Annotated in this window: 108 protein-coding genes, 2 tRNA genes, 1 pseudogene and 2 riboswitches (2 of these 113 running past the window's edge); of the genes and pseudogenes, 59 read left to right on the plus strand and 52 right to left on the minus strand. The window is 39.2% G+C overall.

Translation table 11 applies throughout. The features are described from left to right. Positions 1 to 330, plus strand: the 3' end of a protein-coding gene (locus G0Q07_RS15160) for a sodium:solute symporter family protein (RefSeq protein ID WP_163347687.1). 1,089 nt of this gene lie to the left of the window's left edge; the window shows 330 of its 1,419 coding nt (coding positions 1,090-1,419); its start codon lies off the left edge, out of view; its stop codon occupies positions 328 to 330. Positions 331 to 494: 164 nt separating this feature from the next. On the opposite strand, the gene G0Q07_RS15165 is transcribed toward G0Q07_RS15160, so the two are convergent. The 8 genes from G0Q07_RS15165 to G0Q07_RS15200 form a co-directional block, all read right to left on the minus strand. Further along, positions 495 to 788: a PGPGW domain-containing protein gene (locus G0Q07_RS15165; protein ID WP_163347690.1), complete on the minus strand. Its 294-nt coding sequence runs from the start codon at positions 786 to 788 to the stop codon at positions 495 to 497. A 291-nt stretch (positions 789 to 1,079) separates the two neighbouring features. Then, positions 1,080 to 2,426, minus strand: coding sequence for a dihydrolipoyl dehydrogenase family protein (locus tag G0Q07_RS15170; protein WP_163347692.1), 1,347 nt, complete (start codon positions 2,424 to 2,426; stop codon positions 1,080 to 1,082). 211 nt (positions 2,427 to 2,637) lie between these two features. Further along, positions 2,638 to 3,600, minus strand: coding sequence for an L-histidine N(alpha)-methyltransferase (locus tag G0Q07_RS15175; RefSeq protein ID WP_163347694.1), 963 nt, complete (start codon positions 3,598 to 3,600; stop codon positions 2,638 to 2,640). 62 nt (positions 3,601 to 3,662) lie between these two features. Beyond that, positions 3,663 to 4,922, minus strand: coding sequence for a sulfurtransferase (locus G0Q07_RS15180; protein ID WP_246222912.1), 1,260 nt, complete (start codon positions 4,920 to 4,922; stop codon positions 3,663 to 3,665). Between the two features lie 920 nt (positions 4,923 to 5,842). Beyond that, on the minus strand, positions 5,843 to 6,577 hold the full coding sequence (locus G0Q07_RS15185) for a PRC-barrel domain-containing protein (protein ID WP_163347696.1): 735 nt from the start codon (positions 6,575 to 6,577) through the stop codon (positions 5,843 to 5,845). 524 nt (positions 6,578 to 7,101) lie between these two features. Continuing rightward, positions 7,102 to 7,178: transfer RNA gene (locus G0Q07_RS15190), tRNA-Arg, on the minus strand. Positions 7,179 to 7,322: 144 nt separating this feature from the next. Next, positions 7,323 to 7,625 (minus strand): thiamine-binding protein, encoded by a 303-nt coding sequence (locus tag G0Q07_RS15195; protein WP_163347699.1) that lies wholly within the window; start codon positions 7,623 to 7,625, stop codon positions 7,323 to 7,325. Then, positions 7,606 to 8,355 carry a hypothetical protein gene (locus G0Q07_RS15200; protein WP_163347701.1) on the minus strand — a complete coding sequence of 250 codons (750 nt, stop codon included), beginning with the start codon at positions 8,353 to 8,355 and terminating at the stop codon, positions 7,606 to 7,608. Before G0Q07_RS15200 ends, G0Q07_RS15195 begins: the two co-directional genes overlap by 20 nt. 162 nt (positions 8,356 to 8,517) lie before the next feature. On the opposite strand from G0Q07_RS15200, the gene feoB reads away from it, so the two are divergent. Then, the gene (gene feoB, locus G0Q07_RS15205; protein ID WP_163347703.1) at positions 8,518 to 10,980 is read left to right on the plus strand and encodes a ferrous iron transport protein B; all 2,463 of its coding nucleotides are present in this window, start codon (positions 8,518 to 8,520) and stop codon (positions 10,978 to 10,980) included. 2 nt (positions 10,981 to 10,982) lie between these two features. Next, a complete protein-coding gene (locus G0Q07_RS15210; RefSeq protein ID WP_163347706.1) occupies positions 10,983 to 11,231 on the plus strand; it encodes a hypothetical protein in 249 nt (82 codons plus the stop codon). Here G0Q07_RS15210 and rpe read toward each other — a convergent pair. The 8 genes from rpe to bcp form a co-directional block, all read right to left on the minus strand. Beyond that, on the minus strand, positions 11,223 to 11,873 hold the full coding sequence (rpe, locus tag G0Q07_RS15215; RefSeq protein ID WP_163347708.1) for a ribulose-phosphate 3-epimerase: 651 nt from the start codon (positions 11,871 to 11,873) through the stop codon (positions 11,223 to 11,225). The genes G0Q07_RS15210 and rpe overlap by 9 nt on opposite strands. Positions 11,874 to 11,882: 9 nt before the next feature. Next, the gene (locus G0Q07_RS15220; protein ID WP_163347710.1) at positions 11,883 to 12,749 is read right to left on the minus strand and encodes a sigma-70 family RNA polymerase sigma factor; all 867 of its coding nucleotides are present in this window, start codon (positions 12,747 to 12,749) and stop codon (positions 11,883 to 11,885) included. A gap of 167 nt (positions 12,750 to 12,916) precedes the next feature. Next, positions 12,917 to 14,230: a threonine synthase gene (thrC, locus tag G0Q07_RS15225; protein ID WP_163347713.1), complete on the minus strand. Its 1,314-nt coding sequence runs from the start codon at positions 14,228 to 14,230 to the stop codon at positions 12,917 to 12,919. 198 nt (positions 14,231 to 14,428) lie between these two features. Continuing rightward, entirely contained in the window at positions 14,429 to 15,634 is a 1,206-nt protein-coding gene (locus G0Q07_RS15230; protein ID WP_163347715.1) for a cofactor-independent phosphoglycerate mutase, read from the minus strand. Between the two features lie 108 nt (positions 15,635 to 15,742). Then, entirely contained in the window at positions 15,743 to 17,893 is a 2,151-nt protein-coding gene (thrA, locus tag G0Q07_RS15235) for a bifunctional aspartate kinase/homoserine dehydrogenase I (protein WP_262887970.1), read from the minus strand. A 17-nt stretch (positions 17,894 to 17,910) separates the two neighbouring features. Then, entirely contained in the window at positions 17,911 to 18,162 is a 252-nt protein-coding gene (locus tag G0Q07_RS21090; RefSeq protein WP_262887971.1) for an amino acid kinase family protein, read from the minus strand. Between the two features lie 121 nt (positions 18,163 to 18,283). Continuing rightward, positions 18,284 to 19,309: a recombinase RecA gene (gene recA, locus G0Q07_RS15240; protein ID WP_163347718.1), complete on the minus strand. Its 1,026-nt coding sequence runs from the start codon at positions 19,307 to 19,309 to the stop codon at positions 18,284 to 18,286. Between the two features lie 12 nt (positions 19,310 to 19,321). Next, positions 19,322 to 19,786: a thioredoxin-dependent thiol peroxidase gene (gene bcp, locus G0Q07_RS15245; RefSeq protein ID WP_163347720.1), complete on the minus strand. Its 465-nt coding sequence runs from the start codon at positions 19,784 to 19,786 to the stop codon at positions 19,322 to 19,324. Positions 19,787 to 19,940: 154 nt separating this feature from the next. Between bcp and G0Q07_RS15250 the strand changes: the two genes are divergently transcribed. The 4 genes from G0Q07_RS15250 to floA are packed head-to-tail and all read left to right on the plus strand — an operon-like array spanning position 19,941 to position 23,122. Further along, the gene (locus G0Q07_RS15250) at positions 19,941 to 21,377 is read left to right on the plus strand and encodes a tetratricopeptide repeat protein (RefSeq protein WP_163347722.1); all 1,437 of its coding nucleotides are present in this window, start codon (positions 19,941 to 19,943) and stop codon (positions 21,375 to 21,377) included. Further along, positions 21,374 to 21,652: an ATP-dependent Clp protease adaptor ClpS gene (locus G0Q07_RS15255; RefSeq protein WP_163347724.1), complete on the plus strand. Its 279-nt coding sequence runs from the start codon at positions 21,374 to 21,376 to the stop codon at positions 21,650 to 21,652. Before G0Q07_RS15250 ends, G0Q07_RS15255 begins: the two co-directional genes overlap by 4 nt. Positions 21,653 to 21,657: 5 nt before the next feature. Beyond that, the gene (locus G0Q07_RS15260; protein WP_163347727.1) at positions 21,658 to 22,128 is read left to right on the plus strand and encodes an NfeD family protein; all 471 of its coding nucleotides are present in this window, start codon (positions 21,658 to 21,660) and stop codon (positions 22,126 to 22,128) included. A gap of 4 nt (positions 22,129 to 22,132) precedes the next feature. After that, on the plus strand, positions 22,133 to 23,122 hold the full coding sequence (gene floA, locus G0Q07_RS15265) for a flotillin-like protein FloA (protein ID WP_163347736.1): 990 nt from the start codon (positions 22,133 to 22,135) through the stop codon (positions 23,120 to 23,122). A 1,338-nt stretch (positions 23,123 to 24,460) separates the two neighbouring features. On the opposite strand, the gene cbiB is transcribed toward floA, so the two are convergent. From cbiB to truA, 13 genes are all read right to left on the minus strand, one after another. Next, positions 24,461 to 25,387, minus strand: a complete 927-nt coding sequence (gene cbiB / locus G0Q07_RS15270; RefSeq protein ID WP_163347744.1) for an adenosylcobinamide-phosphate synthase CbiB — start codon at positions 25,385 to 25,387, stop codon at positions 24,461 to 24,463. Beyond that, positions 25,380 to 26,855, minus strand: a complete 1,476-nt coding sequence (locus tag G0Q07_RS15275) for a cobyric acid synthase (protein WP_163347746.1) — start codon at positions 26,853 to 26,855, stop codon at positions 25,380 to 25,382. The genes cbiB and G0Q07_RS15275 overlap by 8 nt, the downstream gene beginning before the upstream one ends. After that, on the minus strand, positions 26,848 to 27,396 hold the full coding sequence (gene cobC, locus G0Q07_RS15280; protein ID WP_163347748.1) for an alpha-ribazole phosphatase: 549 nt from the start codon (positions 27,394 to 27,396) through the stop codon (positions 26,848 to 26,850). The genes G0Q07_RS15275 and cobC overlap by 8 nt, the downstream gene beginning before the upstream one ends. Next, entirely contained in the window at positions 27,393 to 27,992 is a 600-nt protein-coding gene (locus G0Q07_RS15285) for an adenosylcobinamide-GDP ribazoletransferase (protein WP_163347750.1), read from the minus strand. Before G0Q07_RS15285 ends, cobC begins: the two co-directional genes overlap by 4 nt. Continuing rightward, on the minus strand, positions 27,980 to 28,153 hold the full coding sequence (locus tag G0Q07_RS15290; protein ID WP_163347752.1) for an adenosylcobinamide-GDP ribazoletransferase: 174 nt from the start codon (positions 28,151 to 28,153) through the stop codon (positions 27,980 to 27,982). Before G0Q07_RS15290 ends, G0Q07_RS15285 begins: the two co-directional genes overlap by 13 nt. Positions 28,154 to 28,175: 22 nt before the next feature. Continuing rightward, positions 28,176 to 29,264, minus strand: a complete 1,089-nt coding sequence (cobT, locus tag G0Q07_RS15295) for a nicotinate-nucleotide--dimethylbenzimidazole phosphoribosyltransferase (protein WP_203532568.1) — start codon at positions 29,262 to 29,264, stop codon at positions 28,176 to 28,178. Between the two features lie 35 nt (positions 29,265 to 29,299). Then, positions 29,300 to 29,857 carry a bifunctional adenosylcobinamide kinase/adenosylcobinamide-phosphate guanylyltransferase gene (gene cobU / locus G0Q07_RS15300; protein ID WP_163347755.1) on the minus strand — a complete coding sequence of 186 codons (558 nt, stop codon included), beginning with the start codon at positions 29,855 to 29,857 and terminating at the stop codon, positions 29,300 to 29,302. Positions 29,858 to 30,087: 230 nt separating this feature from the next. Beyond that, the gene (locus G0Q07_RS15305) at positions 30,088 to 31,398 is read right to left on the minus strand and encodes a PKD domain-containing protein (RefSeq protein ID WP_163347757.1); all 1,311 of its coding nucleotides are present in this window, start codon (positions 31,396 to 31,398) and stop codon (positions 30,088 to 30,090) included. Between the two features lie 15 nt (positions 31,399 to 31,413). Further along, the gene (locus G0Q07_RS15310) at positions 31,414 to 33,348 is read right to left on the minus strand and encodes a TonB-dependent receptor (RefSeq protein WP_163347760.1); all 1,935 of its coding nucleotides are present in this window, start codon (positions 33,346 to 33,348) and stop codon (positions 31,414 to 31,416) included. 81 nt (positions 33,349 to 33,429) lie between these two features. Further along, positions 33,430 to 33,645: riboswitch (cobalamin riboswitch) on the minus strand. Positions 33,646 to 33,855: 210 nt separating this feature from the next. Further along, positions 33,856 to 34,656 carry an ABC transporter ATP-binding protein gene (locus tag G0Q07_RS15315; protein ID WP_163347762.1) on the minus strand — a complete coding sequence of 267 codons (801 nt, stop codon included), beginning with the start codon at positions 34,654 to 34,656 and terminating at the stop codon, positions 33,856 to 33,858. Position 34,657: 1 nt separating this feature from the next. Then, positions 34,658 to 35,668: a FecCD family ABC transporter permease gene (locus G0Q07_RS15320; RefSeq protein ID WP_163347764.1), complete on the minus strand. Its 1,011-nt coding sequence runs from the start codon at positions 35,666 to 35,668 to the stop codon at positions 34,658 to 34,660. 34 nt (positions 35,669 to 35,702) lie between these two features. Beyond that, positions 35,703 to 36,509: an ABC transporter substrate-binding protein gene (locus G0Q07_RS15325; RefSeq protein WP_163347766.1), complete on the minus strand. Its 807-nt coding sequence runs from the start codon at positions 36,507 to 36,509 to the stop codon at positions 35,703 to 35,705. Positions 36,510 to 36,581: 72 nt separating this feature from the next. Next, positions 36,582 to 36,784: riboswitch (cobalamin riboswitch) on the minus strand. Positions 36,785 to 36,868: 84 nt separating this feature from the next. Further along, a complete protein-coding gene (gene truA / locus G0Q07_RS15330; protein WP_163347769.1) occupies positions 36,869 to 37,621 on the minus strand; it encodes a tRNA pseudouridine(38-40) synthase TruA in 753 nt (250 codons plus the stop codon). 639 nt (positions 37,622 to 38,260) lie between these two features. Here truA and G0Q07_RS15335 point away from each other — a divergent pair. After that, positions 38,261 to 38,701 (plus strand): Hsp20/alpha crystallin family protein, encoded by a 441-nt coding sequence (locus tag G0Q07_RS15335; protein ID WP_163347771.1) that lies wholly within the window; start codon positions 38,261 to 38,263, stop codon positions 38,699 to 38,701. Between the two features lie 70 nt (positions 38,702 to 38,771). Here G0Q07_RS15335 and G0Q07_RS15340 read toward each other — a convergent pair whose 3' ends face one another. Further along, positions 38,772 to 39,146: a hypothetical protein gene (locus G0Q07_RS15340; RefSeq protein WP_163347773.1), complete on the minus strand. Its 375-nt coding sequence runs from the start codon at positions 39,144 to 39,146 to the stop codon at positions 38,772 to 38,774. Between the two features lie 463 nt (positions 39,147 to 39,609). Here G0Q07_RS15340 and G0Q07_RS15345 point away from each other — a divergent pair, with 463 nt between their 5' ends. The 21 genes from G0Q07_RS15345 to G0Q07_RS15445 all read left to right on the plus strand — a co-directional run bounded on the left by G0Q07_RS15345 (position 39,610) and on the right by G0Q07_RS15445 (position 62,199). After that, the gene (locus tag G0Q07_RS15345; RefSeq protein WP_163347775.1) at positions 39,610 to 40,605 is read left to right on the plus strand and encodes an AAA family ATPase; all 996 of its coding nucleotides are present in this window, start codon (positions 39,610 to 39,612) and stop codon (positions 40,603 to 40,605) included. 131 nt (positions 40,606 to 40,736) lie between these two features. Beyond that, positions 40,737 to 41,615 (plus strand): DUF58 domain-containing protein, encoded by an 879-nt coding sequence (locus G0Q07_RS15350; protein WP_163347777.1) that lies wholly within the window; start codon positions 40,737 to 40,739, stop codon positions 41,613 to 41,615. 6 nt (positions 41,616 to 41,621) lie between these two features. Then, entirely contained in the window at positions 41,622 to 42,617 is a 996-nt protein-coding gene (locus G0Q07_RS15355) for a hypothetical protein (protein WP_163347779.1), read from the plus strand. 6 nt (positions 42,618 to 42,623) lie between these two features. After that, on the plus strand, positions 42,624 to 43,619 hold the full coding sequence (locus tag G0Q07_RS15360) for a vWA domain-containing protein (protein ID WP_163347782.1): 996 nt from the start codon (positions 42,624 to 42,626) through the stop codon (positions 43,617 to 43,619). 11 nt (positions 43,620 to 43,630) lie between these two features. Continuing rightward, positions 43,631 to 44,662, plus strand: coding sequence for a vWA domain-containing protein (locus G0Q07_RS15365; protein ID WP_246222913.1), 1,032 nt, complete (start codon positions 43,631 to 43,633; stop codon positions 44,660 to 44,662). A 60-nt stretch (positions 44,663 to 44,722) separates the two neighbouring features. Continuing rightward, entirely contained in the window at positions 44,723 to 45,541 is an 819-nt protein-coding gene (locus tag G0Q07_RS15370; RefSeq protein WP_163347784.1) for a tetratricopeptide repeat protein, read from the plus strand. Positions 45,542 to 45,714: 173 nt separating this feature from the next. Next, on the plus strand, positions 45,715 to 47,538 hold the full coding sequence (locus tag G0Q07_RS15375) for a BatD family protein (protein WP_163347786.1): 1,824 nt from the start codon (positions 45,715 to 45,717) through the stop codon (positions 47,536 to 47,538). Between the two features lie 6 nt (positions 47,539 to 47,544). Beyond that, a complete protein-coding gene (locus tag G0Q07_RS15380) occupies positions 47,545 to 48,300 on the plus strand; it encodes a tetratricopeptide repeat protein (RefSeq protein WP_163347788.1) in 756 nt (251 codons plus the stop codon). Between the two features lie 202 nt (positions 48,301 to 48,502). Continuing rightward, positions 48,503 to 49,339 (plus strand): phytoene/squalene synthase family protein, encoded by an 837-nt coding sequence (locus tag G0Q07_RS15385; RefSeq protein ID WP_246222914.1) that lies wholly within the window; start codon positions 48,503 to 48,505, stop codon positions 49,337 to 49,339. Continuing rightward, entirely contained in the window at positions 49,336 to 49,872 is a 537-nt protein-coding gene (gene idi / locus G0Q07_RS15390; RefSeq protein ID WP_163347793.1) for an isopentenyl-diphosphate Delta-isomerase, read from the plus strand. Before G0Q07_RS15385 ends, idi begins: the two co-directional genes overlap by 4 nt. After that, on the plus strand, positions 49,869 to 50,342 hold the full coding sequence (locus tag G0Q07_RS15395) for a sterol desaturase family protein (RefSeq protein ID WP_163347795.1): 474 nt from the start codon (positions 49,869 to 49,871) through the stop codon (positions 50,340 to 50,342). The genes idi and G0Q07_RS15395 overlap by 4 nt, the downstream gene beginning before the upstream one ends. A gap of 6 nt (positions 50,343 to 50,348) precedes the next feature. Then, entirely contained in the window at positions 50,349 to 51,029 is a 681-nt protein-coding gene (locus G0Q07_RS15400; protein ID WP_203532569.1) for a lycopene cyclase domain-containing protein, read from the plus strand. After that, the gene (locus G0Q07_RS15405; protein WP_163347800.1) at positions 51,026 to 51,688 is read left to right on the plus strand and encodes a carotenoid biosynthesis protein; all 663 of its coding nucleotides are present in this window, start codon (positions 51,026 to 51,028) and stop codon (positions 51,686 to 51,688) included. Before G0Q07_RS15400 ends, G0Q07_RS15405 begins: the two co-directional genes overlap by 4 nt. Before the next feature lie 70 nt (positions 51,689 to 51,758). Beyond that, a complete protein-coding gene (locus tag G0Q07_RS15410; RefSeq protein WP_163347802.1) occupies positions 51,759 to 52,313 on the plus strand; it encodes a lysophospholipid acyltransferase family protein in 555 nt (184 codons plus the stop codon). A 2-nt stretch (positions 52,314 to 52,315) separates the two neighbouring features. Continuing rightward, positions 52,316 to 53,407 carry a glycosyltransferase gene (locus G0Q07_RS15415; RefSeq protein WP_163347804.1) on the plus strand — a complete coding sequence of 364 codons (1,092 nt, stop codon included), beginning with the start codon at positions 52,316 to 52,318 and terminating at the stop codon, positions 53,405 to 53,407. Next, positions 53,383 to 54,126, plus strand: coding sequence for a tetratricopeptide repeat protein (locus G0Q07_RS15420; protein WP_163347806.1), 744 nt, complete (start codon positions 53,383 to 53,385; stop codon positions 54,124 to 54,126). Before G0Q07_RS15415 ends, G0Q07_RS15420 begins: the two co-directional genes overlap by 25 nt. Next, entirely contained in the window at positions 54,123 to 55,598 is a 1,476-nt protein-coding gene (locus tag G0Q07_RS15425) for a phytoene desaturase family protein (RefSeq protein ID WP_163347808.1), read from the plus strand. Before G0Q07_RS15420 ends, G0Q07_RS15425 begins: the two co-directional genes overlap by 4 nt. Positions 55,599 to 55,906: 308 nt before the next feature. Further along, a complete protein-coding gene (locus G0Q07_RS15430) occupies positions 55,907 to 58,168 on the plus strand; it encodes an aconitate hydratase (protein WP_163347810.1) in 2,262 nt (753 codons plus the stop codon). A 90-nt stretch (positions 58,169 to 58,258) separates the two neighbouring features. Further along, a complete protein-coding gene (locus G0Q07_RS15435; RefSeq protein ID WP_163347812.1) occupies positions 58,259 to 59,485 on the plus strand; it encodes an isocitrate dehydrogenase (NADP(+)) in 1,227 nt (408 codons plus the stop codon). 103 nt (positions 59,486 to 59,588) lie between these two features. Next, complete coding sequence (icd, locus tag G0Q07_RS15440) at positions 59,589 to 60,854, plus strand: NADP-dependent isocitrate dehydrogenase (protein ID WP_163347814.1); 1,266 nt, start codon at positions 59,589 to 59,591, stop codon at positions 60,852 to 60,854. A gap of 25 nt (positions 60,855 to 60,879) precedes the next feature. Beyond that, positions 60,880 to 62,199, plus strand: a complete 1,320-nt coding sequence (locus tag G0Q07_RS15445; protein WP_163347816.1) for a citrate (Si)-synthase — start codon at positions 60,880 to 60,882, stop codon at positions 62,197 to 62,199. 466 nt (positions 62,200 to 62,665) lie between these two features. On the opposite strand, the gene G0Q07_RS15450 is transcribed toward G0Q07_RS15445, so the two are convergent. After that, positions 62,666 to 63,271, minus strand: a complete 606-nt coding sequence (locus G0Q07_RS15450; RefSeq protein WP_163347818.1) for a DUF502 domain-containing protein — start codon at positions 63,269 to 63,271, stop codon at positions 62,666 to 62,668. Positions 63,272 to 63,788: 517 nt separating this feature from the next. On the opposite strand from G0Q07_RS15450, the gene G0Q07_RS15455 reads away from it, so the two are divergent. Next, positions 63,789 to 67,253, plus strand: coding sequence for a ligand-binding sensor domain-containing protein (locus G0Q07_RS15455; RefSeq protein ID WP_163347820.1), 3,465 nt, complete (start codon positions 63,789 to 63,791; stop codon positions 67,251 to 67,253). A gap of 431 nt (positions 67,254 to 67,684) precedes the next feature. Here G0Q07_RS15455 and G0Q07_RS15460 read toward each other — a convergent pair whose 3' ends face one another. The 5 genes from G0Q07_RS15460 to G0Q07_RS15480 all read right to left on the minus strand — a co-directional run bounded on the left by G0Q07_RS15460 (position 67,685) and on the right by G0Q07_RS15480 (position 71,662). Beyond that, a complete protein-coding gene (locus tag G0Q07_RS15460; protein WP_163347823.1) occupies positions 67,685 to 68,239 on the minus strand; it encodes a nitroreductase family protein in 555 nt (184 codons plus the stop codon). 15 nt (positions 68,240 to 68,254) lie between these two features. Further along, complete coding sequence (locus tag G0Q07_RS15465; protein ID WP_163347825.1) at positions 68,255 to 68,971, minus strand: pirin family protein; 717 nt, start codon at positions 68,969 to 68,971, stop codon at positions 68,255 to 68,257. 154 nt (positions 68,972 to 69,125) lie between these two features. Then, positions 69,126 to 69,734 carry a YceI family protein gene (locus tag G0Q07_RS15470; protein ID WP_163347827.1) on the minus strand — a complete coding sequence of 203 codons (609 nt, stop codon included), beginning with the start codon at positions 69,732 to 69,734 and terminating at the stop codon, positions 69,126 to 69,128. A 95-nt stretch (positions 69,735 to 69,829) separates the two neighbouring features. Further along, the gene (locus G0Q07_RS15475) at positions 69,830 to 70,405 is read right to left on the minus strand and encodes a Crp/Fnr family transcriptional regulator (RefSeq protein ID WP_163347829.1); all 576 of its coding nucleotides are present in this window, start codon (positions 70,403 to 70,405) and stop codon (positions 69,830 to 69,832) included. 57 nt (positions 70,406 to 70,462) lie between these two features. Beyond that, the gene (locus G0Q07_RS15480) at positions 70,463 to 71,662 is read right to left on the minus strand and encodes a glycoside hydrolase family 18 protein (RefSeq protein ID WP_163347831.1); all 1,200 of its coding nucleotides are present in this window, start codon (positions 71,660 to 71,662) and stop codon (positions 70,463 to 70,465) included. 83 nt (positions 71,663 to 71,745) lie between these two features. Between G0Q07_RS15480 and G0Q07_RS15485 the strand changes: the two genes are divergently transcribed. Further along, positions 71,746 to 73,983, plus strand: a complete 2,238-nt coding sequence (locus G0Q07_RS15485; protein WP_163347833.1) for a GH92 family glycosyl hydrolase — start codon at positions 71,746 to 71,748, stop codon at positions 73,981 to 73,983. 205 nt (positions 73,984 to 74,188) lie between these two features. Here G0Q07_RS15485 and G0Q07_RS15490 read toward each other — a convergent pair whose 3' ends face one another. From G0Q07_RS15490 to G0Q07_RS15500, 3 genes are all read right to left on the minus strand, one after another. After that, entirely contained in the window at positions 74,189 to 75,394 is a 1,206-nt protein-coding gene (locus G0Q07_RS15490) for a sodium ion-translocating decarboxylase subunit beta (protein WP_163347836.1), read from the minus strand. Positions 75,395 to 75,403: 9 nt separating this feature from the next. Continuing rightward, positions 75,404 to 77,281: a biotin/lipoyl-containing protein gene (locus G0Q07_RS15495; RefSeq protein WP_163347838.1), complete on the minus strand. Its 1,878-nt coding sequence runs from the start codon at positions 77,279 to 77,281 to the stop codon at positions 75,404 to 75,406. A gap of 136 nt (positions 77,282 to 77,417) precedes the next feature. Continuing rightward, on the minus strand, positions 77,418 to 77,672 hold the full coding sequence (locus tag G0Q07_RS15500; protein WP_163347840.1) for an OadG family protein: 255 nt from the start codon (positions 77,670 to 77,672) through the stop codon (positions 77,418 to 77,420). Between the two features lie 592 nt (positions 77,673 to 78,264). On the opposite strand from G0Q07_RS15500, the gene G0Q07_RS15505 reads away from it, so the two are divergent. Further along, positions 78,265 to 78,717, plus strand: a complete 453-nt coding sequence (locus G0Q07_RS15505) for a cold-shock protein (protein WP_163347842.1) — start codon at positions 78,265 to 78,267, stop codon at positions 78,715 to 78,717. A gap of 49 nt (positions 78,718 to 78,766) precedes the next feature. Beyond that, complete coding sequence (locus G0Q07_RS15510) at positions 78,767 to 79,504, plus strand: NYN domain-containing protein (RefSeq protein WP_163347844.1); 738 nt, start codon at positions 78,767 to 78,769, stop codon at positions 79,502 to 79,504. Between the two features lie 216 nt (positions 79,505 to 79,720). Here the strand turns inward: G0Q07_RS15510 and G0Q07_RS15515 are convergent, their stop codons facing one another. Beyond that, positions 79,721 to 82,663 carry a DEAD/DEAH box helicase gene (locus G0Q07_RS15515; RefSeq protein WP_163347846.1) on the minus strand — a complete coding sequence of 981 codons (2,943 nt, stop codon included), beginning with the start codon at positions 82,661 to 82,663 and terminating at the stop codon, positions 79,721 to 79,723. 164 nt (positions 82,664 to 82,827) lie between these two features. Between G0Q07_RS15515 and G0Q07_RS15520 the strand changes: the two genes are divergently transcribed. The 8 genes from G0Q07_RS15520 (at position 82,828) to G0Q07_RS15555 (ending at position 89,990) form a co-directional block, all read left to right on the plus strand. Then, positions 82,828 to 83,481, plus strand: coding sequence for a carbohydrate-binding family 9-like protein (locus G0Q07_RS15520; RefSeq protein WP_163347848.1), 654 nt, complete (start codon positions 82,828 to 82,830; stop codon positions 83,479 to 83,481). A 65-nt stretch (positions 83,482 to 83,546) separates the two neighbouring features. Next, on the plus strand, positions 83,547 to 83,999 hold the full coding sequence (locus G0Q07_RS15525) for a PadR family transcriptional regulator (protein WP_203532570.1): 453 nt from the start codon (positions 83,547 to 83,549) through the stop codon (positions 83,997 to 83,999). Positions 84,000 to 84,004: 5 nt separating this feature from the next. Then, positions 84,005 to 85,507 (plus strand): glycerol kinase GlpK, encoded by a 1,503-nt coding sequence (gene glpK / locus G0Q07_RS15530; RefSeq protein ID WP_163347856.1) that lies wholly within the window; start codon positions 84,005 to 84,007, stop codon positions 85,505 to 85,507. Between the two features lie 25 nt (positions 85,508 to 85,532). Next, a complete protein-coding gene (locus G0Q07_RS15535) occupies positions 85,533 to 87,092 on the plus strand; it encodes a glycerol-3-phosphate dehydrogenase/oxidase (RefSeq protein ID WP_163347859.1) in 1,560 nt (519 codons plus the stop codon). A gap of 61 nt (positions 87,093 to 87,153) precedes the next feature. Beyond that, entirely contained in the window at positions 87,154 to 87,888 is a 735-nt protein-coding gene (locus tag G0Q07_RS15540) for an MIP/aquaporin family protein (RefSeq protein WP_163347861.1), read from the plus strand. Positions 87,889 to 88,208: 320 nt separating this feature from the next. Continuing rightward, the gene (locus G0Q07_RS15545; protein WP_163347863.1) at positions 88,209 to 88,874 is read left to right on the plus strand and encodes a C40 family peptidase; all 666 of its coding nucleotides are present in this window, start codon (positions 88,209 to 88,211) and stop codon (positions 88,872 to 88,874) included. A gap of 45 nt (positions 88,875 to 88,919) precedes the next feature. Next, positions 88,920 to 89,420 (plus strand): hypothetical protein, encoded by a 501-nt coding sequence (locus G0Q07_RS15550; protein WP_163347865.1) that lies wholly within the window; start codon positions 88,920 to 88,922, stop codon positions 89,418 to 89,420. Between the two features lie 66 nt (positions 89,421 to 89,486). Beyond that, a complete protein-coding gene (locus G0Q07_RS15555) occupies positions 89,487 to 89,990 on the plus strand; it encodes an O-acetyl-ADP-ribose deacetylase (protein ID WP_163347868.1) in 504 nt (167 codons plus the stop codon). 70 nt (positions 89,991 to 90,060) lie between these two features. Here the strand turns inward: G0Q07_RS15555 and G0Q07_RS15560 are convergent, their stop codons facing one another. After that, positions 90,061 to 90,750, minus strand: coding sequence for a hypothetical protein (locus G0Q07_RS15560; RefSeq protein WP_163347870.1), 690 nt, complete (start codon positions 90,748 to 90,750; stop codon positions 90,061 to 90,063). A gap of 380 nt (positions 90,751 to 91,130) precedes the next feature. Between G0Q07_RS15560 and G0Q07_RS15565 the strand changes: the two genes are divergently transcribed. Both G0Q07_RS15565 and G0Q07_RS15570 read left to right on the plus strand, forming a co-directional pair. Beyond that, the gene (locus G0Q07_RS15565) at positions 91,131 to 91,973 is read left to right on the plus strand and encodes an N-acetylmuramoyl-L-alanine amidase-like domain-containing protein (protein ID WP_163347872.1); all 843 of its coding nucleotides are present in this window, start codon (positions 91,131 to 91,133) and stop codon (positions 91,971 to 91,973) included. A 149-nt stretch (positions 91,974 to 92,122) separates the two neighbouring features. After that, positions 92,123 to 92,572 (plus strand): hypothetical protein, encoded by a 450-nt coding sequence (locus tag G0Q07_RS15570; RefSeq protein ID WP_203532571.1) that lies wholly within the window; start codon positions 92,123 to 92,125, stop codon positions 92,570 to 92,572. A gap of 69 nt (positions 92,573 to 92,641) precedes the next feature. Here G0Q07_RS15570 and G0Q07_RS15575 read toward each other — a convergent pair whose 3' ends face one another. Further along, positions 92,642 to 93,025 (minus strand): hypothetical protein, encoded by a 384-nt coding sequence (locus G0Q07_RS15575; protein ID WP_163347874.1) that lies wholly within the window; start codon positions 93,023 to 93,025, stop codon positions 92,642 to 92,644. Between the two features lie 111 nt (positions 93,026 to 93,136). Between G0Q07_RS15575 and G0Q07_RS15580 the strand changes: the two genes are divergently transcribed. After that, the gene (locus G0Q07_RS15580) at positions 93,137 to 93,643 is read left to right on the plus strand and encodes a VOC family protein (protein WP_163347877.1); all 507 of its coding nucleotides are present in this window, start codon (positions 93,137 to 93,139) and stop codon (positions 93,641 to 93,643) included. 160 nt (positions 93,644 to 93,803) lie between these two features. Beyond that, positions 93,804 to 94,454 carry a PAQR family membrane homeostasis protein TrhA gene (gene trhA / locus G0Q07_RS15585; RefSeq protein WP_163347879.1) on the plus strand — a complete coding sequence of 217 codons (651 nt, stop codon included), beginning with the start codon at positions 93,804 to 93,806 and terminating at the stop codon, positions 94,452 to 94,454. Positions 94,455 to 94,532: 78 nt separating this feature from the next. On the opposite strand, the gene trxB is transcribed toward trhA, so the two are convergent. Continuing rightward, positions 94,533 to 95,534 carry a thioredoxin-disulfide reductase gene (gene trxB, locus G0Q07_RS15590; protein ID WP_163347882.1) on the minus strand — a complete coding sequence of 334 codons (1,002 nt, stop codon included), beginning with the start codon at positions 95,532 to 95,534 and terminating at the stop codon, positions 94,533 to 94,535. A 174-nt stretch (positions 95,535 to 95,708) separates the two neighbouring features. Between trxB and G0Q07_RS15595 the strand changes: the two genes are divergently transcribed. Together G0Q07_RS15595 and G0Q07_RS15600 are read left to right on the plus strand one after the other, a co-directional pair. Beyond that, a tRNA-Pro gene (locus G0Q07_RS15595) sits at positions 95,709 to 95,783 on the plus strand. Between the two features lie 293 nt (positions 95,784 to 96,076). Beyond that, positions 96,077 to 97,357: a site-specific integrase gene (locus tag G0Q07_RS15600; RefSeq protein ID WP_163347884.1), complete on the plus strand. Its 1,281-nt coding sequence runs from the start codon at positions 96,077 to 96,079 to the stop codon at positions 97,355 to 97,357. 326 nt (positions 97,358 to 97,683) lie between these two features. Here G0Q07_RS15600 and G0Q07_RS21335 read toward each other — a convergent pair. Together G0Q07_RS21335 and G0Q07_RS15610 are read right to left on the minus strand one after the other, a co-directional pair. Then, positions 97,684 to 98,582: pseudogene (locus tag G0Q07_RS21335) on the minus strand (relaxase/mobilization nuclease domain-containing protein). Next, entirely contained in the window at positions 98,579 to 98,923 is a 345-nt protein-coding gene (locus tag G0Q07_RS15610; protein ID WP_163347886.1) for a MobC family plasmid mobilization relaxosome protein, read from the minus strand. Before G0Q07_RS15610 ends, G0Q07_RS21335 begins: the two are co-directional and overlap by 4 nt. Before the next feature lie 580 nt (positions 98,924 to 99,503). Here G0Q07_RS15610 and G0Q07_RS15615 point away from each other — a divergent pair. The 7 genes from G0Q07_RS15615 (at position 99,504) to G0Q07_RS21340 (ending at position 104,929) form a co-directional block, all read left to right on the plus strand. After that, positions 99,504 to 100,076: a hypothetical protein gene (locus G0Q07_RS15615; RefSeq protein ID WP_163347888.1), complete on the plus strand. Its 573-nt coding sequence runs from the start codon at positions 99,504 to 99,506 to the stop codon at positions 100,074 to 100,076. Between the two features lie 7 nt (positions 100,077 to 100,083). After that, positions 100,084 to 100,734 (plus strand): hypothetical protein, encoded by a 651-nt coding sequence (locus G0Q07_RS15620; protein WP_163347890.1) that lies wholly within the window; start codon positions 100,084 to 100,086, stop codon positions 100,732 to 100,734. Next, positions 100,734 to 101,861, plus strand: coding sequence for a trypsin-like serine peptidase (locus tag G0Q07_RS15625; protein ID WP_163347892.1), 1,128 nt, complete (start codon positions 100,734 to 100,736; stop codon positions 101,859 to 101,861). Before G0Q07_RS15620 ends, G0Q07_RS15625 begins: the two co-directional genes overlap by 1 nt. 116 nt (positions 101,862 to 101,977) lie before the next feature. Next, on the plus strand, positions 101,978 to 102,358 hold the full coding sequence (locus G0Q07_RS15630; RefSeq protein WP_163347902.1) for a T9SS type A sorting domain-containing protein: 381 nt from the start codon (positions 101,978 to 101,980) through the stop codon (positions 102,356 to 102,358). Between the two features lie 74 nt (positions 102,359 to 102,432). After that, a complete protein-coding gene (locus tag G0Q07_RS15635; RefSeq protein ID WP_163347904.1) occupies positions 102,433 to 103,173 on the plus strand; it encodes an FISUMP domain-containing protein in 741 nt (246 codons plus the stop codon). A gap of 17 nt (positions 103,174 to 103,190) precedes the next feature. Continuing rightward, the gene (locus G0Q07_RS15640) at positions 103,191 to 104,708 is read left to right on the plus strand and encodes a C1 family peptidase (protein ID WP_163347906.1); all 1,518 of its coding nucleotides are present in this window, start codon (positions 103,191 to 103,193) and stop codon (positions 104,706 to 104,708) included. A 38-nt stretch (positions 104,709 to 104,746) separates the two neighbouring features. Then, on the plus strand, positions 104,747 to 104,929 hold the full coding sequence (locus G0Q07_RS21340) for a hypothetical protein (RefSeq protein WP_394366526.1): 183 nt from the start codon (positions 104,747 to 104,749) through the stop codon (positions 104,927 to 104,929). Between the two features lie 562 nt (positions 104,930 to 105,491). Here G0Q07_RS21340 and G0Q07_RS21345 read toward each other — a convergent pair. From G0Q07_RS21345 to G0Q07_RS15660, 3 genes are all read right to left on the minus strand, one after another. Further along, positions 105,492 to 105,701, minus strand: coding sequence for a DUF7218 family protein (locus G0Q07_RS21345; RefSeq protein WP_163348979.1), 210 nt, complete (start codon positions 105,699 to 105,701; stop codon positions 105,492 to 105,494). A 67-nt stretch (positions 105,702 to 105,768) separates the two neighbouring features. Next, positions 105,769 to 106,311 (minus strand): type 1 glutamine amidotransferase domain-containing protein, encoded by a 543-nt coding sequence (locus G0Q07_RS15655; protein ID WP_163347909.1) that lies wholly within the window; start codon positions 106,309 to 106,311, stop codon positions 105,769 to 105,771. A 61-nt stretch (positions 106,312 to 106,372) separates the two neighbouring features. After that, positions 106,373 to 106,564, minus strand: coding sequence for a CsbD family protein (locus G0Q07_RS15660; protein WP_163347911.1), 192 nt, complete (start codon positions 106,562 to 106,564; stop codon positions 106,373 to 106,375). A 259-nt stretch (positions 106,565 to 106,823) separates the two neighbouring features. Here G0Q07_RS15660 and G0Q07_RS15665 point away from each other — a divergent pair, with 259 nt between their 5' ends. Further along, complete coding sequence (locus tag G0Q07_RS15665; protein WP_163347913.1) at positions 106,824 to 106,997, plus strand: hypothetical protein; 174 nt, start codon at positions 106,824 to 106,826, stop codon at positions 106,995 to 106,997. Positions 106,998 to 107,234: 237 nt separating this feature from the next. On the opposite strand, the gene G0Q07_RS15670 is transcribed toward G0Q07_RS15665, so the two are convergent. Then, positions 107,235 to 107,939: an energy transducer TonB gene (locus G0Q07_RS15670; protein WP_163347916.1), complete on the minus strand. Its 705-nt coding sequence runs from the start codon at positions 107,937 to 107,939 to the stop codon at positions 107,235 to 107,237. Between the two features lie 1,257 nt (positions 107,940 to 109,196). On the opposite strand from G0Q07_RS15670, the gene G0Q07_RS15675 reads away from it, so the two are divergent. The 3 genes from G0Q07_RS15675 to G0Q07_RS15685 all read left to right on the plus strand — a co-directional run bounded on the left by G0Q07_RS15675 (position 109,197) and on the right by G0Q07_RS15685 (position 111,711). Next, on the plus strand, positions 109,197 to 109,787 hold the full coding sequence (locus G0Q07_RS15675) for a YceI family protein (RefSeq protein WP_163347918.1): 591 nt from the start codon (positions 109,197 to 109,199) through the stop codon (positions 109,785 to 109,787). Between the two features lie 434 nt (positions 109,788 to 110,221). Further along, positions 110,222 to 111,079 carry an adenine nucleotide alpha hydrolase family protein gene (locus tag G0Q07_RS15680; RefSeq protein ID WP_163347920.1) on the plus strand — a complete coding sequence of 286 codons (858 nt, stop codon included), beginning with the start codon at positions 110,222 to 110,224 and terminating at the stop codon, positions 111,077 to 111,079. A gap of 152 nt (positions 111,080 to 111,231) precedes the next feature. Beyond that, a complete protein-coding gene (locus G0Q07_RS15685; protein ID WP_163347922.1) occupies positions 111,232 to 111,711 on the plus strand; it encodes an RpiB/LacA/LacB family sugar-phosphate isomerase in 480 nt (159 codons plus the stop codon). A 366-nt stretch (positions 111,712 to 112,077) separates the two neighbouring features. Here the strand turns inward: G0Q07_RS15685 and G0Q07_RS15690 are convergent, their stop codons facing one another. The 3 genes from G0Q07_RS15690 to glgX form a co-directional block, all read right to left on the minus strand. Beyond that, positions 112,078 to 112,281 carry a ferredoxin gene (locus tag G0Q07_RS15690; RefSeq protein ID WP_163347924.1) on the minus strand — a complete coding sequence of 68 codons (204 nt, stop codon included), beginning with the start codon at positions 112,279 to 112,281 and terminating at the stop codon, positions 112,078 to 112,080. 36 nt (positions 112,282 to 112,317) lie between these two features. Next, on the minus strand, positions 112,318 to 112,641 hold the full coding sequence (locus G0Q07_RS15695) for a 4a-hydroxytetrahydrobiopterin dehydratase (protein ID WP_163347926.1): 324 nt from the start codon (positions 112,639 to 112,641) through the stop codon (positions 112,318 to 112,320). 235 nt (positions 112,642 to 112,876) lie between these two features. Further along, positions 112,877 to 115,039 (minus strand): glycogen debranching protein GlgX, encoded by a 2,163-nt coding sequence (glgX, locus tag G0Q07_RS15700; RefSeq protein ID WP_163347928.1) that lies wholly within the window; start codon positions 115,037 to 115,039, stop codon positions 112,877 to 112,879. Between the two features lie 259 nt (positions 115,040 to 115,298). On the opposite strand from glgX, the gene treZ reads away from it, so the two are divergent. Further along, positions 115,299 to 115,343: the 5' end (the start) of a malto-oligosyltrehalose trehalohydrolase gene (gene treZ, locus G0Q07_RS15705; protein WP_163347931.1), read on the plus strand. 1,779 nt of this gene lie beyond the right edge of the window; the window shows 45 of its 1,824 coding nt (coding positions 1-45); it begins with the start codon at positions 115,299 to 115,301; its stop codon lies beyond the right edge, outside the window.

Genomic DNA, 115,343 nt, shown 5'->3' on the forward strand with positions numbered 1-115,343 from the left:
CTTTCTCAACTACTAACTTTTATTATTGGTAGTATTGCACTTTTACTGGCCTTAAAAATGACCAGCGTGCTGGAATTGATGCTCCACTCCTACTCCTTTATGGTATCAGGCATGATTATTCCGGTAATGGCAGCACTGTTTTCCAAAAGTCCGAATAAGCTGGCCGCTTTGCTATCCATGTTAACCGGAGGATCGCTAACCCTATTTCTTATTCTGTCGGGATTTAAACTTCCGTTGGGTTTAGATGCCAATATTTTTGGAATTGCAGGTTCGCTTCTGGTTTATTTAATTGTGGCTTCGGTAAAAAAAGAAAAGGCCCTAACTGTTTAATTACCAAAAACTGGCCATGTAAAAAAATGCAACAATAATATATTGGAATGGATTATGGAAGACAGGCAATAAAACAATATTTCAATTCAAGGCGGGAAGCGTTAACAAACAGCTAACAAAACAAAATATGTTTTAATAAGAGTAAAACAAAAAATCAATGCTCTTTAACTTGATTTGTCATCATCGTCTCTTATAATTTTATCTTCTATAATTTGATCTCCTTCCTGTAGCTTCTCTTCCACTTTCGCTACCCTGCCTTTACTGTCTTTTTCCTTTAATTTATCTATTTGATTTTTTAATGCAGGAATTTCGTATGCAAGTAGAAACAGGCCGGCAACTACAAAAATATATCCCAGAGGGATAAACGGTAACAACATAAAAACCAACCCCAAACATAATACGAACACCCCAATTACAAGTTTTATATACTTTTTATATTTTGAATTTATTTTCATCATCTATTGTAAGGTATTTCTAGTATTCTTAAACATTAACTTATTCTTCCACAGCTGTATCACTTTCACTCCTGATGGCCTATTTAATGAGGCTCAAAAGGAAATAAGAGACAAAACCAATTGACTCATCACTTACTAATAAATTTTAACGGCAATAACACCAACTATCCATGCCTTAAATCGTATCAAATTAAATCTGTTTCAATATTAACATCATTTTTAATCATCAATATGCAATATCATCAGTATTAAAACTAATTGCAGTCAAGTGTTCAATAATCAAGAGTTATTTTGCTAAACCATTGAAGCAATATCGTAAGCTGAACTGGGAAAAACAAAAGGAATTTGCCTGATCTCACTTGTTGTTAAACCAACTTTCATCGCCATAGCAAAAAGATTAATCGTTTCTTCGGCATGAGGCCCAACTAAATGTGCACCTACAATCTTTTCTGTTTTTGTATCGATGAGAATTTTATAAGCATACACCGGTGCCTTAATATGTTTTGCACTGAACCAATCTGCTACGGAATTACTGTTAACCTTAAAATCCAGTTTCCTGCTTAAAGCCTCTTTTTCGGTATATCCTACAGAAGCCAGTGGCGGGTAGGTAAAAACTGCCGATGGCATAACCGAATAATGGCTTTGTGTTACTCCGTTGCCCGTTAATTGCGATGATATAACATTTGCCTCCATCGAGGCCAGCGGAGTTAGAGGCAGTCCGTCAGAAGCTGCAACATCTCCAGCGGCATAAACATTCGGATTTGAAACGCTCCTTAAATACGAATCAACTTCAATTCCTTTTTCAGAATGGGCTACATTGCCATTTTCCAAAGCCAGATTAGATATAGCCGGCATTCGCCCGGAAGAATTAATAACAAACTCTGTAGTAAATTCAACTTTTGAACCAGCCTTCTTGGTAATTATCCTAAAATCATTTTCTGTTTTAATTATTTCTTCCACTTCAGCATTTAAAACCAGATTGATCCCGATTTTCTTACTGAATGCGACAATATGTTTAACCATATCCTGCTCAAAATTTTTTAAGAGAGAATCATCTTTGTCAAGAATGGTAACTTTTGAGCCGCAAAGAGCAGCTATATGCGCAAACTCAAAAGCAATATATCCTCCTCCTATAAACAGAACGTGTTTCGGCAGATTTTTCAATTCAAGAAAATCATCACTCGTACCCAGATTTTCAGCGCCATTAAAGCTTAAATTTCGTGGTTTTGCTCCGGTGGCAATTACAATCTTTTTTGCTTTAATTGTTTCGTTACCAATTTGTAACTGATTTTCGTTTAAAAATTTTGCCGTTCCATGAAATGTTGTTATTCCGTCTTTTTTAAAAGTTTTCTCCTTTTCTTTAGGTACCGACTTAACAAACGTATTCTTGAATTCCATCAGATTTTTCCAGTTTATCGTTGGAGTTTGGTCAATACCTTTTCCATTCAACCGTTTGGCGCTTGCAGCAGCATGAACGACTCCCCACAGCACTTTTTTGGGAATGCAACCACGCGTGGCACAAGTTCCCCCGTATGGCCGTTCATCGGCAATCCCAACTGAGAGCCCTTCTTTTACACAGGTATTGGCTATTGCTGTACCGGCAACCCCTGTACCAATAACAAAAACATCAAATTCTTTCATAGCTTTTTTCTGTTACTTCAATGATTAAAAATGTTGATCTTCATGAAACCCATATTCGAAGAATTATGAAAAGTTACCTGAAATTATTGATTCGTGATTTACTGAATTAGATGGAAAATTTTTATTCCCCTCCAATTCCGTTATTTGGTCAATTTCCACAATGCTATAATTGCTCCAAGTTGCTTTCATTTTTTAGCCTTTGCATTTATGATTATTTTCTAATCCAAAGCGAATCCACAAAAAAATTGCGCAGGTCAGTAAAATTCTGCTCTACGATGAAGTCATATTCTTTCGCCAGATTTTCAAGAGATTCAGCATCGAATTTTCTGGAAAGTTCCATGAAAATTGGTTCCCACTGTTTTAGTTCATATTGCTCTTTGAGCGCCTTAATATAAACCACTTGTTCTTCCATCGAAATCAAATAACTCTTAACCTCGCCGCTTGCCGGATCGTACTCGGTGTGCTGTTCAAATTTATCGATATTAAAATCGGCCCCAAGTTCATTATTCAACCGGTGTAGCAGATTTAGATTAAATTTTCGGGTGTGTCCGTGGGGATCGTCGTAAGCTTTTCTGATAATTTTGGGAGACTTTTTAAGGTCGAACCCAATAAAAAGCTTGTCTCCCGGGCTTGTAAATTCTTTCAACCGAGTAAAAAAAAGATGAAGTTCGTCGTCGGAAAAATTGCCAATATTGGAACCAAGAAATAAGATAACCTTTCGAATAGCAGCATGTCCGTTTTGTTTTTTCAGAAGCTGAAAAAAATCTCCTGTCTTTGGAAAAACGGGCAGTTCGGGCAATTCGTTATTCAGGCTTTGTTCCAATTCGTTATTAGTTAGTTTACTTATATCGAACGGCTGGTAATTAAATTTCACTGATTGTGAGACCATGTGTTTTAAAATCGTTTTTGTTTTACTCCCGTCTCCAGCTCCCAGTTCAATTAAATCGAAAGGAGAACTGCCATTGTTAAAATGATTCGTAATTTCATCTTTGTATAATGAAAGGATTTCCTGTTCACAGTCTGTCAGATAATATTCAGGCATTTGCATAATATCCTGAAAGATATTGCTTCCTTTGTCATCGTAAAAGTATTTGGACAACAGATACTTCGGACGAGACGATAACCCTTCAGCGGTATCGGTCATAAACTCGGTTTGAACTGTTAACTTTTCCATATTTTCCATTTTTAAGTGACAGGTTTCTTACTTAAAAAACGCTTACCAGTCTTAGCAAATAATTATTTCTTTAGAACTTCCTCATCCACTCCGGCAGGAATAGTTGCAGGAATTCCTGTTTCATAAGGATTAGCCGGATCGCTACTCCACTCAAACCATCCACCGTCGAACACAGAAATATTGGGCCATCCCATTAACCAGGCGTTATAACAGGCCTCACTGCCTCTCCACCCAGTTCCGCAATAAAATGCTAACTGTTTCTCTGGTGTGATTCCAGCCGTTTCCCACTGTTTTTTTATTTCATGAAATTCGCGTGTAGTATGATCAACATTCCGGTAATTTTCCATGTGATAAGCATCCGATCCGCAATTTCCAAATACCGAACCGGGAATCCTCCCTTTTTTTTCGATGTAATTATAGCCGCTCACCTCTCCAATGTATTCAGGCCAGCTTCTAACACTCACCAGTTCTCCTTTATCCGAAGCCAGCAATTCTTTGGCTCTCTTAATATCCACTATCAGTTCGGGATGGACAGGGATTTTTGCACCAAAATTCTTTTCCGATACTTTTTTAACGTCATCTGTTGCAATATCGTAGCCGGCATCTTGCCACGCCTGAAAACCTCCATTCAAAACCCTTACGTCTTTCACCCCGGCATACATCATGATCCAGGCACAACGAATGGCTCCAATGTCGCCGGCTGCACTCCCAGGGAATGGATCGTCGTTATTTGGAAACATGAATTTTCCGTATAAAACAACGGTAGTATCTGCGGTTATTCCATGTTGAAGCAGTGCTTTTTCGAGTTCCCCGGGAGATCGCCTGTTCCACGTTTCGTGACTCTCAAGTGCCAGCGTGTCGATATCAATTGCCCCCGGAATATGCCCACTTAAATATGCATCTCGGTTACGATAATGCGCATGGCAAATCACAACTTTGTTTGTATCATTATTTATTGTTTTTTCATTTGTTATCAGATTTTTTACCCATTCTGCCGGAACCAGGTTCCGATAATTGGGGAGATGTTCCATGGCAAGGTTTTTAGTTGTAGCCATCTCTTCCTGAAAATATTTGTAAAGGTGTATATTCTTATAACCGGCACTTGCAAAAACAGAAGCAACGTTCACTGCTTCAGATTCGTGGTTGCCGTAAAAAACCAATTCATGCTCCGGAAGAATGCCTTTCGAACGGGCAATCTCAATCCAATCGATGTAATTGGTCCATTTTGCGGGGAAACTCTTTGCTCCTTTTATGTGTCCTTTGCGAACTTCGTTGTTCATTTGCCAGCCGTTGTAGGCATCGGAAGAACGAACATCGAGCACAAAAGTGTTTTTATTTTTTGAAGAAATAATCGGAGTTCTGCTGTCGAAATCTCAGGGAAATGTGTTGCCATATTAGTTTCATTATAATATTGGTTTTACTTTAAACAGATAATATGCCATATTAAGAGTTAATTGACTGGTTGCAATTCATGGTAGATATTATTCGCATTTAAATGCAAAATGAAAAGCCCGCTAAATTGTTTTGATGAAAGTAAGGAGAAGATTAACTAGTTCAATTCAACATTTGATATTCCTTAAATTTGTCACAATAATAAATGAATATCATGCGATATTTTTTCTTATCAGAGAAGAAGGCTGTTCTTAAAATTACAGCACATTTAAAAGTCCTTTATTGAGTTTTAGGCTATTTGAAAAAGTGCGTATTTTTTTCCACATAACCACATATAAGTGTAGATTGTATGGACAATTTTCCCGGTAGTCTTCTAATTTGAGAGGACACCAAAAGTAATCAGTACTTACTATTTTCATACGAAATTTACTTAAACCATGAATTTAATCTGGTTCGAATTCCAATAACAAATGCTTTTTTCACAAATTACTAAACCGAAGACGGGGATGAATGGAAAAGAAAGGGATTCGATCAAAATGATTAAATTGCTGTTACTGTGAACCCAATCAGAAATTGTCGATCACCATGTTTGATTATTCATCGTCCATATAATTTGCAGAAATCAAATTTTAGCGTTAACAGCACACGGCACTATTTCGTTGTTTTCTACATTAGCATTCATTCCTTAAATGTATACCGATTTAATATTTTAAATTGATTTCGGTGCTTCTGCTACTGTATGTTGCATTACCTCTATAAATCCTTTATCTGAAGCTCTAATTCCCTCAGTTACTTTAACAGTCTCTCTTAAGAAACGGATTAAGATTTATATACTTTATTTAATTGTCTTTTATTTGTAAAATTCATATAATGCATTTTCAACCCCTGCATCAACAACCTTTGACGAATCATATTCAGGGGCGTTTTTTATGACTTCTTTTGTTAAGTCAATTCTAATTTCCTGATTCTGAAAATTGATTTCTTCGACAAATTCGATGGGAAGAATAATCTGTTTACTCCAGGGAACAATATTTTTGGTATCCAAAACCACATACACAATCTGCCAATCCAAATCGTCAATTATTATATCCGAAAGATGACCAAAATTGTCATCAGTAGATTTTATGGAATATCCGTGAACTTCGGAGAAACTACGCAAACTAGTATCGACGTTTTTTTCCTTGTTCATATTCTTAGGAATCCTGATTATTTTATTACTGGTAAAAATCGATTCCCTGTTGGGATACAATGCCATGTCTGTCGGCCAATAGGGAACGACATCGTAGTTTTGAGCAAGATCCTGCTCGTATCTTCTTGAAACCGGGAGATCATGTTCCAAATCCGGAGAAGCATCAATTCTTTTCATGGTGAGTTTAATAGGGAAATTTTGGTCTTCCCACTCTGGCGTATCCAATTGTTCCCTCGGAATTAGCACTCTTTTTTCTACAAAAAAGTTCCCCATGTCAATATCAAGGTATCTGATAATCCACGTGTCCTCATCAAAAAGAAAATTTTTTACTTTCCCCTTTTCGCCATCAATAACTTGTACTGAGTACTTATTGAGTTCTTTTAAACTACGCTTCATAACTTCATTTTTTTTATTCTCTATAAAAAGGTTTAAAACTGTGCCAAAAATCATCACTCAACCACCAAGCAAGCGTAACGTGCTTAGGATGTACTACTTACAAACACCACCCGTTTGAAACGAAACAAAGAGGAGTGCCTGAAATGTAGAGATAAGTGTGTAATAATTCCACAATCCTAAGCCATTTATGTAAGGAAAACTATTCTTTATTTGCTGTTTTTCGAAGAATATTAATGCGACTAATTCTTCAATACGACACCACTTAAACGACTTTGATGAAGGAGAAACCTTTAGTTTTTCAATTTCTGCTTTTAAAACAATTTCTTTTTTATTCCGTGTGGATGTAATACTTGCGGCAAACGGAAACTGTACAGTTTCCGTTTTAGAATAGCTAAAATTTATGCTTAAAATTTATTCTCCCTCAGAAAGTTCATTTGATCCTCATGTGATCCGTTTTCTCTGAATAGTATGATGTACAGATGAAAAACAAAAGGCGCTCACATTTCTGTAAACGCCTTTTTTCCTGGTGAACCTGGCAGGACTCGAACCTGCAACCTCCGCATCCGTAGTGCGGTGCTCTATCCAATTAAGCTACAGGTCCAGAACCTGTTTGCTTTTTAAGCGGTGCAAATATAACGCTTATTTGAATAAATACAAGTCTGCGTAGCAATTTTATCAAAAATTATTTCGATCCTAAATGGTCTTCAAATCAGACACTATCTGAAGCATTCTAAAACCCAGATTCTTACGAATATTTTTCCATTTTATCTTCAATGGCAACATTTTTTTCAAAATTTACCTGAAGCTTTATATTGGTCAACATTCGCTGTGTTCCGGCTTCGCCACAGGCAGCATGAATTCGATCCAGCAAACCGGGCAATTCGTCATATTTACATTCCACTACCGTTTCAAAAGGGCACACCTGGTAGCGATACCCCGAATTCTGAATGGCCTCAATTGCTTTATCAACCAACTCGTATTTAACTTTTCCATCTGCTTCGGGCAATACCTGTATGGCCACATTTATATTATTCTTCCTCCAACTCATCGTTATTATTTTTCTTTTGATGTATTAATTGAATGATCTCTCCGCGTGATAAAACTTTAACATTGGTAATCACCATGTCTTCGCGCAAAAAGCCACCATACTGATTACATTCGCTAATTATGTTCTGAAAAGTGTCTTTAATTTCAACAGTAATGGGCAACATGACCAAAGCTGATGAAAAACCTTCCATAAAATCCATTGATTCAAACACTCCATCATGGTGATTAAGCTCGAATATTAACTCATCTTTAAGAAGTTTTTGCTGCGTAGTGCTTAACATCTCATTTTCATGAACCGAAAGGAATACCACAAAATACCGTAACTTCTTTCCTTTTCCTCCCAGCCCGGTTGAAATAAACACCTGCTGTTCATCGAGTAACGAGCTATGCATCAGCATTCTGCTTTCCTGCAGTGCCAATGTCCCCCACTGTTTCATATCACCTGTCCCCTCTTCTACATATTTTTCAAGTGTTCGATATGCTTTTACATCGTCATAAACAGCAATAGCAGTTAATATCTCCTTTTTACGCTCTTCATCAACTTCTTCATCAAAAAGTTCTTCTCTCGCGTCAAAGCATTCTTCCGAGATATCCTTACTCCTCAACAACTTAGTGAATTCCAAGTATTTCATTTGAATGGCAACATCTATCTGTTCCTCAAGAATACTAAAGTTCTCGGGCAGGTCATCCAATGCTTTCTGAATATTATTATAAAATTTATCTTCCTCCATTTATCCTCCTTCGTTCGAACAAAAGTAATCACTTGTTGTAACTATGTAAAGAACAAATATATTTTATTTTTTATCATGGGAATTTAAATATATTTGTACGCTTATTTATATTTAGTTTAAATATAGAAAGCAGCGGGTTTAAAAATAGAAAGCAGGGGGAGAGTGAAATTAAGCGAAGCAAGAAATAATGAGCCGGTGGTTATCACCAAAGTGTTAGGTCATGGTTCGTTCAGGAAGAGGATTACTGAAATGGGATTTATTCGTGGCAACGAAGTTCGGGCCATAAAAAATGCTCCATTCAAAGGTCCCAGCGAATACAAAATTCTGAACTACAATATTACCCTCCGAAAATCGGAAGCCGAGCAGATTGAGGTTATTCCGGCATCTGAATTCAAAAAGACATCTACCGACAATTACGAAGGTATCATTGACCGAAATATAGATCTCATCGATCAGTCGATACGTACAAAAACAATTAATATCGCACTGGTAGGTAATCCCAATTGCGGAAAAACCACTCTGTTTAATTTTATTTCCGGATCGAAAGAAAAAGTAGGAAACTACAGTGGAGTAACGGTTGATGTTCACAAAGCAACTTTTAAAAGCGGAGATTATACTTTCAACTTTTACGACCTGCCCGGAACGTATAGTTTAACAGCCTATTCAAAAGAAGAAATATTTGTCAGGAAGTTTATTTACGAACAAACTCCCGATATTGTAATTAATGTACTGGATTCTACCAACCTGGAAAGAAGCCTGTATCTTACCACTCAATTAATCGACATGGATTTGAGGTGCATTATGGCCCTTAACATGTTTGATGAATTGGAAAGAAACGAACTTGAACTTGACAAAAAAGAGTTATCAAAACTAGTAGGTATTCCGCTAATCCCCACAGTAAGCTCGAAAGGGCAAGGCCTTGAGAAGTTAATCGAAAAGGTTATCGAAGTTTTTGAAGGCCGCGACAACTTTTCACGCCATATCCATATTAATTATGGAAAAGAAATAGAAAAATCGGTCAAAATCATTCGTCAGAAAATAAAGGAAGACAAACCGATTACCGACAAAATCTCGTCGCGGTTTCTTGCTATTAAGCTGCTTGAAAAAGATAACCAGGTAATCGACCTATTGTCGAAATACACAAATTTTAATGAAATTCAGGAAGTTACTCTGAAAGAGATCAAGAAAATAGAGCTTCTGGAAAACGATGATAGTGAAACTGTTATTGCCAATGCCAAATACAGTTTTATTAACGGAGCATTACGCGAAACCTACAGCAACAAACATAAAGAAAAGAAAACCCGCTCAGAAAAGATAGACAGCGTGTTAACAAACCGCTACCTGGGATTTCCGATATTTACAGCACTGCTGTTTTTTATCTTTTGGACCACGTTTAAAGTAGGTGCCTACCCAATGGACTGGATAGACATGGCAGTGGTGGCTTTGAGCAATTTTGTAGGGAATATAATCCCTGAGGGAATGCTCAACGACCTATTGGTTGACGGGATAATAGGTGGAACCGGTAGTGTATTGGTATTCTTACCCAATATTCTTATTCTGTTCTTTTTTATATCCTTGCTTGAAGGCTCGGGATACATGGCGCGTGCAGCCTTTATCATGGACTATATAATGCATCGGTTCGGGTTACACGGCCGTTCGTTCATTCCAATGATAATGGGTTTTGGCTGCAATGTTCCGGCAATTCTGGCAACACGCTCAATGCGTAATCGTGGCGACCGAATTCTTACCATGCTCATTATTCCGTTTATGTCGTGCAGTGCGCGGCTACCGGTATATATTCTCATTATTTCTGCCTTTTTCCAAAAATACGAAGCCTGGGTTTTAATTGGAATTTATGCGGTTGGAATTCTATTTGCTTTTATAACAGCGCAAGTGCTTAACAAAACTGTTTTTAAGAATAAAGAAACACCTTTTGTAATGGAACTCCCCACCTACCGGCTGCCAACATTCCGGAATGTGGTGTATCATATGTGGGATAAAACTCAACACTACTTAAAAAAGATTGGAACTATTATTTTGCTTGGAGTAATCATTATTTGGGCGCTTGAATATTTTCCAAGAAAGACAGAAAATACTGATGGTTTTAAAGAACAAATTGCGCAGATAACAAATTCTGAGCTAACCGAATTACAAAAAGTGGAACGTATTGCGGAGGTTAACCATGCCATGGAATCCGACCGATTGATAAACTCTTATCTTGGCCGAACAGGAAAACTCATTCAACCGATAATGAGTCCTCTTGGGTTCGATTGGAAAATGAGTATCGCTGTGGTAGCTGGTCTGCCAGCCAAAGAAATTGTGGTAAGTACAATGGGCGTGCTTTACCAAACGCAGGATGGTGAAACAACCATAAACCTGCAGCAAAAGCTACAAAATGAAGTTCACGAGGTAGGCAAGAAAAAAGGTCAGCCTGTGTTTACCACTCCTGCAGCTCTGGCTTTTATAATCTTCATCCTTATCTACTTCCCCTGTATTGGGGTGGTTGCAACCATTAAAAACGAATCGGGCTCGTGGAAATGGGCAGCATTTTCCGTGTTTTATACCACTGGTTTGGCATGGGTTGCAGCATTGGTTACTTATAATATTGGAATGTTATTTATATAAAAATGATCCAGGAAATTCTGACATACCTGATTATTGCTGCTGCCGTTTTTTGGGCTGCATTAAAAATGTACCGTCGTTTTTTCAAACCGGTAAAAAAGGCAAAAACACATGACTTTAAAAAGGACAAAATTAGCCTAGAGCACAACTGCACCGACTGTTCTGCAGCCGGCTGTGCTTTAAGAGACTTACCTCAAAAGGTTATCGAAAAAAATATTGATCAATGTAACGAAACGGCTGTCCGGTCAGAGTGATTTTAATCCTGAAATAATCTCTTCCGGATTATCGGCACCAAAAACAAAACTACCTGCCACAAGAACATTTGCACCTACATCAAGCAGATTTTTTCCTGTTTCGTAATTTATACCACCATCAACTTCAATAGTACAATTCGCGTTTGTTTCATCAATCATTTTGCGCAATTGCCCAACCTTTTTGTAAGTATTTTCGATGAATTGCTGGCCACCAAACCCAGGATTAACCGACATGAGCAAAACCATATCCAAATCGCCAATAATATCTTCCAGAACAGCTACGGGGGTGTGCGGATTCAAACATACACTTGCTTTGGCTCCGAACGATTTTATTAACTGAACTGTACGATGTAAATGACTACATGCTTCGTAATGCACGGTAAGAACTGATGCTCCAGCCTTAACAAAAGGTTCAATGAATTTATCCGGGTCAACGATCATTAAATGAACATCCAATGGTTTTTCAGCAATTTTCTTTACCTGATTTATTACCGGAATTCCAAAGGATATGTTTGGAACAAACACTCCGTCCATCACATCACAGTGAATATAATCAGCTTCACTTTGATTGATCATTTCGATTTCTTTTCCAAGATTGTTAAAGTCAGCTGCCAGAATGGAGGGTGCCACGAAAGCTCTCATAAGTTAAGTTTATTTACCCAGGTATGCCTTTAGTAACCTGTTGCGGTATTGATTTTTTAGTTTTTTAATTGCTTTTTCTTTTATTTGTCGAACGCGCTCACGAGTTAGTCCAAAAACATGACCAATTTCTTCAAGTGTGTGCGGTTGATACCCTTTTAATCCAAAGTAATACCGCAGAATTTCGGCTTCACGCTCTCCCAAGGTCGATAATGATCGTTCAATCTCCTTACGTAGCGAATTATCCATTAACTCCCCATCGGGGTTTGGCGAATCTTCGTTTAGCATCACATCATACATGCTGTTTCCTTCTTCTTCACGAAGCGGAGCATCCATGGATACATGTGTATTTGAAAAGTTCATGGAATCCTCTATCAGGTCCGGTTTTGATTCCATTAACGCGGCTACCTCATCAACAGTTGGTTCGCGTTGAAATTCCTGCTCGAGTTTATTAAACGCTTTATTGATTTTATTGATCGAACCAATTTTATTTAAAGGTAAACGTACAATTCGCGACTGCTCAGCCAGAGCCTGAAGTATGGACTGGCGTATCCACCAAACGGCATATGAAATAAATTTGAAACCACGGGTTTCATCAAATCGCTCTGCAGCTTTTATCAAGCCTAAATTTCCTTCGTTAATCAAATCCGGTAAACTAAGTCCCTGGTTTTGGTATTGTTTCGAAACAGAAACAACAAATCTGAGGTTTGCTTTTATCAGCGTTTCCAAAGCCTGGCGGTCGCCTTTTTTAATTCGCTTAGCCAACTCAACTTCTTTTTCCGCAGACAACAATTCCACCTTTCCAATTTCATGCAGATACTTATCCAGCGAGAGGGTGTCGCGATTAGTAACCTGTTTGGTAATTTTTAGTTGTCTCATAAATTGTTTTTGTTAACATTAATTTCTTTTAATAATGATGACCTACAACACAATATTACCTTCAGGGGATAAAAGTAACACGTTAAATTTAATAATTTTACCATTATATCTACCATCACTAAGTAAAAACACACAAATCGGCCTACGGTTCAACTCAATTTTTCTATTTAAACCGGCCTATTCTGAAGATAACTTTTAAAATCTTCGTATGCACTGGTCATTAGCTCTCTTTGTTTTTCGCCTTTCATAAAGGCCGCAAGCTTATTAGGTAATTTTACTTCTCCTTTTCCAATAACTTTTTCAACTGTTTCGGTAAACTTTGCCGGGTGTGCCGTTTCTAAAAAAACACCAACTTCATGCTCCGACAAATACTCGCTTAACGATTGGTACCCGCATGCCCCGTGCGGATCGCACAAATATTCTTGTTCGTTGTAAACCTTTAGAATTACCTTCCTAATTTCTTCATCAGAATAACGGTAACCTTTAATCTTTTTGGCAATTACCGAGTGGTCATTCTTATAAAGATCAAGAATACGGGCAAAGTTACTCGGTGCCCCAACATCCATTGCATTGGCAATGGTTTCAACCGATGGGCGTGGTTTATATTCTCCACTTTCAAGGTATTGAAAAACCACATCGTTCTCGTTATTAGCAGCAATAAACTGTTTTACCGGCAATCCCATTTCAGCAGCAATTAATCCGGCCGTAAGATTGCCAAAGTTTCCGCTGGGCACTGAAAATACCAACTTTTTATCATCAAGTTTCCCTGCTTCTTTTAAACGCGCATAAGCATTAAAATAATAAAATGCCTGTGGAAGAAAACGGGCAACATTTATCGAGTTGGCAGATGTAAGCACCATTTTTTTATTCAGCTCTTCATCAAGAAATGCCGTTTTCACCAAATACTGACAATCATCGAAAGTTCCTTCAACTTCCAACGCAGTAATGTTCTGCCCAAGTGTTGTAAATTGTGATTCCTGAATCGTGCTAACCTTCCCTTTTGGATAAAGCACATAAACATGAATGCCTTCAACCCCCAGAAAACCGTTAGCAACAGCACTCCCGGTATCGCCTGATGTAGCCACCAAAACGTTTACCAACTTTTCTTGCTTGTCCAAAAAATGATGGAGCAAACGCGCCATAAAACGCGCTCCCACATCTTTAAATGCCAGCGTTGGCCCATGAAATAGTTCCAACGAATAAATAGAATCGGCAACTTTTACAAGCGGGCAATCAAACTGAAGAGTATCGTACACTATCTCCTTTAGTTTTGCCTCTTCGATATCTTCGCCAAAGAATTTATTTGCAACTTCAAAAGCAATTTCCTGAAACGACAGGTGTTGGATATTTTCAAAAAAAGCAGGTTCGAATTTTTCAATTCGCTCCGGCATAAACAATCCGTTATCGGCTGCCAAACCTTTTACAACTGCTTCTTTTAAAGAAACATCGGGGGTATTTTTATTGGTACTATAGTATTTCATCTCATAACAATTTAAAACTGTTAGGGGCATTCGGTGCAACTCGCCTAAAGTGTCCCAATTTTATGGGATACAATTTTATAAGCTTGTTTCATTACACGAACAAAAATATAGATTTACTTTAAAGGTTTAATTCCTGACACCCATAAAACATGACATATATCAGAAACTTAACACCTTTAGAATTAAAACAAGCAAGGACTACTTTAAAAAAGTACGAATAAATTGGTCACCTTCCAACGTTCCAAAAACGCCATTATGCGTATCAAACTCATCGTAAACTTCCACTGCATCGGCTTCTGTTCCCGGTTTATAAATGGAAAATGGCACGGCATCGCGGGTGTGCGTTTTAAGTGCACAAGGCGTTGGATGATCGGGCAAAATGGCAATTGCCACTTCCTCGTCCATTTTTGCCGTTTCTTCCAGAATGTATTTTACCACACGCTGATCAAGGTACTCAATCGTTTTTGTTTTGAGTTCCACATCACCTTCGTGGCCGGCTTCATCGCTGGCTTCAATATGCAAATACACAAAATCGTTTTCGTTCAGCGCTTCAATCGCAGCCTGTGCTTTTCCTTCGTAGTTGGTATCGTACAAACCTGTTGCCCCTTCAACATGAATTACTTTCATTCCGGCATAAACACCAATTCCATGAATCAGATCGACTGCTGATATAACCGCAGAATTTTCGATACCGAACATTTCTTTTAACGTTGGCATAGCTGGCTTATAACCAGGCGACCATGGCCAGACACTGTTTCCTGCATCTTTCCCTGCTTCCCTACGTTTCTGGTTTATGGGATGGTTTTCGAGCAATTCCTGCGATTTCATAATTAACTCTGTAATCAAATCAGAAGTTTCTTTTGCTGCTTCGGTTTTTGCTTGTGGCAAACAATCTCGGAACGGTGTTCCCGGAACATCGTGCGGTGGTGTGAAAGAAAAATCCTTTATACCTTCTTTTATTACCAAGAGGTGGCGGTACGAAACACCCGAATAGAATTTTATTCTGTCTGTTCCCAGTTTCTCATTAAGATATTGAATCAGTACTTCCGCCTCTTCCGTTGAAATATGTCCGGCCGAGTGGTTTTTAATTTTCTCATCTTCAACACAAATCAGGTTGCAACGCAATCCCAGGTCTCCGGGTTGCAGTTCAACCCCCATGCTGGCAGCTTCAAGCACTCCCCTGCCTTCAAAAACCTTTTCAACATTGTATCCCAAAACAGCCATATTAGCAATCTCACTGCCCGGATGCATACTTTCGGGTACGGTTTTTAATAAGCCTGACTGACCGTTTTTTGCCAACCAATCGATGTGTGGCTTATTGGCCATTTGAAGCGGAGTTTTTCCGCCATATGCTGCGAGTGGCTCGTCCGACATACCATCGCCAAGTATAATTATGTGTTTCATTTTATTCAGAAAATAGTAGAAGAGCGATGTCAGGAGACAGCAGTTAACAACCGATCTTCAAAGTTTTTACACTGTTTTTTTATCAAAGCCTTTAATGGCAAAATTGTTCTAAATGTTCGACACTTTTATTAAATCCGCAAAAACACCGGCGGCGGTTACCGAAGCTCCGGCTCCGTAGCCTTTAATCAGCATCGGAAATTCCTGGTAGCGCTCGGTTGTGTACATCACCAGATTGTTACTTCCTTCAAGGTCGTAAAACGGATGAGATGAATCTACCTCTTGCAATCCGGCTTCGGCTTTACCGTTTTCGAATTTAGCCACAAAACGCCACTTTTTATTTTCAATTACCAGCCTTTTTCGTTCCGTTTCAAACTTGGCATCCAGTTCCTGTACTCCCGTCCAAAACTCGTCAAGACTACCGGCAAAAAGTTCTTCGGGGACAAAACGGTTGATTGAAATATCATCCATTTCAATACGATATCCCGACTCTCGGGCAAGAATCAGAATTTTACGCGCCACATCAACACCACTTAAGTCGACACGGGGATCGGGTTCAGAATATCCTTCTTCCTTGGCCAGTTTAATGGTTTTACTCAATGGAATTTCTGTTGAAATTGTATTAAAAATATAGTTCAGTGTACCTGAAAGAACCGCTTCAATTCTTAAAACCTTATCGCCTGAATTTACCAGATCGTTCAATGTATTTATAATTGGGAGTCCCGCACCAACATTGGTTTCAAAAAGGAATTTTACACCTTTCTTTTTGGCGATTTTCTTCAGTTCGGCGTAGTTGTCGTACTCCGATGAAGCCGCCACTTTATTGGCGGTAACAATGGAAACATTTGAGCTTAAAATATCTTTGTAAAGGTCGGCAACTTCATCGTTGGCAGTACAATCCACAAACACCGAGTTATAAATGTTCATGTCCTTTATTTCGTCAACAAAGCCTTGCAGCGAAGATTTGTTCTCCGAAGCATCGAGTTGTGCCTTAAAAGTCTCTATTTCAATCCCATCACGGTTGAAAAGCATTTTTTTAGAATTGGCTATTCCGGTTAACTTCAATCGTAAATGATTTTCTTTTAAAAGACGCTCCTGCTGTTGTTTTAACTGATCGAGTAAATTCCCTCCAACAGTACCTATTCCCATCAGGAAAATATTCAACTCCACATTCTCCGACAGGAAGAAAGATTCGTGCACCACATTAAGAGTTTTCCGCAGGTCTTCATTTTTAACTACCCACGAAATATTTAACTCCGAAGCCCCCTGCGCGATAGCAATAATATTGACACCACTTTTCCCCATGGTGGAGAATAGCTTTCCGGCAATACCGGTGGTGTGTTTCATATTCCCCCCAACAATAGCAACAACAGAAACACCACTCTCGAGCTCAATTTTATTTACCTGTCCACCCGAAATCTCTTTTTCAAATTCTTCGCGAATTGCAGCTTCTGCTACATCAAGCGCTTTTTCTTCAATGGCCACACTAATTGAATTCTCAGAAGAAGCCTGTGAGATCAGAATCACATTTACATTCACTTTAGCCAGCGCAGTAAATAAACGCATTGAAATACCTGTGACACCAACCATCCCAATCCCTTGCAAAGTAACCAGTGTAATTCCGGAAATAGATGAAATACCTTTAATCGGCCGATCAAATCCATTTCTTACACCTTTAACGATCTTGGTTCCGGAGTTTTCAGGATCAAAAGTATTTTTAATCTGAATTGGAATTCCCTTTTGGTAAACCGGAAGAATTGTTGGTGGATAAATTACTTTGGCACCAAAATGCGAAAGCTCCATTGCCTCCGAGTATGAAATCTCGGGAATGGTATATGCTTTGCGAATAACACGCGGATCGGCAGTCATAAATCCGTTTACATCAGTCCAGATTTCCAGAATTTGAACATCGAGGGCTGCAGCAAGAATAGATGCAGTAAAATCGGAACCACCACGACCAAGCGTGGTAAATTCGCCTTTCGCATTTTTTGAAATAAAACCGGGTACAACTGCTGCTCCTTTAAAACCTGCAAAAGTTTCCTGAATTTTGATGTTGGTCACTTCAAAATCAACAGTTGCTTTGCCAAAGTTGCTATCAGTTTGAATAAATTCGGAAGAATCTTTTCTGGGACAACCAATAAATTCAGCAACAATATGTGACGAAATACGCTCGCCAAGACCAGCAATACGGTCGAGTGTTTTTGTTGTTAACTCGCCCACCAAAGTAATACCGGTAAGCAATTTCTCCAATTCGTCGAGCAAGGCATCAACATTATCTTTTACCGCCCCGATCCGTTAAAAAGTTCGCGAATAGTATCATCGTGTATTCTCTTGATTTCCGTAAATTCCGTATGAAAGTCGCCTGTACCTGAGGCAGCATTGTGAGCTGCCATTAGAATTTTATCGGTTATACCGCCAAGAGCGGAAACTACCACAACAACATCGTCATTCTGGTTGAGGACAATGTCCTTTACTCGTTTAATGTTTGCGGCGGAACCTACGGATGTTCCACCAAACTTCAACACTTTCATACGGGATATTTTATAAATTAATAGTTGTAAAAATTACTCAATCTTTGTCTGTCTAATAAAAAAAAACGGATGAATCGACAGAATCAATTCACCCGGTATATTCTGTCTATATCAGTTTTATCTATTCTGTGGTTGTGGGTCCGGTAATGGCTTCAATAATTTTCGTTTCCAACTCCTGAGCCAGCTCGGGATTATCAAGAATCAAACTACGCACTGTTTCGCGTCCCTGACCCAATTTTGTTTCGCCATAGCTAAACCACGATCCACTCTTTTTTATAATATTATACTGAACGCCCAAATCAATAATTTCGCCTGATTTAGAAATTCCTTCGCCATACATAATATCAAATTCAGCTTTGCGGAATGGCGGTGCCACTTTGTTTTTCACCACTTTCACACGAACGTGGTTACCACTCACCTCATCACCATCTTTAACCTGGCCAATTCGGCGAATATCCAACCGCACCGATGCATAAAATTTAAGTGCGTTACCACCGGTAGTAGTTTCAGGATTACCGAACATTACACCAATTTTTTCGCGCAACTGGTTAATAAAAATGCAACAGGTTTTTGTTCTGTTAATGTTGGCCGTAAGTTTACGCAGTGCCTGCGACATCAAACGTGCCTGAAGCCCCATTTTTGAGTCTCCCATTTCGCCTTCCAATTCCGCTTTTGGTGTTAATGCTGCCACCGAGTCGATTACAACAATATCCAAAGCTCCTGAACGAATCAGGTTATCAGTAATTTCCAATGCCTGCTCGCCGTTGTCGGGTTGCGAAATTAAAAGCTCGTCGATATCAACCCCCAGTTTACGTGCATAATATGGATCAAAAGCGTGCTCGGCATCAACCATCGCTGCAATTCCACCGGCTTTTTGAGCCTCTGCAATTGCATGGATTGCCAAGGTTGTTTTACCTGATGATTCAGGACCATAAATCTCAACTACACGGCCCTTTGGAAATCCGCCTACACCTAATGCCACATCAAGCGCAATCGATCCGGATGAAATAGCGGGGACATCTTCGTCGGCCCGATCGCCCATACGCATTATCGAGCCTTTTCCATAGCTCTTTTCAATTTTATCCATTGTCAGCTGAAGTGCTTTCAGCTTTTCTTTGTTCATTTCAGCTCTCTCCTCTTTTGTCATGTTCAGCTTAGGTTATAGATTTAATGATTCAATTATTTGATTGGTGTGGTCTTTCGTTTTTACTTTTTCAAAAATATCGACGATTACGCCCTCTTCATCAATTACAAAGGTTTTACGCAATACGCCCATGTATTCTCTGCCATAGTTTTTCTTCAAACCCCACGCGCCAAATGCCTGCAGAATTTCTTTTTCGGTATCGGCAATAAGGTCGAATTTAAAGCCAAATTTTTCAATAAATTTCTGATGCGATTTTTCACTATCGGGGCTCACTCCCACTACTTCAAAACCCTTTTCCAACCACGCGTCGTAGTTGTCGTTTAAATTACACGATTCGGCCGTACAACCGGGAGTATTGTCTTTCGGATAGAAATAAAGTATCAGTTTTTTGCCGGCAAAATCCTTTAGTGCGATCTTCTCTCCATTTTGATTTTTACCTTCAAATTCCGGTGCCTTATCTCCAACTTTTAAATCTGCCATGTCTTACGAATTAATCAATTTTACAAATATAGTTTAATAAATGATAAATTTCAGTTCTATTCTTTATCTTAGCTGCTACTTCAGTTTAATTTAATCTCTGAAAAAATACATTTTTTTGTAGATTTACATGCACAAAAAAGAACGGGTTTTTACTATGATTTTTAGAAAGCTAACAGCACTACTAACAATACTCTCTGTTTTTTTGTTTGCATCCAACAACATTTTTGGAGGCAACCAGGAAAATCTGCTTACACAAGCCATTCATTTGTATGAAGAAGGCAAGTTTGCTGATGCCGAGCTCATTCTTAAAAAGCTACTGGATGAAAACCCTGACCACCTGATGGTTAATTACTATTATGGTGCCTGCCGCACTGAAAACGGTCATTACGGCACCAACGAAATCATTTCCCTGCTGAATGGAAGCTTGGGTGAATCTCCATTAAAAACCGATTATTATATTGCCGTTCAGTACCACGCAAAAAACCGCTGGGACGAGGCATTAAAACACTATAATTTATTCAAAGAAAAAACCGATAATACAACGGCTCAAGAAGTTGGTCTTGCTGAAAAAATGCAGATGTGCCGCGATAAAATTAATCCGTTTGCGCAACATGAAGAAGAGGTAATTGAAACTGCTGAAACGGATATGCTGCCAACAGCAGTGCCACGCGAATCGGAACCCGAATCATTTAACCCGGTTATTGGCGAAACAGCAATTGCAGCAGAAGCAACTGATTCAACAGAAAGTTTTACCACAATCGATTCAGTTTTAACTGACTCAACAATTATCGACTCAACCGTAGCTGAACCGGAAGCTATTGAAGAACAAATTGCAGTATTAGCAGAGCCGATAAATTTCGTCGTTAATGCAGAGATCACTTATCCCGACACTACTTTTTTCAAAACTAAAAAAGGATTAAAATTATACACAGAGGGAAGGGCCAAACAAGAAGAGCTGGAGCAAACAATTAGCGAAACCGATGAACTCCGAAAAAAATATGGCTCCGCAACGTCATATACCGAGCGGCAAACCTTGGGCAAACAAATTCTTGATAAAGAGATAAATATTTTTCAACTCCGTGAAGCTTCAGAGGAATTGCTGCTAAAATCGCAACAGAAAGAAAATGCCTACTGGCAAAGTGCTTCCTACGAAGAAAAACAGGCATTCCACAAACAGGCTGATGAATATTTAGCTGCTTATAATGCCAGTTCAACTCCGGAAGAACCGGATTCTATTATTCTGGTGGCACCGTCAATTGCTACTACAAAGCGAAGCTCAACAAACGAAAACGACCAAACGCCCGAAGATGAATTGATATACAAGATACAACTAGGCGCATACAGCCGCGGTTTACCGGCCTATGTAAAACGATTATTCGACAAGTTATCTTATATTCGTAAAATTGAAAATTACACCGACGAAAATGGCATTGTTGTGTACACAACCGGAAACCTTACGAACTATGGTGATGCAGTAAAAATGCAGGAACAAGTGCGCCGGGAAGGTATAGAAGATGCCTATGTTGTACCGTATTTTAACGGAAAAAGAATAACTTTGAATGAAGCAAAAGAAATTACAAACGACAAATGACGCAGAAAGAGACTAAAAAAATCCAAAAAGATGATTTTAGAGAAGGAGTTGTTGAAGAGAATTTCCTGACTTTGCATAACGACGATGTACACTCGTTCGACTATGTGATTGACGCTTTGATTGATGTTTGCAGCCATGGTTACGAGCAGGCCACGCAATGTACTATGCTGGTTCATTACAAAGGCAAATGCGATGTAAAAAAAGGAGCATTTGATGCACTAAAACCATTGAAAGATGCACTAATCGAGCGCGAATTAAACGCAACTATTGATTAAAACATATGAGCATTCTTGCTATTATTTTGCTTATTCTTCTCGGCCTGATACTGCTACTCATCGAGTTTGCAGTGATCCCCGGAGTTACCATCGCCGGAATTGGCGGTTTTCTTCTTTTAGGAGGAGCAGTGTATGTGGCGTTTGCCGAATACGGAGTACTTCCCGGTTTTATAACTCTTGCCATTGTACTCATCCTTGCCCCTGCAATGATTTACTACTTTTTCAAATCGCGAACAGGAAAAAAGATGATTCTGGAAAAAAACATCGATGGAAAATTAGAGCTTATTAATAAGGAAAAAATTGTTGTTGGCGATACAGGCAAATCAATTGGCCGGCTTGCTCCAATGGGCAAAATAAAAGTTAACGGAGAAATAGTTGAAGCTCAATCCACCGGATCATTTATCGATCACAATACCGAAATAAAAATTCTAAAAATAGATTTCAATAAAATTATCGTTGAACCTTTAAAGAAATAAAAATATGGTAGAAGCATTAGGTGCCTGGGGATTAATCATCGGGTCAATCGTTTTACTTTTTATAATCCTTTATTTTATCCCGATAGGATTATGGTTTTCAGCATTGGTATCAGGCGTACGAATCTCGCTGATCCAATTATTTTTAATGCGTTTCAGAAAAGTTCCTCCGGGAGTGATTGTTCGCGCAATGATTGAAGGGGCCAAGGCCGATGTTGATTTAAGTCGCGATGCCCTGGAAGCGCATTACCTGGCTGGTGGCCACGTGGCAAGAGTTGTTCATGCGTTGGTATCTGCAGCAAAAGCAAATATTGAGTTGCCTTTTAATATGGCTACAGCAATTGATCTGGCAGGCCGCGATGTTTTTGAAGCCGTTCAGATGTCGGTGAATCCGAAAGTAATTAACACACCTCCTGTAACTGCTGTTTCAAAAGACGGTATTCAGCTGATTGCAAAAGCCAGGGTAACCGTTCGCGCCAACATTAAGCAATTGGTAGGTGGTGCAGGAGAAGAAACTGTTCTTGCCCGTGTTGGTGAAGGTATTGTTTCCTCAATAGGATCATCGCATTCACACAAAGCAGTGCTGGAAAATCCTGATTTTATTTCACGTGTTGTGCTTGAAAAAGGACTGGATGCCGGAACAGCATTCGAAATACTTTCTATTGACATTGCCGATATTGATATTGGTAAAAACATTGGAGCTGTTCTACAGATGGACCAAGCTGGGGCTGACAAAAATATTGCGCAGGCAAAAGCAGAGGAACGCCGTGCCATGGCAATTGCACTTGAGCAGGAAATGATTGCTAAAGCACAGGAAGCACGTGCAAAAGTTATTGAAGCTGAGGTTCAGGTTCCACTGGCAATTGCGGAAGCATTCCGAAGTGGAAATCTGGGAATTATGGATTATATGAAATACAAAAATATTATGGCTGACACCACTATGCGCGAATCAATTGCGGATGATGATAAAAGCAAAACCACCGACGAGGACGAATAAAACTGATTAATGATAAACCCAAAAAGCCCGCTGCAGATTGCAGCGGGCTTTTTGTTGCTTTTGTTTTTAAATTTTTTTTTAAAGCTTAAGCGTTTGTTAAAAAATATGTATTTCTATTCACTTTTTGGTGATATTTAGCCAGAGGATATGTTTTTCAGCATACCTTTGCAGCATAAGTTTTAGTTCATAAGTTTAGGTTTGATTAGTTTTATTGGTTTAGTTAGTGAAAAGGATGGGTGTTGACCCGTCCTTTTTTTAGTTTACACCAAACACAAATTATCTATTCAAGCCGCCTCCATATTCAATTTCCACACGATAGATTTTCTTGAAGACCAGATAGATTTAAAATATGTTATAAAACACATTTTTTAACATTCGGGTAACCTCCGGTTCACATTCGCACCTTATCTTTGTAGCATAAGTTTTAGTTCATAAGTTTAGGTTTGATTAGTTTTATTGGTTTAGTTAGTGAAAAGGATGGGTGTTGACCCGTCCTTTTTTTGTTTTCCCCTTTTCGAATCACAAACCCTAGTAGAAACTCTTCACTCACCCCTACAATACATTTCATCCGGCTACAGTTTTTCTATTTCAATCCTAATCCAGTAAAAGACCAACATCATACTATTTACCTACTTTTTTAAATTAACTTCCATCTGTTTATTCGGCAACTGTTTTAAGTGTAAAATTTGGAAGACCCATTTTTTTATGATGATTGATTTGAAATAGTTTGATTGTTTCTATTCAAATTAATACGTAGTTAACATCTGCATTAATTCGAAATCTTCTTTATTAAAAAAACAAATAATTTCACCCAATCTCAAAAAACACAACATATCCCACTGATTAACTGAGTAATACAAACCTAAACTGGCATAACAAATAGATTTCATTGAAGAGCCATAAAGTTAAAATATGTTATTGAGCACATTATTTAACATCCGATTAACCTCATATTCATAGATTCACCCTACATTTGTGTTATAAGTTTAGTTCATAAGTTTAGGTTTGATTAGTTTTATTGGTTTAGTTAGTGAAAAGGATGGGTATCGACCCGTCCTTTTTTTGTTTAAACACCTCTACACGCCATTACCTTTTTGACAGCAATACCCTTTCTTATTTTCTTTTTGACACAAACAAAACTTTATTCAAATCATAAACAGCCTCTATCGTTGATAAATTTTTACAATTAGACTAAACACGACTTAACATTTGGGTAATCTTTATCTCATAGAAACGACGTACATTTGTACCATAAGTTTTAGTTCATAAGTTTAGGTTTGATTAGTTTTATTGGTTTAGTTAGTGAAAAGGATGGGTGTTGACCCGTCCTTTTTTAGTTTACACCAACCATACGATAAAACAAACAAGAAAAACCAACGCTACAGCTCCATTAATTACACAAGATTTATAAACATCATTCTTCGTTACAAGCCGGGAATTTTCTCCAATAATAGGTTTGTTTATTACTTTACCATGATAGCGATTAGTACCTCCAAAACGACAATCAAGAATACCGGCCAACGCTGCCTCGGGGTACCCTGCATTTGGGCTTGCATGTTTTTTGCCATAGCGAAAGATAAATTTGAATCCTCGAAAACTAAAACTTATTGTCGCCATTAAAACAGCCGTCAATCTTGCCGGAATAAAATTCAACACATCATCAAGTTTTGCAGCAAAAAAGCCAAACTCTTTGTAACGCTCATTTTTATAACCTATCATCGAGTCGAGAGTATTGGCCATTTTATAAGCAAACATGGCAGGCACACCACCAACTGTATAGAAAAACAAGGGAGCAATTACGCCGTCGCTGAGATTTTCGGCCAGCGTTTCCAAAACGGCAGTTCGAATCTGATTTTCGTTTAACTGTGCGGTCTCACGCCCAACAATCAACGATAATTGCACCCTCCCTGATTCCAGTCCTTCTTTTTCCAATTTAAAGATTACCCGAAGCGCCTCTTGTATCAACGACCGATTGGCTAAACCGTAGAAAACAAAAATGGAAGAAACGATTAAGAATAAATTCTGAAATTCAGACAATGCCAATAAGCCCAATTTGAAAATAAAGAATGTGCTAATTATTAATATGGAAGACAGGATTGCTCCCTTTATTTTTTTATGGGTTCCCCGGTTTAATTTCGTTTCTCCAAATAAAATTGCTTTACCAAACAAACGAATCGGGTGCGGTAAAAAGTGCGGATCGCCAATTAGGCAGTCGAGGGTAAATCCTGCCAGAAGAGGCACGATAATTTCGAGGTTTTCACTCAATTTCCATCGATTTATAAATATATCCAATATCTACGTTTTCCCTAATCAGTTTGGCCAGTTTATCGTATTGCTCTTCTTTAAATTGTTGAAAATCGAATGCACTAACAGATTGCTTTCCCGCTGCTTTCAAAATTCGGCTCACCACTTTATTATTATCAAAAATACCATGAATGTAGGTTCCCCAGGTTCTTTCACAAAGGTAATAACCATCCTCCTTTTGGCCATTTACAATACAGGTAGGGCTCAATTTTTTGGCAATCGTTTCGCCCATATGAATTTCGTAACCTTTGCCTTCCTCTTCGTTTTGAAAAATAAACGAACATTGCTCTGTCACTTTTTCTTCGGTAAGAATTGTCTCTACCGGTAAAATTCCCAGACCGGGAACTTTTCCTATTTGACCTTCAACATGGTGCGGATCGGCAATCCACTCGCCCATCATCTGAAAACCACCACAAATTCCATAAACAGCTTTTCCTTGCTGGTGAGCTTTTTTTACGGCAGATGCCATTCCACGTTTCTGAAGAAATAAAACATCGGCAATAGTATTTTTTGAGCCAGGCAAAATTACAATATCTGCCTTATCGATATCTTCAGGCGATGCCGCATAAAACAGGTTAACTTCCGGTAAGTGCTCCAAATAATTAAAATCAGTAAAATTCGACATGTGTGGTAAAAGCACCACCGCAATATTGGTCTTCCCTTCCACGGCTTTAAACTGCTTTTTATCAACTACTACCGAATCCTCATCATCAATATAAATATCGCGAAAGTACGGAATAATGCCAACTACCGGCACCCCACAAAGCTCCTCCAGTTTTTTAGCACCATCTTCAAACAGGGAAATATCGCCCCTGAATTTATTAATGATTATTCCTTTCACCAGCTTACGCTCTTGCTTGGGCAACAAAAGCATTGTTCCGTATACGCTACCAAAAACACCACCTTTGTCAATATCGGCAATAAGGTAAGTTGCGGCATTTTTCTCCACCGCAACCCGCATATTTGTAATATCCTTTTCCCAAAGATTTACTTCCGAGATACTTCCTGCTCCTTCTACAACAATCGGGTTAAATTCCGCTTCCAGGTGCGAAAATGCATTCATGGCTTCGCTAAACAGAAAATCGCGATCGGTTTCGTTAAAATATGCTTTGGCTGATTTATTGGCCCATGGTTTACCATTCAACACAATTTGCGAATCCATGTAACTTGTTGGTTTCAACAGCACAGGATTCATTTCAACCCGGCAATCAATACCACATGCTTCGGCTTGAACTGCCTGAGCACGGCCAATTTCCAAACCATCAGAAGTAGGAAAACTATTGAGCGACATGTTTTGTGCTTTAAACGGAGCCGGAGACAACGCATCCTGTTTAAAAATACGGCAGAATCCGGCATTTATTACACTTTTCCCAACATCGGAGCCGGTACCGACAAACATTATAGGGCGGTATTTTTGTATCTTATTCATGCTTCTTAATCTCCAATATAGTAACGCTGCCATAGGGCGGTTTAAAATTTTCAAACAAATCGCCAATGGGTACTCCTTCAATTACACTTTTTAGAATACGAATGACTCCGGCATGGGTAACGACGGCAATATTTTTAGTATTATATTTCTTTATTTCGTTGATAAACGCGGAAACACGCTTCATCATTTCCGGATAAGACTCGCCATTTTTTGTAGCCTGTATTTTATAATTATTCATCCAGCACTTTCCTTCACGACCGGCGTAAATATCATCCCATGATTGCATTTCCCAATCTCCAAAATTTAGTTCTTTTAAACGTGAATCGTATTTAATATCGGTTTGCACGAAAAGACTTTCAGTCAATTTCCGGCAGCGGATGAGCGGACTGGACCATATTTGATCAAAGTTTACACTTTTAATTTCCTGCGCCAGCTTTTTCTGTTCTTCGTAAAACGAGCCGGCCACATCAACATCAGTTTGCCCGTAACAAATGCCAGCCTTTACATTTACACGCGTATGTCGGATCGCATAGATATTCATAAAGAATTCTGATAAGCGAGAATACACAAATAGAAAAACACTTCGCAAAGTTGTTGCAACGCGCCCAATACATCACCGGTGTAGCCGTCTAATTTTCGTGTTATGTAATTTCGGAAGAAGAATGTTACAATTAGCAATACCGCCACTGCCAGCACTACCTCCTGCCACTCGAGAAATACCAACGAAATGCAACCCGTTATCAGAGCAAATAACAATGAAAACAGCGAATCGGCCTTCCCTACAGGTTTTGTTTTGCTACTTGCATCAAGGCGTGCATATTTTGATGAATAAATAAGTAGAACCGGAAAAACACGGCTAATGGCGTGTCCTGCGATTAAGATTAATGGTATTCTTGTGGGTTCCAGGTGCATTAGAGACAGGAATTTCGCGACCAGGACAAACAATATACCAACAGTTCCATAAGTGCCGATACGACTGTCTTTCATGATTTCCAAAATACGCTCGGGGGTGTATCCGCCGCCAAAACCATCGCAGAAATCGGCAAATCCATCCTCATGAAAAGCTCCGGTTAACAAAATAGTTGCAACCATACTCAGAACCACAGCCACTGACACCGGTAGTATTACTCCGAACATTGAAAAAACCAGTGCCCCACTCCTCCCACAATCCATCCGATTATGGGGAAGTACCGTGTTGATTTGTTGAGCATTTTCTCCGACCAGCCTTGGATGTGGCCAACCGGAATACGGGTGTAAAACATCAGGGCGGTAAGGAATATTTTGATTTCGTTTTTCATATAGTTGGCTTTAATCAGCCTGCTATTCTTTGTTACTTACACCGGCATCTTCCATACTACTCATCTCATTCAGGAAATTTACAGCAGATTTTACCAAAGGCAATGCCACCGCTGCACCTCCTCCTTCGCCCAGGCGCATTCCCAACTGAAGCAAAGGTTTTACGCCCAGAAATTCCAACATTAATTTATGCCCTTTTTCGTCGGAACTGTGGCAAAAGATACAATTTTCTTTTACTGAAGCATCAAACTGAATAGCTGTTAAGAGAGCGGCAGTAGAAATAAAACCATCGATAAGGATGATCATATTTTGCTTTTTTGCTTCGAGGTAGGCGCCGGTCATTGCAGCAATTTCCAGGCCTCCAAATGTGGTTAAAACTTCCTCAGCCGATTGAGGATCATATTTTTCTGAAATTTCTTTTAATATTCTTGTTTTCCGATCTAGCTGCTTATCTCCCAAACCTGATCCACGTCCGGTGCAATCTTCAATAGGATGACCTGTAAATTTGTGCATTAACAGCGATGAAGAAGAGGTATTCCCAATTCCCATTTCGCCACAAGCGACGGTATTGCAACCCTTGGCGACCTCAACACGAACGGCTTTACACCCGACTTCCATTGCTGCCCGGCACTCTCCAATTGTCATGGCTGGTTCTTTTCGCATGTTACAAGTACCACGAGCAATTTTGGCATTTACTACCGGCAGGTTTTCAGAAAAATCATAATCAACCCCCACATCAAAAACCTTTAGTTCCATTTCGTTCTGACGACAGAAAACATTGATGGATGCACCTCCTGCACAAAAATTCATTACCATTTGCCAGGTTACATCTTTGGGGTACGGACTAATTCCTTCGTCGGCCAAACCATGATCGGCGGCAAAAACCAGGTGCGCCGGATTTTCAATTTTTGGCGACAATGTATTTTGTACCAGCCCGACTTGAAGGGCAATCTCTTCAAGCACACCAAGCGAACCAAGTGGCTTGGTTTTGTTATCTATTTTGTGTTGAAGAAGCCCCTCTAAATCTCCCCAAAGGGGAGACTTTTTCTTCCCTTCAACATTGGTAGCATGTTTGTTGTCTGCAATTGCGTTCTTTATTTTTTCTTCCATCATTTATGGGTTATATACATTTAGTGCAGTATTAAAATTTAAGCATAAGACGCTTCGTAACCCTCTCCTTTGTGCGGGTCGGGGGAGGCTTTCACTTGTATAGGTATTCCGGAAACCATAAGAAAAACTTCGTTGGCCGTTTGTGCAATGTACTGGTTCATCCAGCCTTGCAGATCGGCAAATTTGCGGGCCATTTCATTTTCAGGATGAACTCCCATTCCCAATTCGTTGCTTACCACAAAAAGCTCCATGTTCTGGTTAATAAATTTATTCCACTCACGTTTGGCCAGTTCAAGGCTGGTATCCACATCATTCTTATTCTGATAAAAAATGTTTGTTAACCACAGCGTAATACAATCAAGCAGCACTGTTTTTCCTGTCAGGACGTGTTTGCTAATCTCGATTTCTTCTTCAATTGTTATCCACTGTTCGCCCCTATCGGACTGATGGCGTTTTACGCGCTTATGAAAATCTTCGTCCCAGATACGTGCAGTTGCCAGATATACCGGAGACGCCGAACTTTCTTCTGCACGTTTTTGAGCAAAACTACTTTTCCCTGATCGTTGACCGCCTGTTATAAATGTGATTTGTGCCATACTTTGTTTTTTCAACTGACAATTCAAATGCTTCGCCTAATCAACAAAATGGGGGCTTCCAAAACAGAAAGCCCTTTTTCCCAATTTGTTTCGATTTTCAGTTTTGGATGATTTACCGATCCAAAATCTATTTCAACAGTAACCTTTTCTCCGCCTTTGGCAAAGGCCGATAATCCTAAGAAGCAGGCCAACAGCAGATAAAGGCAGAATATTTTTAATTTTTTTATTGTTTATTCAACATCCAAAAGCATGAATGGCGCAATACCTGTTTCGTATTCATTCAGCTCTGTTCCGTCGGATGAGTATGTTATTACTGAACCATTTGAAGTTACATTGTCAGAAAAGAAACAAAACAATTTATTGTCGTAGTAACCCAACCCATTCAGGCCATTCACTCCATCTATGAATTTCTCGGCTTCGAAACTTTTTGATGCCACATCAAATACTGATACACCACCGGGCATTCCATATCCGCCGGTAGTTACTATATACAATTTCGAGAAGTCATCATTAAACTCAAAAACATCAACGTAGTTCATACTGCTTACTCCTTCCAAATCATATTTGGCCTCAAATTCATCGGTAGAAGTATTGATGTAACCGATTCCCGTTTGAGTGGTTTCATCGCCATAAGCAACTCCCAGATTGATATACAGATTATTCTGCTCATCCTTTTCAAAATACGAAGGAATGTTGCCTTCGGGAAGATCGATATATGAAACCTCTTCCGTATCCAAATCGACTACTGCTACACGATTCGTATAATTTAATGCAGCATACAATTTGTTTCCGACAATAGCCAAACCTTCGGGGCCATAATGCACCGGAATTGTAGTTACAACTTCATTTGTAGTTAAATCCACTTTTGCAATGTACGACAAAGTAGGATCGGCATACACCGCACCTCCCCAGCATGAAACATACAGGTAATCGCCCAGCGCCTGACAATTGCGAGGGCTCACAATCTGATCGGTGATTCCATTTTCAGTCTGCTCAAATGTTTTAGCATCAACCCAAAAGATCTGATCGGCAGTATTTCCCGTCATATAAATTTCGCCGTTATAGTTGTAGGCAAACTGAATATTTGAAGTGATGTCCAATCCGTTTGCTGAATTGTAATACTGATTAACCACCTTATCGGTATATTTATTGTATGCCGTAATGGTCGATTTATCTCCCGACCAGCTTCCGGCGTTAACAATGTAAGCAAGGTTGGCATCAACATTTATTTGTTGGCTAACATATTTTTCGGATTGCCCTTCCTTCACACTTAAAGTTACATCATAAATACCTGGCTCGGAATAAACATGCTCTACTGATTCATCATTTAACGTTGTTCCATCTCCCATATCCCAGGTATAAACAACATCCATATTCGACAACGAATTGTTTGTAAAATAAACGGTATCTCCAACCTGAATATTTTCTTCAGGTGAGAAAGAAAAGCCCAGCGTTATATCTAAACTTTCATCATCATCGCAAGCAGTGAAAGCAATAGCCAACACGGCCAAAAACATCAAAATTTTAAATCGGTTTTTCATTTTGCAATTTGTTTTTTAGTTGAATTTATATGTAATACTTAATCGGTAGGCAATGCCGGGCATGGCGTAGCCCCAACTCGACTGATAATTGGTATCCTGTAAGTTGTTGATCATTCCGTTAATTCGGATTTGATTCTTGCTGTCGATTATCCAGTTGTAACCAACAGCCACATTCATAAGAAAATAAGCATCGAGAATATTTTTCTGCTCCTCGTCAGTGAATTGCTCATCCGTGTAACTTCCGTCAATCGTAAAATCGAATTTATTATAAGCTACCGTTGTGAAAAAATTACCGGCATGAAGTGGTACATATTCCAGCTGTCGGTTGAGTGCATTCGTGTTATTCTCCGACTCTTTTCGCTCTGCGGAAGTATAAGTATAATTTAGCCCCGAATTCGCTTTCAATCCCCAGATAGTATAATCCCAATCCGTCATAAACTCCAGCCCTTTACTTTGTACATTTTCCACATTTGCGGCATACCAGTAAGAACCGCCGTTTTTCCACAAAATCCAGTCGTCCACATTCATCAGGAAAGCATTCAGTTTTATATTTCCGGAAATGGTTCCCACACAGTAGCTCCACTTTGAACCGAATTCATAACTCATTCCTTTTTCGGGATTCAGGTCGGGATTTCCGCCGGGCACCCAAAAGCGGTCGTTAAACGTTGGAACACGATAACTCCGTGCAACATTTCCGGTAAACCTGAGTACATACTTTTCTTTTGAAAGTACCATGTAATTCAATCCAAACGACGGAGTAAACGGCACATCGTAATCGGTTACATAACCGTAGCGTAAATTCAGAGTTGCAGTTAAACGATTAAAGAAACGTTGGTAGTACGAAGCATACAAATCTACCCGATTCTCGTGTTTCAGCAATTCGGAATAAGCATAAACCGTGGGATAAATACGGGTAGCTTTTGCTCCGGCTTTGTAGCTGGCATTGGGCGAAAAATCGTGTTCAACAAATGCCTCGCCAATTATGCGTTGGGTTGTAATAGTATCGGAAGTATTTTCGTTGCTAACGGCATTATCATATACATATCCGCCGTTAATTTCGAATTTGAAGGGATTTTTGCGGTTTTTATAACCTGTCCAGATACGTACATGGTCATCTTTGTATTCTTCGCGTAAATCCGGATTACTAAGGTTGGTTTGCATGTTTTGCTGAACAAGATGCCAGTCTTTTTCCAACCAAACATTAAATATAAAAAACTCATTCTTGTTGAACTTATAATTCAGCTCCTGCAGTAATCCCATATTTTCAATAGCGGCATTGTGCTGCGTATCTTCTATTTCAAAAATATCGTTTTCAAAATCGCGGTAGTTGGGGTTCGTAAATTTGAAATCATTGGTTTTCGCATAATAATATGCACGTGTAACAGCTTCAAACTTTCCGTTTCCCCAAAAGAGTTTTGTGCCGTAAAGCTGCTCACCAAACGATCCGTTTGCAATGCGGGCTTCGGCCTTAAAACCTCTGGCCCAGTTGTTTTGCAGGCCTAAATGAATGGCTCCGCCAATACTTCCCGAGCCGTTTACAGAACTGGCACTTCCAAACTGCACACCAATATTATCGAATAGGTAAATAGGTACATTGTTTACATTGGAATGGCCCAGTGTAAGCGAATTAATATTTATCCCGCCAAAATTAAAACTGGTATGATCGGGCGCCGAGCCCCGAATACGAATTGTTGCCAAACCTCCGGCATTGGTTTTAAAAGCAATAGGCAAACTACGCGACAGCAATTGCTCAAGATTCCCATCCTGTGCCAGTGAAAACTGTTTGGCGTTGATACGTTCGATTTTGGCACCCGACTGGTATTTCTGTAACTTCCCGTAACTAACCACCTCTTCAACATGAACAGTATCAAGAATAGTAAATGGTTTTTGCGCTACAACACACGCCACTATGGCAACCATTAAAAACCCTAAAATAACAAACCTCCTCATTACAACATTTTTAAGGAGCTTTGGATAATCGGTGAAAAATATTGAAATATTTCTCAAGCTTTTTATCCCGAAGCTTAATTTATAACTGTTGAATTTATGGCAGGTCTTCTGGCTCATCCCGGTTATTGATGCCTTCCCTCCCTTTATTGCCGGGAAGTGGCGTGTAGTTCAATAACACAATCCGTCAAACGACAGATAGGATTTACAGCTGCGGGTACAGCTCCGGTTTTTCACCGGATTCCCTTTTCATCTAATTTCTGAAACAGAAATTTTAAGAACCTAAATTCACTGACAAAGATAAGCAAGTGTTTTTAACATCGACAATTTAATTAAGAAAGATGGCGTTGGCTGAGCTGATAATTATTAACAAGCCGGTTGATAAAACAGCAAAAGAGTTGTGAGTCTGTTTAATAGCAAATTAAAGCGGGTAAACAACAAATATAATTTTGAATTAAGAATGCCGATTTATAAAATCGGCAACTGACAAACTTGAACTTAAACAATGGATTAACTTTTTTTAATGACCTCCTCCGACACCAGAAAAACCACCGGTTTATTCGATACAGGGTTAACGCGTGTGATAACTACTGTATCATACACGGCCTCAATATCTTTATAATTCAGCACTTCTAGAGGTTGTCCCTGTTTCCTAATCCGTCCTTCCTGCATCATAATCAGTGAATCGCAATATTCGCCGGCCAGATTCAGGTCGTGAATGATCATCAACACTGTTAGGCCTAACTCGCGGCTAAGGCGGCGTATCAAGTTTAGTATTTGTACCTGATGCGTAATATCTAAATGCGAAGTTGGCTCGTCAAGCAAAAGCAAATCGGGTTCTTGTGTAAGTGCACGGGCAATTCCTGCCAGTTGCTGCTCTCCACCGCTTAGTGCATTCATATATTTACCTTTCAGTTTTTCAACACCAGTAAGTTTGATGTATTTTTCAGCAATGGCAAAGTCTTCTTTGGTTTCGAAAAACTGGAATTGTTTATGGTACGGAATACGCCCCATCAACACATATTCCTCCACGGTCATACTTCCAATTTCAATATTCTGAGTAACGATGGCAATATTTTGGGCACGCTGTTTCAATCCCATTTTCTGCGTATTTTGGCCTTTCAATTCTATTTTCCCTTTTAAAGGCGGAAGTTCCCCTGCAACACCTCTGAACAAAGTGGTTTTTCCCGAACCGTTTGGACCGATAATTCCTACAAAATCACCTTTCGTCACTTCAAAACCTACATCCTTCAGTAAAAACTTACCGGGATATCCGCAGGAAAAATTATTGATCTGAAAAAACTGCTCCATGCTAATTCAGTTTGAAATGTGATTTTGAACGACTCAGCACAATTATAAATACCAATCCCCCAACAAAACCTGTAATTACCCCGATAGGCAGTTCGTTGGGCGATATTATTGTTCGTGCAATAATATCTGAAAGAATAAGAAAAATAGCACCTCCCAAAAACGAACCTGCTAAAAGAATACGATAATCGTTTCCAATAACAAGACGTATAACATGTGGAATTACCAAACCCACAAATCCGATTACACCCGCCACCGAAACGGCAATTCCGGTAAGCAATGAAGCCACAAAAAACAGCAATTTTATGGCTAGTCCGGTGTTAATTCCGAGGTGCCGTGCTTTTACCTCACCCAGGCGAAGTGCATTTAGCGTTTGTGCAAAAAAGTAAGAGATCGCAAGTCCGGCCAACGATGAGTAAAAGGCAATTGCTATTAAAGAATTATTTGATTCATCCAACGATCCCATCACCCAAAATACAATATTATGGAGGTTATCGCTGGTGGAAATAGACATTAAAAACATCATGGCTGACGAAGACACGAAACTGACCATTACTCCGATCAATAACATACTATTTATGCTTAAACCACCGCGTTTAATGCTTAAAAAATAAACCACAAAAAGTGTGAAGAGCGCTCCGACAAAGCCAAAAGCCGGCAGTGAGAAAAAGCTCAGCGCATTCAATCCAAAAACAATAGCAACGGCCACGCCAAGTGCTGCACCACCGGAGATGCCAAGCGTATAAGGTTCTACCAGCGGATTGCGGTAAATGCCTTGCAACACAACTCCCGACAGACTTAAAGCTCCGCCGACACCAATGGCGAGTAAAATTCGTGGAATTCGGATCTTGGTTAAAACAGTATATTCAATGCTTCCATTATCTGATAGAATTTGTGGCAACTGCGAGAGCGATATTTTCACTTCTCCTGATGACAACGAAAACAAAACCGACACCAGCAGCAACACCAAAAGTGCTGCTAAAAAAAGTATCCATTTAAAATATTTTCTATTCATTATCGAAAAATATGCTGTTATCGAAATTTTGCTGTTACTCGCTTACAAAACGGTAAACATCTTTCAATGCACTGGCAAAATTTGCAGGAGTCGGGCTACACGATGTCTCTGAAGAAATTAAAAAAACCTTGTTCTTTTTTACAGCCTCCATTCCTTTGTAATTGTTCCATACTTTTTGCTCCTCAACACCAAAACCGCCCATCTCCGCAATAATAATTACATCCGGGTTTTTCAAAAGAATACTTTCGCGTGTCATTGTTCCGTGTTCAAGACCCGTGGCAATATTCTCACCATTACAGTACAGAATAAAATCATTCATGAACGTTTTATCAAGTACAGTAAAAATGGGATTTGCACCAATCTGAAAGAATATTTTTGACGATGGTAATCGTTTTGACTTCTTCTGAATTTCCGTAACTTTTTCTTTGGCATCGGCTACTACCTTTTTTGCCTGATCCTCGTTACCGATCAGCTTCGCAATTTGCATTGTTTGCTCACAAATCTCGTCAAATGTTCGTGGTGATTCCATTACCTGAACCTTTAATCCCAGCTTTTCAAGGCTAGCTAGATCCTGTGGTTTGGTTAATTTCATGGTGAGCACAAGGTCAGGTTTCAGCGCAAAAATTTTCTCCACGTTAACATCCACTGTCGATCCAATTTGCTCAACACCATCTTCAACTGCCAGTGTGCAATAACTTGTACAACCTACAAGTTTATCCTTCCCGCCAACTAGGTAAATATTTTCAGTAATCGATGGTGCAAGCGAAATTACACGTTTCACGTCTTGTGCAAACACCGAACTGGCGGCAATCAGCAATAACAAGATAAATTTATACCTCATCCTTTTTAATATTAACAGGAAATCAAATGCAGAAATCAATGGATTGATTCCCAAAACTTTCTTCCCGAAGTTCGTTCATCTATATTGTTGGCAGGTCTTCTGACTTATCCCCTTTGATCATTGCCTTCCCGTCATTGGCCGAACCGACAGTGGCGTGAGTAATGATCAGGCTTAGGATTTACAGCTGCGGGTACAGTTTCGGATTTTCACCGAATTCCCTTTTCATCGTGTTTATAGTTGCTATAAACCATCGAACCAAACTCGCTGACAAATATACGCAGAATCTTTTCTGCCGGAAAGTTTTCTGATTTCTTTTCTGTTTTTGATGAGATTATTACCCTAATGATTTAGATGCGGCCTTATTTGAAAATATTCTCGGGATAACCAATATCTACCAAAAACAATCCTTGGGCCGGCGCTGATGCACCTGCCGCACCACGATCCTGCTTTTCAATAATTTTACAAAACTGTTCAATACTAAGTTTTCCCTGCCCCACTTCCAGCAAAGTTCCCACAATTGCGCGCACCATATTACGCAAAAACCGATCAGCTTTAATGGTAAACTGTAATCGTTCACCATGCCGCGTCCACTCGGCCTTCATTATTTTGCAGTTGTTGGTTTTCACATCGGTATGCAGCCGGCTAAAGCTGGTAAAATCGGTGTAGTTAAATAATTTTTGGGCTGCCTGATTCATTTTATCCACATCAAGCGGTTTCAGGTATTTGTGACTCGTTTCAGTGGCAAACGGATCCTTTTCAGTAGAGATAAAATAATGATAGGTGCGCGAAGTTGCACTAAACCGGGCATGCGCCTCCTCATCAACCTGCCAGACTTTTTGCACAGCAATGTCGGAGGGTAAAAAACTATTGAGTTTATAAACGATGTCCAGATTTTTAGGAATCCCATTTTCTATGTCGAAATGCAGAATAAAAAACGAAGCATGTACACCGGCATCAGTGCGTCCGGCTCCAACCACCGCTACCTTTTCGCGCAAAATCTTCGATAGTGCATTCTCCATCACCTCCTGAACAGAAACAGCATTAGGCTGAATTTGCCAACCATGGTAATTGGTTCCTTTGTAACTAAGTTGTAAAAAGTAGCGTTCTGGCATTTTTTTCTTTTAACAGTGCGTAAAATTACAGAAAAAGTTGAAAGTTGAGATCAGCTATGCTGGTTGAAATCCCGACCACCGCGTCGGGACAAAAATCGATATAAGTTTTTACAAAAAATAACCGCCTCTCTTTTGCAGAGAGGCGGCCCCTGTTAACCCCAAACACGCGGCTTCAGATCGAAGCCTAAAAGTTTTTGAAAGTATTCATTAACTTTTATAATCCTTATCCCTTGAGTTTCGAATGCATTTTGTATATGTAATCAGTAATTAATTTGTCCATCCAAATAATCATACATTAAATTTTAACGGAGTATAAAAAACTGTTTCATTGTAGTTTTTATTTGGCGGCCCTTAAAATGGGTCAGTCAACTTTTATAAATTAAAATTAAGGATTTAATTCATTAAAAACAAGAATAATAAAGATGTTGCTTAACAATAAAACGTTCGGACTGAAATTTTGACACTAAAATAATTTCCTGAATGTCAACACAATCATTTTATCAGCACTTAACCAAATGACATACAGACAGATAACACTGTAATATTTTCAGCAAATTATGCCTGGTACAACTTTTGATTTTTGTATTCCGACAACGTTCAATAAATTGTTTAACCATAAAGTAAAAGGAGGATAAAGTCATGAAATTAGCAAGAAGAAACGAACCGTATTTTCCATCAGTCTTTGACCGGTTTTTTAACAATGAATTGATGGATTGGAATCAATCGAATTTTTCGAGCACAAACACTTCGTTACCGGCAGTTAATGTAAAAGAAACCGACGATGATTTTGTTATTGAGGTTGCAGCTCCGGGAATGAGTAAAAACGATTTTAATGTGAATTTTAAAAACAATGTACTTACCATTTCTTCGGAAAAGAAAAACGAAAAAGAAGAAAAAAATGAGAACTACACACGTAAAGAGTTTAGTTACCAATCGTTTCAACGTTCATTCACAGTTGCAGAAAATGCTGTAATTGGCGAAAAAATTTCGGCAAAATACAACAATGGTATTTTACATATCGAATTGCCAAAACGCGAAGAAATGAAACCACAGCCGGAAAGACAAATTAAAATTTCTTAATGATTTGTTGTTTTGATACGTCGCCTGGTAATTGTCAGGCGGCGTTTTTTATGCGATAAAAAATAACAGCTTATAATCCGCTTACCCAGTTAATGGCAGCTTCTATTGTGCTAAATGGTATCGACTGGTATCCTTTGTCCTTCATCCGAATTAACATGGGGTACACCACATCTTCAGGACGGACAGTAACAATGGCAACTCTTGTTCCTTCAAACACTTCGGGGTGTTGATGGTAGAACTCCGGAATTTCGTTATGCCTGCCGGGTGCTATATCAAATTTAGCTTTGCGGTAATCAAGAACAAACCCAATAACATCATCAGGAAACAAATTCTGATTTATTGCTGAAAGCCACGACTCCCTCACATCTTCAACAGTAACTAAACCAAAATAATATTTAAATACAATACGATCTTTGTATTCATATTTAAATTTTGATTCTGTCATGACTACTCTTTATTATTAACGCACACACCACACAAATTGCTAAAGAGAGAAAATATACAATCATACTCCCCATGCAGTGTAATACTACGATTCAGATATATATTTTTTTTTGAAAGTGTTATTTAGGCAGGCGTCCAAACTGCCAAACACAATACAAATTTAAAATATTTCAATAATAGTCAGTAATTCAGAAGCATTTAAACGTTACAAAAAACAGTTATTTAACAACTTAAAATTTTTTAACACAAATAAAGGCTTTTTATGACTGCATTCTTTTATTTTCGTGCTTTCGAAAAATTAGAAGAACGGTTTTTTAGAAATGGGTATTATAATTTCATTCTGAGAAATAAAATATTCGGATACTGAAAGACGCTCGCGTCTTCTGTCTTCCGGCCTACTTCAGAAAACCAGAGAAATTGAGAGAAATAACTTTATTGTAAAAAAAATAAACAATTATAAACGAATGAATCAGACAGTTGATATCAAAGAATTGAACGAGAGAATTCAGAAAGAGAGTTCGTTCGTGGATATGATCTCCATGGAAATGAACAAGGTGATTGTAGGACAAAAACACCTGGTTGAAAGTTTGCTAATAGGCCTGCTTTCAAATGGACACATTCTCCTAGAAGGAGTACCGGGATTGGCAAAAACACTTGCCATTAAATCATTGGCGCAAACCATTAGCGCGAAGTTCTCACGTATTCAGTTTACACCCGACTTACTTCCTGCCGACGTTTTGGGAACAATGATTTACAGCCAAAAGAAAGAAGAATTCAGCATAAAGAAAGGACCAATATTTGCCAACTTCGTTTTGGCTGATGAGATTAACCGTGCACCAGCAAAAGTACAATCAGCACTACTTGAAGCGATGCAGGAACGTCAGATTACCATTGGCGACGAGACCTTTAAACTCGACGAGCCTTTTCTGGTTATGGCCACACAAAACCCAATTGAGCAGGAAGGTACTTACCCATTACCCGAAGCGCAAGTCGACCGTTTTATGTTGAAAGTAGTAATTAACTACCCGAATAAAGAGGAAGAGCGCCAGATCATTAATCAAAATCTGCTGGCACAATTTCCGGAAACGTCAACAATTCTGAAACCGGAAGACATTATGAAAGCCCGCAACGTGGTGAAAGATGTATACATGGATGAAAAAATTCAGAAATACATTGTTGATATTGTTTTTGCCACACGCGAACCCAATGAATATAAGCTGGAAAAATATGCCGATATGATATCCTACGGAGCATCACCAAGGGCAGGAATCAGTTTGGCGCAAGCTGCAAAAGCTTTTGCTTTTATTAAGCGCCGCGGTTATGTAATTCCTGAAGATGTGCGCGCTGTTTGCCCTGAGGTATTACGCCACCGTATTGGATTGAGTTACGAAGCTGAAGCAAACAACATTACACAGGAAGAAATTATTACTGACATTTTAAACCAGGTAGAAGTACCTTAAAGCCCCTCTGACTCCCCAAAGGGGGAGAACAAGAAAGAGCCGGAGATATTATAAAATGATTATAAATAAAAAAAATATTCATCTACATTTCCCACGGTGGGGGAAAATCCCGAAGGGAAAGGGGGCTTTTAATGGAAACAACTGATTTATTAAAAAAAGTACGGAAGATTGAGATAAAAACACGTGGTTTGTCGCGCAATATTTTTGCCGGCGAGTACCACAGTGCTTTTAAAGGGCGAGGAATGGCTTTCTCGGAGGTACGCGAATACCAGTTTGGCGACGACATTCGCAACATCGACTGGAACGTTACCGCCCGCTACAGTCATCCATACATAAAAGTATTTGAAGAGGAGCGCGAACTCACTGTGATGCTCCTGATTGATGTGAGCGGCTCGCGCGAATTTGGTTCGTTTGAAAAGCTGAAGAAAAATGTGATTACAGAACTGTCTGCAGTGCTTTCGTTTTCGGCTATTCAAAACAACGACAAAATTGGAGTGATTTTCTTTTCGGATAAGATCGAGAAATTCATTCCGCCCAAAAAAGGGAAAAGCCACATTCTGCGTATTATCCGCGAATTGATCGAATTTCACCCGGAAAGTAACGGCACCGACATTACCGAGGCTGTTCGCTACATGACCAACGCCATTAAAAAGCGCTGCACTGCTTTTATAATTTCCGATTTTATGGACGATAACAAAGACCTGGAAATGGCACTTTCTATCGCCAACAATAAGCACGATATGGTAGCGCTGAACGTATACGACAAACGCGAAACAGAACTGCCTTCTATCGGGATGATAAAGCTTAAAGATGCTGAAAAAGGCAACTACGTTTGGGTAGACAGCAGTTCGCGAAAAACACGAAAAATTTATGCCGACTGGTGGATAAAACACATGGGGCGGCTGGATGTGATGTTCAAAAAAAGTGGTGTTGATTTTGTATCGATAAACACCAACGAAGACTATGTAAAATCGTTAATGACCCTTTTTAAAAGACGGGCATTAAAATAGAGAAGCATGCAATTGAGATTAAAAATATTATTTCTGTTTACAGCAATTCTAATTGCAGGAACAACGCAGGCACAGCGAATAAAAGCCACTGCCAGCCTCGATTCTGCAAATATTCTGATTGGCGATCAGGTAAAACTTTTCCTGGAAGTAGATCACCCGAAAGATGTAAACGTACAGTTTCCGGCGGTTCCGGATACAATTAACAGCCTGATTGAAGTGATCAGCCGTTCGGGTGTCGACACTTTTGAGCTCGACGATGAAGCGCTGATGAAACAAATTCAGTCGTACACCATTACCAGTTTCGACAGTGGAAGCTATCGTATCCCGCCCTACTGGTTTAAAATTGATGTTGACGGAACGATCGACTCCATCCCAAGCAACGGTGTAACGCTGAATGTTTACACCATGCAAATCGACACCACAAAAGGGCCTACCGACATTAAAATGCCTTACGATGCTCCGTTGACATTAAAAGAAGTAACGCCTTACATTTTGGGAGTGATTCTTATCGGAGCGATTATATTCTTCCTCTTATATTCCATTAAACGGAAGAAAAACAACAAGCCGATTTTTGCGCGTCCGGCAAAACCAAAAGAACCGGCGCACATTATTGCATTGCGTGAACTGGATCGTATTAAAACGGAAAAGGTGTGGCAGAAAGGCAAGACAAAACAATACTACAGTGAGCTTACCGACACGCTGCGTGGATATATCGAAGATCGTTTTGGCATTCGGGCAATGGAGCAAACCAGCGACGAAACCATTGAAAGTTTCCGCCGGCAAAAAGGACTGGTTAGCGATAAAAACTTTGCCAATCTTACGCAATTGCTGCAAACCGCCGACCTGGTAAAATTCGCCAAGTATCAGCCGCTGCCCGACGACGATAACCTGTCGCTGGTAAATGCCTATTTCTTTGTAAACGACACGAAGAAAGAGGAACAGAAAAAGGCGGAAGAGAAAACCGATAATGATGATAGTGTTGAAGAAGTTGAGATAAAATAAAAAGAGATGTTTGAAGGATTGACATTTAAAAACCCTGAGCTGTTCCACATTCTATGGGTATTGATTCCCATGGTGGCGTGGTATGTGTTCAGGCAGAAAAAAAATACCGCAAGCATCCAGGTTTCATCCACCGCTTCGGTAATAAAAGCCCCAAAAACCATTAGGCATTATTTACGCCACCTGGTGTTTCTGTGCCTGCTTATCGCCATCAGTTTTTTTGTGGTTGTTTTGGCTCGTCCGCAATCATCAAGGAACTGGGAAACCAGCGAAACAGAAGGTATCGACATTGTAATTGCACTCGATATTTCAAGTTCGATGCTGGCGCAGGATTTTCAGCCCGACCGTTTGGAGGCGGCAAAAAATGTGGCCATGGAATTTATCGCAGGGCGCGAATACGACCGCATGGGCCTCGTGGTTTTTGCCGGCGAAGCATTTACGCAGTGTCCGCTGACAACCGACCGTGCCGTGCTGCTCAACCTGTTTAAAGATATTGAAAGTGGCATGATTGAAGATGGAACAGCTATCGGAAACGGACTGGCAACATCGGTTGCACGTTTGAAGGACAGCGAAGCCATCAGCCGCGTGGTAATTTTGCTTACCGACGGAGAAAACAACCGTGGAGAAGTTGCGCCGGTAACGGCTGCCGAAATTGCCAAAACCTTTGGTATTCGGGTTTACACGGTTGGTGTTGGAAGTATCGGAACGGCACCCTACCCTGTGCAAACACAGTTTGGTATACAGTTGCGCGACATGCCCGTAAAAATTGACGAAGAAACCCTGCAGGAAATATCATCGCTTACCGATGGAAAATATTTCAGAGCAACCAGCAACACCAAGCTGGAAGAGATTTATAAAGAAATTGATGCATTGGAGAAATCAAAAATTGAAGTGCGCGAATTCAGCCGCAAGTCGGAAGAATTTATGCCATTTGCCTTACTTGGGGCACTGTTTTTGATTGCAAGTCTGTTTATGCGTTTAACCCTATTTAGAAGTATCCCATAATTTGATAAAGTATGGAAATGTTTAGGTTTGGAAATATCGAATATTTATGGGGATTGTTAGTAATTCCGCTGCTGGCACTGTTTTTTGTCTGGTCGCGAATTTCGCGCCGCCGTGCATTAAAAAAGTTTGGCCAACAGGAAATCCTGGGGCAGTTAATGCCATACAGTTCAGGCAACCGTCCTGTTGTTAAGTTTATCATCCTAATGCTGGCACTGGCCTTCTTTATCGTTGGAATTGCCCGACCGCAGTTCGGATCGAAATTAAAAACAGAGAAACGCGAAGGTGTTGAGCTGATGATTGCGCTTGACGTTTCGAACAGTATGATGGCCGAAGATATTCAGCCCAATCGTTTGGAACGTGCAAAAAGAGCAATTTCAAGGCTGGTAGACCGTTTAAAGGATGACAAGATCGGTTTAATCGTATTTGCCGGCGATGCTTACACACAGCTACCAATTACTACTGATTACAATTCAGCAAAACTGTTTTTGAATTCGGTGAATACGCAAATCGTTCCGAAACAGGGAACAGCCATTGGAGCTGCCATCGATTTGGCACGTAAATCGTTTACACCGAACGGCGAAGCCAATAAAGCGATTGTAATTATCACGGATGGCGAAAACCACGAAGACGATGCATTGGCATCAGCTCAGGCAGCATTGGAAGAAGGTGCTATTGTGCACACGATTGGAATGGGATTGCCATCAGGTTCACCGATTCCGGTGTTACGCAACGGGCAAACCGATTATTTGAAAGACCGCGACGGAAATGTGGTGGTAACAAAGTTGAATGAACAAATGCTGGAGCAAATTGCTGCTGCCGGTGAAGGAATTTATGTACGTGCCAATAATGCGCAGGTGGGATTAAACGCCCTGTTCGATGAAATAAATAAAATGGAAAAACAGGAAATGGAAACACGCACTTTTTCGGAGTACGACGACCAGTTCCAGTATTTCTTTGCAGTGGGATTGTTTTTATTGTTGCTTGAGTTTGTAATTCTTGAACGCAAAAACAAATATTTGAAGCGAATAAAATTGTTTGGATAAAGGAAGGAAGTTGGAAGCACGAAGTTGGAAGACTTCAAGTGACTAATGACAAATGAAAAAATGATGAAACGAATATATTTCATATTAATAATTCTAACGTGTTCAGTAACTGTATTTGGGCAAAACGAGCGGAAATTTGTACGTAACGGAAACAAACTTTTTATGGAAGCCGTGCGCGACACCATGAAAGTTGATACCGTAAAATACAGTAATGCTGAAACCGAATACCGAAAAGCGTTGGAGAAACGTCCGGAAGATTTGAAGTGGAATTACAACCTGGCAGATGCTTTGTACAAACAACAAAAATTTGAAGATGCCGAAGGTAAATTCTCAGAATTGGCAGAAAAGATGGAAGAGCCTGATGAACGTGCCCGTGTTAATCACAACCTGGGAAATACACAGCTGATGCAGGAAAAGTTGGATGAAAGTATCGAGTCGTATAAAAAAGCACTGCGCGAAAATCCCGATGATCTGGAAACAAAATACAACTTGGCCTATGCGCAAATGCTGAAAAAGAAAAAAGAACAGCAACAGCAGCAAAATAAAGATCAAAACCAAGATCAGAATAAAGACAATAAGGACCAGAACAAAGATCAGAATCAGGATAAAAACGATCAGAATAAGGATAACCAAGACCAAAACAAAGACCAGCAGGATCAGAATAAAGATCAAAACAAACAGGATCAGAACCAAAATCAGAACAAAGACCAGAATAAAGACCAGCAGCAACAGCAACAACCTCAGCAAAATAAAATTTCGAAACAGGATGCTGAACAACTGTTGCAGGCCTTGCAAAACGACGAACGCGATATTCAGGATAAGGTGAAAAAAGCGAAAGCTGCCAAAGCCAAACGTACGCGATCGGAGAAAGAATGGTAGAGGAAAGTGGAGAACAGCTTTGTTGGTCGAATTGAAAATCGGCCACAGCCAAATCCCGACCGAGGCGTCGGGGGATTAACGATAAAAGATTAATTATTAAGGATTAGTGATTAATTGATTTCAGACTAAAGCAATTGAACAAAAACAATAATTTTGTAGGCTTTGATACAATGATGAAGAAACTGGTAATATATATTTTTCTTTTTTGCGCGGCAATTGCAGCCCGGGCCGAACAAACCCGTTTTACCATGTCGGCACCTAGTGCCGTAGAAATGGGACAACAATTCAGGCTGAGTTTCCAGATTAACGACAGGGGAACAAATTTACAGCTTCCACCGGGATTAAGCGACAATTTCCAGATTTTAATGGGTCCAAGCACGGGCCAGTCAACAAGTATTCAAACGATTAACGGAAAAACTACTTCGGAGGTAACGTTTTCGTATACTTATATTTTGCGGGCCAAATCAGAGGGAACTTTCGAAATCCGCCCGGGATCGATCGAGGTAAACGGTAAAGTGTTCGAATCCAATTCATTGTCCATTCAGGTAGTAAAAGCACAATCGCAACCCAGCCAATCGCAGGGAAGCACAACACAGCCACAACAGGGTACACCGCAAAATGTGGACCTGGATAAGGACAACCTGTTTGTGCGTGTTGATTTAAGCAAACGCAATGTTTATCGTGGCGAGCAAATTATTGCAACAGTAAAACTATATGTAAATCCCAACGTTCCTGTTCATGGTTTTGATGAGGTAAACCTGCCAACATACGAAGGTTTTTACACCCAGGATATTGATATTCCGCAGCAGATAAATTTCACCCGCGAGGTGTACAATGATAAAATTTACCAGGTAGGAATTTTGAAAAAAACTGTTCTTTTCCCACAACAAAACGGACAATTAACCATTGAGCCTTTCAGCATGGCGCTGTTGATTCGGCAGCGGGTAAAAGCACGTAGTTTCTTCGATGACTTTTTTGATAATTACCGCACAGTTAAAGCACGCGTTACCAGCGATGCCGTTTCGGTAAATGTAAAAGACCTGCCAACCGAGCCGGCCAATTTCATGGGAGGTGTGGGTAACTTTAATGTTTCGTCGGAAATTAGCAATACTGATGTTACCACCAACGATGCGGTTACACTTACAATGAATATTTCCGGTAACGGAAATATTCGTCTGGTACGCTCACCGGAACTGACATTGCCGAGCGATTTTGAAGTTTACGATCCGCGTGCAACCGATAATGTACAAGCTAACGACAACGGCGTTTCGGGAAATAAAACCATTGAGTACCTTTTTCAGCCACGTTTTGAGGGCGACTATGAAATTCCGGCAATCAAGTTTGCGTACTTTAATCCTTCAACAGGAAAGTATGTAACCAAATCAACCGATACTTACACGCTACATGTTGAAAAAGGAACCGAAGAGCAATCAACTACAGTTATCAGCTCACGCCGCAAAGAAGACCTGCAGTTGATCGGACAGGATATTCGTTTCATCAAATCAGGCAAACCGATGTTGCAGGTAAAAGGACATACTTTTTACGGAAGCACCATCTTTTATTTGCTCTACATGATTACTGCCGTAATGTTTGTGGTACTGTATTTCGTGTACCGTAAAAAGGCCCGCGAAAATGCCAACATTGCACTGGTACGTAATAAAAAAGCCAGCCGTGTGGCTGTAAAACGTTTGAAAGCAGCTGCCGGTTATATGAAACAAAATAACGACGAAGCTTTCCACGAAGCTATTTTAAAAGCTTTCTGGGGCTATTTAAGCGATAAGTTAGGAATTCCGGTTGCCGACCTGAACCGCGAAAGTGCAGTGGCGAAACTGAACGACAGCAACGTTTCGGAAGAAGTGATAAAAGACTTTGAAGAAGTGGTTGACCAGTGTGAATTTGCACAATACGCTCCGGTTGCAGGATCAGAAGCACGACAAGATTTGTATAAAAAGGCTGAGACGACAATGAGCCGTTTTGAAAAACAAATTAAACGCTAGAGAACGATGAAAAAAATTATAGTATTACTATTAATTATAGCTCCGTTTTTTGTTTTCGCACAGGAAACAAATGAGCAACTTTGGGCGAAAGCCAACGCTTTTTATACTACTGAAGAATACCAGCAAGCCGTATCAACATACGAGCAGATTTTAGCCACCGAAGAAGAATCGGCAAAGGTATATTTCAACCTGGGAAATGCCTACTTTAAAACCGGAGACATTAACAACGCCATTTTAAATTACGAGCGTGCCAAGGTTCTGGCTCCGCACGATGAAGACATTACTTTTAACCTTAGAATAGCCAACCAGTATGTTGTTACTCAAATTGAAGAATTGCCTAAACCATTTTTCCTGCGTTGGAAAAATTCGATAATTAATAAATATCCGGCCGATACCTGGGCAACCATCAGCATTGCGTCGTTTATTTTGTTCTTGTTGCTGCTCGGCGGTTTTTTCTTTAGCAAAACAGTTGCCGTAAAACGCCTCTCGTTTTGGATTGGAATTTTCGCCATCCTCTTGTCAGGATTTGCACTCTCGCATGCCGCACAGCAAAAAGCCAGGATAAATAACCGAAATACTGCTATTGTATTTTGTCCGCGCGTTACGGTAAAAAGCTCTCCAAGTGAAACCGGCACCGACTTGTTCCTAATTTACGAAGGATTAAAACTGGAAATTACCGATCAGCTCGATACCTGGACAGAAATAAAACTGGCTGATGGAAACCAGGGATGGCTGCCAGACTCTTGTATTGTTAGAATATAACAATACACTTTACTTCTTGTCCCCCACACCTTTAACTCACTTGTAGTAAACAAAGTCACGTCATCGTGCGTTGATAGTTTACAAATAATACGCATATACTTTATTTTTAAAACCATCTGATTCTATCAGACTGTTGAGATTTTAGTGCATTGCGATTTTATTAGTATATTACAGTAGTAGTGAACATGAAACCAGAATGTATATGAGATTGTACAACGCCTGTTCAATAAAGATCTCGAAAGTTGTAACATCCAGTTACAGCACTTCCTTTTCGTATGCTACAAGTTTATTGCAAAAACAACATCGCGATGCTATTTACAGTATTTATGGTTTTGTTCGTTTAGCTGATGAAATAGTAGACACTTTTCACGAAAATGACAAAAAATACCTCCTGAATAAGTTTGAAGAAGACTTTAAAGACGCGATGAAAAGGGGCATCAGTCTAAACCCGGTTCTTCAGGCTTTTCAAGATACCGTAAAAAAGTACAATATTTCTCCGGAGCATATTGATGCTTTTTTAACCAGTATGAGATACGATCTGGAAAAGAAAGAATACAAAACAAAACTGGAAGCCGACCAATATATTTACGGCTCGGCAGATGTTGTTGGACTGATGTGTTTGAAAGTATTTTGCGATGGTGACCAGGAAAAATTCAATGAGCTGGTAACTCCTGCAATGAAACTGGGATCAGCTTTTCAAAAAGTAAACTTTTTAAGGGATTTTCGTGAAGACACTGAAACGCTTGGTCGAAACTACTTCCCTGAACTAAACAGTATCACCTTTTGCGATGAAGGAAAACAACTTATCGTAAAAGATATTGAAGCAGATTTTGAAACCGCTTACGATGGAATAAAACAGCTGCCCGGCAAATCGAAACTGGCCGTATTGTTGGCTTATTATTATTACCGTTTATTACTAAATAAACTGAAGGAAACACCTGCCTCCGTTATCATGCAAAGCCGGGTACGAATTCCAAACTATCAAAAAATGTTGATCATGGTAAAAGCAAAAACACTTTATAATCTCCGACTCGTATGACGAACAACAACAAAATAGAAAAAGTGATTCTGGTTGATGAAAACGACAATGTACTTGGAGAAATGGAAAAAATGGAGGCGCACCTAAAAGGTCTGCTCCACCGTGCTATTTCTGTTTTTATTTTCAACTCGAAAGGTGAATGGCTGATTCATCAGCGGGCTTTAAACAAGTACCACTCCAACGGACTTTGGACCAACACCTGTTGCAGTCACCCCTATCCGGCCGAGACCAATATTGATGCTGCCAACCGCCGACTAATGCAGGAAATGGGAATGCAGGCCTCACTGCAGGAAATATTTGCTTTTATTTATAAAGAAGAACTGGATAACCAGCTTACCGAACACGAACTCGACCGTGTATTTATTGGATTTAGCGATGAAAAGCCACAACCAAATGCCGATGAAGTTTCAAATTGGAAATACATCGACTTCGGGGAATTAAAAAAGGATGTAAAGAACAATCCTCAGAATTATACCGTATGGTTTAAAAAGATATATAAACGAGTGGAAGAACATATAAACGTAAAAAAGTGAACATTATAATTGTCATAGCAGCCTTTTGTTTTATGGAGTTCGTAGCCTGGTCGAATCATAAATTTGTGATGCATGGATTTTTATGGAAATGGCACCGCGACCACCACGTGAACGATCACAAAAAAAATGCGTCTCAAACAGAACTCTACAAACCGGGTTTTGAAAAGAACGATTATTTTTTTCTGGTGTATGCCATACCGGCAATTATCGTTCTAATAATTGGTTTCTTCTTCAATATTTCAGCACTAATTGCACTGGGTATTGGAATTAGTTTGTATGGGCTAACCTATTTTGCCATTCACGATGTAATGATACATCAACGACTGAATATTCCTTTTTTAACACATACAAAAAACAAATACCTCAAGGCAGTGCGCGAGGCACACCTGGCACACCATCGCGGTAAGAACATCCGCGATTTTGACAACTATGGATTACTAATCTTTCAATTTCGTTTTTTAAAGAAATAAATGTCATTGTACTTTATATTACTTATGGCTTCCGGCGCAGTGCCTTTGCTGCTTAGTTTTGATAAACGATTGCAGTTTTACAAAAAGTGGAAATATGTTTTCCCTTCCATTTTGTTGGTGGCTTTGGTGTATATAATTTTCGATGTGAATCTCACTAACCGGGGCGTTTGGGGATTTAATCCTGATTATTTATCGGGTATCTATTTGTTTTCTCTGCCATTGGAAGAAATCCTGTTTTTTGTGGTTATTCCGTATGCCAGCATTTTTTTGCATGAATCCATTCGGGAATATTTTCCAAAGCTGGAATTGCAAAAGTCATGGAATAAAGGATTACTGATAGCTCTTATTTTAATAAATGTGCTGATAGCCATTTTTAACGCCGATAAAAGTTACACATTTTACATTGCGCTAAAACTGGCGGTTGTTTTACTACTCGCCCTGCTTTTAAACAGCAGAATTACCCGATCATTTTTTATCACCTTCGGAGTAATTCTTGTTCCCTTTTTAATCGTAAACGGAATTTTAACCGGCTCGTTTATTGACGGAGAAGTAGTTTGGTATAACAACAGAGAAAACCTTGGATTGCGCTTTTTCACCATTCCTATTGAAGATTTTGCCTACGCTTTTAGTATGATTTTATACAACCTTTTGCTGATTGAACAACTTAAAAAAATCGTTAGTAAATGAGCGGTTTAAAACAAATAGCAAATTCAATCCAAGCGAATTTCAGGTATGTTGTAATTTTTATCATCATATTTTATTCGGTAGGATTTGTTGGTCTTGCCATACCTACTACCCGCCCGTTATTTGTGCATTTAACGCCATTTGCCTTGTTATTAAGCAGCGTGATTGTAGCCTTGTTTCATAGTAAATTCTCAGCAAAAACAATTCTGGTCTTTCTATTTATTTATGTTGCAAGTTTTATTGTTGAATTAATTGGTGTAAACACCGGAAGTATTTTTGGGAACTACACTTACGGGCACGGTTTGGGCCTAAAACTTTTTAACACGCCGCTAATTATCGGAATAAACTGGTTATTGCTCGTTTATGTCTCCAACTCGGTATTGGAAAAAACTAATTGGAATCCGATTGGAAAAGTTTTTGGTGCATCGGTTTTAATGTTAAGCTATGATATTCTGCTCGAACAAGTCGCACCCAAATTAGCCATGTGGACATTTAGCACATCTTCCGTTCCGATACAAAATTATGTGGCCTGGTTTATTTTGGCCCTGCTCTTTTCCTTGACCGTTCATTTATTGAAAATAAATACAAGAAACCGCATAGCGCCAGTGGTTTTTGGAATTCAGGCTTTATTTTTTGTCTTGTTACTTTTAACTTTAAACTAAAACGTTGATAATAAAAGCTAAACATCATTTTCTTCTCGATCCGTTTTTCAGACACTACGTGCTTTGGAAAATGAAACGGCACTTTCAGTCGTTTTCAATTAATGGAGAAATACACGACAAGGGCTTGCCCATTCTTTTGATTTGTAATCACGTGAGTTGGTGGGATGGCATATGGACTTTATATGCAAATCAGCAACTGTTTAAACGGAAATACCATTTTATGATGCTTGAGGAAGAACTTCGCAAAAACTGGTTTTTCCAATATACCGGCGGCTTTTCCATCAAGAAAAATTCAAAATCAGTTATCGAAACGTTTCATTATACAGCAGAACTTTTGTCTGATGCGCAGAATCTGGTTTTACTTTTTCCGCAAGGAAAAATAAAAAGTATATATCAGGACAACCTTGTTTTTGAAAAGGGCATTGAAAAGATATTGCAACGAACAAAAAATGATATACAGATTATTTTCCAGGCCAACCTCATCGATTATTTTGCTGATGCCAAAGCACATGCTTTTTTCAACCTGCTTCACTACAACGGTTCACACCAATTAAAAGAGTTAGAAAACGCCTACAATACTTTTTATAAAAAGTGTTTGGCGGCACAAGCTAAAAAAGAAGTTTAACAATGATTATTGCTGCATGGATCATATTCATTTTTACGGCAATTCAACTTTGGGTTGTTTTGCTAAATGCAATTTTCAGGCAGCCACTTTCTGCTTCTTCGAAAGATTTTAATCCACTCATTTCAATTCTTATTCCGGCACGAAATGAAGAACAAAATATAGGTCATTTACTGAAGGACATTCAAAATCAGGAATGGAAAAATTTTGAGGTGTTGATTTTTAACGATCAGTCGGATGATAAAACCGGTGAAATTGTTGAATCCTACACAAAAGAAGATCAACGGATTCATCTCATCAATTCAGAAGGACTTCCGGATGGTTGGCTGGGGAAAAACTATGGTTGTTACCAATTGGCACAAAAAGCAAAAGGAAATTACTTTTTGTTTCTGGATGCCGATGTACGAATTTCGGGAGCAATTATCTCCGGAACAATTGCCAAAGTAAAAAAACACCAGCTTGGTTTGCTCTCCATTTTCCCGAAACAAAACATGTATTCGTGGGGCGAATATTTGACCGTTCCGAATATGAATTTTATACTGTTGAGTTTATTGCCTCTGGTTTTTGTGCGGGTTCTACCCTTTTCATCGATGGCAGCTGCAAACGGGCAATTTATGCTGTTTGATGCAAATACATACCGTAAAAATCAACCACACCAAACATTTCGCGATAATAAAGTGGAAGATATTTCAACAGCTCGACTCTTCAAACAAAAAGGAATTAAAATAGCATGTTTAGCGGGTAATCATTCTATTACTTGTCGTATGTACAGCTCGTTTAATGAAGCTGTGAATGGCTTTTCAAAAAATGTAATTATGTTTTTTGGAGACTCCGGAATAGTGGCGGTATTCTTTTGGCTGATCACCACGCTGGGATTTATTCCGGTTCTTATCGCATTTCCAAATGAACTGGGTTACACCTATTTTTTTATGCTGATAGCCATCCGCGTTTTAATTACTTTTGTTAGCCATCAAAACCCGTTTAAAAACCTGGTGCTGGCCATTCCTCAACAAGTGGTTTTGGGACTTTTTATTTTGAAAGCATTTCTCAACAAATCAAAAAAAACATACCAATGGAAAGGACGAAATATATCATAACATCTCTTTTTATGCTCTTTGTTCTTTCCACAAGTGTTTTTGCTTCGAACAAAGAAAAGATTTATCAAGCCTACATTAGTGACCGAATGGAGCAGTGGAAAACAGTTATCGACAGGTTGGAAGAGCATAAAACAAAAAATGCTGACTACCTCATCGAACTGGTAAATTACCAATACGGTTACATCGGCTACAGTTTAGGCGCCAACAATAAAGATGAGGCAAAGAATTATCTCAACCTGGCAGAAAACAACCTGGAAATACTGGAGGAAAACAATTTTAATCCGGCGTTACTCAATGCCTACAAAGCTGCTTTCTGGGGATTCAAAATTGGCATTCAACCAATAAAGGCTCCTTTTTACGGCAGAAGATGCATTAAACGTGTTAACGAAGCACTGGAGTTAAATAATGATTTGGCTTTTGCGCATGTGCAATACGGAAATACGTATTTTTATATGCCTGCGGTGTTTGGCGGATCGAAAAAAGTGGCCATTGAACACTTTTTGCTGGCTATTGAACAGATGGAAAAGAAACCCACAGAATTGGAAAATGATTGGAATTATTTGAGCTTGCTGAGTTTAACAGGCCAGTCGTATGACGAAATGGGCGAATACGAAAAAGCAAAAGCGATGTACGAAAAAGCTTTAAAATTCGAGCCCAACTTTAAATGGGTTAAAGACGAACTTTATCCTAATGTAAAAACGAAACTGAAAGAGAGATGAAACGGAAAGTTTTAATAGTAGGTGCCGGCATTGGCGGATTGGCAACAGCAATCCGATTGGTAAAAAACGGATACGATGTTGAGATTATGGAAAAAAACGAACAGGCTGGCGGAAGGCTAAACCAGATTAAAAAGGATGGGTTTACTTTTGATACCGGTCCGAGTTTTTTCAGCATGTCATACGAGTTCGAAGAATTTGCCAAAGAATGTGGCATTCAGCTTCCGTTTGAATATGTGGAACTGGACCCGTTATACACGGTAAATTTCAGAGGCGACGATAAGACCTATTTTTTATACAAAGACATTGATAAACTGGCAGAACAATTTGCCGATATCGAACCTGATTTTAAAGAAAAATTTGAACGCTACATGGAAAAATCCGGGGCGCTTTTTCACGACACGGTTGATATTGTTATCAAACAAAACTTCGATTCGCTGGCGGGTTATGTTTGGGCTTTAATGCGGGTAAATCCGGTACATATTCCTGTATTATTCAAAAGCTTCTGGAAACATGTTACCCAATACTTTTCTTCATCGAAGGCGCAGCAAATTATCTCGCTGGTAGCCTTTTTCCTCGGCCGCACCCCATTCGATACTATGGGCATTTACAGCCTACTTTCGTACACTGAGTTCCGACACGATGGTTATTACAACGTAAAGGGAGGAATGTATAAAATAATTGAAGGATTTGTGGATGTGCTTAACAAGGAAAAAGTCAAAATACATTACAACACAGAAATTAAAGGATTCGAGGAAAAAAACGGTACTTTAAAATCACTGACTGATCAAAACGGAAAATCGTGGTCGGCTGATAGTTATCTGATCAATTCCGATGCTGCCTGGTTCCGCGGTAATATTTTTAAGCGCTCTTCTTATGCTCTAAAAAAGCTGGACAAAATGAGCTGGACAATGGGCTATCTTACTTTTTATATCGGGCTGAAAAGAAAACTGCCACAGGTAAATCATCACAACTATTATTTGGGAACGAATTATAAAGATTATGCAGAGAATGTTATAAAGAATCCGGGAACTTTACAAAAACCGTATTACTATGTTAATGTACTTTCGAAACACAACAACGAATGCGCTCCTGAAGGTTGCGAAAGCCTGTTTTTTGTATGCCCGGTGCCCAACCTATATTTCAAACAAGACTGGTCGGATAAAGACGAAATTGTAGACAGCATCCTCGAAGATTTCTCAAAAAGGATTGGACAGAACATAAAAGATGAAATCGTATCCAGGACCATTTACACGCCAGAGGAATGGCAAAACAGGTTTAATTTACATCGTGGCAGCGGACTGGGACTTTCGCATAATATGAACCAAATTGGCATTATGCGTCCACGTAATGTTGACGAGAAATTCAAAAGCGTTTTCTATGTGGGTGCATCCACCGTTCCGGGTGCGGGAATACCAATGGCCATAATCAGTTCAAAACTAGCTTTTAAGCGTATTCAGCAACATGTTTCATAACATAACAATATATGAAATTCCATTGCGAAACAAAACAACTAAATAACAAGCTGAAAATCAACACGTAAGAAATATTCAATTGCTTCACTTCCCGAAATTGATAAATATCAAAAACCGAGAGCTCTGTTGTGTGATAAAAATTACAAATAGAAAAGCTATATTATGGTTTATTTATATGCGGTATATATCGATATCAGTGAACTGTAATAATAAAATTCTATAGGAATTAAGTCAACTTTTCACGATATTTATTGTTAGTAAAAGCGACAAATAATACGTCGACAATATTCAAAAAAACTAAATATCTTATGTTTGATTTAGACCTAATAAAAAAAGTATATTCAGAACTCCCCGAGAAGGTAAAAAAAGCCAAAGCTGTTCTGGATAAGCCAATGACTTACGCAGAAAAGATTCTTTATTCTCACCTGTTTGCAGCGCAGGAATTAGCTGCATTTAAACGCGGAGCAGATTATGTTGATTTTGCTCCCGATAGGGTAGCCATGCAGGACGCAACTGCACAGATGGCATTACTTCAATTTATTAACTCAGGAAAAAAACGAACAGCTGTTCCGTCAACGGTACATTGCGACCACTTGATACAGGCGCAGGTTGAAGGGAAAGCCGACCTTGGAGTAGCTAAAAGTGCCAATGCTGAGGTATTCAATTTCCTTGAATCCGTTTCGAATAAGTACGGAATTGGATTTTGGAAACCGGGAGCCGGTATTATTCACCAGGTGGTTTTGGAAAATTATGCATTCCCGGGCGGAATGATGATCGGAACCGACTCGCACACCGTTAACGCAGGAGGACTCGGGATGGTGGCTATTGGAGTTGGTGGTGCCGACGCTGTTGATGTGATGGCAGGAATGGCCTGGGAACTCAAAATGCCAAAAATGATTGGTGTAAAACTCACCGGTAAATTGAGTGGCTGGGCTGCTCCAAAAGATGTGATATTAAAAGTTGCCGGTATTCTTACTGTAAAAGGTGGAACCGGAGCTATTATCGAATACTTTGGCGAAGGTGCCAAATCGCTTTCAGCAACCGGAAAAGGGACCATTTGTAACATGGGTGCTGAAGTAGGTGCTACCACAAGTATTTTTGCTTACGACGAAAGTATGGAGCGTTATTTACACGCTACCGGACGAGCAGAAGTGGCTGAACTGGCCAATGGAGTAAAAGAACACCTCGACGCTGACCCCGAAGTTTATGCAAATCCTGAAAAGTATTACGACGAGATAATTGAAATTAACCTTTCGGAACTGGAGCCACACGTGAACGGGCCTTTTACTCCCGACCGCGCCACTCCTATCTCGCAGATGAAAAAAGAAGCTGAAGCCAACGGATGGCCAATGGATATTTCAGTGGGGTTGATTGGCAGCTGTACGAACTCATCATACGAAGATATTTCGCGTGCAGCATCGATTGCCAAACAAGCCGAAGAAAAAGGATTGGTAACCAAATCGGAATTTACCATTACACCAGGATCGGAACAGGTACGTTACACCATCGAACGCGATGGATTTATCGATACTTTCGAGAAAATTGGCGGAAAAGTATTTGCCAACGCCTGCGGACCATGTATTGGCCAGTGGGCACGCCCCGGAGCAGAAAAGGGAGAAAAAAATACGATTGTACACTCATTCAACCGCAACTTCTCGAAACGTGCCGACGGAAATCCGAATACCCACGCATTTGTAACATCGCCCGAAATGGTAACAGCGCTGGCAATTGCCGGTCGTTTGGATTTTAATCCTGCAAGCGATTCGTTGCCAAACAAAAATGGCGTTGAAGTAAAACTTGATCTTCCAACAGGTGAAGAATTACCAAGTAAGGGATTTGATGTAAAAGATCCGGGATTCCAGGCACCGGCAAAAGACGGATCGAGTGTTGAAATAGAAGTTTCTCCCGAATCGAAACGTCTACAGCTGCTGTATCCGTTTGAAGCCTGGGACGGGAAAAATATATCAGGTGCCAAACTGCTGATAAAAGCAGAAGGTAAATGTACAACCGACCACATTTCAATGGCCGGTCCGTGGTTACGTTTCCGTGGCCACCTTGATAACATCTCGAATAACATGCTGATAGGTGCAGTTAACGCATTTAACGAAGAATCGAATAAAGTTAAAAACCTGCTTACCGGCGAATACGATGCAGTACCTGCCGTACAGCGCCAGTACAAAGCCAAAGGAATTCCAACGGTGGTGGTTGGCGATCATAATTATGGTGAAGGGTCATCGCGCGAACATGCTGCAATGGAGCCACGTCATTTGGGCGTAAAAGCGGTAATTGTAAAATCGTTTGCCCGAATCCACGAAACCAACTTGAAAAAACAGGGAATGCTGGGATTAACCTTCGACAATGAGAACGATTACGATTTGGTTCAGGAAGACGATACCTTTAATTTTATTGATCTGGTAGATTTTGCACCGGACAAACAATTGACAGTAGAAGTCGTTCATGACGATGGTTCTAAAGATACCATTAAAGTGAACCACACTTACAATGCGCAACAAATTAAATGGTTCAAAGCAGGATCAGCACTGAATTTAATAAAACGACAAAATCAATAATCAAAATTTCTTGCCGTGGCGCAAAACTACTTTGGGAGTTGTGCGTCTTGGCGGGAATTAATTATAACCAGTAAATTAATTAATACGACCATGCAAAAAATTAAAGTGCAAAATCCGGTAGTCGAGCTCGACGGTGATGAAATGACCCGCGTAATTTGGGATTTCATCAAACAAAAACTCATTCTCCCTTATCTTGATATTGACTTGAAATATTACGATTTGGGAATGGAAAGCCGCGATGCAACCGACGACCAAATTACAATAGACGCAGCCCATGCCATTCAAAAATATGGTGTTGGGGTAAAATGTGCCACCATTACTCCTGACGAAGTTCGTGTGGAAGAATTCGACCTGAAAAAAATGTGGAAGTCGCCAAATGGTACTATCCGTAATATTTTAGGCGGAACTGTTTTCCGCGAGCCGATTATGATTTCGAATATTCCGCGTTTGGTACCGGGGTGGAAAAAGCCAATTTGCATTGGTCGTCACGCTTTTGGCGATCAGTATCGAGCTACCGATTTCCTTACCAAAGGCAAAGGGAAACTAACCATCACTTTCACTCCTGAAGACGGTAGTGAACCGATATCGCACGAAGTATTCGATTTTGAAGGAAACGGACTGGCAATGGCCATGTACAACACCGACGAATCGATTATTGGGTTTGCCCATTCATGTATGAATCAGGCGCTTGAAAAAGGATGGCCATTGTACATGTCCACTAAAAATACTATCTTAAAAGCCTACGACGGTCGATTTAAAGACCTTTTCCAGATGGTATACGAAAACGAATACCGCGAGAAATTTGAAGCCGCAGGAATTTGGTACGAACACCGTTTGATCGACGATATGGTAGCCGCAGCCCTGAAGTGGGAAGGCGGATTTGTTTGGGCCTGTAAAAATTACGATGGCGATGTACAAAGCGATACCGTTGCACAAGGTTTTGGATCGTTGGGTTTAATGACTTCAACATTGGTTACTCCCGATGGGAAGACTATGGAAGCTGAAGCAGCTCACGGAACGGTAACACGCCACTTCCGTCAGCACCAGCAGGGAAAACCAACTTCTACAAATCCAATTGCATCAATTTTTGCATGGACACGAGGTTTGGCTTTCCGCGGCAAACTTGATGATAATCAGGAACTGATTGATTTTGCACATACGCTGGAACAAGTTTGTATTGAAACTGTAGAATCGGGCAAAATGACCAAAGACCTGGCGTTAATCATTCATGCTAAAGGATTACAGGAAGCTCATTACTTAACAACAGAGCAATTTTTGGAAGCATTGGATGAAAATTTACAGGCAAAACTGAATTAACTGTCATTTCGAACGCAGAGAGAAATCTGTTTCATTAAAGCTTTGAAGCTACAGATTTCTCAGCCGTACCTCCTCCGAAATGACATCATTGGAAGAATAAAATATGACAGAAAAAACCAAAATAGTCGCTGGAAAGCTGGTAGTACCCAATTACCCGGTAATTCCATTCATTGAGGGCGATGGAATCGGAAAGGATATCAGCAGCCCTTCACAACGGGTAATCGATGCTGCCGTTACCAAAGCATACGGTGATACAAAAAAAATTACCTGGAAGGAAGTGCTGGCAGGCGAAAAAGCTTACCACGAAACCGGAAGTTACCTGCCCGATGAAACCATTGAGGCATTTAAAGAGTACCTCATCGGAATAAAAGGGCCGCTGCAAACGCCCGTTGGCGGCGGAATTCGTTCGCTAAACGTTGCCTTGCGACAAACACTCGATTTATATGTTTGTGTGCGCCCGGTGCGTTGGTTTAAAGGCGTGCCCTCTCCTATTCGTTACCCGTCGATGGTGGATATGCATATTTTCCGCGAAAACACCGAAGACATTTATGCAGGTATCGAATACATGATGGGCGAAGACGAAACAAAAAAGTTTCGCGATTTTCTGGTAAACGAAATGGGTGTCGACAAAATTCGATTCCCCGAGTCATCGTCGTTTGGCGTAAAACCCATTTCCAAAGACGGATCGGAGCGCTTAACAAAAGCAGCTATTGAATATGCCATCGATCGCCAGTTGCCATCGGTAACCATCGTTCATAAAGGAAATATTATGAAATTTACCGAGGGTGCTTTCAAAAACTGGAGCTACGACCTGGCAGAAAATGAATTTGCAGAACAGACTTTTACCTGGCGACAATACGAAGCCCTGAAAGAGGACAAAGGCGAATTGGATGCCAATAAAGCATTGGAAGCCGCGAAAAAGGCCGGAAAAGTAATCGTTAAAGATTCTATCACCGATGCCTTTTTACAGGAATCGTTGTTGCACCCGTGGGATCATTCGGTAATTGCCACCATGAACCTGAACGGCGATTACGTTTCGGATCAACTGGCAGCAATGGTAGGAGGAATCGGCATTTCGCCAGGAGCCAATATTAATTACCAAAGTGGTTATGCCATTTTTGAAGCAACTCACGGAACTGCGCCCAATATTGCCGGAACGGGTAAAGCTAACCCGGGCTCATTGATCCTTTCGGCTGTTATGATGTTGGAATATATGGGATGGAACGATGCAGCAGAGCACGTTTACGATGCAATGGAACACGTTTTTGCAAAACGTAAAGTAACAAGCGATCTGCATGCGCAAATGGAAGGAGCTACACTGCTAACGACTTCTGAATTTGCCGATGCCATAATTCGAAATATGCATTAATTAAATAAATCAATAACAATAACAAATGGAATACATTAAGTACAGATTTTATCAGAAAGCCAATAAGTGCGCTAAGGAGTTCCAGAGACTCAAAAAAGATCATGCCGACGTTGTTCTGGGCGAAGTAAAACTCGGGCAAGTATTAACAGGAATGAAGGGTATACCGCTGTTGGTAACCGACACGTCAAAACTCGATCCGGAAGAAGGGATTCGTTTTAAAGGCTATACTATTCCTGAATTACAGGAAAAACTGCCTAAAATAAACCCTGAGGGAGAACCTATTCCTGAAGGACTGCTTTATTTAATGCTTATTGGTGAAATCCCAACACAGGAAGATGCGCTAAACTTGTCGAGAGACCTGGCTACACGCGCACACGTACCACAGCATACTTTTGATGTTATTGATGCGATGCCAAAAACATCGAAGCCAATGACACAGTTTAGCGCTGCGATAGTTTCGATGGCTACCGAATCAACTTTTCAGAAAGCATACCGTGCCGGTGTAAATAAAAAATATTTTTGGGATGCCACTTACGAAGACGTGATGAACCTAATTGCTCGTTTGCCTCGTATTGCAGCTTATATTTACCGTCGGCAATTCTACAACAACGACCATATTGAGCCAAACCCACGTTTAGACTGGGCCGGTAACCTGGCACACATGATGGGGCACGACTCAGAAGAAATCCGTCGTTTGTTCCGTCTGTATATGATTATTCATGCCGATCACGAAGGTGGAAACGTATCGGCACACACAGCACACCTGGTAGGTTCTGCACTGAGTAATCCGTACTACTGTTATTCAGCGGCAATGAACGGTTTAGCCGGACCATTGCACGGATTAGCCAACCAGGATGTTATCTTCTGGATTTTTGAAATGATAGAAGAACTGGATACTGATACACCTACCGATGAGCAAGTAGCAGAATACTGCAAGAAAACATTGGAAAGCGGACGGGTAATTCCGGGATACGGACATGCTGTACTGCGCAAAACTGATCCACGTTTTACTGCCCAGCAGGAATTTGCCAATAAATACATTAAAGACGATAAAATGGTAAACCTGGCTAACCAGCTGTACCGCGTGGTTCCGCCAATTTTAGGTTCTGTTGGAAAAATTAAAAACCCATGGCCTAATGTTGATGCTTACAGCGGATCGTTGTTGTATCACTACGGAATTAAAGAATATACTTTCTATACCGTAATGTTTGGTGTATCGCGTGCGTTGGGAGTACTGGCATCGTTGGTTAACGACCGTATTTACGGTATGCCAATTGAGCGACCTACCTCTCACCCACTAAGCTGGTTTAAAGAACAAGCCGAAGGAAAAGGATCAGATTGCTAAAAATTGCATTGATATAAATGAAGAAGCCGGCTTTGCCGGCTTTTTTATTGTTTTTATGGATTTCGGCGTAAATGCCGCCCGCCAGAAAGTGAGCACTTATTATTATCCCGAGAATCCTCAGAGTTTGTCCCCTTAGTGATTTATCGATGGGTAAAACAAGAATAAATGCCAATACACCAATGAAAACTAAAAAAAAACGAGATCGCACGTTTTACCATATCATCACTTGATGCAGTGGATCTAATCTTTTTGAATACCCATGAGTTAAAAATCAGTAAAATGACTAAAAACACGAATACAATACCGGGCTGAATTAGTGAGTTGAAAATAGTACTTATGCTTTCCATACCTTATACGTTTTGAACGGTAAGTAAATTATACACTTTGTAATTTCTATATTACCCGTTGTTTTACTACAAAAAAGAACACTCTCTTTATTACAGAAAATGGCAAAACACAAAAGTTATTAGCTCAGTTTTATATTTTGCCCTTTATCAGGCTCTTCATAGATATCAGAAACACCACCCGACACAATAAACTTCATAACAATTGCCGGATTTAAATCAATGCCCCGAACTTGTTCTTTTGGAACAATAAATAATTCTCCTGAAAAATTATACGAATGTGGGAAATATACGGCTACTTTATCCTTTTCATCAAGTTTACTTAAATCTTCCTGTGTAAGGAAACCAAGTTTTTCCAGATTCGAGACGGGATTTACAAGCACCATAACCGGTTTGTTAAATTTCTTTTCTTTACCGACAAAAGCTGAAAAAAGATCATTCATGGCGGAATAAATAAGTTTTAGCAGTGGTGCTTTTTCAAGAAAACGCTTAAAGATAAGTTTAAAAGGCTGAGCAATAATACTTTGCCCGATGATTCCTACTACTACCAAAAAGAAGAAAATAATTACCAAACCTAATCCCGGAATATCAATTTTTAAATACTCTTGAATTATATCGTCTAATAAATTGTCGACAAAACTGAAAATCAGAAAAATGATATACGCCGTAACTCCAAAAGGCGCAATATAAAGCAGGCCTTGAAGAAAATAATTGATTAACTTTTTCATACGATTTTATGTGTAAATATTTTTCATGCTTTTTGAATACATCAAATTTAATTCGAATTTGTACACAAGGAATTTTATTGATTAAAATTATTGTGTCAAACTATTTTATACCATTTTCAATTCTCACTGAGAAACGACGAATCCCTCTATCAGTTCCCGATTGCTCCGCCCAGGGTTTAGTTGGTATAATCTCTGTTTACTATCGTTGTTGAAATTAAACTCTCACTGATTTTACATTCAAAATAACGTACCATTACATAAGGCATAGGATGATAAATAACGTTCGAATTCCCTATTTTTCCTTTCCATCGTAAATTACACAACAACAACAACTTATATACTTCAAGAAACGCTATATTTGCTCCCAAAGTACATTAAAACGTGCATAGCACAGTTGACAGACAATTAGTAACAGACAATAGAAAAGGATATTAATGCCAAAACTTACGGTTTTCGGATGATTTTATGCATTACACCTTTTTAAAATATTTTTGGTTTATACAAGCCACTACATTTAATGACATATCTTTTCAGAGCAATAAAATTCAACTCTTTCTGCTTAAATAAAATAAAGCTGGTTATATTTAATTTGGTTGTTATTTTACTCGTTATATTATTCTCAGGATCTTTAACAAACACGGCAAATTGCCAGCCAACTAACTTACAATTCAGATACCTTACTACCGATGAAGGACTATCATCATCACTTGTAATAAGTTTTTTACAAGACCATAATGGGTATATGTGGATAGGCACCTATAATGGCCTAAACCGTTATGACGGGAAAAGAATTAAAGTCTACAATAATGACATTTCAGACCCCAACAGCCTGCAGTGCGACAATGTCAGGGTGATATTTCAGGATAATAATAATGACCTTTTTATCGGCACAAACTGTGGTTTAAGTTATTATGATCCTTATAATGATAACTTTATAAACTTCATGACTGATGAATCTTCTCCACTTTATGGAATGGGGGTTAGTGTTTATGGAATAGATAGTAGCGACGATGGTTATTTATGGCTTGCAACCGACGCCGGATTAATACATTTTAACCCAACAACCCAGGCCATTACAACCTATACCAATGATCCGGATAATCCACAAAGTTTACCAGATAATTTAGTGCAAGATGTATTTACCGACAGTAAAAACCGAACATGGGTAAGCTTGAAAGGAGGTCTCGCTCTGTTTAATCATGAAACAAAAACATTCAAATTGATTACAAATGGGGCCAACCCAAAAAATATTAATTCCGAGAATACTTTTCTCGAAATAACTGAGGACCAACAAGGAAATGTTTGGTTTGCAAGCTTCGACGGCTTGTTTTGTTTGGAAAACTCATCTTCCGAGAATGATAATTTAATCTGCTACAGACATCACCCGGATGATCCAAACAGTATATCAGCCAGCCACCTAACAAGTTTATATAACGATTCTCAAAACAATCTGTGGATAGGTGCAGAAAATGATGGATTATACCGATTCAACCGTGAGGAGAAAAACTTTTTGCACTACAGCAGCGATGATTACAACCCAAAAAGTTTAAACAATATATCGATTCAGGCAATAAACGTAGATAACTCCGGAAACCTGTGGGTTGGAACTTTTGGCGGTGGAGTAAATATTTCGCCCAAAAACAGCGATGCCATTCTACACTACAAAAATATAAAAGGAGCAAAACAAAGTTTAAGTAATAACGTGGTAAGTACCATTTATGAAGATTCGAAAAACAGAATGTGGATTGGCACCGATGGAGGTGGTTTGAACCTTTTTAATAAAAGGACTAAACGTTTTACTCGTTTTAACGAAAGCAATTCCGGCTTTTCGAGCAATGTTATTTTATCCATTAAAGAAGATAAGAACCAGCGTTTGTGGTTGGGAACCTGGAATGGAGGAATTATTAAATTTGATCCCGATAAAGGAAACTCGGCAATTTACTCTATTAAAAACAGTAAAATTCCGGACAATAGCATCTTTAGCATTGTAATGGGTGAAAACAACGACCTGTGGTTGGGAAGTTTCCGCGCGGGGTTAATTCATTTTGATATAGAGAAAAATGAGTTCCATTCATACAACCAAAGCAACAGCGCTATTGTTGGCGAGTATATTTCTGTAATAAGAAAATACAAACAGGATAAGCTTATCCTGGGAACAACAAATGGTTTCTCCATTTTTTCAACAAAAAACAAAACGTTTACCAACTATCCTTTTGAACAAGGTGATCCAAATTGTATAAGTCACAATTCTGTTCACGATATTGTAGTTGAAAACGACACCAGCATTTGGATTGGAACCCAATCAGGGCTAAACAGATTTAATCCTGAATCAAAAGTTATTAAAAAGTATTTTGAGAAAGACGGACTCCCGAATAATGTAATTCGTGGCCTGGTATTGGGTAATGATGGAATCTTATGGGTTACAACAGCTGCAGGAGTATGCAAATTTGATTGTAACAACAAAGAGAATTCAAACAATAAATATGAAACCTTTACTAAGGATGATGGATTACAAGGCAATGAGTTTTATTTCAAAAGTACCTTGCTAGCCGAGAATGGAAAATTGTATCTGGGAGGAATGAATGGGTTCAATGTAATTTCGCCCGACAGAATTATGCAAAACACAAATATCCCTGAAGTTACCATCACTGAGTTTGAAATTTTCAATAAACCAGTTGTTCCAAATACGCCCGGCTCACCATTAAAGAAAATCATTTCCGAAACGGAAAAAATTACGTTAAATCATCACCAGTCGGTACTTACTTTTTCTTTTGCAGCCATGGACTTTACAACCCCCCAAAAAAATCAGTATGCCTATAAACTCGAAGATTTCGACAAAAACTGGACTTATTCCGGAAACCGATCGAAGGTAACTTACACCAATCTCGACCCGGGAGATTACCTGCTAAAAGTAAAAGGAACAAACAATAACGGAGTATGGAATGAGAAAGCGACGATATTGGAAATAGAAATATTACCTCCCTGGTGGTTAACCATTTGGTTTAAATTGATTGTACTACTTTTCGGTATAAGCCTTATAGTTACGTTTTTCTATTTACGAACAGCAACTTTAAGAAAGCAAAAAAGACAATTGGCACAGGAAGTACGGGAACGGACTTATGATTTGAAAGAAAAAAATCGCTTGTTGATTAAAAAATCTGACGAGCTGATAAAAACAAACGACCAACTTACCGAGAATCAAAAGATCATAAAAAACCAATCGGAAGAACTAAAAGTTACAGCTGAAAATCTGGAGGAAATTAATAACGAATTGACATCAATTAATGCTACTAAAGACAAGTTATTCTCGGTTATTGCCCATGACCTTAAAAATCCTTTTAATATAATTCTCGGTTTTAGTGAGTTACTCATCAATAACTTTCATTCCTGGGACGACGAACAAAAACTAAAAACACTAACTTTCCTTAATAATTCGTCGAATGAGGCCTACACGCTTCTGGAGAATTTGCTTCACTGGTCAAGAAGTCAGGGTAAAAAGATTGAGTTTGCACCTTCAGAAATAAATGTGGCAAATTTTATTGATAACGTGCTGAACAATGTTAGCTCAGTTGCCACAAATAAAAATGTAAAACTTTTAAACCTTTGTACCAACAAAAACCTAAGCGTGCATGCTGACCAAAACCTGCTAACAATTGTTTGCCACAACTTGTTAACGAATGCTATTAAATTCAGTTTACCCAACAGTAAAATAGTTGTTAATGCGGAGAATTATACCAACGAATTTGTACAGTTTAGTGTTCGCGACGAAGGTGTAGGCATTTCAAAAGAAAAAGTAAAAACACTTTTTAATCTGGAAAACACCTCCTCAACAAAAGGTACAGATGGAGAAAAAGGAACTGGACTGGGACTGATGATTTGCAAGGAATTTGTTACTTATCACCAAGGAGAAATAGGGGTTGAAAGCGAGATTAACAAAGGTACTACCTTCTTTTTTACCATTCCAAAACATCAAGCCATTTAGGTACATGGCATTTCCCCTGATGGTGCGGATTTGCAACAAAAAACAAACACCACATGTTTTCTAACCAAGTGTTTACTTCTTCCTTAACAGAATTGAATTAACGGCATTTCTGAAGAAAGAATCTGAAGATTAAAAAATCATTGTAAAAGAAACCCGTAAAAATGAGCAATAAAAATCCCGACTTGACACAAGCCGGGACTTTTTCCTGTAACTATCTGGCGTATTTAATCTTTATTCATTAATCCCTGTTCAACTCCGCACACCTTAATGTCAGGCTAAGCGTAGTCAAAATATGAAATGAAAAGCATCCGGCTACGTCATTCCGAACTTGTTTCGGAATCTCAATTATTTAATGGATGCTGAATCCGTCAGCTGACGGACAGCATGCGTAACGACCTTAAATTATTGACACAAAACGAATTTCCAGTCTCTTAAAGTTTTGTAACAAACTCTTCCAGCGGTTTTCGTGTACGCGGCTCTCGCTCCCTTGACTTAAATGGCTCTTCCAAGTCATTTGCATCACCTAAATAGCCCAAAGCGCCCATACAAACCGGGCTCATATCTTCGTTTAAACGGAGTGTCTCTTTGGCCTTGCCAGCATCGTATCCTGCCATTAAATGGCCATAAATATCAACACTAACCGCCTGAAGCAGCAATTGTGCATTTGCCAGTCCCACATCATGCATTGCCTTCTTATTCGTTTTTCCGTTCGACTCAAAAGTATGCCGTTGCAAGGCGACAAAAAGTACCGCTGCATTTTTTGTCCAGGGTTGATTTCCCGGCAACAAACATTCCCAAAGCCTATCAAACCCGGGAGTTCCTTTTAAGCCATATACATATTTCCAGGGTTGCTCATTTCTGGCACTTGCTGCCCATGATGCCCCGGTAAATATTTTATTTACATCTTCCTCTGTTACTGGTTTATCCGAAAAAGCTCTTGGACTCCATCTCTTTTCAAGTAATGGATGAATTTTGTATTTACTCATACTGTTTTTATAATTTTACTTTAATGCTAAAGGTAGTTCCATTAACAAGATCCTGCAATTTTCGGTGGCAGTTATATCAATTTCATCAACCTCACTAATTCCAATGGCATCGCGTTCCGATAATTCGTTTCCTGAAATATTCACTTTCCCTTCAATCACCATGATATACAATCCATTTCCCGACTTTTTAAGCGTGTACGAATCTGTTTTACCGGCGTCGTAATTCCCGAGGAAAAACCAGGCATCCTGGTGAATCCATACACCCTGATCGTGGGGATTTGGCGAAAGTACCTGATACAGCTTATTGGCTTCTGCCACATCCCGAATGGAAATCTGATCGTAACGCGGTTGTACATTTTGTTTGTTTGGTAACAACCAAATTTGGAAAAGCTTTAATGTTTTATCGGGATGATGATTAAACTCGCTGTGATACACTCCCGATCCGGCACTCATCACCTGTACATCGCCCTCGCGAATAACGGCCTCATTACCCATATTATCTTTGTGTTCCAGATCGCCTTCCAAAGGAATGGTAATAATTTCCATGTTATCGTGTGGGTGCGTTCCAAAACCTTTTCCTCCGGCAATAGCATCGTCGTTTAACACCCGCAGCACGCCAAAATTCATTCGTTCGCGATCGAAATAATTGGCAAAACTAAAGCTGTGCCTTGTCTCCAGCCAACCGTGGTTGGCATATCCTCTTGAATCTGCTTTATAAAAAATTGTTTTCATGTCTCTTTTATTTCGTTTTCTGTAAAAAAATGCCGGTGCCCGGTATTGCTTTTCAGCAAATTCAGACACCGGTAAAGGTTCTCTCCATCACTATTCTCACGAATTCCCTTCTGAACCTTAATTGTTATATTGTTTTCTTCTGGCTTCTAATTCTTTATTTGCTTGAGGTCATTCCATCAGCAGCTGTAGCTTTCAATTCAAATTTAATCTGGAATTCGTCATTGATCATTTTATCGCCAAGATCGCTGAAGAATTTTCCTGAGCCGTATTTAATATCCCACTTTGTACGGTCGATAGAAGCAGTTCCTTCTGCTGATAACGTATTCCCTTCAATTTTTACTTCTGCAGGAAACGATACTTCGTTTGTAATTCCTTTAATAGTAAGGTCGCCAACAACTTTATCGTTTTCGAATGAAGTAATTTTAAAGTTGGCCACCGGATGCTTCTCTGCCGAGAAGAAATCATCTGATTTAAGGTGACCTACCAGTTTGTCTTTCCACTCACCTTCAAGATCAGTTACTTCAATCGAAGTCACATCCATATTCAGATTAGCTCCTGTAACTTTTTTACCTTCTGCAAAAACTTCTCCTCCGGCTAAGTTGAGGTAACCTGTGTGTTCACCAGTAACTTTTTTACCGGTCCAATATACTTTGCTGGCTTTGGTGTCAACACTAAATGTTGTTTTATCGCCCTTAGTACTCGATGCAAAACTTGTGCTTGCTATTGCAATCACAACGATTAATAATGTAGCTAATTTTTTCATTTTCTTTTTTTGTTTGATGTTTATCAATAATTTATACTGCAAACATAAGGGGTATTGAAGACGAAAAAAATAAACTAGTTTAAGAAAAACACCTTTTAGTCTCTTTTTCTTGCTTTTTTGGCAATGATCTTACTTAAAAACACGGGAGTAACCCCCAGATAAGACGAAATATGGTATTGCGGAAGGCGTTGAACCAGGTTGGAATCGTTCTTTAAAAGCTGTTCGTAATTTTCTTCGGCTGTTTTTGACAGAATGGAAACGAAGCGTTTTTGTAAAAAGATATACGAGCGCCGGATGTATGATCCCAACTGTGGGTATTTCTTTATTAGTAATGCATAACCATTTTCGTCAACCGAAAAAACAGTGGTATTCTCCACTGCATCCATAAAATATGATGTGGCAGCCGGAGTAGCTAAATCTCCCAGCCACTGTCGTTCTTTTGCAAACAGCACATTAAATTCTTTTCCACTCTGATCGATAATATACATGCGAAGCAGCCCCTCTTCTATGTAATAATGGCGGGTGTTCTCTTCATCAACGCGAAATACTCGTTCTTTCTTTTTAAACTGTTCTTTTTTGAAAACCGATGTAAGTTCTGCTTTATCGGCATCAGTTAGTTCGTGCTTGCCTATTTTCTCAAAATATGAATACAGTACAGAGAAGTCTTCCATGTGGTTATCGTTTCTACCACAAATTTAACAATCAAAAACGATGCACCATGCTGGATGCTACTTTTTTAATGCCTCCGTGAAAATTGCATTTAGCAAACTTGAATCATCTTTGCTATCGCTGCTTAGTTGCCAGAACATAATGCCGCCTAAATTATTTTCGATGGCGTATTGTGTTTTTAATTTTATTGATTTTGTATCGTCATAAGTCACAAAAATACTGTCCGTAGGATTATACAGAAATGGTGCCTTCGCCACCGGATCCCAGTGTTTTTCGTAACCAGCCTCTTCAGTAAAATCAGTTAATAAAACGGAATAGGAAGTTCCTCCGCTTATCGGGCCGGTATTGGGTTGATACAAACCTGTGTCCTCAGGTGGAACACCTGTCCAGCCTCTACCGTAAAATGCTGCACCAATAACAATCTGATTTGGGTCGACACCTTTTTCCACACAAAACCGGATAATTTCTTCGGCTGATTGTGGCTCCCACAAATCTTCTCCTTCCGGTAATTCAGCATTTTGTATCGTCATGGCCACACCGAGTGGTGATTGCTCAATGTCTGCCAGCGACCGGTGCCCCAATGCCGTATGATGTGTAGCAAACTTTGTTGCGCCACCTGCCTGATCATAGGTCATTACGTTCATATAATCAACATATTTCATCACCTCCAATAATTCTACATTTTTATAATAGCGCTTCCATCCGGCTGAGGCAAATGTTAGTATTTGCGGGCGATCAAGCTGGTCCAGCGCTTCACGCAGTCCTTTCATTAAAAGGGTAAAGTTTTCCTTATCCTCGGGGCGTGCTTTTGTTCCTCCCGCCGGAATTGCCGGGTACTCCCAGTCAATATCTACTCCATCCAACTGGTACTTCTCAATAAAATCGATGGTACTGCTTATGAATTTCGATCGGCTTTCTTTGGTGAACACTGCATCCGAAAAACCATCGGCAGTCCAGCCGCCACAAGCAATCATCACTTTTAACTGCGGATGCTTTTCTTTTTGTGCTACCAGCTGTTTCAAAATCCCATCCGATTCCGCATTACGAAACTGCATTTCGCCATCAATAACTTTGCTGAAACTAAAAATAATGTGGGTTAACTGCTCCAACGGTAACTGATCGGGCATATAACCCTCGCGCGGAACATAGTATGCCATAATATTAATAGGTACATCTGTTTTTTCTATTTTTGTTGACTTTTGCGATTCGCAGGAAACAAAAAATATACAGGCAATTAAAATTGAAATTAACTTGTTCATGATAATTTAGGTTTTCGATAAACTGGCATAAAGATATGTTTATATTTGCACTTTGTAAAATATTTAAAAACTAACGGCAAAAAATGAATATTCTAAAAAAGATAATCCTTCAGCTTTTCGCATTCTTATTTTGTGTATTTACCCTATCTGCACAAACTCCGGCTGATTGGGTAAACCCTTTTATCGGGACAACCAACTACGGAACGACCAATCCTGGCGCTGTAGTTCCGCGAGGAATGGTGTCGGTAGTACCGTTTAACGTAAGCGGTAACTCTCCGTTAAATGCTCGCGACAAAGATGACGGCTGGTGGTCGACGCCCTACTCGTGGGATAATAAATATTTTACCGGCTACTCGCACGTCAACCTAAGTGGTGTTGGCTGCCCCGAGTTAGGTGTTATTCTTTTGATGCCAACCACTGGCGAAGTAAACGGCGACCACCGCAAATACGGATCAGAAATGAGTGAACAGGTGGCTCATCCCGGCTACTATTCCACCTATTTAAATAAATACGATATCAAAACGGAAGTGTCGGCAAGCGAAAGAACAGGCATTAGCCGCTTTACTTTCCCGGCCGGGCAATCCAACATTTTGATCGATCTTGGCAACGGTTTGACCAACGAAAGTGGTGCCTCCATAAAAATCATAAACGATCACGAGATTGAAGGCTGGCGAATGACCGGAACTTTCTGTTATAACGACGGCACCGAACGCCCCGTATATTTTGTAGCGCGTTTTAGCCAACCCGCCGAAGAATTTGGCGTATGGAAAAAAATGCCAAAAATGGGGCATGAAGCAGCATGGTCGGCAACCAGTAATAAAATAAAATACTACAAAGATTTCAAGGCTGAAATGGCTGGCGACAGCATTGGCAGCTGGTTTACTTTTAACACCAAAGCCAACGACGAAATTCTGGTTGAAGTGGGGATTTCGTACGTCAGCATTGATAATGCACGACTGAATTTAAATCACGAAACGAACAATTTCGATTTTGAAGCCACACGAAAACAAGCTGAAGATAAGTGGAACAAAGCACTTTCGAAGATTACTGTTGAAGGAGGAAATGATGATCAGAAAACAGTTTTCTACACCGGTTTGTATCACATTCAGATTCATCCAAATATTTTAAGCGATGTAAATGGCCAGTATCCGGCCATGGAATCGTTTGAGATAAAAGCACATCCCAACGGCGAGCGCTACACCACATTTTCGTTGTGGGACACTTACCGAAATGTTCATCCGTTTATGAGTTTGGTTTTTCCGCAGCAGCAATTAAATGTGGTGCAATCGATTATAGAAATGTACGACGAGAGTGGCTGGCTGCCACGTTGGGAGCTAAACAGCACCGAAACGCATGTAATGGAAGGCGACCCGGCTATTCCGGTTCTTGTGGACACCTGGTTCCGTGGCATCCGCGATTTTGACATTGAAAAAGCTTATGAAGCGATGTACAAATCGGCAACCACGCCCGGCACCGAAAACAAGCTTCGCCCGGATATTGACCATTATATTTCGCATGGTTATGTTCCGCTAATGGAACAGTACGACAACTCGGTATCGCATGCCTTGGAATATTACATTGCCGACTGGAACCTGGCTCAACTCGCAAAAGAGTTGGGTAAAGAAGATGATTACGAACGCTTTTTAAAACAATCGAAAGGCTACAAAAACTACTATGATAAAGAGTTTGAGATTATCCGCCCGAAACTGGAAAATGGCGAATTCATGCCCGACTTTAATCCACGACAGGGCGAGAATTTTGAACCCAGCCCTGGTTTTCACGAAGGTAATGCCTATCAATATACTTTTTGTGCCCATCAAGATATGGATGGTATGATAGCGCTGAACGGTGGCAAAAAAGAATTTGTAAAAAAACTACAGGCAATTTTCGATAATGGTCATTTTGATATGGCCAACGAACCCGATATTCACTACCCGTGGCTTTTTAACTATGTGAAAGGCGAAGAATGGCGTGCCCAAAAAGAACTGAACCGTTTAATGACTACCTACTTCAAAAATGCACCTAACGGACTGCCGGGCAACGATGATACCGGAACCATGTCGACCTGGATTGTTTATGCCATGATGGGCATTTACCCGGTTCTGCCCGGTGATATGAATTATGCGCTCTCCACGCCTGTTTTTGACGAAGTGAAAATTCAACTGGATCCAAACTTTTATCCCGGACAAGAGCTCACTATAAAGAAGACGGGCTCGGGCTATAATATAAGCAGCATTTCGTTAAACGGTAAAAAGCAAAAGTCTTTCTTTATCAACCATGCTGATTTGGGTAAGGGGGGTGTTTTAGAAATTAAGCACTAAAAAATAACAAATCGTTTTTTTGCACCTTGGATTTAGCCCGGTGGTTACAATTGGAATTCATGAAAAGGCCTAAGCGATTAAACTGAATTAAAGGCTAACGCCCATTCTTAGTGTTCATTCCTAAATAACAGCTCTGAATGACGGTGCAAAAACAAAAAAAGGGAAACCTTGCGGCTTCCCCTTTTCAAATTCTATATTATAACTATTACATTAAGAACGAAATAAGCACACCTGCAGCAACAGCAGAGCCAATTACACCCGAAATGTTACTGGCCATGCAATACTGCAAAATGTGGTTCTTTTTGTCGTATTTCAGCGCCAGCTCGTTAGCCACACGCGACGCCATTGGCACAGCACTCAATCCGGTTGCACCAATAAGCGGGTTGATCTTTTTCTTGCTGAAAGTGTTTACCAGTTTTACCGCAAAAATACCTCCGGTAATTGATATGGCAAAGGCTACAAAACCTCCTACAATAATACCCAGGGTTTTTGCCGACAGGAAAACTTCAGCAGTCATTGTTGCTCCAACGGTAAGACCAAGGAAAATGGTTGCGGTATTCATAATTGGTCCCTGTGCAGCATCGGCCAATCGACTTGTCGACGAACCAATCTCTTTTATCAGGTTACCAAACAACAGCATTCCCAACAGCGGCACCGACGACGGAACCAAAACGGCAGCCAATGTTCCCAAAGCAATAGGGAAAATAATTTTGGCAGCTTTCATATTCTTAATCTGAACTTTTGCCGGGTACTGTTTTTCCATTTGTTTCATGTTGATGGTAAACTCTTTTTTAGAGATAAACAACTTTGAAACCAGGGGAACAATAACAGGCACCAGGGCCATGTAAGAATAAGCAGCAATAGCGATTGGTCCGAGCAAATGCGGAGCCAGTTTAATGGTTGTGTAAATGGCAGTTGGGCCATCGGCACCACCAATAATACCAAGCGAAGCAGCTTCTTTAGGTGTAAAACCAACAGCAATGGCTCCCAACAAGATGGTAAAAATACCAATCTGTGCAGCGGCACCAAATAATGCCAGTTTCAGGTTACGCAACATCGGACCAAAGTCGGTTAATACACCAACACCCATAAAAATTACAGGAGGTAGCAAACCGGTTTTAATCAGCGAATAATACAGGTAATTCATAATCCCGTATTCGTGCGCAATTTCAAATAGGTTCATATATCGGTGTCCTTCCAGCTCAATCAGTTCGGGGTCGACAACTCCCATTTGTCCCCCCGGAAAGTTGGCCAGCAACACACCAAATGCTATCGGAATAAGCAACAAGGGTTCGTACCCTTTCTTTATCCCGAGATACAGCAACACAAACGAAATCGCCCACATTATTAATGTTTGCCAGGTGATCTCGCCAAGCGCGGTCATGTTAAACAGTTCTGATAAAATATCCATAAAACCGATTTATGACAATTGTACCAAAACATCGTCTTCATCCACACTGTCGCCATTGGCTTTTAAAATGCCAACCACTGTTCCTTCGCTCTCAGCAACAATAGCGTTGTAGGTTTTCATCGATTCGATATAACAAATCAAATCACCCTCTTTTACTTTGTCGCCAACTGTAAGCGCGGTTTCCGATGTATCTTTTGTTAACATGAATTTTCCTTCCAGCGGAGCAATCACCTCTGAAGCGATGCTGCCGTTCACTGCCGGGGCAGCTTCTTCTTTTGCAGGAGCAGAACTCGTAGCTTCAGGAGCAGCTTCAGTACCATCGTAGCTAACGCCTACTTTAAATTTCTCGCCATTCACATCAATCACCATCGATTTTGGCTCGAATACACCGGCAGGAACTTCAACTACCTGTGGTTTTGGCTCTGCAGCAGCTTTCTTCTCTGCCAGGTCGGCTTCAAAATCAGCTTTTGCTTTACCCGATTTGTAAGCGCGGTATTGCTCGGGGTGCATAGCCAGTTCGAATAACTCTTCGTCGTCCTGACCATAATCCCAACCATTGTCGTCCATTTCTTTCTTGAACACATCAAGGTTATCAGGATACTGCTCTTGTGGAACGCCGGTAAAGAATTCCTTTCCTTTTTCTTTGGCCAGCTCAATAATCTCAGGAGCTAATTCTCCCGGAAGTTTTCCTGATTTACCGATGATCATATCCCAGATGTTATCGGCAATCATACTCCAGCGCTCGCGTCCTTTAATTACCTGCAACACGTTCATCAATGCCAGGTTTTTCACGTACTGACTAAATGGAGTTACCAATGGTGGGTAACCTAATTTAGGCCATATATATTCTACTTCCTCAAACAGTTTTATCAGCAGATCGTCCTGCGATAAGGTTGGTTTATTGCGTTTTGTCAGCCATTTGTTCAGGCTCTCGAGGTTGTTATCCAGGTCAGCCATCAAACTACCCATCATTCCGCCAGGAAGACCTGAACCAATCAACAATGAGTTCATGTGACGGTTTTTTGGGTTGATATAATAGCCAAGGAAATCGTCGATAAACTCCTGGGTCATCGCGCGAACTTCCATGTACGCTTTCATGTTTACCTCTTTTACGGCATAACCGGCATCTTTTAACATACCCTGAACGGCCAGTACATCGGCGTGACCGGTACCCCACGAAAGTGGTTCCATAGCAACGTCAACATAATCAACTCCGGCTCGTGCAGCCTCTAAAATACTTGCCATTGAGAAACCAGGACCAGAGTGACCGTGGTACTGAACAGTAGTTTTAGGATGTGCTGTTTTTATGTTTTTGATGATTTTTCCGATGAAAGCAGGACGGCCAATACCAGCCATATCTTTTACACAAATCTCGTCGGCACCCATTTCAATTAGCGTGTTGGCCAGATTAGTATAATATTCTACCGTGTGCACTTCCGAAATGGTTAAACTCAACGCTGCCTGCGAAATCATTCCTCCTTCTTTGGCAAACTTAATTGAGTTTTCAAGGTTTCGCGGATCGTTCAATCCACAGAACGAACGGGCAATATCTGTACCCTGTAATTTCTTTACTTTAAACATCAGCTTACGAACATCGGCAGGAACCGGGCTCATACGAATACCGTTCAAAGCACGCTCTAACATGTGTGTTTGAATGCCGGCATCGTTAAAAGGCTGTGTCCATCTGCGGTTGGCAATGTTTGGATTTTCGCCAAATAAAAGGTTGATCTGTTCGAATCCACCACCGTTGGTCTCGACCCTGTCGAAACATCCCATATCGATTATTGCAGGTGCAACTTTTTCCAGTTGTTCTACTTTGGGAACGTATTTCCCTGAAGATTGCCACATATCTCTATACAGCAAGCTAAATTTAATCTCCTTCTTCATTTCTGATTATTTTTGGTTTATTGGATAAATACGATACCGTTTACTTCTTCACCGTTTTTTTCCTTCGTTTGCTCTATTCTGTCTGGTTTCTCGAATCGCCTCCACGGAATAGGTTTCGGAAGTTGATATCAGTTAACTATTCACTCATTTTCTCTACCGATGTAACACTGCCTTTTCCTTTGGTAGTAATTTGAACAGCCGAAACAATGGCTGCCAGCTTCGATGGATTAATCTCGCTTTGCGACGACCCAGAAGAAGTCGGGTTCTCGACAACAGCAACTGCAAAACGATTGGTAATCCGAATAATTAGGTTTCCTAAAACCACCACCATAATGAGGATAAAAAAAACGGTGCTCATGCCCGTTAGCATCAATTTTAAAGCTTCGTTCATATTTTGGATTTTGTTTAAATTGATTTTTTAAGCTTGCAAATATATATTTCATTATCACATAGCGATTCGAATAACTTACGATTTGACTTTTTTTGGCAGTTTTAAATATCATTTTGAAAGTTAAAATAAAGAAATAATTCTTTTTACATATATAAATAGTTAAATATTAACAAGTTATAAACGCTTAAAAAAACAGGAAGCTATCACCTGCTTTACAACATAAATATCAGGCAGTTAACATTAAGGTTAGATTTGAATCAATTTTTGTGTAAAAAATACACATTCATAAAATAACTGAATTTCAGACCTGATTATCCACATTTCGCATTAACATGCGAATTCAAAAAATATGAGTTTAGGAAAAAACAATTGATGCGAATAAACAGTTTTACCGAATTTCTGTAATCATCAAAATTAATGTACCTTTGCACCGGATTTTAGATTTAAGAATTATTGATCTGCCTCCTAATCCCCGCCTTAGGATATTTTGACTTTTTTTAAATCTCATTTCTTAATAGTAAATTTTTTTAAATCGCTGCTGATATTTATTAAATTCGAGGTCAGTAAGCTAAAATCATTATTAAAAAACTATATGGGAAGATCGAAAGAAACATTTGGTAAAAAAGAAGTACGAAAAAAACAAGCAAAAAAGAGAAAAGAGAAAGAAGCAAAGAGACTCGCCAGAAAAGATTCTGATACAAATTCGAACCTTGACGATATGATTGCCTACGTTGATGAGTTTGGAAATATTACTGATACCCCTCCAGACGAAACACAAAAGGAAAAAGTTAAAGCTGAAGATATTGACGTCAGCGTGCCAAAAGGTGGTTATGGAGAAGATGAACCAAGAGAAAAACAAGGCGTGGTTACTTTCTTTAACGATCAAAAAGGATACGGGTTTATTCGCAATTTGTCGAACAACCAAAATATTTTTGTTCATATAAACGAAGTAGATGGCGAGATAAAAGAAGGCAACCGTGTTACGTACGAAGAAGGACAAGGCCCCAAAGGACCTGCTGCTATGAACGTTAAGCAGTCTAAATAATCTGTTCAATAAAAATAAAAGGTAACTTTTACCAAAAACGGTTTACAAGATGGGAAAAGATTTAAAGTTAGCGGTACTAATCGATGGCGACAACATTCCATCTGCATACGTGAAAGAAATGATGGAAGAGATTGCTAAATATGGCAATCCTACCATTAAACGTATTTATGGCGACTGGACCAGACCCGGTTTAAACAAATGGAAAAACCTTTTGCTCGACAATGCCATAACACCTATACAGCAATACGGCTACACCATCGGTAAAAATGCTACCGACTCGGCAATGATTATTGATGCCATGGATATCCTTTACAGCGAAAAAGTAAATGGATTTTGCCTGGTATCGAGCGACAGCGATTTTACCCGTCTGGCTACCCGTTTGCGCGAAGCCGGCATGCATGTTATTGGCATTGGCGAGAAAAAAACGCCGGATCCGTTTATCGTTTCGTGCGACCGCTTTATTTACATCGAGATCCTGAAAAGCCGCTCAAAAGAAAATGAAACTTCTTCCACCAGCAAAACAGAGAAAAAAGGCGTAGACAAAGTAACACCAAAAGTTATTCGTCTTATTTCGAAAACAATATCGGATCTGGCCGACGACGACGGGTGGGCTTTCCTGGGCGATGTGGGAAGTTTATTGCAAAAGAAACAACCTAATTTCGATTCCAGAAACTACGGTTTTGAAAAACTTACGCCACTGATCGACTCAACAGGGATGTTTGAAATTGATCAACGCGTTGGCCAGGGAAAATACAAATTGATGTATGTTCGGAATAAGAAGCGGTAGAAAGATTTAGGTCGATACAGAATGATTTTAAGATTGAAATAGGTTGATTTAAGAATCAGGTTTCGAGCTTCGAAAACTGTGACTCGCAACGAATGAAGCTTTGAGCACTTTTCTCTGAAAACTTGTAACAGATTTCTCGCTTCGCTTCGAAATGACAGCAACTTTTACCTCCTAACTATTGCTTTTCCACCTTTGCTTTGTGCCTTTTCCTTACTGCTAGTTAAACAACTCCACAATTTCTTCCTGCGTAACTTGCTCAAACGGATTATTGGAGTTGATAAACTTATCGGCCAGCGAGCTTTTGCGGTCTTTCAGCTTTTGAATTTTTTCTTCTATTGAATTCTCGGTGATAAAACGATACACAAAAACGTGCTTATCCTGCCCAATGCGGTGAGCACGGTTAATTGCCTGGTTTTCGGCTGCCGGGTTCCACCACGGATCGATAATAAAAACATAATCGGCCTCGATAAGATTCAACCCCACTCCACCGGCCTTTAACGAAATCAGGAATATCCGGTTATCTTCATCTTCCTGAAATGCTTTTATAACTTTTTCGCGTTTGGTAGTTTGCCCCGTTAATTTGCTGTATTTCCACTTTTCCTCTGCTATTTTATTCTCCAATAATTCGAGATGCGTTACAAACGACGAGAATACCAGTACCTTGTGTTTCTCGGCCACAAGGTTGCTTAACATCCTAAAAATCTCATCGAATTTACCCGATCGCTCAAGATTTCCATCATCTGCCAGCGACGGGTGATTAGCCAATTGACGCAATTTGGTGAGGCCCTGTAAAACCACAAACTGCGATTTCTTGAGTCCCTCTTTTTCAATTGTCGACAAAATAGTATTTCTAATTACCGATTTCTCCTGCTCGTACAATTTTTCTTGCCCGCTCACCATCGGGCAAACCCTTATTTCCTCCATCAACGGAGGAAGGTCTTTTGCCACTTCAACTTTTTTACGACGCAAAACAAACGGACGGATCATCAATTGTAGTTTTTCCATTTGCTCTTCGTTGGCATGTTTCTCGATGGGCGTAATAAAAGTTCGTCTAAAAAATGCCAGGTTCCCCAACATTCCGGGGTTTAGGAAATTCATTTGCGACCATAAATCCGACAGTGAATTTTCGATTGGTGTTCCGGTAATTACCAGTTTATAGCGGGCTTTAACATCCATTACCGCCTTGTAAGTTTTCGAGCTGGAATTTTTTATCGACTGGCTTTCATCTAAAATCAGGTAAAAGAATTCAGTCGTCCGCAACTTGTCAATGTCGTTACGAACCGTGCCGTATGTGGTAATTATAACATCGTAGTAAGAAGCAATTTTATCAAGTTCTTCGGCCTTTTTACGTTGCGTTCCTACATGTTGGTAAACTTTTAGCGCCGGCGTAAATTTCCTGATCTCGTTACTCCAATTGTGCACCAGCGAGGTAGGCACCACAATTAAACTGGCCGGTTGTAGAACCACATCCGATTTCGATTCGCCAGCAAAAAGATCGCGTTGTCCACTTACATCAACAGGATCATGAATTTTAATTTCCTGTTTCAAACGTTTCAGCTTCAATAAAAGCGTAAGTGTTTGCAGGGTTTTTCCCAATCCCATATCATCGGCCAGGCAACCTCCCAGTCCGTTACGATACAAACCGTACATCCAGTTAAAACCTTCTTCCTGGTAATTTCGCAGGGTGGCTCTTAAATTCGCAGGCAACACCGGACTCTCCTTTTCGGCATTTACCAGTTTCGCATATTTCTGTTTTACATCTTTGTCAACTTCCTGAATTGAATTTTGCAGCAATGTAAAATGATGCTTTTCAAATTTGATGTGCTCTCCCTGCTGTTTGCCAAAAGGCAGTAGTCCTTTGTAGCGAGCAAACCATTCTTCGGGTAATACGGCAATTTCTCCGTTTGGCAATTCAAACTCCCTGATGTCGTTTAAAATGTACTTTTTCAGCTGAATAAAAGGGATGCTAAATTCGCCAAACTTAACCACTGCATAAACATCAAACCAGTCGCCTTTTGTCTGGGTTTTCAATTCCAGCTTCTGATGGCCTGTATAAAACTTCTTTTCCAGTTGTTGCTGCTTTATCTCAATACCTTTTTCTTCCAGTTGTGGTCGTTTCTCATTTAGCCAGTTCACAAAAAAATAGAGGGCATTCTGCGGCTCGAGCAACGAAACACCATTTAAGGTATACGATCCGTTATCCTCCTTTAGGCCCGTCCTTTTAACGACTTTTAAAATTGCCTTTTCCCAGGCCAAATCGCGTGTAGTTTTATAATAGACAAACGTGCCGTTTTGCTTTTTTACACTCACCGCCATTTCACGGTCAGAATCAGGAAGGAATTTTTCGTCTCCATATTCGAAATTCAAAACCAAACACGGCCGGTACTGCAAATTATTTTCGAGCGACAACACTGCTTTTCTACCGGTAGAAGCATGAATAACTTCAAATCCTTTGGCTTTTACGTCGTAATCGCGTACGGTTTTTAATACAAACCCGGAGTAGTATTTATCCTCTATAGTGTTGGGCACAGTAACATAATCTTTCTCGAAAAAAGGCATCAGTTTCTTGGCATTCAGCTTTTCAAACGCGACCAACTGATTTTGGTAAATTAACAAACAAGGATCGTTGGTTACTACTTCCACCGATCGCGCTGTTAATAGCATTTCTTTTTCATCAAGAAATATGCGGAGCTTATAACGGGTTTGCGATTCGGTGCGTTCGAATTCATATTCGGGGCGGGCAAAAAACGGTGGTACTTTTAATTCGTCCTCGTCGTACAGATTCGAATATTTTGCCTCTTTACGAAACAATCGTACCGGACTGAGCATCAAAATGGAACACACCTTCATCATACATTTCTCGATAAAGGGTGTTACCTGTTTTTCAAAATAGCCGGGGCGCAACGAAGCAAAAAAATCGGACACATTGCCAGCACGCGAAAATTTTTTGGTCAGTACCTCATCGCTGTATTTTTCAATAAGCTGAATTAGTTCTTTTTCGTAGGGTTTAAAAGTGTATTCCGAATCATTCAGGTCGTGCGGTTTTACCAATCGTACCACTGAATAAAAACGCTCCTTCTTTTCAATTAAAAAAGGTTGAAAAACCAGTCCCAGATAACGGTGCTCGGTTAAAGCTATTATAAATTCAAATCGGTCCATTTACTGCTTCAAAAAAAAGATACACACAAAATTTAATGTCGTGGCGCGGCTTACCGGTTATAATAAAAGAACCTCAAATATATAAAAGCTGTGCGGTTGCTTGAGATATTTCAGCAATTAAGTTTAAATAAAAATAACATCTTTGCAGATGTAAAACTTATATTATGAAAAATCTGACCGTAAATAAAATCAAAACAGCGTCTCCCATTTCTATTCTGGAGGCTGCAAAACTTCTGGAAAAACATACTGATCTTGAAGCCATTAACATTCTAAATTGGAAAAATGCTTTTCCATACATACCGGGTGTTCTATTCAGAATTGCACATACCGGCAATGAAATATGGCTGAAATTTTACGTTCAGGAGAAAAATATTTTGGCGCAGGAAACCGAAATAAACGGCGATGTATATAAAGACAGTACCGTTGAGTTTTTTATCTCGCTAGACGGAACTAACTATTACAATTTTGAGTTCAACTGCATCGGCACACCCCATGTAGGTTATGGTCCCGGCCGTGGAAACCGCACCCCAATTCTACCAGAAACGTTAAAGCAAATCGATATCGAATCGAGTTTAGGCAAGCAGCCATTCGCCGAAAAGTCGGGAGATTTTTCCTGGGAAATGATGATTTGTATTCCGACACAATGTTTTGCTTTTGATAAGATTGAAAACTTAAATGGACTGGAAGCAACAGGCAATTTCTACAAGTGCGGCGACGAAACATCCGATCCGCACTTTGTAACCTGGAATGCTATTGATACTGAAAATCCTGACTATCACTGTCCGGAGTTTTTCGGAAAAATCAGTTTCGAGGACTAATAAAAAACAAATTTCTATTTCTTGAAAATCCCATTAACAGCCCGTGGTATGCTCTCTCCACAATAATGCATGCTATAAAACAGTATTCTATTTTACTACTTACCTTGTATTACTATGTATTTGTTAATACATTAGCCGAGAATACATTGAATACAAGCATGACTAATAATAAAGCAGGACAAGATTTTAATATACGCTGGAAGTCACAAATCAAGAAAGGGCTGATCGAATATATGATTTTGCTTTTCCTTGAGAAAAAGACCTATTATGGATATGAACTCATTGATATGATTCGCGAACTCTCATCAATTGAAATTGCCGAAGGCACACTCTATCCCTTACTAAATCGCCTAAAAAAAGATGGTATGCTAAGTTCGCGCTGGCATGAACTCGAATCCGGAATTCCGAGAAAATACTACACTATTACCAATAAGGGAGCTGAACAAATTCAACAAATGAATGCCTACTTCGATTTAATCGACAGCTCATTGTTACAAATAAGAAACTTAAAACCGTAAACTTTATGAATAAATTTATCCTTGCTTTTGATCAGGGTACTACCAGTTCCCGTGCAATTGTTTTTGATGAGCATGGCGCAATAAAATCTGTTGCTCAAAAAGAGTTTGAACAAATATTTCCGAAGCCGGGCTGGGTAGAACACGATCCGAATGAAATATGGTCGTCGCAGGCAGCCGTTGCAGCCGAGGCGATAACTAAAATTGGCATTAACGGAAAGAATATTGCGGCAATTGGTATTACCAACCAACGCGAAACAACCATTGTTTGGGACAAGGAAACCGGTGATCCTGTTTATAATGCAATTGTTTGGCAAGACCGCAGAACAGCAAAATATTGTGATGCTTTAAAAGAACAAGGCCACCAGGAAATGTTGCGCAAAAAAACCGGATTGGTAATTGATGCTTATTTCTCGGGAACCAAGGTGCAGTGGATTCTGAACAATGTAAAAGGAGCGCGTGAAAAAGCAGAAGCAGGAAAACTCGCCTTTGGAACGGTGGATTCATGGTTAATTTGGAAACTTACCCGTGGCGAAAAACACGTAACTGATATTACCAATGCAAGCAGAACTTTATTGTACAATATAATAGATTGCTGCTGGGATAAAGAGCTGTTGGAATTGTTCGATATTCCGGAAAGTATGTTGCCAGAAGTTTGTGCATCAAGCGAAGTAGTGGGCCACACCAAAACAACCATATTTGCTCACGAAATACCAATTGCAGGTATTGCCGGCGATCAGCAGGCAGCTCTGTTTGGTCAGCAATGCATTCATCCCGGTATGGCAAAAAATACGTACGGAACAGGCTGTTTTATGCTGCTCAATACGGGTGAAAAAGCGATCCTGTCAGAAAACAACCTGGTAACTACCATTGCCTGGAAAATCGATGGAAAAGTATCGTATGCACTTGAGGGGAGTATTTTTATTGCAGGAGCCGCAGTTCAATGGATGCGTGATCAGTTGGGCTTAATAAACAATGCTCCTGAAATTGAAGAATTGGCATTATCGGTTGAGGATAACGGAGGCGTTTATTTTGTTCCTGCCCTAACCGGACTTGGTGCACCTCACTGGGATCAGTATGCACGTGGCATTGTTGTTGGCATTACCCGTGGCACTTCGAACGGGCATTTTGCACGAGCAACAATAGAAGGAATTGCGTTCCAGGTAATGGACGTTCTGAAAGCAATGGAAGCCGACTCAGGTATCGAAATTAAAGAATTACGTGTTGATGGCGGAGCAGCAGCCAATAACCTTTTGTTGCAGTTCCAATCGGAAACATTACAATCTCCGGTAATACGTCCACGTCAACTGGAAACCACGGCTTTGGGCGCTGCTTATCTTGCCGGATTAGCAGTTGGATATTGGCAAAACCTGGATGAATTGCAATCGCAATGGGAGAAAGACAAAACATTTACTCCACAGATTTCAAAGGAGATAATGGATAAATCTATACGCAAATGGCAAAAGGCACTTACAAAAGCCAAAGCGTGGATTGATGATGATGACGAATAATTACATCTCTCAAAAATAGAAAATTATGAAAAGGCATAAGCAATTACGCAAAGCAAAAGCGGAAAAAAAATGGGACATTATTGTAATTGGTGGTGGTGCCTCCGGTCTTGGAGTAGCACTCGAATCTGCCACTCGAAAATACAAAACCCTCTTACTTGAAGGAGCCGATTTTGCCAAAGGCACATCCAGCCGAAGTACGAAACTGGTGCACGGCGGAGTTCGCTATCTTGCCCAGGGAGATATTTCGCTCGTTCTTGAAGCATTACGCGAAAGAGGGTTAATGCGGCAAAATGCGCCTCACCTGGTTAAAAATCAATCGTTTATTATTCCTAACTATGAATGGTGGGGAGGCCCGTTTTACACCGTCGGATTAAAAGTTTACGATATGATGGCCGGAAAGCTGGGGCTTGGCCCTTCCGTTCACCTCTCGAAACAAGAGACACTGGAAGCCCTGCCAACACTTAAAGAAGAAGGCTTAACAGGTGGTGTTATCTATCACGACGGACAATTTGATGATGCCAGGCTTTCGATTAACCTTGCACAAACTGTTATCGATTACGATGGGGTGGCGGTTAACTACACCAGAGTTATCGGATTACTAAAAGACGAGGAAGGGATGATTTGCGGGGTAAAAGCAAAAGACATGATTGATGGTGATGAATTTGAGATACAAGCCAAAGTAGTGGTAAATGCAACAGGTGTTTTTACCGACGAGGTTTTACAAATGGACGAACCCGGAGTGCCTAAAAAAGTGGTGCCCAGCCAGGGTATTCACCTGGTGCTCGATCATGAATTTCTAAAAGGAGACCATGCCGTAATGATACCAAAAACCGACGACGGACGTGTACTATTTGCCGTTCCGTGGCGCGGGAAAGTTGTTGTTGGAACCACGGATACACTTATTGAAGAAGCAAGTTTGGAACCAAGAGCACTTGAAGAAGAGGTTGAATTTATATTAAATACTGCAGGAAGATACCTAACACGTACTCCCGAAAGAAGCGATGTAAGAAGTATTTTTGCAGGTTTGCGGCCCCTTGCAGCTCCCGAGGGAGAAGATAAAAAGACAAAAGAAATTTCCCGCAGTCATAAAGTAATCGTGAGTTTATCAGGACTTATAACCATTACAGGCGGGAAATGGACTACCTACCGAAAAATGGGTGAAGACACCATAAATAACGCAGTAATTCTCGCCGGACTACCGGAAATACCTTGCCAAACCGAAAACCTGGCAATTCATGGTTACACAAAAAATATTGATATTGATGATCATTTTTATGTGTACGGATCGGAAGCAAAAGCCATTAAAGAAATGATTGAGAATGACCCAAAAATGGGAGAAAAATTACATGATCGTTTGGACTTTACGGCTGCCGAGGTAGTTTGGGCTTGTAAAAAAGAAATGGCAATGACCGTTGATGATGTTTTAGCACGAAGAGTAAGAGCCTTATATCTTGATGCACGTGCTGCTGAAGAAATGGCCCCCAAAGTAGCAAAAATAATGGCAGACGAATTGGATAAAGATGCTGATTGGATTAATCAACAAGTTGAAGAATTTACTAAACTTGCAAAGGGATATTACCTGTAATGTTTATTAAACAATAAAACTAAACTGTACCGAATTATATAAAAACAAACCTATAACTAAAATGAATGAATTTGTAGCAGAAATCATTGCCACAATGATTATGATACTCCTGGGAAACGGAGTGGTAGCTAATGTAGTACTAAAAGACACTAAAGGCCATAACGGTGGATGGATTGTAATTTCACTGGGCTGGGGGCTCGCTGTAATGATGGCAGTAATTGTGGCTGGCCCGATAAGCGGCGCCCACTTAAATCCGGCGGTAACACTTGGCCTAGCAATGGGCGGACTGTTCCCGTGGCCCAAAGTTCCAGTTTACATTGCCGGCGAAATTATTGGGGCCATGCTTGGCGCTATACTTGTCTGGTTTTCCTACCATGATCATTTTAAAGCAAACAAGAATGAAGCAGGTTTTTTGGGCGTATTTGCCACCACACCGGCTATCAGAAATTATAAAAATAATTTTGTTACCGAGCTCATCGGAACATTTGTTTTAATTTTTGTAATCTTTTACATCACTGATATTAAATTTGAAAGCCTGCAATTTCAAACTGTCGAGGTTGGCTTAGGTTCCATCGGCGCACTTCCTGTTGCCCTTCTTGTAACAGCAATCGGGCTAAGCCTGGGTGGCCCAACAGGTTACGCAATAAACCCTGCCCGCGATTTAGGACCACGCATCATTCACAGTTTGTTAAAGGCACCAAATAAAGGCGATTCAGACTGGGCGTACTCGTGGGTCCCCATTTTAGGGCCAATTGCCGGCGCAGCTATTGCCGCCGGGCTATTTTGGTTTTGTTAGAGCAAGCTCTCCACAATCCTGGAAAAAAGTCACTAACAGTCATTCGTTAGTGACTTTTTTTTTAGGTACACCGTACCTTTCATCCTATATATTAATACCAATCAGTTGTTATTTATAGGTCCATTTCTTAACTTGTATATTCAATTAATTTACAGACTCAAAGTTGTGACCCGGAGAAATACAAACCAGTGACGCATGAAACAATATTCACGGCATTCCTCTGTAACGATGATCCTCTATCTTTTAGGATTAAAAATTCATTGAAACAGTACCCGAAGAAAATACAACATTGATTAATAAAATGCATAAAACAAATTATGATGGAAGATTTATTAAAAATAGCTTTCGCAGAGCTGGGAACTGAAGAGATTACTGGCTCGGAACACAATCCTGAAGTACTAAAATATGCCGAAGAAACGGGCATTGCAGGCATTACCACCGACGAAATTCCGTGGTGTAGCAATTTTGTTAACTGGGTGGCTATGGAAGCCGGATTGGAGTACACGAAAAAGCCCAATGCTCGCTCGTGGTTAAATGTTGGCGTAAAAACCAACAACCCCGAGCCGGGCGATGTTGTTGTTTTCTGGCGCGAAAGTCCCGAGTCGTGGAAAGGGCATGTTGGCTTTTTCCTTGGTGTTTCAACCGATAAAAAACGTGTGTATTGCCTTGGTGGCAACCAGGGCAACCGTGTTTCGGTTTCGGCTTACCGCATAAATACTGTGTTATCTTATCAGCGTTTGGCGGCACGTCAGCAACTGGTTATTCCCGATCCGCTATTACAAAAAGGGAGTAAAGGCGCAGCTGTTGTGATGCTGCAGGATGCACTGAAACTTTTAAATATAAATGTGGGAACTTCCGACGGCGATTTTGGACCAAAAACCGAAAACGGTGTAAAAGAATTGCAAACTCGCTTACCGGAACTCGAAATCAACGGCATCTACAACAACGAAACCCGCGACCTGCTGGAATCACTGTTCCAGGCTTAAAAGCTAAACATCCAATATTTTACTCAACACTAAATTCAAAAAATTATGACAACAAAAGTAGCAGACTTAACACCCGATGAATTTGTAGCACTTCTGGATGATTTTTATGCTGAACCCAAAAAACGTTACAAACTGAAAGAAGCAGAGATTAAAGACCTTGCCATTCGTTTAAACGAGAAAATCGATGTTCCGTTTATAAAAGAAACCGGCGAAGAAAAGATACTGGTAAAAGTGATTTTTAAAATCGATACTTTTTTGTACGATCATCTGCCCAACGAATTTTACGATGTTATCCGTAGCACCGATCATGGTATTTCGAAAAAAGAAGCCCGTCGTCTCGTGAGACGATTAACACGCCTTGCCAATCAAAAAATCGACATTCCTTACCTCCCTGAAGTAGCCGAGCATTTTGCCATCAAATTTGTAATAGGCATGGTGGTTAAAGCCGCACGCAAAAAACTTAATTTCGACGAAGTTCGGGCAAGTTCAGCAGCAATAGCTGTTCCCGAATCGGACGAAGATATTGAAGCTATGGTTGAAGATTAATACCAGTTGCCCCGATATAATTGAAACTTTGTATCTTGATAACTGCTACGAAAATAAACCACAATTATGAGCAAAATTAGATTACATCGGGGCGATATTACCCAACTTGAAGTTGACGCCATTGTTAATGCAGCCAATAAATCGTTGCTGGGGGGTGGCGGAGTTGACGGAGCTATTCAGCGGGCTGCCGGTCCCGAACTTTTAAACGAAAGCCGGCAACTTAACGGTTGCGAAACCGGCGATGCTAAAATTACCAAAGGTTATAATTTACCCGCTAAATTTGTGATCCACACCGTTGGTCCGGTTTATAACGGAGGAAAATACAACGAAGCCGAAAAACTGGCATTGTGTTACCGCCGAAGCTTGGAAGTGGCGATGCAAAACGATGTAAAAACAATTGCTTTTCCGAATATCAGCACCGGCGTTTATGGCTACCCAAAACAAGAGGCAGCAAAAATTGCTACCAAAACGGTGAAAGAATTTCTTGATAACAATTCGGGAATTGAGGAAGTGATATTTTGTGTATTCGACGAAGAAAATTACAACATTTATAACAATCTGCTAGCTTAAAACAACATAAACGCACGTCAATTAACGTCTTTATTCCGCAGAGAATGACAAATTGTTAATGATGGATACACTAATTCTCTTTTGCCTTAAGCAAATGTTTCATATTCCGGTGATAGGTGTTGGTTAGGCGCGTATGAAAATAAGGATAAAGAAAGTGATCGCGCAACACCGACTCACTTTTAAAATACGTTCGATGCGTAATTTTTGTAAATCCTTTACGGGTTTGACTAAAAGACAATTGCTGTTTGCCATGTGTTATATTGTCTTCCACATAACTAAATTCAATTACTTTTCCCTTGTTATCAACCGTTGTAATTTCAAAAGCAGTAGCCAGCTTTTTAATTTTTAGTACACTCAGGTTTAAATAAATTACTTGCCCGGGATCAATTCCATCAACATGCCCGTTTCGATAAATCAACTGATTATTGCTTTTTGAAAATAACATTCCGAACGAGAAACGAGATGCGTTCCACGCAATCGACGGATTAGTGTGAACATAGTGCGACCATACTTTCGCGAGGCTGTCTTTAACGACATATTCGCGTTCATGAAAACGAAATCCTATGGTACTGGCTGTAGGTTCCAGTGATGGTTTTACATCCGAAAATTTTGCGTTATTGTTTTTTATTTGCCCCTGCACATAATGCTCAACTTGCAAGCATCCCACCTTGTCGAACTCAACGTCGGTTAAATACATTTGTCCCATGCAGAAGTATGCAAAGAAATTAAGAAATATAACCACAGGCATTATTTTTTTCATGAAACTGGTTAAATAATGATGATTCTAAAAGTATCATTATTTAACCAGTTTCAACAACACATCTAAATAATTTTAAACTGAGGAAATATTTAAAGTCGAACTCAGTTAATACGCTAAACCTCACACCCATTTTTTAATGTATATCAACCGAATAGTTTAAATCTTATATTCACACAATGCGCCAAAAGAAAAATAAATTCCACTTTAAAATCTGAATCATTTTGTATTCGTTTTTTTTGCAGTTGCGTTACTTTTTTAACCATTTGGTTTGTACTCCGCCTGATAGAGGTGATTTAAAGTGCTGCTTCAAACCAAATATGTTACCACTTACACAAAAAAATAATACCTTTAATTTTTAAGCATCTAAAAAATGTATGAAGATGAAAAAGAAGTTTTTCCTGTTTGTTAACGTGCTCTTTTTTGGGTTTTCCCTTCTTTCCGCGCAAAATTACTCCAAGCTTAATGATGAAGAAATTTGTAATAAAATTCTTTTTGAACTACAGAAGCAGAGTGATAAATCAACTGCAAAACTCGTTGTTGAAACGGGGAAATTACTGATGAACACGCCTTACGTTGCCCATACATTAGAAACCGAACCCGAGCAATTAATCGTTAATTTGCGTGAACTCGACTGTACCACTTTTGCCGAAAACTGCCTGGCATTAGCACGTACTGCAAAAACACGAAAACCATCGTATAAACATTTTAAAAATGAGTTACAACTTATCCGTTATCGCGGAGGAGAAATAAACGGCTACCCATCGCGTTTGCATTATTTCAGCGATTGGATAATTGATAATGACAAAAAACAAACGGTTAGTTCGGCATCAAAATCAATTAGTAATATTGAATTCGATAAAACGATAAACTTCATGAGCCTCCATCCCGACAGCTATAAACCACTGAAAAACAATGCTGTTTATATTGGAGCTATAAACAAACAAGAGCACAAACTAACAAATAGCGAGCTTTATTATATCCCCAAAGAGAAGCTTGAAGCCCTAAAACATTTACTTAAAGATGGTGATATTTTTGGCATCACTACCAATGTTGATGGGCTGGATATAACGCATGTTGGTATTGCTGTTTTTAAGAATGATTCACTCCTCTTCATGCATGCTTCGTCGAAGGCCGAGAAAGTAATCTTATCGAAAGAAACGCTTTCGGAATACCTTATAAACCGAAAATCAGCTACTGGAATAATGGTTGCCCGCCCCTTGTAACTCAATAAAAATTGCCTAACATTCAATTATTATTCTCGTAAACAAAAACTATTACATATTTTTTTTGTTTACCAGATTGAATAAATCACATAATTTATCAGTAACTTATTTTTCGAAAATTCAAAGACACAAGAATTAAATTAAAGACTATGAAAAAAACGATGGTTAAAGTTATAGCGATTTTAGCAATAGTTGTAAGTAGTATTGTTACTACCAATGCGCAGGAGCTAGGTGTTCGTTTTGGAGATATATCTGGTGGCAATGTTGCGATCGACGGTGTTTTTAGTACCGGAAATTTCAGTCGTGTACATGCCGATGTATCCTTTGGCGATGGTGTTGGAATTGACCTTATATGGGATTTTCTGTACCGACCTCTTGCCGGCGAAGCTTTCAACTGGTATGTTGGAGTTGGACCTTATGTATGGATTGATGACCCGTTTTGGTTAGGAGCTGTTGGTGAAATAGGTTTGGAGTATCGTTTTAATGCGATCCCCATTGCGTTGGGTGCCGATTGGCGGCCAGCCATAAGCATAATTGAAAATACAGATTTTCACGGCAAAGGATTTGGGATTAACATCAGATACATTTTTAACTATTAAAAACAAAAAATTAATGAAATAGGAAAGCGTTGTGAGGCGCTTTTTTTTATGCTTTGTCGATACCTTTTTCTATTCCCCCTGCTTGTCCTTCATTTTAAAATACCTTCGTAGCAGTACCTTTTTTAAATCGCGGGCTATAACCTGATGTGCAATGATTTCAATATTGGAATAATGCGGAAGATCATGTTCGGCCTGAACGATCTCGCGATTAGTGATGTCGACCTGGTATAGTACCGACAACAACAAGTCGTAGTTGGTCTCCACCAAGCCCGTAATCTGGTCTATTAATTGCCGATGCAGCTCCTGGTAAGCATTGTCAATATCGCCCGAAAATGTGATCTCTACTCCAAACATTCCAAAATCTTTCATGATTTGCTCGGCCGTTTGCTGAACAATGTCAGCTTTATCCATCAGGGTCTCCAGGTTTGTATTATTTACAACAGGTAGTTTCATTTTTGTTCTTTTTATAAAGATAGATGAACTTTATTTCTTCCCAAATCATTTATTGCCTTTCCTTTAATTCTATTAAATTTACGGGTACTAAAATCAATTAAATCTAAAACAATGAAAAAAAGTCTGTTTTCACTTACCCTCGTTCTTTTTGCTCTATTCTCCATGGCACAAAGTAATTTCAGCAAATCAGCAATTGGTGTTGGTGTTGTTGTTGAAGACCTCGAAAAATCAATAGATTTTTACACCAATGTTATTGGTATGGTCAAAACCGGGGAGTTTTCAGTTTCGAAAGAACAATGTACAGAACTGGGATTAACCGACAGTTACGACCTGGATGTTACCATCCTTAAACTGGAAGACACCGAAGAAGCCAGCGAATGGAAACTGATGAGTTTGGGGACAAAAGCTAAACATCCAAAACAACAGTTTATGAGCGACGATACTGGCATGCAGTACATTACCCTAATGGTGCATCATCTGCAGCCTGTTATAGATCGTGCAGACAAACATGGAATTAAAGTGTTAAGTGGCAAACCATCAATGCTTGGCGACAACAGGTATTTTATTCTCCTCCAGGATCCCGATGGAACTTTTATTGAATTGATTGGGCCAAAATAAGCTCTTCTGAATTCTAAATATGGCCAAAACTGCTCCAATAACAGACTCTATAATAAAACGTTAATGGCTTAAATTATTTGGAATAGATTTATTCTGTTCAAAACAAATATTTTTTGACTAATTTCGAACAGAATTAATTTATATTCGAAAATCAACTTTTATGAGTAAAAAAGTCGAAGCGGGATACAGAACGTTAACACTTGGCGAAGAGATTTTTAATAGTATCACTCACGGAATTGGAACACTGCTTAGCATTGCAGCTCTTGTAATTCTAGTAGTATTTGCTGCGGTAAAAGGCAACGCATGGCATGTGGTTAGTTTCAGTATTTTTGGGAGCAGTTTGGTTTTGCTCTATTTATCATCAACGCTTTATCATAGTTTCACGCGCGAAAATCTTAAAAACCTGTTTGTCCGCTTCGATCATGCGGCTATTTTTTTATTAATTGCAGGCACCTATACACCCTTTGTTCTCACCACTATTCGTGGGGCTTTGGGGTGGACACTTTTTGGGATAATCTGGGGACTTGCAATAGTAGGAATGGTAATTCGCTCGATTTATTTAACCCGGTTCCGAAAATTAATGGTTGGCATTTACCTTGCAATGGGTTGGATGTTTTTAATGGCGATAGGGCCAATTGTTAAAAACCTGCCATCATCGAGTATTGCTTTTTTATTTATTGGCGGAGCATGTTATTCAATAGGAGTTATTTTTTACGCCTGGCGAAATTTGAAATACAGTCACGGCATTTGGCACCTGTTTGTACTGGCAGGTAGCATCATGCATTTCTTTTCTGTATTTTACAGTTTGTAATTAACAATAGACAAATTGCACATAAAAAAAGCAGGATTAAAACAATCCTGCTTTTTTGGTATTTTGTTTTACCTTCTTTTAAGAATGCTTTTCAGAAAGGTAACGCTCGGCATCCATGGCTGCCATACAACCCGATCCGGCGGCAGTTACTGCCTGACGGTATTGCGAATCCTGCACATCGCCACAAGCGAATACTCCCCCAACTTTTGTTTTTGCTGTTCCCGGGGTAGTTAAAATATAACCCACATCGTCAGTATCTAAATATTCTGCAAAAATATCGGAGTTGGGTTTATGACCGATTGCTAAAAAGAATCCATCAATATTAATTTTAACTTCTTCTTCTCCAGCCTCACCAAGATTTTTAACCAATGTAGCACCTTCAACAACACCATTGTCACCAATCAATCCTTTTGTCTGATGTTTCCAAAGAATTTCAACATTAGGTGTTTTTTTCACGCGCTCTGCCATCACTCTCGATGCACGTAGCACATCACGACGAACAATCAGGTACACTTTGTTACACAATCCGGCTAAATACATAGCTTCTTCGGCAGCCGTATCGCCACCACCAACAACGGCTACATCTTTACCTTTGTAGAAAAATCCATCGCAGGTTGCACAGGCAGAAACACCACCTCCGGCATACTTTGTTTCATCTTCAAGTCCCAGGTATTTTGCTGTTGCGCCGGTTGCAATAATTACCGTTTCTGCTTCAATTACTTTTGAATCATCGATCCAAACTTTATGAATTTCGCCCGAGAAATCAGCTTTAGTCGCCATTCCCCAACGAACATCGGTTCCAAAACGTTGTGCCTGCTTTTTCAGGTCTTCCATCATAACCGGTCCGGTAACACCTTCCGGGTAACCCGGATAGTTCTCCACCTCGGTAGTTGTTGTTAACTGGCCTCCTGGCTGAAGTCCTTCGTACATAACAGGACTAAGGTTGGCACGCGCGGCATAAATTGCAGCGGTGTACCCTGCAGGACCTGATCCCACAATCAAGCATTTTACCTTTTCTGCGTCGGTAGGCTCAACCTTTCTATTCTCGTCGTTCTCGTTAATATCAAGTGGTTTAAACATCATTTAAATTTTTAGTTGCACAAAAATACAAAACATACTTTATTGATTGACATAAATTCAATCGATATTAATGAAGCAATATAACGGAATTCTATATTCCCTTGAAAATAGTAGATTAAAGAAAGAAAAAGTTTTGTAATAATAATTTCTAAAGCTATTTTTGCAATCCAGAATCGGGATGTGGCGCAGTCCGGTTAGCGTACTGGTCTGGGGGACCAGGGGTCGCAAGTTCAAATCTTGTCATCCCGACAGATTTAAAATCTAAAAAACATCAAAAGCCTGTAAATCAAATGATTTGCAGGCTTTCTTTTTTTTATACGGTCAAAAAACACCATAAAAAACCATTGTAAATGGGTCCGATCCGGTGACCTCTAATTTTTCATACCTTAGAGGTCACCGCGCAGCTCATAACAAACTATAAGAATGATAGTTACAGAGGTTTTTTCTCATTCAAAATGGTGCGGTTTGGTTCACTTTGGAGCAAAAAAACAGCAGTAAAAGGTGACCTTTTGGGGAACCTGAACCAAATTAAATGATTTGACATGAAAACAAAAAGTACTTTCGGAATTCATTTTGTGCTAAAAAGAGCCAAAACCAGGAATGGAACTGCTCCAATTTATGCACGTATTACGGTTGATTGTAACCGCTGTGAAATCTCTGTAAAAAAGCGAATACCTGTTACCAACTGGAACAAAGGGCAAGGTATGGCAAAAGGAAAGTCTCCTGAAATTGCACGGCTTAACTCCTATCTTGAACAGATCCGCTCCCAACTAACCGGTTACTACCAGGAACTTGTAGTAGAGAAGGCACTAATTACTCCTGACGCTATCAGAGACAAATTTTATGGTATTGAAGAAACAGGGAAAACGCTTAAGGAACTGATCGAATATCACAACGACAGCATGGATTTGAACCTAAAATGGGGAACGCTCAAAAACTATCACACTACTGCAAAATATATTGAATTGTTCCTGCAAAAAAAGATGAACAGGGAGGATATTTTATTATCCGAACTAAACTACCGATTTATCACTGATTTTGAGTTTTACCTCAGAAAACACAAACCAACCGATCATCAACGGCCAATGGGTAATAATGCGGTTATGAAACACCTGGAACGACTTCGTAAAATGGTATCCATGGCCGTTCGTATGGAATGGCTGGATAAAGATCCTTTTGCAGCTTACAAGCTACATTTCAAAAAAGTTGAACGTGAATTTTTAACAGAAACAGAATTAGCTGCCATTGAAAAGAAAAAATTCAAGATGGAACGGCTTAACTATGTTCGTGATCTTTTTGTGTTTGCCTGTTACACCGGATTATCTTATATCGATGTGGCAAACCTGGCTCCCAATAACATCAGAAAAGGAATTAATGGTATGTCATGGATTATAACACAACGAGAAAAGACTTCCACTCCGGTCCGCATTCCGATTTTGAAACAGGCCCAATTACTTATTGACCAATACAAGGATCATCCACGCTCGGAAAACAAAGGCACTGTTTTCCCTAATATCTCCAACCAGAAACTAAACAGTTATCTAAAAGAAATTGCTGATTTGTGTGAGATAGATAAAAATCTGACTTTTCATATTGCCCGTCATACTTTTGCAACCACGGTAACGCTTACCAATGGTGTTCCCATTGAGTCGGTTAGTAAAATGCTTGGGCATACCAACCTAAAAACAACCCAGATTTATGCCAAAGTGGTTGAAAAGAAGATAGCTACAGACATGGAAGCACTTCAGGAAAAGCTTGGAAACAAAAGCAAAAAAGAAAGTTCAACTGAATTAGAAAAAGGCAAGGTAAAGCAACTATCTTAATTAATCATTTAACATCTGTATCAATTTTCCAAAGCTGTCCTTAATCCCAAATCGTAAACACCGGCTCTTTCCAATTCAGGCATTAGGCAAAAGAAGGCGGAATAAATGGACTGAAAGATTGCGCTGGAGGACAGTAAATTGGCAAGTGTTTTTCCAATACTTTGATGTCAAGTCTCCTTTCGAAGTATGAGAAAGGTGTCTTGGCAGCAAAGAATACAAACAATTTCAAAACTCTTGTCAATTTGCTGGCTGCGTTTATGCCGTAAGCTTTTGACGGTTGACTGAATTGAAATCAATTTGTTGAAGATTTGGGAAAACCTTATGACCTACATCCGGTACCCTCTGTTCTTTTTCTTCATGGGCTTTATGCGTTGATATGACTCCCTCTTTCGTTGTCTTTCTTCGTCCTTCTCTGCCTGAAGCAGACCTTCTTTTATCAACTGATAGAAAGCCTGGTCCAGTGATGGATTATCAATAACTGCAAAATATTCCTGCCTCTTATTCTCATCCAGCCTATACTTAATTTTTGAATAGCTGAATTGCCAGTCAATTTTGGAACCGTTAAATTTTAAATCGTTTTTGGTAAACGAAATCCCCTGAACAACATTCGTATTCCCCCTGCATTTGTAGTTTACTGTAATCCCTACTCTGTTCAGTTTAGCTTCCAGTTCGTCCATATCTTTACATTTGGGCACAAGCTCTTTCAGGCAGTTATAAATCTCATATTTTGTTTTGTCCGGTTCTTTTAATCGGTGAACGTTTACATTTTCTTTTCCCTTGGCAAAATACAAGTCATTCTTTCGTGTAAGCTCTTTACAGATCTTTTCACTGCGATAACGATCATTTTTATTGGATATCGTTTTCCCATGGTTGTTTACCCTGTTATACACAATGTGAATATGGGGATGCTCCTTATCGTAATGCGGGCTATTATAAACTGTGTTTTTATGACTCCCATTTTGTTTAGGTAATCATCTGCAATTTTTAATAGGAACCCATTATTCAACTTTGCTTTATCCTGAACGGAGAAATCCAATGAAATATGACCTACTGGCTTGCTTACCCTCGAATTGAGTTCTGTTTGAGCAACAAAACTTTTTGTAATCGAATTGGTATTTTTCATACGTACGCCCTCTCCTATTAACAGCTCAGCCGCTTTTTTGGGATCAAGGATATAATTTAATGCTCCGGCAAAGTCTCCACCTGTTGTAATCTTGGCGATCATAGCATTTTGTTTATGATTCGGTCAATCTTAGTAGCAAGAAACAGGTATTTGCTACGAATATGATCGTAACCCAGGGCATTGGCTTTACGTGCAATCTGATTCAGGTTATTGGCCATTCCTGAAAGTTTTCTAATTTCTGAAATCAGTTCGGGTGTCAAGCGTTGAACAACTGTTGTATTCATTATTGACTGCCTAACAAACTCACTTTGTGTAATCCCGGCTTCTTTTGATTTGCCAATTAGGCAGTAATATTCTACGGTCGACATTTTTACCGTTACCTTATATTTCATCTTCTCACCATCCAATTTTCGTGGACGTCCGCCTTTGTTAAATCGCACCATATTTTATTACCATTTTTTAGACCAACGGGATGCTAAACATGGGTTTTGGTCTTACCAAAACATAAACTTGCTATCCTACCTCGAAAGGGTCTTTTTATGGAAATAAAGTTAGATAACAGAATGGAAAAAGAAAACAGTAAACAAGCTCAATATCAACCAAATAAAATGATTTAAAATTCCCAACATTAAACTAAGCACAGGTTTATGAACTATGCATAAATTAGAGAATTATACACCACAAAAGTATATCCTAACGGGATTGTTAAACGCATTTTGCAAGCTGACAGAAATCATCCTACAATATGTTAACAAACATAGGTTCTTAATTTACATTAACGCAACCTTTTTCTAATTTTAAACATCTAAAACTCATAAACATATAAAGACTAACCATGAAAAACTGCTAATAAAACTCAAAAACCAAACTAATTCGGGACTGTAATCAGGCAGCCTTATTCAAATCCATGTTGCATCGAGCAACAGAAACCGACCTTATTAATGCGCTTTTTTCTGGTTCTTAATCTTAAAGGACCGATTTAAGTACCCTGTACTTTTTACTCACTACTAAAATTTAAAAACTATGAAACCAACAATTTTAAAACTAAGCACTTTATTCTTGTTCCTTTTGTTTATTGGAGCAAGCTGCCAAAACGATGAAGACCTGTTTGAAATACAAAGAGGTGACGAAAATGCCGTTATACAAAAAGAAGTAAATGGCATCGAATTTAAATTTTGCCTGTTAAACGAGGCAGGCGAACCTGCTACTGTTTTTAACGAAGGAGAAAATTTTACTTTTCAGTTTTCTATTAAAAATAATACTAAAAAAGATATCTTTTTTGATACAACTGTTACAAATGCAGATGGATTTTTTGAAGTACATGATGAGCTTAAAAACTATGGAGGCCCTTTTGAAAAACCTACTTATGATCTTTTAAGAATGCCCACTCCAATAGGGACAGGAGAAATTACTGGCCTAAATATTAAATGGATACCAGAAGACGATGAGTGGGCTTTCGGAACTACAGAATTTGTAAAAGCACAAACGGAATCATTAAAAGCTGGTGAATATTACTCAATGTTTTCTCATAAGTTTGATTTTGAAAGTATTAAAACGAATGATATCTCTTTTAAAATAAACTTCGAAATAAAATAAACCAACTATGAAAAAGCTAATACTTGTTATGTTAATAATATTATGGGGGGTAAACAGTTTATTCGCCCAGGTATCAACTAAATTCTACGAAAAAGGAAAAGCCTTTGAAGAACATCCCAAATTTAAAAACACCAAACAAAATTCACCCGAAAAAAAGATGCCCCTGTTTGATGTTGCTGCCCTTCTGGAAGAAGATGAAGCGACTAAGGATCTGGATATACCTTTTCGTTTTGGAAAATCGTTTGATGTTAACCTTACCCTGAAAGACGGGAAATGGCAAAAGACAGATTCAACAGAAGTATGGAGTTTGAGAATTACATCCGATAACGCGTATTCGCTGAATTTTATTTTTTCTGAACTCTATCTGCCCCAGGATGGAGAATTATATATTTATAACGAAGATGGTTCGATGGTTTACGGGCCGGTAACAGAAAAACAAAATCAGCATGGTAAAACTTATATGACTGATATAATTCAAGGAGAATCAGTTATTATTCAGATCTCTATTCCCAATAAAGCTAAAGATAAACCACAATTGACAATTCAAAACATTATACATGGTTATAAAATATTTTTGAGACATTGGGATATGGCGACTCTGATCAATCTTCATTATGCAACGGCCCTGCAAGAGATGCTGAATGCTATCGAGCAGTAATGGGAGATGCTATTGATGGGATAGTCCAGATTCTTCTTTCTACGGGGTATGAATGGTGTTCTGGGTCATTGATTAATAATACAGCTCAAGATTTTAAACCATATGTTTTAACAGCCTTTCATTGTATAGATATAGGGAATCCCAGTTTAGATCACAACCCTCCTTATTCTTACGATCCTGATGAAAATAATGGCGTACTTGAGGCGTATGAAATTGATGAAGCAGAAGAATGGTTAGTACGGTTTGGATTTAAACATGCAGAATGTGCCGGTAGTACAATTGGGAATATTTATACTTTCGATGATACGTATTATAGAGCGGGTTGGGATTCAACAGATTTTGTCTTGGTTGAACTGCAGGACAATATTCTCAGGGATGTACCTTCGGTTGGGGAAAAAGTTTGGTTAGGTTGGGATCGAAGTGGAAATACTCCGACAAAGGGGTATTTTCTTCATCATCCAAAAGGAGATATTATGAAATATGCGTATGATTCCGATAGTAAAATAGAAACTGATCGTTGGAGTACTGTCACAGGCCGAAATTTCTGGTATAGTCAACTTGATATTGGTCTTTTAGAAAAAGGTTCTTCGGGTTCTCCAATTTTTGATCAAAATAAACGTGTTGTTGGGCAGCTTTTAGGGGGATATATAAATTGTGATGGTCCAAAACAGTATTGGCATGGTTGTCTTCATCGTTCCTGGATCGGCGGCAATATAATTGGAACCCGCTTAAGTGATTGGTTAGACCCGATAGGGTCGGGGGCAACAACTCTAAATTCAGTTCGTCAGCCAATACCAGAATACTCAATAGGCATTGATTTGTTATGTTCTTCTACAACATTATCCGTAACCAATTTTGCCCCAGGCTATTATTTTGATCATTGGAATAAAAGTAGTAATGTAAGCCTTTCCAGTACTACGGCTAATCCGGTACAAGTAATTCCTGGCATAGATGGCCCCGGGTGGATAGAAGCAGTATATCATACCGGATGGGGAACAGTAACTATGGAGCGAATGGAGTTTTATGTTGGTGGTCCGGCGGCTTCAGAGATTTCACTTTCATTATACACGGCTGATGGTTCGCCTGTAACTTACATGTGCCCAATACTCATTATCATATTTATGTAAATAATAGTGGAGGATGTGCTACCAGTAATTATACGTGGTCAATACCATCCGGGTGGACACAAAACTATACTTATCAAAATATGATTTCTGTTTATTCCGGCTCAACATATGGAGGTATGGTAGAAGTATACGCTAACACTTGCTGCTCAGATAATGATAAGATCATCATTGATTATTTTGGTGGCGGTTATTGTGGTACTTCTTACTCTTTAATCATTTCGCCTAATCCTACCACATATGAGGCTGTTGTGACAATTGAAAATACAACAGAAGACGGTGAGCTGCTAAAATCAGCATCAATAGAAACAACTTTTGACCAAGACGCAGAATGGATTCTTGAAGTGTATGATAATTTACAAAGCCTGAAGCTTAAAAAGCAAAAACTTAAGGGTAAAAGTACCACCATACAAACTGCTAGCTGGAAAGAAGGTGTTTATATGGTTCGTGTAAAGTATAAAGATGAAATTTTAACCGGGAAATTAGTGGTTAAAAAATAGATTTCACAGCCAAGTAGTATTATAAAAATTTGATTGCCCGGTTTCAAATCGGGCAATCATAATAAAACCTAACTATGAACAATTTAATTATTTTGAAAAAATCATTATTCTCGAAAAGTAGACCTTTATTTAAGCTGTTTACTTATTTTCTTCTTTTTTTCTGTGCAGTGTTGCAATCCTGTAGCGAAGATCCCTTTGATGCTGACTCAGGCACATTTACCGACAAGCGCGATGGCAATATATACCAATGGGTTAAAATTGGTGAACAAATATGGATGGCCGAAAACCTTGCCTATATCCCTTACGTTTGTGCTCCCGACTCGCAATGTGGTATTTGGGTATATGATTATTATGGAGAAGGTTCCTTTGGAACCAATTATCAAACTTATGGATGTTTGTACAATTGGGAAATCGCCCAAGAAGTTTGTCCCGAAGGTTGGCACCTCCCCTCTGATGAAGAATGGATGGAAATGGAAAGCTTCCTGGGTATGCCCGAAGACCAACTCGACCGCTCAGGGATTATCAGAGGACAAGAGGCTAATGTTGGAGGAAATCTAAAAGAAATTGGATATACCCACTGGAAAGAACCAAATGAGGGAGCAATTAATGAAAGCGGCTTCTCTGCGTTACCTGGTGGTTATTTAAATGTAGAAAATTCTTTTTCATCTATTGGAGGTACAGCCTATTTCTGGACTTCAAGTAATGAAGATGATTATTATATATTATGCAGATTGCTACATTCTTATGGAGGAATTGTTACCCGCAAAAAAATTGAAAAAAATGTTGCATTGTCAATTAGATGTATAAAAAACTAACCTAAAAACTTATTCTTATGAAATCTTTTACAACTTTTCTATTACTAATATTTGCCTTAAATTCATTTAGTCAGCCGTCTTCATTTTCATGGTTTAGCAATGACCCTGAAGAATGTTACAATTATATTTCCCCTGCCAAAGACCAGGGAGAACAAGGGCCATGTGGTATTTTTGCATCAATAGCGGCAATAGAGGCATTGAGCCATATTTACTTCCACAAACCTTTTAGTAGCAATAGTAATGGGACAAACCTTTCTGAAGCTGAATTATATTCTTTGTGTTCGGCTTATGGGAACTTTACAGGATATGGGGCCAGCGAAGGTGCAGCAACTGCCGAAAATACTTTGGATTACTGTGTAATAAATGGAATTATTGACGATGCATGTTTACCATATCCATCTTCAAGCCCCTACTATACTCAGCCATGTTCGCAGTGTGCAAGCCCTGACCAAATTATTCAGATCCCGGGATACGAGCAACTTAGCCTAAGTTCAAACCAACAACTAAAGCGTGCAATCATCGATTATGGTCCCATTGTAGTAAGTGCACAAAGTATAGGTGGAGTATTACATTCCGGCGGTGGTACAACAAACCACTCCTTTTTAATAATAGGTTGGAACAGTTCAGGACAATGGCATATAAAAGACAGCTGGCCGGGAGATGAATACATTGACTATAAAAGTTTTAATGTTTTTAGTTCAACGTACGGTAGTCAGTTTTATAGAGCAAAATACAAAAACGACGGTAGTACTATTTCATGTACGGGAACTGGCTGCAACTCCGTATTTTCCTCTCGCGTTGCAACGGATAGAGATGGTGATGGGTTTGGATATTGGGGAGTTGGCGATCCTCCGAGCACCTGGTCTGGGCCATGCAAAATGGATTTTGATGATTTTGATAACACAAAAATATATTTAGACTCAAACTATGAAGAAGTTGTTGCCCCCTCCGTTTCAGGTCCCGACTTAGTTTGTACTTCAGGAGGTACTTTTAACTTAAATGATCTCCCTTCTGGTTTTTCTTCAAGCTGGAGTATTTCTAATCCAACTTTTTTTAATTCACCAACCAGTGGGTCAGGCACATCAGCAACCATTTCTCCGAAATCTGAATATTCTGGAGATGATTGTATTATTACTTATACAATTTCTGATGGATGCGGATCGGCACAATATTCCAAACACTTCACAATAAATGGTCCGACAGATAGCGACCTTGATATAGATGTTGTTCCTTCTTATGCTCCTGATCCTATTCGCGTAAGTGGAATTTGGCTGCTTTGTCCAAATTCAAGCTATTATATCTACTGCAACAATACTTCCAACTGCTCGCTTTCTAATTACCAGTGGTCTTACCCTTCCGGATGGACAAAATATGAACAAACAAGTAATTATATTCGGATTAACACTAACAGCACTCCATATGGAACGGTTAGTGTAACCGCCACTACATGTTGTGGAACCAGTCATCAGGTTATCACCCAGAACTTTAGCCAGGGGGAGCTTGTTCTTACTATTCTGCTTATCCAAATCCGGTAACAACTGAACTCACTATTGAGTTTGACGAAGAATTCGATATGACAACGGTGGATGCCTCAACAACACTCGAAGTCTTTGATTCAGGTTTCTCTAAAAAATATAAGGCCGAAAAAATTGAAAAGAAAATTAAGATAAAAACTAGTAGTTGGAAAGAAGGTTTTTACTATGTTATTTTAAACTATAAAGGACAAAACTATTACAAGAAAATTAAAGTGGAATAATGCAAACAAAAAAAACATAAAGATTATCAAAATAGACTACACTTATTTTACAGTAAGATCTAATTTAATAGCAATTTATGCACTTTTTAATAAGAAATAATATAACTTCATATCGAATTATTAAACGTTCTTTTAAGTGACCTATACGGTGACCTGTAAAAATATGAATTTCATAAATCATTGATACAGAGGCATAACCGGAATGACATTCAAATCTTGTCATCCCGACAGATTTAAAATCTAAAAAACATCAAAAGCCTGTAAATCAAATGATTTGCGGGCTTTCTTTTTAGAACAAGTCATATAATGAAATCCGTATAACTGGCAACAAGAGAAGCCACTAAAAAATGGTCGATGTCCATCCAAGATTGGGCATCATCTTGAATCAGTTCTTCGTTATATTTGAAAAAGGCTCCAGCTATAATCGCTAAACCTAGCGTATTTTAAAATTACACCTTTACTGAAAACCGTTTCGTATGATTCATTAATTTTTTCGTAAAGAATGTTTGACGCATTAAAAGGCTAAAGAATATTTTTTTTGCAATTTATTTTTTCGGATATTTTAACTTGTTCTTAGCGCCTGAATAAGTTCCTTCTTCGACATTTTACTCCGGCCATCAATACCAATTTGTTTTGCTTTGTCGTAAAGTTCCTTTGTTGTTCTTTCCTCATATTTACTACTCTTTCCACCCTTTTTCCCCGAGTCCTCAGAATTTGCAATTCGGGTAGCCTTTTGTTTACTGTATCCTTTATCAATTAAAGCTTCATACAGTTTCTCGTTTTTAGTTGCGACATGTTTTTATCAGGCATTACACATACGATTTTAAATGAAAAAGCAACTAATCACTTCCTTTAATTCTACTAATAATCTTTGCATTAAAAGCTTCCAGGTCTCCTGGGTTTCTTGAGGTAATTAAATTTCCATCCTCTACAACCGCTTCATCAACCCAATTTGCACCCGCATTTTGCAAATCTTTTTTTATCGAAAAAAACGATGTCATTGTTCTGTTTTTTACGACTTCTGCTTCAATCAGCATTTGCGGTCCGTGACAAATGGCTGCTACCGATTTATTAGTATCAAAAAATGAACGGACAAAGTTTACAGCTTTTTTATCCCTTCGCAGTTTGTCAGGATTGATTACTCCTCCCGGTAAAATAAGTATTCCGTAGTTGTTAATATCCACATCATCCAGGATGCAATCAACTTCTATTTCTTTACTCCAATCACCATGATTCCAAGCCTTTATATTTTCTTTTTCAGTTGAAATAATGTCAACTGCTACGCCTTCGTTTTTAAGAGCTATTAAAGGTTCAAACAATTCCGACTCTTCGAAACCATTGGTAGCCAGAATTGCAACCTTTTTGCCTTTTAATTCTTGCATAATTTTTTTTATTGAGTTATTAAAATAATTGGGTAAGACATATTTTGTCTTACCCAGTATTTTATAGACTATCAATAAAGTTTTTTACCTCCTCTTTGGTTTTTCCGGTTTTTTTCTGAATGCGGCCGATAAGTTCGTCTTCTTGTCCTTCTGCATGTTTTAAATCATCATCGGTAAGTTCACCGTACTCTTGTTTCAATTTTCCTTTTACTAAATTCCAATTTCCTTTAATTTTGTCTGTTGTAGCACTCATAATTTTTAATTTAAAATGTTTTTAAATTCATTAAGATTCATATTACCTAATTTAACAGTTCAATTCACTAAATTACAACCTGTTATTTCAGCATATCTGATTTTATAAGAGATAATGACAAAATCCTGCCAAAATTCCTGCGACTACTATCGATCATCCTACCCGACTGGCTATCAATTAGTTTACTTGTATCATTAGGAAATCGACTGATGTATTCATTGTGTATTAAAATCCTCAGGTTGTCGAGCAAATTCACAAAATGCCACGTTTATATTTCGTTTATAACCTGGCGGTTCAAAAGCGATTTTCATTGAATCGATTTGATATTCAGCAACAGCTACATGGCTACGAATTGGATAGGATTAATTATACCTGGAAAAGTTACCATTTGGAAAGACGCGACGTTCAGTGTATGGATGCAAATTTTGGTTAGCTGGTATTCGCTAGTTTGTGAATTTATATATTGAAAGGTTAAACGATTACAATGGCACTAAAAATGAAAAAGCAGACGTGTGTATTTCATTTATATCTGTAATTCAAATGACGATAAAAATTCAGTCACTAGAATTTCAATTCAATTTTTTACTAATAGAATGAGAATAAAAACCCGGTTGAGTTTGAATTCAACCGGGTTATTATTTACATCTTGATTAAATAAATAGAATATCTTCTATCGTATAAGTGTTGGTAAACTTGGATCTTTCTCAAAATCAAAAGTAACCGGTACAACTGCAAGAGATGCAACGTCAACACCTTCTACTTTTGCAGGCTCCCATTTACCCGAAGTTGCTTTAACTGCCGATACCGCCTGTCTTTCCAAATCTTTTAGGTACATATCCATTGAGGTTTCAATATTGGTGGATGTACTTGCATATGGAATATTTCCTTCTTCATCCACAACAAATTGTACATATACGGTTCCTTCTACTCCCCAGTTTTTTGCCTTTTGTGGGTACTTCAGGTTATTCAATATCGTTCCGTCAAGATCACCGTCGTATTCAGCAGGTTGGTCAACCGAATAAAATACGCCGACCCTGTTCGCTTTATTTTTTAGCATATTCATGTTACTTTTCAAGTCAAACAGAACAACTTCTAACCTTTTTCTATCGATGACACTTTCCACTCCTGAAACAGTAACATCTTCCACTTCACCATCACTCATGGTGTAGGTATAAGCAAATGCCGGATAGTCTTTAACAATTTTGTGGATTTGTTTCATATAATCCATATCCTCATCCTGCATCTGTTCCATTTCAGCTACAGTTATCACTGTCATCTTTTGCGCATTTGCCGAAAACAAGGCCAGAGTAAATATCATAGTAAGTGCTATCGGTACTGCTTTAAAAAAATCTTTTTTTCTTCTTAATAATCTCATAATAATCTCCATTTTTATTTATTAATTACAGTTAAATAATCCTACAATTACGATTACCAACTTACCCAAACAAGAACCATTAACAAGTTTCATATACCGCTAATAACACAGTGCCAAAAAATGTATGAAAATTTCCCAGGTTCCCCTTTTTCTTAAACCATAAGAATAAATATGGGTGGTTTTAATAGGCTATTGTAACCAGATAAACATTACCCAAAATAAAGTTGTTTGAATCATAACTGATTTTTATTTCTCATGTTTACTATGATAAAGTGAGAATATGATGCCAGATTGCCTCATTCTCTTTTGAATATTAAATGAATAAACCCGATAGATTTAATCTTGATTTTAGAATGGGTTAAATATTTTCGTCCTTTCCAATCTGTAGAAACAGTTTTAATTTCGTGCTTTTTCATAAGGGCTGAATCAGCTTTTAACACGCTTACAGGAGTATCGATTGCCGTTACAATAAGAATGTTACTTTGGCTCAAGGTTCAAGTAATTGAGGTGAAATTTTTCAAGAAAGAACGAACCATTCAAAATGGATTAATCATTTTTTGCAAGTCAATTAAAACACAAAAACACAACCATTATTTGAGGAATTCTTCCATAAATCGTGGAATTTTTTCCTCAGCTCCATATGCCAATCTGCTGTTTTTTTACAACTAATAAACGATATGGTTTATTTCTGTATTCATACAAAAAAGAACATTTTAATTAAAGGAACAAATATGGTAATGGTTTGGCAAAGTATACATTTCTGATTTATTTTCATTTAATACTACTTGTTATCTAACAAATTTGTGCCAAAAATCAGGAGTATTAAAAGTTCATCTATTATTCCACGCATATGAACCGATAGGCGTGATAGCTCCAATTTGGCATTTACTTTATTCTTCTGATTAGCTGCTACTTATAATAGAAAACAGTCATGAAAAATTAATGTTATCTTAAAACCACTTCTCAACAGATATTACTAAAAAAATCAATAAAGTGTGGAAAATAAGCTCACAAATTGTGGAATCTCATCACTTTAGATTAGAATTTTAAAATTATACATTCAGATTCCCACAAACGTAATCATCTGTCTATCAATACATAATAAAAAACAACATATAGAAGTGTTTCAATGAGTTGAATGCGGCATATTGATTGATTTATTACTAATTGTTCGTTTGAATGAACGATTTGAAGAGCGTTTAAACGAACTGGAATGAAACGGTTTGAAATTATTTAAAACTCAATAAATTATAAGTTATGAAAACATTAACGTACCTTTTATTAGTAGTATTCAATTTATATGCAGCTAACCTAATGGCGCAGGAGACCAAATGGGTGGCCGATAAAGCCCATACAAAAATTAAATTTTCGGCAACTCATATGGCAATTTCCGATGTAGACGGTAAATTTTCCGATTACAATGTAGAAGTTTTTGCTGACGGGCAAGATTTTGATGGAGCTAACGTAAAAGTGACTATTGATGCAAAAAGTATTGATACCGACAATTCAAAAAGAGACGAACATCTTCGTTCTGATGAGTTTTTAGGTGTGAGCCAATACCCTGAAATAAAATTTACCGGTAAATTAAAAGAAAATTCTATTGATGGTGAATATACGCTTGACGGTGTGTTAACCATCCGCGATGTTTCCAAAACAGCACAATTAAATGTTGTACACAAAGGAACAGTAGAAGCAATGGGAGCTGTACGTGCCGGCTTTAAAATTACCGGAACCATTGACCGGTTTGACTACAACGTAGACTGGAACAAAACGTTTACGAGCGGATTAGTAGTAGGTAAAAAAGTTGATATTGTTTGTGATATTGAGCTGAATAAAGCCAAAGAATAGTGATAAGCTAGAACACATTCGTTATAAAATGGAAAGAGCTGTGGAAAAGGAACATTTCCCTGACATCAGCTCTTTTTTTATGTAAATACAATTGCCATTTAGCATTTCCAGTTACACCGTATGCTACTTTGCCGCCGACCTCAAAGGGAGAGAAGATCGATCGCCTTTGCCGGCTTTGATATTACTTATTAAATTAACTACAGGATATACAGCATCTGCCGGTGCACCTTGCGGAGGCTCCCCGGATGTAGATATTTTTCCCCAATTTCCCTTATTTTCTACAATAACTAAAATTAAATCGGATTAGTGAAAAACAGAAAGCCAGGCTGAAAGGGCTGTAAAAAATTGATTAATAGCCAATTCGTATTGTGTCGTATTTAAAAGGCATAACCCTTGTGTTATATTTTATATAACATTTTTAAAAGAAAAGCTCAATGAAAACTTTATTAGCAATTGTAAACGCGCCAAAAGAATCAAAAGAATTTTTACGTTATGTGGCCGGGATGGCCGTTAACCTTGCCGCAGAAGTAAAAGTATTATATGTTCACACACCACCAAACTACCCATATGGATTAGCAGCCTCTGTTGATGTAGCTTCATTGCAAGTTGAAGAAAATCTCAAAGAGTTAATTGAAGAAACAGACAGAATATTGGAAAAAGATATTGATGAAATAACGAAGGAAATACAGAGTCCTGTTTTTACCGGATTTTCATCAGAAATCGGATTAACAACAACGGTTGCCAAAAAATTTGTTTCGGGCGAAAAGATAGATATGGTATTACTGGAAGGTCAGCAAGATTATGGTTTTTGGATGCAATCTCCTACAAATTTAGATGTAATTTCAGTACTTGAATGTCCGGTTTGGATTATTCCTAAAGGTGCAATATACCTGCCATTTTCAGAAATTGTATATGCTACCGATTATAATGAAGAAGATATAATAAACTTAAAAAAACTGATCAGCTTATTTCCTCATTTAGAACCAAACATTACTGCTTTGCATATTACCGATAGTGTTGATTTTGAGGAGCGGGTAAAAAAAGAAGGTTTTTTAGAAATGCTCCAGTCGAAAACCTCGTACAAAAATCTTACTGTTAAAACCGTACATAAAAGTAAAGACAAAGAAACAATTCAACTAGTAAACGATTTTGCACTCAGTAACAGAGCCGATTTATTGGTAATGCTAAAAGAGAACAAGTCATTTCTCGAACGAATTTTTACGAAGAACCAAACCAAAGAAACGCTTAAAACAACTGACCTGCCGTTGTTGGTTTATCATGAAAAAGAATAGTTTTTGCATAAAATATTGCTACAGTATTCCTTGAGTGAACAGACAGAATTCCGGAATAAAGTTTACCTTCAACGACACTTGCAATATATATTGGAAATGATTGAAATTGCCTATTCAGTCCAACACGAAAAAAAAGGAAATCAGGAAAAAACATGAAAAAAGAAAATGTTCGCAAAAAAAGAGATGAGTTACGCATTGGAGTTGCTGCCGATCACGGTGGATACGAGTTGAAAGTTCAGTTGATTGCGGTTCTCACTTTTGCCGGTTATGTGGTTAAGGACTTCGGTGCATCTGAATTGGTTGAAGGAGATGACTACCCCGATTTTGTAGTGCCATTGGCCCGAGCAGTTTCAGGAGGAGAGGTAGCACGTGGTTTGGCCATATGCGGTAGCGGCGTTGGAGCATGTGTTGCAGCTAATAAAGTTTCGGGTGTACGTGCAGCTTTAATCACTGATTCTTACTCTGCTCATCAGGGCGTTGAAGATGATGATATGAATGTTATGTGTTTGGGAGGCCGGGTTACCGGAACTGAGTTAGCCTGGGAATTGGTTCAATCATTCCTTAATGCTAAATTCAAAGCGGAGGAAAGATTTGCTCGTCGGCTTGCAAAAGTAAAAGCACTTGAAAAATAAAACACGATGCATTGAAAATACATAGTTTTAAAAATCGAATAAAATTTGATTTTTAAAATACTAATTGCCCATAAGTCCGAAGCTAAAGTTGGAAGAAAGAGGCATCTATCTTCATTTTTAACTTCGCACTTTAAACGTAAAACTTCTGAGAATAAATGCTATTTGTAGAAACTAAAGTAGCTGCAATAAAATTGAAAGGATTTAACCATTAACTGAAAAATAAACTTCAGAAAAAAGACTAATGCTTAAGAAAGGTCTATTGCTTTTCCTTTTTGCTCCTGGTCAAACGCGCATCTAACTCATAATTGAAAGCACCTAAAAATAGTACTTAAACTTCAGTACATTTGCAATTAACACTTCCATTATTTACTCTTCCTCAATTTTTATAACCTGAGTTGGGCACGAATCAACAGCTTCTTTTATTTCATCTTCATTCGCTTCCAAATCGGCATCAGGTAGTACTACCATTTTTTCAGGTACTTCAAAAACATCGGGGGCAGCACTTGCGCACAAATCACATGCTATACATTCATCTTCGCTCTCATCGAGCCATACTTTTTTAATTGTCATAATTCTTGTTTTTATTGTTAATGAGTAATGTTTCTCTTAAAGTTCATCAATTTTAGCAGCCAGAATGAAATCATTTTCTGACAATCCTCCTATTTTGTGCGTGCTCAGTTCCACATCCACCGAACTATAATGAATGCACATGTCCGGATGGTGATCTTCTTTGTCGGCTATTAATGCCACATTTTGAGCAAACGCCATACCCCGTTTAAAATTCTCAAACGGAAATTCCTTTCTAATTTTCTTATTGTCAATTACTTTCCAATCATCCCTTACATTTTCTTTAAACTGTTTAATCTCATCAGCTTTTAAAGGAGAAGTACCTTCTTTGCAAGGCACACAATGTTTTTCTTTTAAATCCATCACAATCGTTATTATTTTTCTCATTCAGGAAAATACCTGATGTAAACATTACTGTAGAAAATAATATGCCACAACTTAATTCACTGGGAATAAGACAAGAAAGGATTTGTTATTGTGTATTTTTTCCACAATTGGTGAGACAATACCACAATTTTTTAATCCGAATTCATAAAAATCCTGTGTATATGGCTGAATACAATAATACAAGTGGTTACGATGCCCCCAATATACATCGCTACCTTACATTCTTAAGCAAAACTAACGAGCGGGCCTGAACTTCATAAACACTTTGAATTAGTTTATTGGGGTCTGAATGATCTTGCATTTCGGTATCAACCAGAACTTCCCATTCTGGATTCAACCCTTCGTGCGGCAGGGTAAACAACATTGGTTCCCAGTAGCTGTTTACCAATATCAATAAAATTTCTTGTTGCAAACTGTTTCCATTTTCATCTATTTCTTTCATCAGTTCGCCATTAAGCAACATGCCCATCATCCGTATAAAACTAGTATCCCATTCTTCCTGGCTCATGTCAATTCCATCGGTATTTAACCATCGGATATCGTTTACACCTTCGCCCTGAATTTGTCGGTTTTTAAAATACCTGCGAGGATGAAGAATCGGGTGCTCGTTTCTTATAGCAACTATCTTTTTTGTGAATTCAAACAGATTTTTTTGTTCCTCTGTCCAGTCCCAATTCATCCAGGCAATTTCGTTGTCTTGACAATAAGCGTTATTATTTCCGTTTTGGGTGCGGCCGTATTCATCGCCATGACTAATCATTGGGACTCCCTGACTTAGTAAAAGTGTACTTAAAAAGTTCCTTTTTCGTTTTTCCCGAAGTTTTAAAATATCGGGGTCATCTGTAGCGCCTTCCACACCACTGTTCCAGCTAATGTTATGGTCTTCGCCATCGTTGTTGTCTTCCAGGTTGTTTTCGTTATATTTTTGGTTGTAACTTACCAGATCGTTCAGGGTAAACCCATCGTGGGCTGTAATAAAATTAATGCTCGACGATGGAAGTTTTCCGTTGTCTTGATACAGATCGCTACTTCCACTTAAGCGGTAGGCCAGTTCGCTCACCTGACTTTCATCTCCACGCCAGAATTTACGCACCGAATCTCTGAATTTTCCATTCCACTCGGCCCACAATACCGGAAAGTTTCCTACCTGATATCCTCCTTCTCCCAGATCCCATGGTTCGGCAATCAGCTTCATTTGCGAAATGGTTGGATCCTGATGAATGGTGTCCAAAAAAGTGGAAAGTTTTCCCACATCATACAATCCTCTTGCCAGTGTGGAAGCCAGGTCAAACCTGAATCCGTCGACCTGCATTTCGGTGGCCCAGTAACGCAGGCTGTCCATTACCAACTGCAAAGTACGACTACTAAGCATGTTTAATGTGTTTCCGGTACCAGTATAATCGGTATAATAAAGCGGCTTTTTTTGTTCAATACGGTAGTAATGGTGGTTGTCGATACCGCGAAAAGCCAATGTTGGCCCCAGGTGGTTCCCTTCCGCCGAATGGTTATAAACCACATCGAGAATGACTTCGATACCTTCGCGGTGATATGCTTTTACCATTTCCTTAAACTCGTTAACCTGATTGCCGTTTTGTCCCGAGGCACTGTATTCGGCATGTGGGGCAAAGTACCCGATTGAATTATAGCCCCAATAATTATGCAGTCCTTTATCCAAAAGGAATTTGTTGTGGGTGAAATGATGAATTGGCATCAGTTCAATTGCCGTGATGCCAAGCTCCTTAAAATAGTTGATTATAAGCGGATTGGCTAATCCTTTATAGGTTCCTCGCTCTTCTTCCGGAATACCCGGATGTGTTGCGGTAAATCCTTTTACGCTAAGCTCGTAAATAATGGAATTGTGCATTGGGATATCCGGTTTTTTTACACCTTCCCAGTTAAACTGCGTATCAATAACAACAGACTTGTTGAGTTCTGAGGCACTGTCGGTACTATTTTTTTTATAGACTGTTTTTTTGCTTTCATTTTTTAAATTGTAATCAAACATACTTTCCTTTACCTCAATCCTTCCGCAAATAGCTTTTGCATAAGGATCAATTAACAGCTTTTGTGGGTTAAAACGAAAACCTTTTTTAGGCTGATATCGACCAAATACGCGGTATCCGTATAATTGTCCTGGCTTTATTTCAGGAAGATAGGCGTGCCATACATAATCGGTTACTTCCGTAAAATCAACTTGTGTATATTCATGTGGATCATCGGGGTGGTGAAACAAACATAATCGAACTCCTGTTGCATTTTCACTAAAAAGCGCAAAGTTTACGCCCTTTCCATCGTATGTTGTTCCCAATGGGTAGGGTTTACCCGGTAATACTTTCATTTCATTATTGGTTTTTCTGTCGTTTGATATATCCATAAATAGTTAATTTTTTTCGATTTTCTGTAAATCCACGAATGATAAAACTCTTCAAAAGATAAATATTATGCCACATATGCGGGCTGATAATATTTATAAACGCTAGCTCCCCATTAAACATCAAGAACCAATTACACAAAAAGAGTTATCACATCCAAAATGATTACCCGAGGGAAGTTTGGCAAAAACCTTGCAATTATAATTCAATTCAGGTTTACCAAATATTAAAGAGTTACCTGTAAAGTTTAAAATACAGATTATGAAATACGAACCAATCTTTCCTTTTTTTCGTGGAGATTCCTGT

Origin of the sequence: Draconibacterium halophilum (genome assembly GCF_010448835.1) — a bacterium.
In the GTDB taxonomy this organism is placed as follows: domain Bacteria; phylum Bacteroidota; class Bacteroidia; order Bacteroidales; family Prolixibacteraceae; genus Draconibacterium; species Draconibacterium halophilum.

What these genes read in the sequence shown, in the direction of transcription:
- G0Q07_RS15230 (WP_163347715.1), bottom strand. Translation starts at nt 15,634, where the DNA reads ATGAAACACATAATTATACTTGGCGATGGTATGTCGGACGAGCCACTC.
- G0Q07_RS15375 (WP_163347786.1), top strand. Translation starts at nt 45,715, where the DNA reads ATGAAGAAACTGGTAATATATATTTTTCTTTTTTGCGCGGCAATTGCA.
- G0Q07_RS15455 (WP_163347820.1), top strand. Translation starts at nt 63,789, where the DNA reads ATGACATATCTTTTCAGAGCAATAAAATTCAACTCTTTCTGCTTAAAT.
- G0Q07_RS15600 (WP_163347884.1), top strand. Translation starts at nt 96,077, where the DNA reads ATGAAAACAAAAAGTACTTTCGGAATTCATTTTGTGCTAAAAAGAGCC.
- G0Q07_RS15415 (WP_163347804.1), top strand. Translation starts at nt 52,316, where the DNA reads ATGATTATTGCTGCATGGATCATATTCATTTTTACGGCAATTCAACTT.
- G0Q07_RS15445 (WP_163347816.1), top strand. Translation starts at nt 60,880, where the DNA reads ATGGAATACATTAAGTACAGATTTTATCAGAAAGCCAATAAGTGCGCT.
- G0Q07_RS15635 (WP_163347904.1), top strand. Translation starts at nt 102,433, where the DNA reads ATGAACAATTTAATTATTTTGAAAAAATCATTATTCTCGAAAAGTAGA.
- G0Q07_RS15540 (WP_163347861.1), top strand. Translation starts at nt 87,154, where the DNA reads ATGAATGAATTTGTAGCAGAAATCATTGCCACAATGATTATGATACTC.
- G0Q07_RS15660 (WP_163347911.1), bottom strand. Translation starts at nt 106,564, where the DNA reads ATGAGTGCTACAACAGACAAAATTAAAGGAAATTGGAATTTAGTAAAA.
- G0Q07_RS15640 (WP_163347906.1), top strand. Translation starts at nt 103,191, where the DNA reads ATGAAATCTTTTACAACTTTTCTATTACTAATATTTGCCTTAAATTCA.
- G0Q07_RS15360 (WP_163347782.1), top strand. Translation starts at nt 42,624, where the DNA reads ATGTTTGAAGGATTGACATTTAAAAACCCTGAGCTGTTCCACATTCTA.
- G0Q07_RS15685 (WP_163347922.1), top strand. Translation starts at nt 111,232, where the DNA reads ATGAAAAAAGAAAATGTTCGCAAAAAAAGAGATGAGTTACGCATTGGA.
- G0Q07_RS15470 (WP_163347827.1), bottom strand. Translation starts at nt 69,734, where the DNA reads ATGAAAAAATTAGCTACATTATTAATCGTTGTGATTGCAATAGCAAGC.
- G0Q07_RS15655 (WP_163347909.1), bottom strand. Translation starts at nt 106,311, where the DNA reads ATGCAAGAATTAAAAGGCAAAAAGGTTGCAATTCTGGCTACCAATGGT.
- G0Q07_RS15570 (WP_203532571.1), top strand. Translation starts at nt 92,123, where the DNA reads ATGAAAAAAACGATGGTTAAAGTTATAGCGATTTTAGCAATAGTTGTA.
- G0Q07_RS15290 (WP_163347752.1), bottom strand. Translation starts at nt 28,153, where the DNA reads ATGAAAAACGAAATCAAAATATTCCTTACCGCCCTGATGTTTTACACC.
- trxB (WP_163347882.1), bottom strand. Translation starts at nt 95,534, where the DNA reads ATGTTTAAACCACTTGATATTAACGAGAACGACGAGAATAGAAAGGTT.
- G0Q07_RS15350 (WP_163347777.1), top strand. Translation starts at nt 40,737, where the DNA reads ATGGAAACAACTGATTTATTAAAAAAAGTACGGAAGATTGAGATAAAA.
- G0Q07_RS15170 (WP_163347692.1), bottom strand. Translation starts at nt 2,426, where the DNA reads ATGAAAGAATTTGATGTTTTTGTTATTGGTACAGGGGTTGCCGGTACA.
- recA (WP_163347718.1), bottom strand. Translation starts at nt 19,309, where the DNA reads ATGACAAAAGAGGAGAGAGCTGAAATGAACAAAGAAAAGCTGAAAGCA.
- thrC (WP_163347713.1), bottom strand. Translation starts at nt 14,230, where the DNA reads ATGAAATACTATAGTACCAATAAAAATACCCCCGATGTTTCTTTAAAA.
- G0Q07_RS15275 (WP_163347746.1), bottom strand. Translation starts at nt 26,855, where the DNA reads ATGAATAAGATACAAAAATACCGCCCTATAATGTTTGTCGGTACCGGC.
- G0Q07_RS15405 (WP_163347800.1), top strand. Translation starts at nt 51,026, where the DNA reads ATGAGCGGTTTAAAACAAATAGCAAATTCAATCCAAGCGAATTTCAGG.
- G0Q07_RS21090 (WP_262887971.1), bottom strand. Translation starts at nt 18,162, where the DNA reads ATGAAAGTGTTGAAGTTTGGTGGAACATCCGTAGGTTCCGCCGCAAAC.
- glgX (WP_163347928.1), bottom strand. Translation starts at nt 115,039, where the DNA reads ATGGATATATCAAACGACAGAAAAACCAATAATGAAATGAAAGTATTA.
- G0Q07_RS15495 (WP_163347838.1), bottom strand. Translation starts at nt 77,281, where the DNA reads ATGAAGAAGGAGATTAAATTTAGCTTGCTGTATAGAGATATGTGGCAA.
- G0Q07_RS15515 (WP_163347846.1), bottom strand. Translation starts at nt 82,663, where the DNA reads ATGGACCGATTTGAATTTATAATAGCTTTAACCGAGCACCGTTATCTG.
- G0Q07_RS15665 (WP_163347913.1), top strand. Translation starts at nt 106,824, where the DNA reads ATGCCACGTTTATATTTCGTTTATAACCTGGCGGTTCAAAAGCGATTT.
- G0Q07_RS15420 (WP_163347806.1), top strand. Translation starts at nt 53,383, where the DNA reads ATGGAAAGGACGAAATATATCATAACATCTCTTTTTATGCTCTTTGTT.
- G0Q07_RS15625 (WP_163347892.1), top strand. Translation starts at nt 100,734, where the DNA reads ATGGGAGATGCTATTGATGGGATAGTCCAGATTCTTCTTTCTACGGGG.
- glpK (WP_163347856.1), top strand. Translation starts at nt 84,005, where the DNA reads ATGAATAAATTTATCCTTGCTTTTGATCAGGGTACTACCAGTTCCCGT.
- G0Q07_RS15490 (WP_163347836.1), bottom strand. Translation starts at nt 75,394, where the DNA reads ATGGATATTTTATCAGAACTGTTTAACATGACCGCGCTTGGCGAGATC.
- G0Q07_RS15305 (WP_163347757.1), bottom strand. Translation starts at nt 31,398, where the DNA reads ATGAAAAACCGATTTAAAATTTTGATGTTTTTGGCCGTGTTGGCTATT.
- G0Q07_RS15620 (WP_163347890.1), top strand. Translation starts at nt 100,084, where the DNA reads ATGAAAAAGCTAATACTTGTTATGTTAATAATATTATGGGGGGTAAAC.
- G0Q07_RS15670 (WP_163347916.1), bottom strand. Translation starts at nt 107,939, where the DNA reads ATGAGATTATTAAGAAGAAAAAAAGATTTTTTTAAAGCAGTACCGATA.
- G0Q07_RS15380 (WP_163347788.1), top strand. Translation starts at nt 47,545, where the DNA reads ATGAAAAAAATTATAGTATTACTATTAATTATAGCTCCGTTTTTTGTT.
- G0Q07_RS15550 (WP_163347865.1), top strand. Translation starts at nt 88,920, where the DNA reads ATGACAACAAAAGTAGCAGACTTAACACCCGATGAATTTGTAGCACTT.
- idi (WP_163347793.1), top strand. Translation starts at nt 49,336, where the DNA reads ATGACGAACAACAACAAAATAGAAAAAGTGATTCTGGTTGATGAAAAC.
- G0Q07_RS15480 (WP_163347831.1), bottom strand. Translation starts at nt 71,662, where the DNA reads ATGAACAAGTTAATTTCAATTTTAATTGCCTGTATATTTTTTGTTTCC.
- G0Q07_RS15335 (WP_163347771.1), top strand. Translation starts at nt 38,261, where the DNA reads ATGAAATTAGCAAGAAGAAACGAACCGTATTTTCCATCAGTCTTTGAC.
- G0Q07_RS15310 (WP_163347760.1), bottom strand. Translation starts at nt 33,348, where the DNA reads ATGAGGAGGTTTGTTATTTTAGGGTTTTTAATGGTTGCCATAGTGGCG.
- G0Q07_RS15575 (WP_163347874.1), bottom strand. Translation starts at nt 93,025, where the DNA reads ATGAAACTACCTGTTGTAAATAATACAAACCTGGAGACCCTGATGGAT.
- G0Q07_RS15365 (WP_246222913.1), top strand. Translation starts at nt 43,631, where the DNA reads ATGGAAATGTTTAGGTTTGGAAATATCGAATATTTATGGGGATTGTTA.
- G0Q07_RS21340 (WP_394366526.1), top strand. Translation starts at nt 104,747, where the DNA reads ATGACAACGGTGGATGCCTCAACAACACTCGAAGTCTTTGATTCAGGT.
- G0Q07_RS15435 (WP_163347812.1), top strand. Translation starts at nt 58,259, where the DNA reads ATGCAAAAAATTAAAGTGCAAAATCCGGTAGTCGAGCTCGACGGTGAT.
- G0Q07_RS15410 (WP_163347802.1), top strand. Translation starts at nt 51,759, where the DNA reads ATGAAACGGCACTTTCAGTCGTTTTCAATTAATGGAGAAATACACGAC.
- G0Q07_RS15675 (WP_163347918.1), top strand. Translation starts at nt 109,197, where the DNA reads ATGAAAACATTAACGTACCTTTTATTAGTAGTATTCAATTTATATGCA.
- G0Q07_RS15520 (WP_163347848.1), top strand. Translation starts at nt 82,828, where the DNA reads ATGAAAAATCTGACCGTAAATAAAATCAAAACAGCGTCTCCCATTTCT.
- G0Q07_RS15210 (WP_163347706.1), top strand. Translation starts at nt 10,983, where the DNA reads ATGATCCAGGAAATTCTGACATACCTGATTATTGCTGCTGCCGTTTTT.
- G0Q07_RS15580 (WP_163347877.1), top strand. Translation starts at nt 93,137, where the DNA reads ATGAAAAAAAGTCTGTTTTCACTTACCCTCGTTCTTTTTGCTCTATTC.
- G0Q07_RS15460 (WP_163347823.1), bottom strand. Translation starts at nt 68,239, where the DNA reads ATGAGTAAATACAAAATTCATCCATTACTTGAAAAGAGATGGAGTCCA.
- G0Q07_RS15465 (WP_163347825.1), bottom strand. Translation starts at nt 68,971, where the DNA reads ATGAAAACAATTTTTTATAAAGCAGATTCAAGAGGATATGCCAACCAC.
- G0Q07_RS15325 (WP_163347766.1), bottom strand. Translation starts at nt 36,509, where the DNA reads ATGAGGTATAAATTTATCTTGTTATTGCTGATTGCCGCCAGTTCGGTG.
- G0Q07_RS15610 (WP_163347886.1), bottom strand. Translation starts at nt 98,923, where the DNA reads ATGGTGCGATTTAACAAAGGCGGACGTCCACGAAAATTGGATGGTGAG.
- icd (WP_163347814.1), top strand. Translation starts at nt 59,589, where the DNA reads ATGACAGAAAAAACCAAAATAGTCGCTGGAAAGCTGGTAGTACCCAAT.
- G0Q07_RS15505 (WP_163347842.1), top strand. Translation starts at nt 78,265, where the DNA reads ATGGGAAGATCGAAAGAAACATTTGGTAAAAAAGAAGTACGAAAAAAA.
- G0Q07_RS15200 (WP_163347701.1), bottom strand. Translation starts at nt 8,355, where the DNA reads ATGGAGGAAGATAAATTTTATAATAATATTCAGAAAGCATTGGATGAC.
- G0Q07_RS15425 (WP_163347808.1), top strand. Translation starts at nt 54,123, where the DNA reads ATGAAACGGAAAGTTTTAATAGTAGGTGCCGGCATTGGCGGATTGGCA.
- G0Q07_RS15485 (WP_163347833.1), top strand. Translation starts at nt 71,746, where the DNA reads ATGAATATTCTAAAAAAGATAATCCTTCAGCTTTTCGCATTCTTATTT.
- G0Q07_RS15475 (WP_163347829.1), bottom strand. Translation starts at nt 70,405, where the DNA reads ATGGAAGACTTCTCTGTACTGTATTCATATTTTGAGAAAATAGGCAAG.
- G0Q07_RS15525 (WP_203532570.1), top strand. Translation starts at nt 83,547, where the DNA reads ATGCATGCTATAAAACAGTATTCTATTTTACTACTTACCTTGTATTAC.
- G0Q07_RS15615 (WP_163347888.1), top strand. Translation starts at nt 99,504, where the DNA reads ATGAAACCAACAATTTTAAAACTAAGCACTTTATTCTTGTTCCTTTTG.
- G0Q07_RS15340 (WP_163347773.1), bottom strand. Translation starts at nt 39,146, where the DNA reads ATGACAGAATCAAAATTTAAATATGAATACAAAGATCGTATTGTATTT.
- bcp (WP_163347720.1), bottom strand. Translation starts at nt 19,786, where the DNA reads ATGGCAGATTTAAAAGTTGGAGATAAGGCACCGGAATTTGAAGGTAAA.
- G0Q07_RS15695 (WP_163347926.1), bottom strand. Translation starts at nt 112,641, where the DNA reads ATGGATTTAAAAGAAAAACATTGTGTGCCTTGCAAAGAAGGTACTTCT.
- trhA (WP_163347879.1), top strand. Translation starts at nt 93,804, where the DNA reads ATGAGTAAAAAAGTCGAAGCGGGATACAGAACGTTAACACTTGGCGAA.
- G0Q07_RS15285 (WP_163347750.1), bottom strand. Translation starts at nt 27,992, where the DNA reads ATGTTCGGAGTAATACTACCGGTGTCAGTGGCTGTGGTTCTGAGTATG.
- G0Q07_RS15385 (WP_246222914.1), top strand. Translation starts at nt 48,503, where the DNA reads ATGAGATTGTACAACGCCTGTTCAATAAAGATCTCGAAAGTTGTAACA.
- G0Q07_RS15355 (WP_163347779.1), top strand. Translation starts at nt 41,622, where the DNA reads ATGCAATTGAGATTAAAAATATTATTTCTGTTTACAGCAATTCTAATT.
- floA (WP_163347736.1), top strand. Translation starts at nt 22,133, where the DNA reads ATGGTAGAAGCATTAGGTGCCTGGGGATTAATCATCGGGTCAATCGTT.
- G0Q07_RS15370 (WP_163347784.1), top strand. Translation starts at nt 44,723, where the DNA reads ATGATGAAACGAATATATTTCATATTAATAATTCTAACGTGTTCAGTA.
- G0Q07_RS15510 (WP_163347844.1), top strand. Translation starts at nt 78,767, where the DNA reads ATGGGAAAAGATTTAAAGTTAGCGGTACTAATCGATGGCGACAACATT.
- G0Q07_RS15630 (WP_163347902.1), top strand. Translation starts at nt 101,978, where the DNA reads ATGGTAGAAGTATACGCTAACACTTGCTGCTCAGATAATGATAAGATC.
- cobU (WP_163347755.1), bottom strand. Translation starts at nt 29,857, where the DNA reads ATGGCACAAATCACATTTATAACAGGCGGTCAACGATCAGGGAAAAGT.
- G0Q07_RS15220 (WP_163347710.1), bottom strand. Translation starts at nt 12,749, where the DNA reads ATGAGACAACTAAAAATTACCAAACAGGTTACTAATCGCGACACCCTC.
- G0Q07_RS15450 (WP_163347818.1), bottom strand. Translation starts at nt 63,271, where the DNA reads ATGAAAAAGTTAATCAATTATTTTCTTCAAGGCCTGCTTTATATTGCG.
- G0Q07_RS15315 (WP_163347762.1), bottom strand. Translation starts at nt 34,656, where the DNA reads ATGGAGCAGTTTTTTCAGATCAATAATTTTTCCTGCGGATATCCCGGT.
- G0Q07_RS15545 (WP_163347863.1), top strand. Translation starts at nt 88,209, where the DNA reads ATGGAAGATTTATTAAAAATAGCTTTCGCAGAGCTGGGAACTGAAGAG.
- G0Q07_RS15165 (WP_163347690.1), bottom strand. Translation starts at nt 788, where the DNA reads ATGATGAAAATAAATTCAAAATATAAAAAGTATATAAAACTTGTAATT.
- G0Q07_RS15250 (WP_163347722.1), top strand. Translation starts at nt 19,941, where the DNA reads ATGATTTTTAGAAAGCTAACAGCACTACTAACAATACTCTCTGTTTTT.
- cobT (WP_203532568.1), bottom strand. Translation starts at nt 29,264, where the DNA reads ATGATGGAAGAAAAAATAAAGAACGCAATTGCAGACAACAAACATGCT.
- G0Q07_RS15345 (WP_163347775.1), top strand. Translation starts at nt 39,610, where the DNA reads ATGAATCAGACAGTTGATATCAAAGAATTGAACGAGAGAATTCAGAAA.
- truA (WP_163347769.1), bottom strand. Translation starts at nt 37,621, where the DNA reads ATGCCAGAACGCTACTTTTTACAACTTAGTTACAAAGGAACCAATTAC.
- G0Q07_RS15560 (WP_163347870.1), bottom strand. Translation starts at nt 90,750, where the DNA reads ATGAAAAAAATAATGCCTGTGGTTATATTTCTTAATTTCTTTGCATAC.
- G0Q07_RS15260 (WP_163347727.1), top strand. Translation starts at nt 21,658, where the DNA reads ATGAGCATTCTTGCTATTATTTTGCTTATTCTTCTCGGCCTGATACTG.
- rpe (WP_163347708.1), bottom strand. Translation starts at nt 11,873, where the DNA reads ATGAGAGCTTTCGTGGCACCCTCCATTCTGGCAGCTGACTTTAACAAT.
- G0Q07_RS15430 (WP_163347810.1), top strand. Translation starts at nt 55,907, where the DNA reads ATGTTTGATTTAGACCTAATAAAAAAAGTATATTCAGAACTCCCCGAG.
- G0Q07_RS15680 (WP_163347920.1), top strand. Translation starts at nt 110,222, where the DNA reads ATGAAAACTTTATTAGCAATTGTAAACGCGCCAAAAGAATCAAAAGAA.
- G0Q07_RS15175 (WP_163347694.1), bottom strand. Translation starts at nt 3,600, where the DNA reads ATGGAAAAGTTAACAGTTCAAACCGAGTTTATGACCGATACCGCTGAA.
- G0Q07_RS15500 (WP_163347840.1), bottom strand. Translation starts at nt 77,672, where the DNA reads ATGAACGAAGCTTTAAAATTGATGCTAACGGGCATGAGCACCGTTTTT.
- G0Q07_RS15535 (WP_163347859.1), top strand. Translation starts at nt 85,533, where the DNA reads ATGAAAAGGCATAAGCAATTACGCAAAGCAAAAGCGGAAAAAAAATGG.
- G0Q07_RS15555 (WP_163347868.1), top strand. Translation starts at nt 89,487, where the DNA reads ATGAGCAAAATTAGATTACATCGGGGCGATATTACCCAACTTGAAGTT.
- G0Q07_RS15195 (WP_163347699.1), bottom strand. Translation starts at nt 7,625, where the DNA reads ATGAGTTGGAGGAAGAATAATATAAATGTGGCCATACAGGTATTGCCC.
- cobC (WP_163347748.1), bottom strand. Translation starts at nt 27,396, where the DNA reads ATGAATATCTATGCGATCCGACATACGCGTGTAAATGTAAAGGCTGGC.
- G0Q07_RS15185 (WP_163347696.1), bottom strand. Translation starts at nt 6,577, where the DNA reads ATGAAGCGTAGTTTAAAAGAACTCAATAAGTACTCAGTACAAGTTATT.
- G0Q07_RS15565 (WP_163347872.1), top strand. Translation starts at nt 91,131, where the DNA reads ATGAAAAAGAAGTTTTTCCTGTTTGTTAACGTGCTCTTTTTTGGGTTT.
- G0Q07_RS15320 (WP_163347764.1), bottom strand. Translation starts at nt 35,668, where the DNA reads ATGAATAGAAAATATTTTAAATGGATACTTTTTTTAGCAGCACTTTTG.
- G0Q07_RS15255 (WP_163347724.1), top strand. Translation starts at nt 21,374, where the DNA reads ATGACGCAGAAAGAGACTAAAAAAATCCAAAAAGATGATTTTAGAGAA.
- G0Q07_RS15690 (WP_163347924.1), bottom strand. Translation starts at nt 112,281, where the DNA reads ATGACAATTAAAAAAGTATGGCTCGATGAGAGCGAAGATGAATGTATA.